Source organism: bacterium endosymbiont of Pedicinus badii, from assembly GCF_002075085.1.
Lineage (GTDB): Bacteria > Pseudomonadota > Gammaproteobacteria > Enterobacterales > Enterobacteriaceae > PRUG.
In genome coordinates this window covers 170,499-285,841 of record NZ_LKAS01000002.1, presented here as the reverse complement: position 1 = coordinate 285,841, position 115,343 = coordinate 170,499, and the positions used below count along the sequence as shown (strand labels likewise).

Here is a 115,343-nt window from a genome sequence, read left to right as displayed (position 1 = left end):
TTTTGTAATGCAGCGGCTCTAGCTATAGATAAAGAAACAGCGAGTATTGCATTTGCTCCAAAATTAGACTTATTTTCTGTTCCATCTTCTTTAATCATAAGAAAATCTATATTTTCTTGATCAAATACATCTTTTTTATAGAGTATTTTTGAAATTTTTTCATTAATACATTGAACAGCTTTTTTTACTCCTTTTCCAAAAAATCTATTTTCATCTTTATCTCTGATTTCTATAGCCTCATTTTTTCCAACAGAAGCTCCAGAAGGAACAGATGAAATTCCTATAATCCCTGAATCTAAATGTACTTCTGCCTCTACTGTAGGATAGCCTCTAGAATCTAAAATTTCTCTTCCGAAAATATTTAGTATTTTTGACATATTATTCCTTTTATATTTTAATTTTTTTATAATTTTCTGCAGCTTTTATAAAACCTTTAAATAAAGGATGACTTTCTTTAGGATTAGAATTAAATTCTGGATGAAATTGGCATGCTAAAAACCAAGGATGCTTTTTGTATTCTATAATTTCTATAAATTCTTTTTTTTTTGACCATCCAGATATGCAAATTCCAAAACTTTTTATAGGATTTAGCAAACTACTATTCACTTCATACCTGTGCCTATGTCTTTCAAAGACAAAGTTTTTTTTATATAATTTTTTTGCTAAAGTATTATCAATAATTTTACAAAACTTACTACCTAATCTCATATTAGAAACGAAAATACTATTTTTTGTTTTTTTTAAATTCTTTTGATCCTTATTTATTAAAGAAATTATAGGATATTTACAATGTGGAGAAAATTCTATAGAATCAGCTTCTTTAATTCCTACTACATTTCTAGCAAATTCTATAATTGCTATTTGCATTCCTAAACATATTCCAAAATACGGTATCTTTTTTTCTCTAGCATACTTTACTGCTAAAAACTTTCCTAAAATACCTCTTTTTCCGAATCCTCCAGGAACTAAAATTCCATCTAGTCCTTTTAATGAAAGAGTACCATTTTTCTCTATTTCTTCTGAATTTATAAGAAAAATTTTTACTTTTTTTTTATTATGCATTCCAGCATGTTCTAAAGCTTCTATAACAGATTTATAAGCGTCAGGTAATTGAGTATATTTTCCCACAATTCCAATTTTTACTTTTCCATTTGTATTTTTCATACGAAAAATAACTATTTTCCAAGAATCTAGATTAGCTTTAGGAAAATTTAAAGAAAAATGCTTACAAATACATTCATCTAATTTTTGTTCTTTTAGAATTTTTGGTATTCTATATATCGAATCTACATTTTTTAAAGAAATTACAGAATTTTTAGAAATATTACAAAATAAAGCAATTTTTTCTTTTTCTAATTCTGGTATTGACTGTTCTGATCTACATATCAGTACATCTGGTTGTATTCCTATAGAAAGAAGGTCTTTTACTGAATGCTGCGTAGGCTTAGTTTTTATTTCTTTAGAAGAATTCATATATAGAACTAAAGTCAAGTGAATATAGAAAGTATTTTTTCTTCCAACTGTTAAAGCCATTTGTCTAATTGTCTCTAAAAAAGGTAGAGATTCTATATCTCCTACTGTTCCTCCAATTTCTACTAAAATTATTTCATAATTTTTTCCGCATTCTATAATTCTTTTTTTAATTTCATCAGTAATATGAGGTATTACTTGTACTGTAGATCCTAAATAATATCCCATTCTTTCCTTTTTTAAAACACTTGAATATATATATCCAGCAGTAAAATTATTTTTTCTAGACATTCTAATTTTTATAAACCTTTCATAGTGTCCTAAATCTAAATCTGTTTCAGCTCCATCTTCCGTAACAAAAATTTCTCCATGTTGCATAGGATTCATAGTTCCAGGATCAACATTGATGTAAGGATCTAATTTCATAATAGTAACACTGATTCCTCTAGATTCTAGAAGTGCCGCTATAGAAGCAGCAGTTATTCCTTTTCCTAAAGAAGAAACTACTCCGCCAGTTATAAAAATATACTTAGTATTCATGAAAAATATAGAAATATTTAGAATAAATTTAAATTTTATATACTTATTTTACACGCTAAAAGAAGATCCACAGCTGCAAGTACTTTTTGCATTTGGATTCTTTATAAAAAATTTAGAACCTTTTAAATCTTCTTTAAAATCAATGCAACTTCCTACTAGATATTGAAAACTAATAGGATCGATTGCTATTCTAGTATCTTTTTTATAAATCAAAAAATCTTCTTTACTAACTCTTTCTTCTAAAGAAAATTTGTACTGAAAACCAGTACATCCTCCTCCATATATAGAAATTCTAAAATAGTAGTTAGATTTTTTTTTTTAGTACTGATTGTATTTTTTTTTGAGCTGAATTAGTGATTTTTAAATTAAAATTTTTATTCATTTTTGTATCTCTCAGATAAAATTATTTCTAATTATATAATATTTTTAAGAAAAAAAATCTAAAAATTCTGTATAAAATTTTAATATTTTTTCATTTATCTTATGCAGTTGACGTACTTATCATAGAAATCGGTATTTTTTTTGATCCAAATTGGAATTTTTCTTATAGAAGAACTTTCATTGCATACGAAATTTCCAAAATTATCTATAAATAATTCCTTTATATCATTAGGAGGTGTAAGATGCAAAATTTTTGGTTTTTGAATATTTAGATAATTTTTATATAGAAATAAAGCCCCACTTGAGCCAGTAAGATAAGAAGAAGAATTATCATCTTTTCCAATCCATACTACAATTACTTCTTTCCCATCAATTCCCACAAACCAGCTATCTCTATATTTATTTGTAGTACCAGTTTTAGATGCAATATTATAAGAAGAAAATAAATTTGATAAAGATTTTGAAGTTCCTCTAGAAGCAACTTCTTGCATAGCATACATAGTAAGATAAGCAGCTTGTGGAAGTATAGATTCTACAGATTTTGGAAAATAATGATATAGAATTTCTTTATCTTCTGAAACAATTGCATCTATAGAAAAAAGTTTTGAAATTCTTCCATAATTAGAAATTACTTGAAATTTTTGTGCTACTTCTATGGGAGTAAGATCTAAAGATCCTAAAAATATAGAAGGAAGAGATCGTAGAATATTTTCAGATAATCCTAATTTTTTTAAAGTTTGTACAACTTGATCAATACCTAATGAAAATCCTAAATTAATTGTAGGAACATTTAAAGATTCAACTAACGCATCTAAAAGCATTACTTTTCCTCTAAATTGTTTGTCATAATTTTGTGGATTCCATATTTTTCCATTAGATTGTCTTAAGCATATAGGTTTATCTAGTATCCAAGTATTCAATTGGTACTTGTCTGGAATACTAAGTGCAGTCAGATATATAGATGGTTTTAATAAAGATCCTACGGATCTTCTTGCTTGCAAAGCTCTGTTAAATCCAAAATACTTAGGATTCGAACTTCCTACTATAGCTTTTATTGATCCATTAAATTTATCTACTACCACTATTGCAGATTCTAGATTGTCTATTTGGTTTTTCTTTTGTAATTTCTTGATTCCTAATACCACTGATTTTTCTGCAGCAAATTGAGAATTTAAATCTAAAGTGGTAAATATTTTTGCTCCAGAAAGATTATTTCTACTAATAGAATTTTTTTCTATTTCTTCGTAAACTATATCTAAAAAAGAAGGATAAGAAGAAAAATTTTCTTCTTTAACTACATCTAGAGAACGATTAATAAAAATTTTATACTCTTTTTCATTAATAAATCCGTTTTTTTTAAGTATTTGTAACAATAAATTTCTTCTTTTTAAAGTAATTTCTGGATTTTTATAAGGATTATATAAAGATGCTCCTTTAGTCATTCCGATAAGCATAATTTGTTTTTCTAAACCAATTTCTTTTATAGGCTTACCAAAATAGTATAAACTAGCCATAGGAAAACCATGAATTTGACTTTCTCTATTTTTTCCTAAATATACTTCATTTAGATAAATTTCTAATACTTTTTTCTTACTAAATCCTATATCTAAAATGATTGCCATGTATATTTCTTTAATTTTTCTCCATAATGTTCTTTTTTTAGTGAGAAAAAGATTTTTTACTATCTGTTGTGTTAATGTACTTCCTCCTTGCACTATTTTTTTCGCACTAAGATTAGCAAAAATTGCTCTAAATATAGATTTTAAATCTATTCCAAAATGATTATAAAAATTTTTATCTTCTATAGAAATTAACATTTCTATAAATTTTTTTGGAAATTCTTGTATAGGAATAAAAATTCTTTGTTCTTGATTTTTTTCATTTAGTATAGCTATAATCTTAGGATCAAAAAAGAATAGAGAAATTTCTTTTTCAGTATTTTTATCATATATTTTAAGAATACTATTATTTTCAAAAAAAATTTCAACGTACTTTTTTTCTTCAATTTTATTAAAAAAGTCAAATTTTCTTCTAAATACTTCTATACTATTTTCCTTTACTAAATATTGCCCTGAAGATTCAATTTTGATAACCTTTTCGTATTTTAATTTATTTAGTAAATCTACAATATTGCTAATAGTGTATTTTTCTTTTGGAGATATACTAACTATTTTACTATATAAAAAAGTTGGAAATTTCCATATTTTTCCAGAAATTTTTTTTTTCACTATTTTATTTAAGTATATTCCGTATAAACATACAATAAAAATTAATGAAAGAATAAAAAAAATGCATTTCTTTTTTAAAAAGAATTTATTTTTTTTCCAGAAAAAGATAATTTTTTTAGAAATTTTTCTCAAATGTAAAGTGTATTTTTTTTTTTAATTAGACATTATAGAATATTTTTAAAATATTTAAAATTGGGCTTCTTTTTTTGTTTTTATAAAAATTTAAAATAAATTTTAAAACTTTGACAAAAGAGTATTTTTTTTTTTAGAATAAATTATAAAAGGATAAAGAATGAAAAAAAAAGAAAAAAAGTTATCTTCTCTAAATGTGCTTTCTATAGCTGGAGTGAAACCTTATAAGAAAAAGAATAAAGAAGAATATATGAATGAAAATCAGTTGCTGCATTTTAAAAAAATTTTGCAAGCTTGGAGAAATCAATTAAAAAAAGAAATTAAAAAAACTGTGATATATATGAGAGATGAAGCTTCTAATTTTCCGGATCCAGTAGATAGAGCAGTACAAGAAGAAGAATTTAGTCTAGAATTAAGAAATAGAGATAGAGAAAGAAAATTGATTAAAAAAATAGAGAAAAATTTGAAAAAAGTAGATGCAAAAGAATTTGGATTCTGTGAATCTTGCGGAATAGAAATAGGAATAAAAAGATTAGAAGCAAGACCTACAGCAGATCTCTGTATAGATTGTAAAACATTAGCAGAAATTAGAGAAAAACAAATGATTGAAAAATAAAATTCAGTATGAAACTAGTATTTTTAGCACTAGGAAGTAATTTAAAAAATCCTATTAAACAAATAAAAAAAGGAATCAAATTGATCAAAAAAATTCCAAACAGTAAAGTAGAATTAATTTCTTCTTTATACGAAAGCATTCCAATGGGAAAAATAAAACAACCGAAGTTTTTAAATCTAGTTTTGTCTATAAGAACAAAAATGCATGTAGAAAAATTTTTATTTTATATACAAAACATAGAGTATCTACAAGAAAAAAAAAAAATGAAAAAATGGGGTCCAAGAACTTTAGATATAGATATTATTCTTTGGGGTGGAAAAAATATCAAAAAATCTAATCTTGTTATACCTCATTATGATATGCAAAATAGAGATTTTGTTTTGTATCCTTTATTGGAAATTGCTCCAAATATTAAACTTCCTTCTGGAAAAGAAGTTAGGAATTTTACTAGAAAAGTTCCTAATAGATTAAAAATTTTAAAAACTATAAAATTTTGCTAAAATTATGGATAAGATAAAAAAAATAGTAGATAAAAAAAAGAAAGAAAAAATTGCAGCTTTAACGGCATACGACTATTCTTTTGGAAAAATTTTTTCAAAAAATGGCATTGATTTCATTCTAGTAGGAGATTCCTTAGGAATGACAATTTTAGGAAATCAAGATACTTTATGTGTCTCAATTGATAAAATTGCATACCATACAAAATCAGTACGAAAAGGAATATCGAATAGAAAAACTTTATTGATATCTGATTTACCATTTGCAACTTATTTTGAAAAATACGATTCTATAAAAAATTCATCTTTTCTACTACAATCAGGTGCAAACATGGTAAAATTAGAGGGGAATGAAAATTGGGTTCTAGAAACTATTAAATACTTAACTGAAAGAAACATTCCTGTTTGTGGACATATAGGTCTAACACCTCAATCTATAAATATGATAGGAAGTTATGGAATACAGTACAAAGAAAATAAAAAAGCAAAAAAATTGATAGAAGATTCAATTAAAATACAAGAAAATGGAGCAAAAATTTTATTTGTAGAATGTATACCTGCTTATTTAGCAAAATCTATTACAGAATCTTTAGATATTCCAGTAATAGGAATAGGAGCAGGTCCTTTTACTGATGGACAAATACTAGTTATGCAAGATTTTCTTGGAATTACAGAGAAAAAAAGAACTCCATTTTTTGCAAAAAATTTTTTAAAAAAAAGCACAAGTATACAAAATGCTGTAAAAATTTTTATTGAAGATGTAAAAAATAAAAAATTTCCAGAAAATCAGCATACATATTTTTAAAAATGCTTATTATAAGAAATATTAGTAAACTAAAAAAATTTGTTAAAGAAAATACAAAAATTGCATTTGTTCCAACTATGGGAAATTTGCATTTAGGACATTATTTTTTATTAAAAAAAGCGAAACAAGTTTCTTCTACCGTTGTAGCCAGTATATTTGTTAATCCAATACAATTTGATAGAAAAGTAGATTTTCAAAATTATCCAAGAACTTTAAAAAAAGATATAGAATTTTTAAAAAAAATTCCTATAGATTCTGTTTTCATTCCAAAAAAATCAGAAATACTTCCTAAAAAAAATACAGGAAATACAATAGTAAAAGTTAAAAAATACTGTGACTTTTTAGAAGGAGAAAAACGTCCAGAACATTTTAATGGTGTTTGTACAATAGTATGCAAATTTTTTAATTTAATAAAACCAAAATTTGTAGTTTTTGGAGAAAAAGACTATCAGCAATTATTTATTATAAAAACTATGATTCAAGATTTAAATTATGATATTAAAGTACTTTCTGTTCCTACTATAAGAAATGAACAAGGATTGGCTTTGAGTTCAAGAAATAATTTATTAAGTAAAGAATCAATAAAAATAGCAAATAATTTTAATAAGATACTAGAATATGCTTCTCATAAAATTGTTAAATGTCGTAGAAAAAATCAAAATTTATTAGAAGAAACAAAAAAAAAACTAAGAAAATCTGGATTTAAAGTAGAAATACTAAAAATTTTGGATGCAAAAAATTTATCCATTATAGGAAAAAAAACTAAAAAAGGAATCATACTTTCAAGTGTTTGGTTGGAAAACGTTAGACTTATAGATAATAAAATCATAAAAATTAGATAAAAGAAATATTTTTAAAATGTTTCCAACATAAAAAATAGAATACAAATATAAAAAAAATCAGTATAAAAATTGCAATCCATACTGAAACTTCTGAATAGCCTAATACAGAATACCTAAAACTATTGACAATATAAAGTATTGGATTAATAAATGATATATACTTCCAAAAATTTGGCAGTAAGTTTAAAGAATAGAAAACACCTCCTAAGTATATTAAAGGAGTAAGTACAAAAGTAGGAACTATACTTATATCATCAAAATTTTTTGCTAAAATTGCATTAAATAATCCTAATAAAGAAAACAATACTGAAGTTAAAAGTAGTAAAAGCACCATAAGTAATCCAGAATATAGTTTTATAGAAGTAAATAATAAAGAAATACAGATTACTAGTATACTTACTATAAAAGCTCTTATTACACCTCCTCCAACATATCCTATGATAATTATATGTATAGGTATAGGAGCTACTAAAATTTCTTCTATGCTCTTTTGAAATTTTGCACTAAAAAATGAAGAAGAAACATTCATATACGCATTTGTTATAGTCGTCATCATTATTAATCCTGGTACGATAAATTGTATATAAGAATATCCATTAATGCTTTTTATTTGAAGTCCTATAAAATTTCCAAAAATTATAAAGTATAAAGTCATAGTAATAGTAGGAGGAGCTAAAGTTTGTATCCAAATTCTAGAAAATCTTTTTATTTCTTTTTTTAAAATACTATTTAACGCTATAAAATACACAGTACTTTCTCCTAATTTTTTATTTAGTCAAATTTATAAAAATTTTTTCTAATCTATTTGATTCATTTCTCATACTTAAAACTTCAATATTGTATTTTTTTAACTTAATAAATAGATTTGTTAATCCATCATTTTTGAATACTTTTACAGATATTGTTTTTTTATCTATAATTTTTATCTCATAGTCCTTTATGATTGGTAAAAAATTGATATTTTTTTTTAGATATAATATTATTATCTCTACTTTTAACTTTTTGAGAAGTTCTTTCATAGAAGTATTTTCTATTAAATTTCCATTCTGTAAAATTCCTATATTTTTGCATAAAATTTCTGCTTCTTCAAAATAATGTGTACTTAAAATAATGGTAGTACTCTTGTTTAATTTTTTTAAAAATTTCCATACAAACTTTCTTAATTTTATATCTAGTCCAGCTGTAGGTTCGTCTAAAATTAGTAGTTTAGGTTTATGAACTAAAGCTCTTGCAATCATAAGTCTTCTTTTCATACCACCAGATAAAGTACCAGAAATTTGTTTTCTTTTATTCCAAAGATCTAATTTTTTTAGGTATTTCTTTGTTCTTTCAAAAGCTAATTTTTTTTTTATTCCATAGTATCCTGCTTGATAAATAATAATTTGTTGTACTGTTTCGAAAGGGTTAAAATTAAAATCTTGAGGTACTATTCCAATATTTTTTTTTACTTTCATAGGATCTTTATCTATATCTGTATCAAATACTTTTATTTTTCCAGAAGTTTTTTTCATCAAAGAACTAATAATATTTATTGTAGTTGATTTTCCCGCTCCATTTGGTCCTAATAATGCGTAAAAATCTCCTATTTTTACTTTCATGCTAATTTTATTAAGTGCTTTTCTTCCAGAATGGTATATTTTTTTTAATTTTTTTATTTCTAAAGCATATTTCATATCTTTTCCATTTATTAAAATTTCTACAGAATTTACTAAAAATCTAAATAGAATACTGTATCTTATTTTTAAAAATGAGATATTTTTCCTATAAAAGGAAGATTTCTGTATTTTTGTCCATAATCCATTCCATATCCTACAACAAATGTATTTGGTATATTAAATCCTATCCAGTTAGCCTCTATAGAAATGTCTTTTGTTTCCTTTTTATTTAGTAGACAACAAATAGATATAGAATTTGGTTTTCTTTTAAATAAAAGATGCTTTAATTTTTTAATTGTATTTCCAGAATCTATAATATCTTCTATAATGATTATATCTTTTCCAAAAATGTTTTGTTCTAAATCTTGGACAATTCTGATATTTTTTTTATTAGAAAATGTACTATTCCTATAGCTAGAGATAGTGATGAAATCTATTTCGTGCTTTATAGTTATAGATCTACAAAGATCTGCAATAAAAATAAAAGATCCTTTTAGTATTCCTACTAATAGAATTTTTTTTTTAGATTTATAACAATCGCTAATTGTTTTTCCCATTTCTAAAACTCTTCTATAGATTTCTTTTTGAGGAATTAAAACTTCTATATTATATTTCATAATACATGCTAATTTTTTATAAGATTGAAAAAGCTATTATAACAAGAAAAATTTTTAAATTTATATATAAATTCTGAATAGTTTCTATACGTATGTTGAACACTTTTAGATTAGTAATTTTTAAAAATTATTTTTGTATTAGCAAATTTAATTATGTATAATCCTTTCATTTTAAAAATACTAAATATTTTTGTAGTATGAAAAAAAAAATTTTCTTTGAAAAACTTCATAACAAATTAGGACAATACTTTATAATAGATAAAATTATATACAATGGATACAGTTCTTATCAAAAAGTTTTAATATTCAAAAATAGTATTTTAGGAAAAGTATTATCTTTAGATGGAGTAGTACAAACTACAGAGAAAGATGAATTTATTTATCATGAATCTATGACGCATATTCCAATTTTTTCTCATCCTGATGCAAAAAAGATACTAATTATAGGAGGAGGAGACGGAGGAATTCTAAGAGAAATTTGTCTACACGAAAGTATAAAAAAAATAGTTATGGTAGAAGTTGATGAACTTGTTATAGAGGTTTGCAAAAAGTATCTTTCAAATCACAGCAAGAATGCTTTTTCTGATGCAAGATTAGATTTGATAATTCAAAATGGAATGGATTTTATAAAAAAAAATAAAGAAAAATTTGATATTATCATATCTGATTGTACAGATCCTATTGGACCTGGGAAAATATTATTTACAAAAAAATTTTATAAAGAATGCTTACGATGTTTAAAAAAAAATGGGATATTTGTAGCACAAAATGGAGTGTTTTTTTTTCAAAAATTATCTTCTATACAAAGTTATAAAATTTTAAAAAAACAATTTTTAGAAACTAAATTCTATCAATCTTCTATACCTACTTATTATGGAGGAATAATGCTATTTCTATGGGGTAGCAAAAATAAAATAGAATTTTATTTAGATAAAAAAAGAATAGAGAAAAGAATACAAAATTCAAATATTAATTTTCGATATTATAATTCAGATATTCATTTTGGAAGTTTTTGTCTTCCTCAATACCTTTTAAAAGATTTGTTATAATTTAATACACAAATTTAGGAGAAAAAATTGCGCAAATTTGAATTGTATGGATTTAATAATTTAACAAAAAGTTTGAGTTTTTACATCTATGAACTTCGTTATACAAATTCCTTTAAAAAAAATAATTATATATCTTATATAAATGAGAAGTATAATTCTAAAAAATTAACGAAAATTCTACAAAAAATTTGTTCTATTATAGGTGCAAATGTACTTAATATTTCTAGAAAAGACTATTCTCCACAAGGGGCTAGTGTAGCTATACTAGTAGGAGAAAAAAATAGTACAAAAAATTTAAATAATAATCATAAAAACAAGTCTATTGTTGCGCATTTGAATACAAGTCATATTTGTGTTCATACTTATCCAGAAAATAACAAAAATGGAATATGCGTATTTCGAGCTGATATAGAAGTTTCTACTTGTGGTATTATATCCCCTTTAAAAGCACTAGGATACTTAATTTATAAACTAAAATCCGATATAATAATGATAGATTATAAAATTCGTGGATTTACTAGAGATAAATACGGAGTAAAACATTATTCAGATCAAAAATTCCATGCAGTAAGCGATTTTATACCTAATAAAATTAAAAATGTATACCATATTATAGATACAAATATATTTCAAGAAAAGTTTTTTAGAACAAAAATGATACTAAGAAAATTCAATTTAAAAAGATACCTTTTGAATACTTCTTATAAAAAATTAGATAAAAAAGATAAAGAAAAAATTACAAAAATTCTCTGCAAAGAAATGCAGGAAATTTTCTACGGAAATAATATTTTTAAATAGATCGATTTAAAACGTCAGTTGCAATTCCTTCATAAATTTCAGCTGTAATTCCAATCGACTCGTACATAGTAGGATGTGCATGGATACTTAATGCTATATCTTCAGAAGTAACAGAATTTTCTATTGCAATTCCTATTTCTCCTAGAAGTTCTCCTGCATTTTGTCCAACAATTGCTCCTCCTATAATTTTTTTAGTATTTCTTTCAAAAATTAATTTAGTAACTCCATCGTATCCAGAAACTATAGCTCTTCCAGAAGCTTTCCAGGAGAATTTTGCAGATCTATAGTTTATATTTTTTAATTTAGCTTCTTTTTCTGTAAATCCTATCCATGCAATCTCTGGATCGGTATAGGCTATAAATGGTATAGTCTTAGGATCAAAATAATACTTTTTGCCAGATATGATTTCTGCTACAATTTTTCCTTGATTTGATCCTTTATGTGCTAACATAGGTTGATTAGAAACATCTCCTATAGCGTATATATTTGAAATATTAGTCTGCATAGTTTGTGCATTTGTCTGAATAAATTCTTTTTTTCTAAGAATTCCTATATCTTGTAAATGCATTTTTTTAAAATCACAATTTGGTTTTCTTCCTATACAAATTAGTATAGCTTCGTACTGATTTTCTAAAATTCTATTTTTGTACTGTATTTTAACTAGTATTCCTTTTTCATTTTCCAAAATGCTAATAATTTTTACTTTGTTTTTGATGCTAAAAATATTTTTTGTTTGTTTTATGTATTGTTCTATAATATCCATGTCTGCATTTGGAACAATTTGTTCAGAAATTTCTACAATTTCCACCTGAGTTCCTAAACTGCTGTATATAGTACCTATCTCCAATCCAATTATTCCTCCTCCAATAATTAGCATATTTTTTGGTATGAATTTTAAAGACAAAGCTTCATCAGAATACCAAATTCTTTCACTTCGCAAATTTTTTATTATACTCATTTTTCTTGGTTTAGAACCAACTGCAATAATAGCATTTTCAAAATTTATTTTTACTTCTTTTTCTTCTTCATTGCGTACAATAATACTATTCTTATTTAAAAATCTGGCATATCCGTGAACAATTTGTACATTTCTAATACTAGCCATTTTTTTTAAGTTATTACTGATATTTTGAATAATTTTGTTTTTTTCCTTTCTTATTTCTTCAATATTAATTTTTATAGAACCTGAAATAATTTCTTTTTTCTTTATTTCTTTGAATTCTCTTAAAAATTTTGATACATGCAGTAAAAATTTAGAAGGTATACATCCAACATTCAAACATACTCCACCTAAGTTGCTTTTTTTTTCTACAACTACATTTTCTATTCCTAAATCTGCTAACCTAAAAGAAGCTGAATATCCGGAAGGACCTGATCCTACTATAACTACTTTAGTATTTATATTTTTCATATTTTTAAATGATTAAATTTTTTATATTTTCTAAAATTTTTGCAAAATATTCTATGAATAATAGACCTTCTACTCCATCTATTACTCTATGATCGTATGATAATGAAAGTGGCAAAATATTTTTTGGAACAAATTTATTTTTTTCCCAAATTGGTTTTATAAAAGATCTAGAAACTCCTAAAATTGCTACTTCTGGAGCATTTATAATAGGGGTAAAAAATCCTCCATTTCCTATTCCTCCTAAATTAGATATTGTAATACATCCATTTTTATAATATTCTGAACTGAGAGAATGATTTTTAATTTTTTCTATAATTTGTAGTATTTCTTCAGAAATTTCTGATACATCCTGGCGATCTACTTCTTTAATAACTGGAACTAAAAGACCTTCTATTGTATTAATAGCAATTCCCACATTATAAAAATTTTTTTTTAAAAGCATTTGTTTTTCTTCTAAAAAAGAACTATTAAAATTAGGAAATTTTTTTAATGCTTTTACAATTGCTTTTATAGCAAAAGGTAGTATAGTAATTTTATTTTTTTTACTATCCAAATTTATTTCTTTTCTAAAATCTTCTAAATTAGTTATATCTGCTTCGTAAAATTGAGTTACATGAGGTATCATTATCCAATTTCTGTGTAAATTCATTCCAGAAATTTTCTTTATTTTTTGTATATCTTTTTCTTCTGTATCAGATTCTTTTTTTCTATTTTCAAATGAAATTTTAGGCCATTTTGGTAGTTTTTTAGGAAAAGATAGAAATTTTTCATCTTCTAAATATCTTGGAGAATCTGTAGTTATTCTTTGATTAGATAAAAAATTTATAAGATCTTCTTTTGTGATTCTACCATTTTTTCCAGATCCTTGTATTTTTTCTAAATCGATATCCAATTCTCTTGATAATCTTCTAACACTTGGACTAGCATAAAAATAGTTGTTTATTTGATTTTTTTCTTTTGAAAAATACTCTTCTTTACTCTTTTTTTCTTCAAATATTTTTTTTGTAGTTTCTTTTTTAATATCTATTTTTTCTAGTTTTTTTTCTTCATTATTTGTATTTTTTTCTTCTACTAAAAATAATAAAGATCCAGATTTTACTACTTCTCCTACCTTAAATTTTATAGATTTTATAATTCCTGCAATTGGAGAAGGAATTTCTATAGAAGTTTTTTCACTTTCTACAACCATAATAGATTGTTCTTTTTCGACAGAGTCGTTTACTTCTACTAAAATTTCTGAAATTTTTACAGAATCTGCTCCAACATCAGGTAAATATACTTCAGTAGACATTTTTTTTCCTATTTAAGAAATTCTTGGATTAATTTTTTTTTGATCTATACTAAATTTTTTCATTGCATTTATGAGAGTACTTTTAGAAATTTTTTTGCATTTCATCATTAAATACAGGGCAGAAACTACAATATAATTTTCATGAACTTCAAAATGCATTCTAAGATTTTCTCTACTATCTGATCTTCCAAAACCATCTGTTCCAAGTACAAAAAAATATTTGTTCGGTACAAAATTTCTTATTTGATCTGCAAAAATTTTCATATAGTCAGTAGCAACCACTGTAGGAAGATTTTTAAGTATTTTTTTTACGTAAGGTATTTTTTTATTTTTATTAAAATTCAAAAAGTTCCATCTTTCGCAATCATATCCGTCTCTAGCTAGTTCAGTAAAAGAGGTAACACTGTATAAATCACATGCAATGTTGTATTCTTCTAAAAGAATTTTTGAAGCTTTTTGTATTTTTTGAAAAATTGATCCAGATCCTAATAACTGTATTTCACTTTTTATTTTTTCAGAAGTAGAAGAAAACTTATATATCCCTTTTTTAATTCCTTTTATAGTTTCTTTTTTATTAATTAATTTAGGCATGTAGTAATTTTCATTTGTTACTGTAATATAGTAATAGACATTTTCTGGATTTTTTCCGTACATTCTCTTTATTCCTTCTTGAAGAATTATAATAAGTTCGTACGAAAAAGAAGGATCATAAGAAATACAATTCGGAACAGTTAAGGAATAAACATGACTATGTCCATCTCCATGCTGTAATCCTTCTCCATTTAGTGTTGTTCTTCCAGAAGTGCCTCCTATTAAAAAACCTCTAGCTTGTTGATCTCCTGCTGCCCAAAGTAAATCTCCTATTCTTTGAAATCCAAACATTGAATAAAAAATATAGAAAGGTATCATAGGATAATTATTAGTACTATAAGAAGTGGCTGCTGCCATCCAAGATGAAGCTGCACCTAACTCATTTATTCCTTCTTGTAGTATTTGTCCATCTTTTTGTTCTCTATAGTACAAAAATTGTTCTTTATCTTGAGGAGTATATTTTTGTCCATTCGAATTATAAATACCTATTTTTCTAAATAAGCTTTCCATTCCAAAAGTTCTTGCCTCATCTGCAACAATAGGAACAATATGATTTTTTATTCTATGTTGAAGAAGTGCATTTAAAAAATTTACAAAAGTCATTGTTGTAGAAGTAATCGATATACTTCTTTTAAATATAGAAGAAAAGTATTCTATATCAGGTATATCTAAATTAATAGTAGAATTTTCTGATCTTTTTGGAATATATCCATGTAAATTTTTTCTTCTTTCTTGCATATACTGGTATTCTTTAGAATTTTTATCAAATTTTATATAAGGAAGAGAATTGATTTCTTTACTAGATATAAAATTTTCTAATTTCAAATTTTTTCTTAAATTTATAAGATCTTCTGAACTAATTTTTTTTACTTGATGTGCTATATTTTTACCTTCTGCACTTTTTCCTAAACCATATCCTTTTGTAGTATGAAATAGTATTACAACAGGTTTCCCAATAGTTTTTTTTGCTTTTTCAAAAGCTGCATATATTTTTTTCTTATCATGTCCTCCTTTTCCTAATTTGAATATTTCTTCATCACTCATTTTTTCTACTAATTTATAAGTTTCTGGATATTTTGAGAAAAAGTTTTCTCTCATATATTTTCCGTCTCTAGTAGAAAAATTTTGATAGTCTCCATCTGGAGTTTCATTTAATAATTGCAATAATTTTCCAGATTTATCTTTTTTAAATAGTTTATCCCAATTGCTGCTCCAAATTACTTTTATAACTTTCCATCCAGCACCAATAAATATCCCACTCAATTCTTCTATAATTCTTCCATTTCCAAAAACAGGTCCATCTAATCTTTGTAAATTACAATTAATTACGAATATTAAATTATCTAAATTTTCTCTACTTGCAATGGTTATTGCTCCTTTAGATTCTGGTTCATCCATTTCACCGTCACCTAAAAATGCATACACTGTTTGCTTATTTGTATCTACTAAAGATCTATTTTTCAAATACTTTAAAAATTTTGCTTGGTAAATTGCACAAACAGCACTTAGACCCATAGATACTGTAGGAAATTGCCAAAATTTTGGCATTAACTTAGGATGTGGATAAGAAGAAATTCCTAAGCTACCTTCCGCTTCTTGTCTAAAATTATCAATTTTTTCTTGACTTAGTCTATTTTCTAAAAATGCTCTAGCGTAGATTCCAGGAGAAGAATGTCCTTGAAAGTATATTAAATCTCCTCCGTCATTTTTATTAGAAGATCTAAAAAAATGATTGAAACAGACATCATAAATAGAAGCAATAGATTGAAATGTAGATATGTGACCTCCTAAATCTAGATTTTTTTTAGAAGCTTTTAATACTATAACAATCGCATTCCATCTAATTGCTGAAAGTATTTTTTCTTCTATATCTAAATCACCTGGATATTTAGGCTCATTTTTCAAAGGTATAGTGTTAACGTAATTTTTTTGTAAATCAAAATCTTCTACGTCGTTGTTTTGTAAATGCTGTAAAATTTTTTTTGTAATAAACTTAGCTCTTTCAATACCAGAATATGAAATTATAGAATCTATTGATTCTATCCATTCTTTTGTTTCAAATGGATCCACGTCATTGTATATTTCGTCTGACATGGTTTGTTTCCTTATATATTATTATTTTAATTGATAAAATTTTAAAGTTCTTCATTATATGATAACATATTTATTAATAAAAGTATTACTAATATTCTGTACTAAATATTTAGTACTAAAATTTAGTTAATTTTTAATACAAAGGAAACAAAATTTAAAAAAAGTACTATGATACTTAAAAAATTTTTTGAAAAAAGAAGAAAAAAAATACTAAAGAAAATTAAGAAAGAAATAAGTTTTTTAGTTCAGCATTCTCTAAAAGAAGATATTTTGTACGATAAAAAAAAATTTTTTGATATTACAGGAAATTTATGCGAAAACAAAAAAACTATTTCAAAAATATTTTCTAAAGAAAAAGGAATTCTATGTGGAAAAAAATGGGTAGAAGAAGTATTTCAACAAATTCAAAAAAATAGTGTTCAAATAGAATGGCATGTAAAAGAGGGAAAAAAAATATTTCCTAATCAAAATATATGCAATCTTTTTGGACCAGCAAGAGTATTGCTTGCTGGAGAAAGAACTGCATTAAATTTTTTACAAATGCTATCCGGAATTTCTAGTACTACTAGAAAATATGTAGACTGTTTTAAAGGAACAAAAACTATTTTATTAGATACTAGAAAAAATATACCTTGTTTTAAATACTCTTCTAAGTACGCTGTTTTATGTGGTGGTGCAGAAAGTCATAGAATTAATTTGTCTGATGCTTTTTTGATTAAAGAAAATCATATTTTTTCTGTAGGATCAATACAAAATACTATTCAAAAAGCACTATCAAAAAGAAAGAAAATGACATTTTATATCCCTATAGAGGTAGAAGTAGAAAATATTGAGGAGTTACAGCAAGCTATAAAAAATCCTATAGATATCATTATGCTGGATAATTTTTCTTATAAAAATATTTTAAAAGCAATTAAAATTATAGATAGAAAAATTCCAATAGAAGTTTCTGGAAATATTGATATAGAATTTGCTAAAAAAATTGCTAATTTAGGAATAGATTTTGTTTCTGTAGGAGATATTACAAAAAATATAAAAGTTTTAAATTTTTCTATGAGATTTTGCAATGAGTAGCAATAAAAAGTATATAGTAGCCATAACTGGAGGTATAGGTAGTGGAAAAACTACTGTGGCAAAAGAATTTTTTAATCTTGGAGTTCCTATAGTAGATTCAGATGAAATTGCTAAAGATATTCTAAATACAAACTTTTATTATTTTAGTGAAATAGTAAAAAGATACGGGAAAAAAGTTATCTCTTATAAAAATTCTACCTGTTTAAATAGAGATAAATTAAAAAAAATTATTTTTAGTGAAAAAAAAGAAGTACTTTGGATAAATGATCTTATGCAAGAAGAAATTATGCAAAGAACAAAAAAGCTTTTTTCTAAAAGTTTTTTTTATTATTTAGTTTGGGTTGTTCCATTGCTAATAGAGCTAAATCTTTATAGAATTCCTAATAGAATAATTGTTGTAGATACTTCTTATAAAACTCAGATTAGTAGAACTAAAAATAGAAATCCAGAAATTCAAAAAGAAATTATAAAAAATATTATTTTTTTACAATCTGATAGAGATCATCGTATTTCTTTAGCTAATGAAATAATAGATAACGAAAAAAATAAAAAAAAAATTACTTCCTGTGTTCGTAATTTACATAATAAATACGTAAATTTTTTAAAATTTTCTAAAAAAATTTAGACTTTCTTAATAAAGAATTCAGATTTACTCAGTAAACTAACTACTTCATACTTTAAAGATTCTAACATATTAGAAAACATAATAAAAGATTCCCTTTTGTATTCTTGTTTTGGATCTTTTTGAGCGTATCCTCTTAAATGTATTCCTTTTCTTAAATAATCTATTGCGAATAGATGTTCTTTCCAAAAAGCATCTAATGTCTGTAGCATTATATTTTTTTCAAATTCCCTTAAAAAACTTTTTCCTATTTTTTTTTCTTTTTCTATGTAATTTTTTTCTATTTTTTTAATAATATAATCAAATAATTCTTTTTCTTCTTTAAAAATAGAGATTTTTTTTAGTAAATTTTTTTTAAAAGTATTTATGTTAAAATCTTTCTTGAGTAAATTGCAAAATTCTTTAATTCTGATGTTTTTTTCTGATTCTTCTGAAGAAAAATAACTTTTAATTATTTTCTGAAATACATCTTTTCTTATATTTCTTACTATATCTGTAATATCTTTTCTTTCCAAAATTTCATTTCTTTGTTCATATATTGCGCATCTTTGTACATTAGAAACATCATCGTACTCTAATAATTGTTTTCTAATTTCAAAGTTTCTGTTTTCCACTTTTTTTTGTGCATTTTCTATAGCTTTTGTAATCCAAGGATGTTCTATTGATTCTCCAAAATTCATTCCTATTTTTCTTAAAATAATAGAAATCTTTTCAGAAGCAAAAATTCTCATTAAAGAATCTTCCATAGAAATATAAAATCTAGAAGTTCCAATATCTCCTTGTCTTCCAGACCTACCTCGTAATTGATTGTCAATTCTTCTAGATTCGTGTCTTTCTGTTCCAATTACATGCAATCCTCCAGAAAGTAAGACTTTTTTATTGTCTTCTTTCCATTTTTCGTAAATTTTTTTAACTTCTTTTTTATCATTTCTAAACTTTTTAGTTTTTAGTTTCCAATTTCCACCTAGTACTATATCTGTTCCTCTTCCTGCCATATTTGTAGCAATAGTAACTGCTCCTGGTTTTCCAGCTTCTGAAATTATTTCTGCTTCCATAGCATGAAATTTTGCATTCAATACTTTATGAGGAATTTTGCATTTTTTTAGTTTTTTAGAAATTATTTCTGATTTTTCTATAGAAACAGTTCCAACAAGAACTGGTTGTTTTTTCTTATAACAATTTTTTATGTCATCAATAATAGCATTATTTTTTTCTTTTTCTGTCATGTATACTAAATCAGAGAAATCTTTCCTTATCATTGGACGATTAGTAGGAATTACTACAGTATTTAAATTATATATTTCCTTAAATTCGAAAGACTCTGTAAATGCTGTACCTGTCATTCCTGAAAGTTTTTCATAAAGACGAAAATAATTTTGGAATGTTATAGAAGCCAGAGTTTGATTTTCATCTTTTACTTTAATTTTTTCTTTTGCTTCTATAGCTTGATGCAAACCGTCAGACCATCTTCTTCCTGGCATTGTTCTTCCTGTATGTTCGTCCACTATAATAACTTCTTGATTTTTTACTATGTAATCTACATTTCTATGAAATAATACGTGTGCTCTTAAAGCAGATATTGTGTGATGAACTAATATTATATTATTTGAAGAATATAAGGATTCATTTTCTTTCATAAAACGTAGTTTTTTAAATATATTTTCTAAAAAAACTAAACCTCTCTCTGTAAAATGAACCTGTTTAGTTTTTTCATCTATCGTGAAATGACCAATACCTTGAAAATTATCTGAATCTTCTTTTTTTTGCAGAATTAATTTAGGAACAATAGTATTAATTTTATTGTATATATCTGAATTACCTTCTATAGGACCAGAAATTATTAAAGGAGTTCTAGCTTCATCTATTAGTATGGAATCTACCTCGTCTATTAAAGCGTAATACAGACCTCTTTGTACTTTTTCTGATTTATCAAAAACCATATTATCTCTTAAGTAATCGAATCCGTATTCATTATTATTTCCATAAGTAATATCAGCATAGTATGCGGATCTTTTTTCTTTTGGAGACATATCTGATAGATTTATTCCCACTTTCATTCCTAAAAATTCAAATAAAGATTTGTTTTGTTCTGCATCTCTTTTTGCTAAATAGTCGTTAACTGTTACTATATGTACTCCTTTTTCTTGCAAAGCATTCAAATAAGCAGGAAGAGTAGCAGTAAGTGTTTTTCCTTCTCCAGTACGCATTTCAGCAATAGCTCTACCATTAAGAACAATTCCTCCAATGATTTGTACATCGAAATGTCTCATTCCAAAAACTCTTTTGCTAGCTTCTCTCACAGTGGCAAAAGCCTCTGGTAGTATACTATCTATGGAAATTCCATTTCTAATTTTTTTTTTAAATTCCAAAGTTTTTTTTAAAAAATCTGAATCTTTTAATTTCTGAAAATTTTTCTCCATATAGTTAATTTTTTCAACAGTTTTATATATTTTTTTTATTATTTTTTTATTTTGATTACCAAAAAATTTATTTATTATTTTTTTTATAAAATTCATAAATTGAATGTTTTTTAATTTTTAAAACCAAAAGATTTTATATAAAAATTCAAATACAGAGTTTAGTTTTATTAGTTACTAAGAATGACATACAAAAAATGAAATTACGAATAAGAAAAAGAAATTGGAACATTTTTTTCACTATTATAACTAATTATTTCCCAATTTTTTTCATCTTTAAACAATAATTTGAGTAGTTTATTATTCATTTTATGACTCGATTTAAATCCAGTATATCTACCAATAATATTGTATCCAGAAACATAAAGATCTCCGAAAGCATCCAATATTTTGTGTCTTACAAATTCGTTCTTAAATCTTAATCCTTCCTTATTAAGAATTTTTTTTTCATTTAGCGCAACAACGCAATCAAAATTTGCTCCCAAAGCCATTCCTAATGAATGCAAATAAGGGATATCTCTTGTAAAACCAAAAGTTCTAGCACTTCCAATTTCTTTAATAAAAGAAAAAGTAGAAAATTTTATAGAAAAACTATTGAATTTTTTTTTTATTTTTGGATGTTTGAAATCTATAGTAAACTCTAGCACATTTCCTTCGTAAGGAGATAACTGCACCATTTTGTCTTCTTCGTATACAGATACTTGTTTTTTAATCTTCAAAAATTTTTTTTTTTCTTCTAGTTCTTGTATTCCAGATTGTAAAATAAAAAAAATAAATGGACTCGCACTTCCATCCATAATTGGAATCTCTGGAGCATCTACTTCTATGATAACATTATCTATACCTAAAGCTGCTATAGCTGCATTTAAGTGTTCTATAGTGTATATTCTAATATTTTGTCGGTTTTCTAAACATGTACATAATGGAACTTTAGTTGATATCATATCAATATTCATATTAAATTCTATATTTGGAAATAAATCAACTCTTCTATAAATGATTCCTGTATTTTTTATAGCAGGTAGCATTTTTAATTGTATTTTTTTTCCAGTATGTAGTCCTTTACCTTTAATAAAAATTACTTTTTTTATAGTCCTTTGCTTCATGTTAATTTTTTTTACAATTAAGAATCACTTTCTTAAAAATGTTGGAATTTCAAATTTTTTTCTTAAATCTTTTCTACTTTCTTTATTTTTTTTAGAAATATTTTTTTCTACTTTACTTTTTTTAGCTTCTTCCTTTAAAAATATATTTTTTTTTTCATCTTTTTCTAAATAAGAAGAATTTTCTTGAGTATTTTTATTATTTCCAATTCCTGTTGCAACTACAGTTACTCTCAGATTAGAATTCATTTCTGGATCTAGAGAAGTACCTATTACAACCGTAGCATTATCAGAAGAAAATGATCTTATTGTATTTCCAACTGTTTCAAATTCATCTAACCGCAAATCAAAACCAGCAGTAATATTAACTAATACTCCTTTTGCTCCTGAAAGATCTATATCTTCTAATAAGGGGCTAGAAATAGCTGTTTCAGCTGCTTCTTCAGCTCTATCTTCTCCACATGATATTCCAGATCCCATCATAGCATATCCCATTTCTGACATTACTGTTCTAACATCAGCAAAATCCACATTCATTAGTCCAGGCTTTGTAATTAACTCAGAAATTCCTTGTACAGCACCTTTTAAAACATCATTAGCTGCTCCAAAAGCATCTAAAAGAGAAATTCCTTTTCCAAGAACTTTTAGAAGTTTATCATTTGGTATAATAATTAAAGAATCTACGTATTTAGATAATTCAGAAATACCTTGTTCTGCATACTGCATTCTTTTTTTTCCTTCAAAACTAAAAGGTTTTGTAACAACTGCTACTGTTAAAATACTTAATTCTTTTGCTATTTCTGCTATTACTGGAGCAGCTCCAGTTCCTGTTCCTCCTCCCATACCTGCAGCTATAAATATCATATCTGCTCCTTCTATAGCAGATTTTAAAGTATCTCTGTCTTCTTCTGCTGAGTTTTTTCCAATTTCTGGGTTTGCTCCTGCTCCTAATCCTTTCGTAATTCCATTACCTATTTGTATAGTTTGACTAATAGAAGTTTTTTTTAAAGCTTGTGAATCAGTATTCACAGCAAAAAAGTCTACTCCTTCTATCTTTTCTTTTATCATATGCTCCACCGCATTTCCACCTCCTCCTCCAATGCCAATAACTTTAATAATTGCATCATTAGTCAATTCTACTAATTCAAACATATTTATTTCACCATATTATACTAATTTTTTAATTTCCTAAAAATATAAAATATTTTAGAATTCTTTTTTTATCCATCTTTTAAAAGATAGAAATAATCTAGAAAAGATATTTCTTCTTCTTTTTTTTTCTTTTTTTAATCCTACTTCTTGTTCAAAATTAAGTATTCCGAGAACTGTAGAAAAAGAAGGATCTTTGACTTCTTTAAAACTATCAGTAGTATTATTAGGATATCCAATTCTAACTTGCATATGAAAAACTTTCTGTGCACAAGATAGCAAATCTTTCATTTTTGCTCCTCCACCGGTCAATACTATACCTGAAGAGAGCTGGTTTTTTATACCTTTTTTTTTTAGTTTTTCTTGTATTTGAATAATTTCTATATTCACTAATTGCAAAAGCTCCGCATACCTAGGTTCAATTACTTGAACTAAATTTTTTTTTTGTATAATTTTTTCAGGTCTTCCATCCATTTTAGGTATTTCTACTACCTCTTCTTGTTCTTTATTATTTTTTAAAAATGCGGATCCGTATCGAATTTTTAAAAATTCTGCTTCATTTGTTGAAATTCCAAATGCATAAGATATATCATTTGTAACAATTTCTCCTCCATACGGTATTGATTTTACATATCTTAGAGAAGAATCAGTAAATATAGAAAAATCCATAGTTCCTGAACCAATATCTATTACACAAGAACCTAATTCTTTCTCTTCTTCTGTTAAAACTGAAAAACTAGTAGATAATCCAGAAAATACCAATTTATCTACTTTTATTCCGCACTTTTCTACTGCTTTAATAACATTTTTTATAGCATCTTTTCTGCAAGATATTAGATGCACATAAGATTTCATTCGTATTCCTGATAAACCAATTGGGTTTTTTATACCTTTTTGAGAATCTATAGAATACTCTTGGGGGATTACATGAATTATTTGGTACTCATCTTTAATTTTAACTGATTGTGCTGTATACAAAACATTGTATATGTCTTGTTCAGTAACTTCTTCTTTTGTTATTGGAACTATTCCTATTTCATTTTTACAACAAATATGTCTACTAGAAAATGCTAAATAAACGGAAGTAACATGACAATTAGCCATCATTTCTGCCTGATCAACAGCATTATGTACACATTTTACTACAGATTCTAAATCATTAATTCTCCCTTTATCAATTCCTTTTGAAGGATAAATTCCGAAACCTACTACATTAATTAACCCATCCGGAAATCTTTCTCCTATTACAGCAATTACTTTAGTAGTTCCTATTTCTAAACCAACAAGTAATTTTTTTTCTATTTCTTTAGACATTTTTATAACCTAAAAGTACTTTTATAAATTTTATTCAAATTTTACTGCTAATCCATTTTTGTATCTTAAATCTATATATTTAATATTTTTTCTATTTTTTTGAGAATATTTTAAAATAACAGGAAACGCAATAACTAAACGATGTATTCTATCTATATGGTTTATTTTTCCTATTTTGATAATCAAATTTTCTTTTGTTTTTAAAATATAAGAATTTTCTATATTTACTATAATGGTATTAATAGATAGATTTATAGATTTGATAGTATTTTCAAAAGAAAAAAAGTTTTTTAGAATTTCTCTTTCTTTTCCAAAAGGTCCAAAAATTTTTGGAATTTGGTTCAAATATTGATTCGGCATTTGAAATAAATTTCCATCTTTATCAATACAAAAAGTATTATTCCAAAGTGCAATAGGAATATACTCTACTATACGAATTTTAATAGTTTTTGGCCATTCTTTTTGAATTTGTATATTTTTTATCCAAGAAATTTTTTTTACTTCTTTTAATAAAGAAGAAAAATTTTCTTGTAAAAAATTATTTTTCATTTCTAATGAAGAAAGTATACTAGTAATGAGATTTGTTTTAGTATATAAAAATTGCTCATTCGTAATAAAGTGAAAAGTATTTAAAGAATTGTTGTATCTTATAATTTTTATCAGGCAGAAAGATACTAAAAATAGATATACACAAAAAATGCAAAATAAAAGAGTATTTCTTAAAATCATTAAATTTTAGAACTTTTATTTTTACTACTTTTTAAAAAAAATTTTTTTTTGATTATTTTTTTTATTATTTCACTTACATCTCCTGCACCTTGTATAAGTATTATATCTTTATCGAGTAAAATAATACGTAAAATTTTTTCTATTTTTCTATTTTTATTTACAAAAATTACTTCTTTTTTTATTTTTCTTATTTTTTTATAAAAAAAATAGCCGCTATAATTTTCAATTTTTTTCTCCCAAGCAGAAAAAGTGTTTAATATTATTAAATAGTCTACTTCTAATAAAGTGTTTAAAAATTGAAAGTATAAATTTTTCATTCTAGTATATCTATGAGGTTGAAAAATCATTACTATTCTTCTTTTTGGCCAACCATTTTTAATGGTATCTATAGTGTATTTTATTTCATTCGGATGATGTCCGTAGTCGTCTATTATCATAATTTTTTTTATTGTAGAAGAATAATTTTTAAAATCATATATTCCTAAAATTTCAAACCTTCTATATACTCCAACAAACTTTTTTATAGATTTTTGTATTTTTTTTTCAGAAATATTGTTTATTTTGGCAACTATAAAAGATGCTGTGGCATTTAAAGCATTGTGTTTTCCAGGAATACTGAGATGAATTTTAGAAAATTTTTTATTTTTTTCTACAATAAAAAAATTACAAAAATTTTCTTTTTGTTGGTATTTGATAATTCTAAAATCTGCTTTTTCTACGAAACCATAAGTTATAACTTTTTTTTTTATCATAGGTTTCATCCTAAAAAGTATAGGATTATCTATACAGATTATAGCATATCCGTAATCCGAATTTTTATTTAAAAAATTTAAAAATGAAAGTTCTAATTTTTTTAAACTTCCATAACTATTAATATGTTCATTTTCTATATTTGTTACAACAATAATTTTTGCAGAAAATAGATGCAAACAATTATCACTTTCATCTATTTCAGAAATAAAGTAGTCTTTTTTTCCTATATTGATTTTTTTATTAGAATACTTTTCTTTTTCTACACAAAAAAAAGTAGGTTGTAAACCAGAAAATTGATAAATTTTTATAATCATAGAAACAGTAGTAGTTTTCCCATGAGTTCCAGAGACTAAAATACTACAATTGGATTTTATAATTTTAGAAAGAATTTCTGATCTTGAAAAAATCGGTATATTTTTAATTTTAGCAAATAAAAATTCTGGATTTTTTTTAGATATTGCATTAGAAAAAATTATACAATCTGATTTTTGTACGTTGTATTTTTCATGCTTGTAGTATATTTTAATCCCTAATTTTTCTAATCTTTTTGTATTTTTACTTTTTAAAATGTCTGAACCAGTTACTGTGCATCCATTTTTTAAGAAAAATTCTGCAATACAACTCATGCTGGATCCACCAATTCCAATAAAGTGAACTATTTTTCTTTTCATTCTATCTATCTGCATATTTTTGAATTTCTTTTAGTAAATTTTTTAAAAAATTTTTAATAAACATTTTTTTTGCAATTTCAGACATAGATAGAATTTTATTTCTATCTAAAGAAAGTATTGTATTTATAATATCTTTTTCTGCTCTATATTTATCAGTAATAATTTTTGCAGCTCCTTTATCTGAAAGATATTTAGCATTCCAATACTGATGTTGATTTTTATGAGAAAAAGGAATGAAAATAGCAGCTATCCCTATACAAGCAATTTCACTTACTGTAATACCACCAGAACGACAGATTACTAAATCTGCCCATTTATAGGCTATTTTAATATTTTTAATAAATTTTGAAATTTTGTAATTTTTTATTTGAAATAAAGAATACTGATTCTTCATTTCTTGAAAATTTTTATAGCCTACTTGATGCCAAATATCTATTTTTTTATTTAGTTTTCTTGCAACCTTTATAAAAATTTCATTTACTTCTTTTGATCCTTGACTCCCTCCTAAAACTAAAATTTTTAACCTTCCATTTCTATGAAAATATTTTTTTTTAGGATTTACAAAATTTAGTAAATTTTTTCTAATTGGATTTCCTATAAATTTATATTTTTTATTACAGTATGTATGATTTGGAAAACCAAAAAAAACTTTTTTTGCAAAATAAGAAAGAAAAAAATTAGCTCTACCAATAACTATATTTTGTTCTTGTAAAAAAATTGGAATATTTTGTATGAATGCCGAAAATACACCTGGAACAGATATATAATTTCCCATTCCTATTACTATTTTTGGTTTTATTTTTTTTACTAAGAAAAAACAACTAAAAAAAGATGCAATAAAATAACATATAGACTTTACTTTATTAATAAAATTCTTTTGATTAATTTTTAAAATCCTAAAAAAAAAGTATTTTATATTCTGTTTTGGAATTATTATAGACTCTATTCCAGAATCACTTCCTAACCAAACTACTTCCCACCCTTTAGAATTCAGGTACTTTGCTATTGTGATTCCAGGAAAAATATGACCTCCGCTTCCTCCTGCAACAATGAGAATTTTTTTATTTTTTTTCATTTTTTTCTACTAAAAATACTTGCGTTTGCTTCAAATTGTTTTCAAAATCTATTCTTAATAATAGCATAATATGTAGAGAGAAAATCACTAAACTGGACCCCCCATAACTAATAAATGGAAGAGTCAATCCTTTTGTTGGTAAAAATCCTATTACTACTCCAATATTAATTATTGATTGATAGGCTAAACAAATTCCTATGGAAAAAGCTAAAAATCCAGAAAATTTTCTTCGTATCTGTACAGATTTTTTTCCTATAGAGAGAGACTTAATAAAAATGAAAAATATTATAAAAACTACTAAAGAACTTCCTATATATCCCAATTCCTCTGCTATTACTGCTAAAATGAAATCAGTATGAGATTCTGGAAGATATTCTAATTTTTGTATTGAATTACCTAGTCCTTGTCCAAAAAATGATCCTCTTCCAAATGCCATTAGAGATTGCGTCAATTGGTACCCATCTCCAAACGGATCATTCCAAGGATTTAAAAAAGAAGATATTCTTTTTATTCTATAAGGTTTAAGAAAAACTAAACAAATTAGGATCAGTAATCCTAAAATGATAGTAAAAAAAAATTGTCGTAGATTCACACCAGCCAAGAAAACTACTGATAGTACAGTTAAGAATAGTATTATTACTGTTCCGAAATCTGGTTGTGCTAGTAGAAGAATGGAAATAATCATAATAACTAATATAGGCTTAAAAAAATCCCAGAAATTTTTTTTGATTTCTTTTGATTTTTTTTTTAAATAGTTAGATATATATACTAACAATGTCAATTTTAGAATTTCTGCTGGTTGTATTTTAATAATTCCAAAAGATATCCATCTAATAGATCCTCTTATAGAACTACCTTTTAGAAGTACAATCACAAGCATTATTATTGTTAGTATAAAGAGAGAATTTCCGTATTTCTCCCAAAATCTTATTTCTGTAGAAAGAACTAAGATTGATAGAACTAAAATAAGTACTAAATGAACTAGACTTTTTTTAAAAAAATAGAATGGATCGTTTAGTAGCTTTTCTCCTATTGAAATTGAAGCAGAAAATACCATAATAAATCCAAATAGTATTATTCCTAAAAATAAAAATAGTAGACATCTATCGTAGAATTGATTATTTTTCATTTTTAATAAATTTAAACTTTTTATGTTTGTACTTTTCTACTAAATAAACAAATTTTTTTCCTCTTTCCTGAAAATTTTTAAATTGATCTAGACTAGAGCATGCTGGTGATAAAAGTACTATATCTCCTTTTTTAATAATTTTATGAATTCTTTTCATTGCTTTACTTATGTTATGAAAATAATACGAATTATTAGGAAAAAAATTACTTATTTTTTTTCCATCTACTCCAAAACAATATAAATAGCAATTTCTATTTTTTAAAAATTCTGATAAACAAGAAAAATCAGCGTTTTTAGAAATTCCTCCTACTAGGATATGCAAAAAACCAGTACTTTTTATAGATTCTACCGCAGCAATTAAACTACCTATATTAGTAGATTTAGAATCATTTATATACTTTATTCCATTATTACTATTAAGTATTTGCATTCTATGTTCTAATCCCAAAAAATTTTTTATAATCGGTAAACTAAAATTATGCGGTATACCAATTAAATCAGAAAAAGCTATCACTGATAGAAAATTAATATAATTGCATATTCCAAAAATTTTAGTTTCTGAACAATTAAGTAAAAATTTTCTTTTTTTAGTAATCCATAAGTCATTTTCTTTTTTTTTTAAACAATAATCTCCTTTGTATTTTCCAAAAGTAATACACTCTTTTTTTTTTCTGTTTTTTGGAAATAAACAAGGAAAATCTAAATTGACAATACAAAATTGAGAATTTTGATATATTCTCATTTTTTTTTCTTTGTATTCTTCCATTTTTTTATGTCTATCTATATGATCTTGCGTTATGTTTAAAACTGTAGAAGCAAAAGAATTTAAATTGTAAGTATTTTCTAATTGAAAACTAGAAATCTCTAAAATATAAAAATCATTTTTTTTGGAAAGTATATTCATAGCTGGTATTCCAATATTTCCTCCTAATTTAGCCTTATATCCGTAAGAAGATATTATTTTGTGCAATAATGTAGCAACTGTGCTTTTACCATTAGATCCAGTGATTGCTAATATAGGAGATTTTGCTTCTCTACAAAATAGTTCTATGTCACTAATAATTATTGTTCCTTTTTTTTTTGCTTCATTAAAAATTGGGTATTTTTTATAAGATATTCCTGGACTCATAATAATTAGTGTAGATTTTAAAATCCAACTTTTTTTTATAGATCCGAAATGACATTTTATAAAATTAGGAATATATTTTTGTAGCGAAAAAATTTTCGTATCTATAACTTTAGGAAAGATTTTTTTTTTTAAAAAAAAATTTAAGCAAGAAATTCCTGTAATTCCTAGTCCGAAAATCAAAATTTTTTCTTTTTTATAATTATATTTCATTATAATTTTTTATAAGTGCAGCAAAAAAAGCAATAAAAAAACCAATAATAGAAAGTATCCAAAATCTTGTGACAATTTTGGATTCATGATAGAAACTTAATTCATAATGATGATGTATAGGAGACATTTTAAAAATTCTTTTTTTTACAGTCTTAAAAAAAAATACTTGTAGAATTACAGAAATAGTTTCTATTACAAAAACTATTCCCATAATAAAAAAAAACATTTCTTGTTTAAAAAAGATTGATAAAACACCTATTAAAGAACCCAACGATAAAGAACCAGTATCACCCATAAAAATACTTGCAGGAAAAGAATTAAACCATAAAAATGCTAAACCAGAACCAATAACTATAAAACATATAAAAGAAATATCTCTTAAATTTTGTGATTTATAGGAAAAAAAATTTTCATTTTCAAAAAGTATAGAAATTACTACAAAACCTAAGCATGTAAGAATTATTGGAAATATAGCTAAACCATCTAATCCATCCGTTAAATTTACTGCATTACTACTTCCTATAATTATAAGATAGCATAAAGAAAGGTACAAAAATTTTGGTACTACTATCTCTTTATAAAAAGGAAAAAAAATGGAATATTTTTCTACTTCTAAAGTACTGAATAAAAAAATGAATACTGCAGTTACTATAGATTGTAAAATATATTTAGTAGTACAAGATATTCCTTTTTTATGATGCATAATTTTATAGAAATCATCTACCAAACCTATTAATCCGTATCCTAAAAAAATAAAAAATATCAAAAAAATTTTAAAATAAATTTTTTTTACTATAAAAATAAAATTAATTAAAACAGAAATTATAATAACAATACCACCAATTGCAAAAATATCTTTTTTTTTTTTATGATTTATAAGTTTTTTATCTTTAACTACTACGGAAAAATATAAATTTTTACAATATTTTAAAAAAAAATAGAATAACAAGTACGAAAAAGAAAAAGAAAAAAAAATACAACATATGCATTTAATAAAAAATATATTTTTTTCTAAAATAATAAGTCTATTCATTTTGAATCCAATTTTTTAAAAATTCTACAATTTTTTCCATCTTCATTTTTCTAGATCCTTTAATTAAAATCACAAAATTTGAAAAATTTTTTAATTTTATTAGCAAATTTTTTAATAATTCTTCTCTTTTTGTAAAATGCATTCCATTTTTGTGCCACATACTTACTAAATTGGATAGTTTTCCTAAAGTAAAAACTAAATTTATATTTTTTTTAAGTAGATACATTCCAATTTTTTTATGTAAAATGTATTTGTATTCTCCCAATTCTTTCATATCTCCAAAAATAAAGATTTTTTTTCTGGAAAATCTATTTAAAACATCTAAAGATGATATTACAGATTCAAAATTTGCATTATAAGTATCATCTAAAATTAAAAATTTTTTTTTTAAGAAAATAGGAAACAATCTATTAGGAACTGGTTTTAAATACCTTAAATAAAAAATAATTTTTTGCATTTTTACATCGCATAAATAACAAATTGCTACTGCCGCCAAAACATTAGAAACACTATGTAGTCCTCCAATAATGGGAATGAAAACAGTATACTTTTTATTTTTTACATAGAGAACAAAATTTATGCTAAATTGTGAAATTTTTATTTTTTTAGCAAAAAAATCTGACTTTTTTTTTATAGAAAACATAAAAACTTTTTTATTTTTTAGATATTTTTTCCATTTTTGTAAATTTGCACTATCTGCATTTAGTACTACTTTAGTATCTTTAGATAAATTTTTTAAAATTTCAGATTTCGCTTTTGCAACTCCAGAAATATTCTTAAATCCTAAAATGTGAGAATGGTGTATATTATTTATTACTACAATATTTGGAGAAATAAATTTTCTAATTTCTAAAATTTCTTTAAAGTGATTAGCACCAATTTCTAAAATAATTATTTTGTGATTTTTTTTAATTCTTAATACACTTAAAAAAATTCCTATTTTATTATTAAAATTTTTTTTTGTAGCGATAGATTTTTTTTCATTTTTTAGTATGAAATTAGAAATTTCTTTTACAGAAGTTTTTCCAGAAGATCCAGTGATCGCTATAATTTTGATACCTGTTTTATGAAGAATTTTTTTTGTAATTCTGCAAATAGCATTTTTTGTACTAGAAACCAGTATATAGGGTATACTGAATTTTATTATTTTCTCTGATATGATTGCTTTTGCTCCCATATATATAGCTTCTTTAATGTAATCGTGTCCGTCTTTTTTTTCCCCTTTTACAGCAATAAATAAAAAATTTCTATTTTTTTTAATATTTTTTGAATTAATAGATATTTCTTCTATTAGAGTATTTTTTCCAAATAATTCTCCATCTACAGTATAAGAAATTTCTTCCAAACTAAATTTGATCATTTTTTTTTAAAAGATTTTCTACTATTTTTTTATCTGAAAAATAAATTTTTTTATTCTTGATTATTTGAAATTTTTCATTTCCCTTTCCAGAAACAACAATTAAATCATTTTTTTCTGCTTTAAAAAAAGCGAATTCAATTGCCTTTTTTCTTTTGAAAAAAAAATAGATATTTTTCAAATTTCTAAATCCTTTGATAATATCAAAAAATATACTACTAATTCTTTCATTTCTAGGATTATCACTTGTAACAATAACAAAATTAGAGTACTTTTCTGCTATTTTTGCCATCTTAGGTCTTTTTTGTTTATCTCTATTACCTCCACAGCCAAAAATACACCACACATTTTTATTACAATTATTTCTTGCAAATAAAAGTAAATTTTTTAAAGATTTCGGATTATGAGCGTAATCTATCAAAAAACTAGGAAAGTTTTTGTTATCAATCTTTTCCATTCTTCCAGGAACAGGTAATAGGTATTTAGAAAAATGTACCAATTTTTTAAAAGAATATCCTAATTTCACTAAAGTAGCAAAAGATAATAGCAAATTTGTAAAATTAAAACTCCCTAAGAAATTGCATTTTAAAATACCTTTCCCAAAATAAGAGGAAAAAAAAATTTTTGTGTACTTACTAGATTTTTTACTAGAATCTAAAGTGATCCAATATTTGTATTTTTTGCAAAGAAAAAATTTTTTTTTCGAAACGACCACAGGATTTTTAACCATTTTTGCTATTTCTATTCCAGAAGATTCATCTATACTTATAATTTTGTTTTTTGAAAATATTTTTCTAAAAAGAAAAAATTTAGAATCTTTATAATTTTGAAAATTTTTATGAAAATCAAAATGATCATGAGAAATATTAGAAAGTATTACTGCATCGAATTTAATTGCAGATACTCTATATTGTTGTAAAGAATGGGAAGATACTTCAATAGATACAAATTTAACTTTTTTTTTTTTCATTCTGTACAAAAATTTTTGCATATTTATAGCAGATTCAGTAGTATTTTTTGTAGGAAATATTTTTTTTTGCACTATTCCTTTACCTAAAGTTCCAAAAAAAGCGCTTTTTATACCAAGTAGATTGACCCATTTTGCGAGCATATTTGATATAGTTGTTTTTCCATTCGTTCCAGTAATTCCAACTATTTTGATATTTTTTTTAGGAAAATCGTAAAATATTTCAGAAATTTTAGAAATTTTTTTTTTTAATTTACTAATATATATAAAATAAATTTTATTAATTGTTATAATATGAGGTACATCTATACAATTTGAATCTATCGCTATGGCTATAGAACCATTACTTATAGCTTCTTGAATGTAATTTCTTCCATCCAAATTACTTCCTTTGATTGCAAAAAAAAGAGAATTTTTTCCTTTCTTTTTGCTATCTAAAGAAAGATTTTCTACTGTACAACTAGGGATTTTATTTCTTTTAATCCAAATAGAAAATAACTCTTTTAAATTTTTTTGAATCATAAAATATTACTCCTTTTTTGAAAAAAAAGATGTATTTTTTAATGCATTTTCCATAATATTTTTAAAAACTGGTAATGCAACCATGCTTCCATAGTATTTTCCATTTTTTGGATCGTTTATAACAATAACTAAAGAAAACATTGGATTTTCTATAGGGGCTATTCCAGCTGTATAAGAAATGTATTTTTTAATATATCTTTTATTCTTTACTTTTCTTACTGTTCCTGTTTTAGCTGCTATCTTATAACTACTAGTACTAGTATTTGTATTTTGAATTTCCATCATTTTTAGTACTTGTATAGCTATTTCTTCTGAAATAATTCTTTTTCCTTGAGCTGGATTTTCTAATTTTAAAATAGACAAAGGTTTTTTAATACCTAAACTTCCAATAATTGCATATAGTCTAGCAATTTGTAAAGGAGTGACCATAAATCCATAACCGTAAGAAAAGGAAGCTCTTTCTATTTCAGAAAAAAATTTTTTTTTTGGAAAAAAGCCAAATTTTTCTCCAATTATCCCTAAATTAGTAGACTCTCCTATACCAAATTCTTTATAAATTTTTAGTATTTTATCAAAAGGGATAGCAAGAGCTAATTTAGAAATTCCAACATTACTGGATTTTTTTAAAATTCCTGAAAGAGTCAATTTTTCATTGTACGAAACATCTTCTACTAAATGTCCATCAATTTTATAAGGTATTGTATTAATAATGCTATTTTTTTTTACAATTCCATTTTCTAATGCTGCGATTACTATAATTGGTTTAATAGTAGAACCAGGTTCTAATAAATCAGTAATTGCTCTATTTCTCATATTTTTGACTCTTAGAAAAGAAAAATTATTTGGATTATAAGAAGGAAAGTTAGCCATGGATAAAATTTCTCCAGTTTTTATATTAATTAAAACAGCTGTCCCAGATTCTGCTTTATTCAGTAAAACTGCTTTTTTAATTTCTAAATAGGAAAAATTTTGTAATTCTTCATCTATACTTAAAAGTAAATTTGTGGAAGATTTTTTTTTTTTTCGTATATATTTTCTACTACTCTTCCAAATCCATCTTTTCTAAAAATTTTTTTTCCTGGTTCACCAGAGAGTAAAAAATCAAAACTTTTTTCTATTCCTTCTATTCCTTTTTCGTCTATATTGGTTATTCCAATTAAATTTGCTAAAGATTTTCCAAAAGGGTAGTATCTTTTGTATTCTATTTCACAATAGACTCCAGGTATTTTCAATTTTTCTATATTTTTACCAGTATTAATAGAAATTTTTCTTGCTAAGTACACAAATTCTTTTTTAGAATGAACTATATTATAGTAAATATTTTCTATAGGAGTTGAAATATATCTAGAAAGAAGTTGCCAAGATTTTTCTTTCATAATATTTTTTATAAAAACTTCTTTGGGATTTGCCCACACTGTGATTGAAGGTATATTAATCGCTACTGGTTTTTTAAACCTATCATAAATAATTCCTCTAAAAGAAGGAATTCTTTTTACTCTAATGGTTCTCATATCACTTTTTTGAGAAAAAAAATCAGAATTAGATATTTGTAAATAAAATAATCTTAAGAAAAATGCAGTAAATATTATAAAAAATAAAAATTTAAAAAAAAGAAATCTTTTATAAAAAAATTTTTTTCTCAATTTGTAATTTTTGTAATACCTAAAATATTGCATATATTAAAAGTTACTTTTTTCTTTTATTAAATTTTTTTCCAAAGGATAGCACATACCAAATTTTTGTTTTGCTAAAAATTCTATTCTTTTAAAATTACCAATAGTGTTTTTTTCTAAAGTAAGTTTATCGTTTTTTATATCTATTAAAGATATTTGGTGTTCTAAATTTTCTTTTTTTATATTTAAAATTCTTGTTTGGTATGTAAAATATACTACAAAAAATGCAGAAGCTGCATTTAGTAGAAGCAAAACTATAGAAGATTTATATTTTTTTGATATATCATATAATATAATACGTACTAAACCGTATTTAATAATTTTTTTCTTTTCTTGTAATTTATAGTATTTTTTCTGCATATCTAAGTATCGCACTTTTGCAACTAGGATTATTTATAATTTCTTTACTAGAAGGAAAAGTTTTCTTTCCTTTTTTAAATAAAATGCTTTTTTTGTATTTTTTAAGAAGAATTTTTTCTGTAACAGGAAAATTTTGTGGTATTTCTGGAATACTACTGTATTTTTGTATAAATTTTTTTATTATTCTATCTTCTAAAGAATGAAAAGATATTACTACAAATCTTCCATTAATTTTTAGTATAGAATATACATCGAGTAGTATTTTTTTTATTTCTAGAATTTCTTGATTTATAAAAATACGAATTGCTTGAAAATACAGAGCAAAAAAATTTTTTTTTCGAAATCCTATAACTTTTTGCATTATTTCATACAATTGACTTGTATAAGAAATTTTTTTTTTCTTTCTAAATTTACAAATTTCTAATGCTATTTTTTTAGAAAATTTTTTGTTTCCAAATTTCTTTAGAACTTTACTAATTTCTTGCTTTCTAGATTTTTGTATCCATTCTGATGCTGTAATACCAAATGAATTATCTATTCTCATATCTAATGGTCCATTAATTTTATAAGAAAATCCTCTTTTTGGATTCTTAATTTGAAAATTAGATATTCCTAAATCTATTAAAATTCCATCAATTTTACCTAATAATTTTTTTTTGATACAATATCTCTTCAAATTTGAAAAAGAAAGGCGTTCAATACTCATTCTAGAATCAAAAAAAATTTTTTTTGCATATTTTATCGTTTCTTTATCCTTATCCAAAGCAATTAATCTCCCATATTTTCCTATTTTTTTCAAAATTAATTTCGAATGTCCCCCTCCTCCTAATGTACAGTCTATATAAATTCCATTTTTTTTAATATTCAAACTTTCTATTGCTTCATTTAATAAAACAGTGTTATGATAGCACTTTGCAGTAGACATAAAACAAATTTAAATTTTATTTATTAAAGAATTAAATAATCCAATTAGAATACTATTTTTAATTATATAATCAATTTAAATCTTATGGAAAAAAAATCGGAACAATTTCTAAAATTTGTTAATAATGTACACATAAAATTCATAAAAATTTTTAGTTTGAGCAATAAAAAAATTTTATTTTATTTTTTATCATTCATTATTTTTTTTAATTTTCAGTCAATACAATCATTTGGTATTAATGAAAATAAAAAGGTAGATTATGTAAATCATAAAACAAAATTAGAAGAAAAAAATAAAAAAATAGAAGTTTACGGAAAAAATCTTACTTTTGATTCTTTTAATGAAAATCTCAAAATATTAGATGTAGACTATAAAATAAATGACATATTTAATGGAAAAGCTAGTAGTCTGGAGTATAAAAAAGATCTTATAGTACTCAATAATTGTCAGTTTACTTCTTGCGAAAGTCTAGAAGATACTTGGAAAATTTCTGGAAAAAAAGTTATTTACGACGATAAAGAAAAATCAATAAAAATCTGGAATGCAGTGTTTAAAGTTAAAAACACTCCTGTTTTTTACTCACCTTATGTAAAGATTTTGGATAGAAAAGAAAAAAAATTTTCGTCTTTTCTTTTTCCTATAATAAAATTTAGCAATAAAAACGGATTTGAATTAGGTGTACCTTATTATTTTTCTTTTTCGGATACGCAAAATTTTTCTGGTTATCTAAATTTTTCTAAAAATTACGGAACCTACTTTAAAGGAAGTTTTAATTATTTAGCCAAACCAGAAATAGGAAAGATAGAGATATTTTGGTTTCCAACAAATAAAAGCATAATTACTGATGAAGAAGATAAAGAATACGGAATGGATCAACATTTATTACTACGTTTAAAACAAAAAAATTCTTTTGAAAACTGGAAGTTCGACATAAATTACACAATAGCAAATTATAAGAATTTTATAGGAAATCCGTATTTTATAAGTAATTACCAAAATAATTATGCAGAAAAAAAAATTAGAATAGATTACTCTGATGAATATTCTGATTTCACTATTCTAACGCAAAAATTTCAACCTTTAGATTCTAAAGATAAAAGAATATTTACCAGTATAATTCCAAAAATAGATTATAAATACACATTTAATATACGTAATTTTTTCGATTTAGAAACTAATTTTCAGTACAGTAATTTTAAACATCCAAAATCTAAAAAAGTTAAGAATACAAGATTTTATATAGAACCAAAACTTATACTTCCGTTGTATAAGAAAAATTGGGCTAATATTAGTACAGAATTATCTATGCAAAATTATTTTTATTCTTTAGAAGATGTGCCATTAAGTAAATACAATCAAAAAATACTACACAATTCTTATTATGAAAATGTGAAACAGATTAAAACTATAGGTAAATTGTCTTTAGAAAATCAAATAAATGAAAAATATACTCAATTTATAGAACCAAAAATACAGTATTTAAAAACATCTAATAATAATAGATATCTATCTGAAGAAGATGCAAAATGGATTTATACTGATTACTTTAGTTTATACAGAGATAAACAAGAAAGTGGAAAAAATATACCAAATTTGTTAGATCAAGTTGTATTTGGAGTACAAACTAGCATATATGATAAAAATTTAAAAGAAGTTCTTAATGCTTCTTTAGGAAAAATTTTTATGCTTATAGGAGATACTTATTCCAAAAGTAATCAAAGAAATTTTCAAGAGCACTTATTTGCAGGAAATATGTTTGTTAAACTAAATAAAGTTATGAATTTTAAAAGTATACTAGCATATGATTCAAAAAGAAATAAAACTTTACATAATGAAAATGCTTTAGAATTTCATAAAAAAAGTGATTTTTTATTCCAAATTAGACATCAATATAATAATAGGGAATACATAGAAAATATGTTCTTTAATCAATATTCCAGTAGAATGCAATATATATCACAAATAGGTTTATCTACTGTACTTCCTGTATATAAAAATATATACCTCAATAGTTCAAATTTTTTCAATGTTAAAAATAAAAAATTGATTCGCCATATTTTAGGAATTAAATACAAAAATAGATGCTTAGATGCAGGATTAGGATTTGAGAAGAAAATGATTATCAAAAATGATAATAAAATGGATTATGAGAAAAATATAACTATTAATTTTGAATTGTTAGGAAATAAAAAAAATTCTAGAGAAGAAAAAGAAATGTACTTCAATAAAGATGCTTTTCTGACTTATCAGGAAGTATTTTAATAAATTTATTTTTTTAAATGAAAAATGAAAATTTTTAGATTTCTTTACTTCAAATTTTTTTTTTGTCCTACTCTGTTTTTTGTAATACTGAAGTTTTGGATGAAATTGTTGCTATAGTCAATCAAGAAGCTATTTTAAAAAGTAGTATTACGCAAAAAAAAGAATTTTCTGAGAAAGATGATAAAGAAATACTAGAAGAAATCATACTAGAAAAAATAGTGTTACAAAATGCTAAAATTTTTGATTTTTTTGTGGAAAAAAAAATAGTAGAAGAAAAAATAGAAGAAATTTTAGAATCTAATAATTTACACAAAGAAAAATTTATAAAAATTTTACTAGAAAATGGAATAAAATACGAAGATTATTTTGAAAAAATAAAAAATAAAATATTATTTGAACAAATGGAATACTATTTTACGTATCCAAAAATTATCATTTATCCTGAAGAAATTGAATCTGTTCTTAATAATATTATGTCTTCAAATATTTTCGAAAATTATCGAATTAATATAAGTCATTTTTTTTATCCATTTGATGATAAAGAAGATTCAGAAAAATTATACCATTTGAAAAAACAGTTAGAAGAAAAAATTCATTCTTACGAAATGAATGAAAAATTTGACGAATTTTTCTCAAATTTTCCTGGATTTTTGAAGATTACAGATCAAAAATCCGGATGGAAAATAGAAGATATTTTTAAAAAATTTTTAGGAGAATTATTGAAAAATGCTAAAAAAAATTCAATTATTGGACCTATATTTTTGTCAAAATCAATGCATATTTTCAAAGTGAATGAAAAGAAAAAAATCAATATTCCTATAGATATTTCTCAAGTACGCATACAGGAAATATTTTTAAAATACAAAAACTCGAAAGAAAAAACACAATCTATTAAAAAATTGAAAAAAATTTTAAGAGAAGTAAATCGTAAAAAAGATTCTTTTACTAAAATTGCGAAAAAAAAATTAAATGACTCTTCTTTTAAAGAGCAAGGAGGAGATATAGGATGGAAATACATAAGATTTTTTAATAAGGAGTATTTAGAAAATATCAAAAAAATTTATAAGAAAAATAAAATTAGCAATATTTTTTGTACAAATTCTGGATGTTATATTATAAAATTAATTGATTTTATTGAAAATAGAAGAAATAATGATTTAGAAAAAAAATCTCATGATATGATTTTTAGAAAAAGATATTCTGAAGAAAAGTCAGAATGGATTAAAGAAATAGAAAAACAATCGTATGTTGAAATTTTTAAAAAATAAAAAAATTTTTCGTATAATTCTAACTTGTGGAGATCCTGCAGGAATAGGTCCAGATATCACTGTTAAAGCTATTCAAAATATTTTAAAAGCAGAAATAGTGTTTTTCGGAGATAAAAATATTCTAAAAGAAAGAGCAAAAATACATAAATTGCCAATCAAAATTTTTAACTATAATAGAAAAAGTACCCCATCTATTAGAAAACAAGGAGAAATTTGTGTTTTTAATATAAAAAACAGAAATAAAGTCTTTCCTGGAACTTTAGATATAAAAAATAATTTATATATTATGCAAATTTTAGAAAAATCTTACTCTGAATGCAAAAAAAAAAACTTTTCAGCCATTATTACTAATCCAATTAATAAAAGCATTTTATTAAAAGATAAAAAAAATAAATTTATTGATCACACTACTTTTTTTTCTACAAAAAGTAAGAAAATGGGCATAATGATGATGTTCAATAAAAATATAAAAGTTGCTTTTTTTACTAACCATATTGCTATTAAAAATGTCTCAAAAAAAGTTAAACAATCTAATCTAATAGAATTTATAAAAATACTTATTGAAGAAGTAAAAGAAAAATTTAATATAAAATTTCCTAAAATATTAGTTTGTGGACTGAATCCTCACTCTGGAGAGGAAGGATACTTAGGAAAAGAAGAAAAAGATATCATTATTCCGGCAATAAAAAAAATTAAAAGAACAATTTATAAAAGAGTATTTGGACCTTTTTCTGCAGATTCTATACTTCATATGGTTCGTTCTAATGAAGATATAATAATTTCTATGTACCATGATCAAATACTTCCAGCAATTAAATATAAATATTTTGGAAAAATTACTAATATAACTTTAGGTTTACCTATTATTAGAACTTCTGTAGATCATGGAACAGCTTTACAAATAGCAGGAAAAAAAATAGAAGAGATAAATGAAGAAAGTCTAATAAATACGATAGATAATACAGTTGAAATTTTAAATAATTTATAAAATTAAAAAATTTGAAAAAAACTTATAAAAACCATATAGTAAAAAAAAATTTTGGACAACATTTTTTAAGAAATAGAAAAATTATAAAAAAAATAATAAAATCTATTAATCCTAATAAAAAAGAAAATTTTCTAGAAATAGGTCCTGGAATGGGAGAAATTACAGTACCTATGATAAAAATTGTTAAAAACATTTCAGCCATAGAAGTAGATAAATCTATCTTTCATATTTTAAAAAAAAATCCAAAGTTAAAAAATCTTTCACTAATTTTACAAGATGCTAGAAAATTTGACTTTTCTAAAATAGAAAATAAACATCCTGGTTTATTAAGAATATTTGGAAATCTTCCTTATAATATATCAAAAAATTTATTGTTTAAAAGTATAAAATATATAGAATATATACAAGATATGCATTTTACTTTGCAAAAAGAAGTAGCAGAAAAAATTATTTCTAATCCTGGAAGTAAGAAATACGGAAGAATAAGTGTAATAATGCAAACTTTTTATAAAATTACTCCTATTTTTAGTATTTTAGCCAAGGAATTTTATCCAATTCCTAAAGTAAATTCTATGTTTTTAAAATTTATTCCATATAAAAAAAATTATATTTCTTCAAAAAATAAAAAAAAACTTTTTTTTATAACAAAACTTGCTTTCTTGAATAGGAGAAAAAAATTATCTAATAGTTTAAAAAGTATTCTAAAACCTATAGATTTTAAAAAAAATAATATTGATTCCTCACTAAGAGCAGAAGATTTAGATATCTATAAATATTATAAACTAACAAAAATAATTAAATAAAATGGCAAACTATCTTATAGGAGATATACATGGTCGTTACTTAGAATTTATGCAACTTTTAAAGAATATTTGTTTTGATTTTAAAAATGATACACTTTGGTCTACTGGAGATGTGGTATTTAAAGGAAATTTTTCTTTTAAAACCTTAAAATTTTTATATAAAAACAGAAAAAGTATTAAAATAGTCTTAGGAAATCATGAAATTAAATTAATTAATTTATACTATGAAGGATTTTTAGAAAAAAATAGTGAATTTCATAATAAGAATGAAACTAAGAAAATAATTTTATGGTTAAAAAAACAACCATTTTTTAGAATAGATAAAAAAAATAATTTTCTAATTTCGCATGCTGGAATACATCCGCATTTTCATAAAATTAAAGAAATAAAAAAAATATCAAATACTTTAGAATTTTTTTTAAAAAATAAAACTAACTTTTTTCTAAATCATATTATGAAAAAAAGAAAAATTTATAAAAAAAGCAAAAAATTTTTAGAAAGATTACAATTTTATCTAAACTCTTTTATTTATATGAGATACTGCTTTTCTGATGGATCTATAGATACTAAGTATAAAGATATTCCGGAAAATACACCAAATATTTTAAAACCATGGTTTATTTTTGAGAGTAAAATATTTAAGAAATACTCTATCATATTTGGACATTGGTCTACTTTATATAGTACAAAAATTAGTATTCCTAAAAATATATACTGTTTAGATACTGGATGTTGTTGGGGGGGGAAATTAAGTATTTTAAAATGGGAAAGTAAAAAAATTTTTAGTATTTTTTGCAAATAAAAATTTTAAATATTTTTTAATAAAATTTCAAAAAATACTTTCTTATTAAGAAATTTAGAATTTTTTCTAAAAATAGTAGTCCAATTATTTTTGTTTAATTTAGGAAAAGTTTTATCTCCAAAACAACTAAAATCCATACTGGTAAGATAAATTTTTTTGACTTTTTCTAAAAAAATTTTATATACCTCACTTCCTCCGATAATTACTACCTCTTTAGAAAATTGTACAAATTCTTTAATTTTATCTGGATGACTAATAGTTATAGCGTTTTTTATTTTTGTAATAGTTCTTGAAAGAATTATATTTCTTCTATTGGATAAAATCTTACTTTTCATAGATTGAAATGTTTTTCTTCCCATCAATACAGTTTTGTTTATAGTATTTTTTTTAAACCAAATCATATCTTCCTTACAGTATCCCCAAGGTATTCGATTATTGTTTCCTATGATACCATTTTTAGAAACAGCCACAATAATGCTAAAATAAAAATTCTTCATTCCAAAAACTCAAAAGAGTTAAAAATACCAAATTTCTTATTTTTTTGTATCCAAATTATAGCACTTTTTATTCCTTTTAAAAAAGCAGAATTTGATTTAGATTTATGATAAATACAAATTTTTTCAAATTTTGTAGAAATTATTATAATATGTCTGCTTGATTGCAAATGATCTCTAAAAGATGAAATACTAATTTTTCTTTCAGAAATACCAAATTTCTTACAAATATTTTTTTTTAAAAAAATTGCTGTACCAGATGGAGAATCTTTTTTATTTTTACTATGTTTTTCAATGATCTTTATGCTTTTTAGTTCTTTTTTGTATATTTTAAAATACTTCATTATTTTTTTTATTACAAAAATTCCTATACTAAAATTTGGACATAATAAAATTAAACAATTACTAGAAATTTCTTCAATAAAGATCTTTTGTTTTTTACTAAATCCTGTAGTACCAACTATAATTTTTTTATTATATTGACTACAAAGACTAATATAATCAATACTAGATTTTGGTTCAGTAAAATCGATTAATACATCAAATTTTTTGTATTTTTTATAAAAAAATTTTTTAGATGATACAAAAAAACTATTCTTTATTTTTTTTTCAATATTTTTTTCATAAATATCTATTTTACTATCATCTTTAATAAAAATACCTACTACTTTCACAGTAGTGGTTTTTACTAAATTATCTAATAAAAATGTTGCCATTCTTCCTGGATATCCAGAAAGAGCAATTTGAATTTTTGTATTTTTCATTCTTTTTTAAAAAATTTTTTTGAAATTCTAAATTTTTGTAATTCTTTAGTATTTGTTTTTTGTTCTTCAAAAACTTTTATATTCCATCCTTTTAAATAAGAAACAACTTTTTGCACTAAATTTTCTGGAGTAGAAGCTCCAGAAGTAATTCCTATATTATTTACTTTTTTAATAAACCATTCTTTTTTAATTTCAGAAAAATTTTCTACTAGAAAAGATTTTTTTTTAGAAAGAATTTTAAAAGATTCTACCAATTTGTTCGCATTAGAAGAGTTTTTAGATCCTACTACTATCAGTAAATCTAATTTAGAAAATATACTTTTTATAGCCATTTGTCTATTATATGTAGCATAACAAATATCATCTTTTTTTTGTCCTGATAAGTTAGGAAATTTTTTTTTTAATTTTTCTACAATTTTTTTTGTTTTTTCAAAAGATAAAGTTGTTTGAGTAAAAAAAGATAATTTTTCAATAGGACTAATATCTATATTTTTAACTTGTTTAGATTTACTAATTATGTATATATTTTCTTTTTTATCATATTGTCCTATAGAACCTTGAATTTCTGCATGATTTTCATTTCCTATAATGATAATTTTTCTTTTTTCTAAATTTGCTTTTCTTATACCAAAATGGACTTTTTTTACTAAAGGACAAGTAGCATCAAAAACTAAAAAATTTTTTTTTTTTGCAATGTCTTCTATTTTTTTAGAAACTCCATGTGCTGGAAATACTAGTATAGAATTTTCAGGAATTTTATTTATATTATTTTCAAATATTACTCCTAATTTTTTAAATTTATCAATTAAGTATTTGTTATGCACAATTTCTTGATAAACATATATTCTATTTTTATAAATTTTTACTAGATTTTCTAATATATAGATTGCTCTTTTTACTCCTGCACAAAATCCTCTAGGATTTAATAAAAAAATTTTTCTTTTCATAGTTTTTTTTGCAAAAAATTTTTATAAAGTATTATGAAAATTCCTATAAATATAAAAGTATCTGCTAAATTGAATGTAGGAAAATGGTATTCATTAATATGAAAATCAATAAAATCCGTTACTTTCTTAAAAAAAATTCTTTCAAAAAAATTTCCAATTGCTCCTCCAAAAATTAATTCATATTCTAAATTTACTATTTTAAAAACACTATTTTTTTTTTCAATATTAGTATTAACTAGTATGATAAATAAAAAAAAGAAATTTATTCCACAAATGAAAAAAATTTTCCATTTTGGTAAATTGGATAGTAGACCAAATGCTATTCCTTCATTATGTACTAAAACAATATTTAGAAACGAAAAAATCCTTAAACAAATAACATTCTGAAAAAACACATTTATCAAAAATTTACTACTAATGTCTAGCAGAAAAATTATGATAATAAAAAAAATTTTTTTATTTTTTAAATTCTTTCTAAAAAAATTTTCTAATTTCTCCTTCTTCATAAACATTCTTAATACATCTTTCGCAAATTTCTGAAATATTTTTTACAATCGTTTCAGAAGAAATAAAATAGTGCCAACAACGATTGCACTTTCTTCCTTTTGCTTTTTTAAAAGTAACTATAATATCTTTTTCTTGTATATTTTTTCTTTTCGAAATAGTTTCTTTAATATCAATATTAGAGCATAGAAAAAAAAATTTTAGTTCTTCTTTTAAATCTTTAATTTTTGCAAAAATTAAAGAAGGTATAGAAATTGTGATTTTAGTATCTAAAATATTCTTAAATACTCTATTTTTTCTTAATACCTCAAATTCTTTATGTACTATCTTTTTAATGAAAATTAAATAATGCCAAAGTTTTTTATCAATTTTTTGTACATTAATATTTTCATGAACCCAAGATTCTTGAAAAATAGAAATTTTTTTGTTTTTCTTTGGAACAAATTCCCATATTTCTTCTGCAGTAAAGGAAATAATTGGAGCGATAAGTTTTGTTAGAATTTCTAAAATATGATATAAAGCAATTTGACAGCTTTTGTACGCTAAACTTTCTTTTCTATTTGTATACTTTCTATCTTTAATTATATCAAAATACAAAGATCCTAAATAAAACGAACAAAAATTAAAAATTTTTTGAACTATTAGATTAAAATGATAATTTTTATAGCAAAAAATAACTTCTTTTTTTAAAATATTACATTGGTATATTATCCACTTATCTATTAAAAGCATGTTTTCTATATTTCGTATATTTTTACTAAATGAAAAATTATGCAAATTAGCTAACAAAAATCTTATAGTATTTCTAATTTTTCTATAGATATCTATTGTATTTTTTATTGTTTTTTCAGAAAAAATTATTTCTTTAGTATAATCTATAGATGCGATCCATAATCTAACTATGTCTGCACCAAAACGATCTACTAGTTCTTTTGGATCAACGACATTCCCTAAAGATTTAGACATCTTTTTTCCTTTCTGATCTACTACAAATCCATGTGTAATAACTTTTTTATAAGGTGGTTTGTTATTTTCTAAGGTAGAAAGTATTATAGAAGACATAAACCATCCTCTGTGTTGATCTGACCCTTCTAAACAAAGATCAGAAAAATTTTTCTTTATTTCTTTTCTATTATTTAAAACACTAGAATAAGTTGATCCTGATTCGAACCAAACATCTAAAATATCTTCATTCTTTTCATATTCTTTGTAATCAGATTTTAAAATTTTTCTTTTATCTAAATCCCACCAATACTGAACTCCAAATATTTCTATTTTTTTAGCAATTTTTTTAATTATTTCAATAGTTTTTGGATGAAAAGAATTATCTTTTTTACTAGTAAAAATAGTAATTGGAACTCCCCAAGATCTTTGTCTAGATATACACCAATCTGGTCTAGTTTTTACTAGTTTTTTTATTTTTTGTATGTTTTCTTTAGGAATCCAATTAACTTTCTCAATATTTTTTATAATACTTTCACGAATCTTTTTTTTCTCTATATCTATAAACCATTGTGAAGTAGAACGAAATACTACAGGAAGACTATGTCTCCAACAATTTGGATAACTATGAATAATTTTTTCTTGAAAAAAAAGATTATTTTTTAGAAGATCAATCATTTTCTTTTCTACTGTAAATATAGAATACTTATTCAAATTTTTAAATAATGATTTTTCATAAAATCCAAAATTGTCAATTGAATTCAGAATTGCAAGATTGTATTTTTTAGCTATGTAATAATCTTCTAATCCATGACTTGGAGCTATATGAACTATTCCTGTACCAAATTTTTTATTTACAAAATTGCTAAATACTAAAGGAATTGCTTTATTAAGAAAAGGATGTTTAAAAAAAATTTTTTTTGCTTCAAAACCAAAAAATTTTTTTAAAACTTTGTATCTTTTTTTCATTTTTTTTGTAAAAAAAATTTTCGCTAAAGATTTTTCAAAAACATAGTATTTTTCTAAATTATCTTCTATTTGTAGAACTTGGTACTCAAAATTTGGATTTATTGCAATTGCTTGATTAGATGGAATAGTCCAAGGATTTGTAGTCCAAATTACAAAAAATATTTTAGAAAATTCTGAAAAAAAACTTTTTTCTTTTTTATTTTTTTCGACAGAAAAACTTACATACATAGAATTAGAATATTTTTCTTTATATTCTAATTCTGATTCTGATATAGAGGACTGACATTTAAAACACCAATATATAGGTTTTACTGCCTTATACAATTTTTTCTTTTTTATGATCGGCACTAAAGTACGAATGATATTTGCTTCAGTTCTAAAATCAGAAGTATAGTAAAAATTTTTCCAATCTGCTATAACTCCTAATCTTATAAAATCCTTTTTTTGAATTATAATTTGTTTTTCAGCAAATTCTCTACAAAATTTTCTAAATTCCTTTTTATCAAGATTCTTCTTTTTTTTACTAAAAAATTTTTCAACTTGCAATTCAATTGGAAGTCCATGACAATCCCATCCTGGAATAAATGGAGCATCTTGATCGCAAAAACCAATAGATTTTACTATAAAATCTTTTAGTATCTTGTTAACTGCATGTCCTATATGAATTCTTCCATTTGCGTAAGGAGGTCCGTCATGCAGTATAAATTTTTTTTTTCCTAATTTGGAATCTCTAATTTTTTTATATACATCAATATCTTTCCATTTTTTTAGTATTATTTTTTCTTTTTCTTTCAGGTTTGCTTTCATTGGAAATTTTGTATAAGGCAAATTTAGAGTATCTTTATAGTTTTTCATAAATTATGTTTATATATTGAAATACTTTTTAACATGTATCAAATCATTAGAAATTTGCTCTTTTAATTCTTTTAAAGAAGAAAATTTTTTTTCATTTCTAATTTTGTTTTTTATTACTATACTAGCATAATATCCGTATAAATTCTTATTTATATTAAGAAAATGAACTTCCATTTTTTTTTTACCTTTTGTTTTAGAAACAGTAGGATTTAGTCCTATATTTGCTATTCCAAAAATAGGATTTTTTTCTATTCCATACGCTTGTACAGCATATACTCCATGTATAGGAAAATTATAATTTTTTAAATATATATTAGCAGTAGGAAATCCTAATATTTTTCCTAAGTATCTACCATGCACTATTCTTCCTGATATGCAGTATTTATGACCTAATAACTTTTCAGCTAAAGAAATTCTGTCTTGATAAAGATAATTTCTAATTATTGTACTACTAACTTTTTTCTTATTGAAAAAATACTCTGATATATCAATCACATTAAATCCTATTTCTTTAGACTTTTTTTTTAAAATTGATATATTTCCTTCTCTGTTTTTTCCAAATTGAAAATCTTTCCCTACTCCTATAGAATTGATACCTAACTTTTTTACTAAAATTTCTGATATAAATTCTTTTGCACTAATACTAGAAAAATATTTATTAAATGGAATGCACAGAATTGCATCTACTCCATAAGAAAAAAGATAGTTTACTTTATCTCTTAAAGAAGATATTCTAGCAGGTGCTAATTTTCCTAATAAATATTCTTTAGGTTGTGGTTCAAATATCATAACTACTATTGGAATTTTTTGTTTGATTCTTATACAATGCAATTTTGAAATTAAATACTGATGTCCTAAATGAAATCCATCAAAATTTCCTACAGTAAAGACACAATTTCTATGTCTTAATTTTACGTTATGTATTCCTCTAATAAATTCCATATAGATTAATATTAAAAAAAATTTTTTTGCGCTATAATAGCATAAAACTTGAATTGAAATTTAAAAAAAACAATTTTACTTTGGAGAAAAAATTGGCTACTAAAAAATCTGCAAAAAAAAGATCTATTCAATCAAAAAAAAGAAGAATATTTAATTTTAGTAGAAAATCTATGATGAAAACCTTTATAAAAAAGACTTTACTAGCTATAAAAGAAAATAATAAAGAACTTTCTCAAGATTTTCTTAAAAAAACACAAAAAATTCTTGATAAATTAGCAAAAAAAAGAATTATACATAAAAATAAATCTTCTAGATATAAATCTAGAATTATGAAAAAAATAAATAAGAAATTTTCAAATTAATTTATTTATTTTCGTTAAAAATCCTTTTTAATATGCAATATCCGAATATAGAAGAAAAAATGCCACTGAAGAAAATTCCAAATTTAGATATATGCACTATTTCTTCTTTTTCATAAAAAGATAGATTCGTAAGAAATATAGACATTGTAAATCCTATTCCACATAATACAGAAATAGAAAAAATTTCTTTTATTGTAATATTTTTAGGAAAAGAAACAACTTTTGCTTTTTTAAATATCCAAGCAAAAAAAGTTATTCCTATAGGTTTTCCAAAAGATAAACCTAAAAAAATTCCTAAGAATACAGTGGAATGTATTGTAGTAATTTTAAAATTTTGCAAATCAATTCCTGAATTACAAAAAGCGAATATCGGCAAAATAAAAAATTTAGAAAATTTTTCAATTTTTCTTTTGGTCTTTAAAAAACTGGAATTCATAATTTTTCTTTTTTCAGGAATTGAGAAAAGTATTCCAGATAGTACTCCTGCAATAGTAGCATGAATACCAGAAAAAAATATAAATATCCAAAGTACAATAGAAAAAATTAAGTACAAAAAAAGATTTTTTTTATATACTAGTAGCATAAATATTGAAAAAATTGATAGAAAGAAATAAATGTACTGAAATTCTTTTCCGTAAAAAATAGCAATAATAAAAATTGCTATTATATCATCTATAATAGCTATAGAAAGAAGAAAGATTCTTAAACTATTGGGTACATTTTTTAAAAAAGATAGGATACTTATAACAAAAGCAATATCTGTAGCTGTTGGTATTGCGCATCCTTTTAAAAAAAAGGAACTATAAAAATTACAAAAATAGTACATCATAAAAGGAAATAGAACACCACCTAAAGCACAAAAAATTGGTAATAAAGTTTGTTTAAATTTTCTCAAACTTCCATTTTTTATTTCGTATTTAATTTCTATCCCTATAAGAAAGAAAAATAGCGACATTAAAAAATCATTTACAAAATCTTTTAATAAAAAAGTACTGTTATTTTTTATAAAAAAAGAAAATTCATTGATAAATCTGTATGTATTTTTTAATTTGCTATTTGCAAAAAAAATAGCTAGTACTGCAAAAGCAATTAAAAAAAAACCTTCGTTTATTTTTTTTTGGTATAAAAATTTTTTAAAAAATTTTTTCATTTATATTTTTATCCGATACTTTTTATCTAGTCAATTCATCAAAAAATCTTTTTACTCCATCAAAAAAACTATTTGATTTTGGACTATTTTTATGTCCGCTAGGTGATAAAAAACTCTTTTTTAATTCCTTTAAAAGATACTTTTGTTTTTCACTTAATCGTACTGGAGTTTCTACAATTACTCTACAAAGTAAATCTCCTTTTCTTCCTCCATGTACAGATCGAACTCCTTTTCCTCTAATTCTAAAGAGTCTATTTGTTTGAGTTTCTGAAGGAATTTTTAATTTTAGCCTTCCATTTAAAGTAGGAACTTCTATTTCTCCTCCTAAAGCTGCTAAAGAGAAATTGATTGGAACTTCACAGTATAAATTATTTCCTTCTCTTGCAAATATTGGATGCTTTTTAACATGAATTTTTACATACAAATCACCGTTTTCAGAATTATCGTAACTAATTTCTCCTTTTCCTGGTATTCTAATTTTATCTCCGTTATCTACTCCAGATGGAATTCTAATAGAAATTTCTTTATTAATTTTTATATTTCCGTATCCATAGCATTTTCTACAAGGATTTTTTATAATTTTTCCTTCTCCTCTACAGTAAGGACAAGTTTGTTGGACTGAAAAAAAACCTTGTCTCATTTGAATTTGTCCAGTACCATGACAAGTAGAACAATTCATAATAGAATTTGTATCTCTTGAAGCTCCTGTTCCATAGCAAGAATCGCATTTTTCTCTAGATGAAACAGAAATTTTTTTTTTAGTTCCTTTTACCGCTTCTTCTAATGAAATTTCTATACTGAAAACTATATCTCTTCCTCTACTTTTTTTTCTTTTACTACTTCCGAAAATATCTCCAAAAACATCTCCAAATATTTCGCTAAAGTCTTCTGCAGAAGAGCTAGAAAAATCTTGTTGAGACTGATCAAAAGCTGCATGACCGTATTGGTCATATGCAGCTCTTTTTTGAGGATTTATTAAAATTTCATAAGCTTCTTTTATTTCTTTAAATTTAGATTCTGCATGTATATTTCCAGGATTTCTATCAGGATGAAATTTTATTGCTAGCCTTTTATAAGCTCTTTTTATTTCTCTTTCTTCAGCATTTTTTGAAATTCCTAAAATGCTATAATAATCTGGTTTTGTCATTTGTTATCCTTTATAACACAGATAAATTTTAAAAATCTTTTTTATTTTTTTCTTTTACTTCTTCAAATTCTGCATCTACTACATTTTCTTTATTATCTTTTTTTTTATTATCTGCATTCGCTCTATTTTCTTTTCCTTGATCAATTTCCATTAATTTACTAGAAACTTGTACTAATTTTTGTATATTTTGTTCTATTTCATTTTTATTTTCAGATTTAACAGAATTTTCTAAATTTTTTATACAATTCTCAATTTCAATTCTTAAATTTTGTTCTACTTTATTACCCAAATCTTGTAATTTTTTTCTTGTGCTATGTATAATATGATCTGCTTGATTTTTTATTTTTACTAATTCTTCAAAAATTTTATCTGCTTGAGCATGCATTTCTGCTTCTCTAATCATTTTATTTATTTCTTGTTCATTTAAACCAGATGACGCTTGAATTGTAATTTTTTGTTCTCTTCCACTATTTTTATCTTTTGCAGAAACGTGTAAAATTCCATCTGCATCAATATCAAAAGTTACTTCTATTTGCGGTATACCTCTCATTGCAGGAGCAATTCCATCTAAATTAAATTGTCCTAAAGATTTATTATCAGAAGATCTTTTTCTTTCTCCTTGTAGAACATGTATGGTAACAGCAGATTGGTTGTCTTCTGCAGTAGAAAAAATTTGACTATGCTTTGTAGGTATAGTGGTATTTTTAGGAATTAAAGGAGTCATAATTCCACCCATAGTTTCTATTCCTAATGATAAAGGAGTTACATCTAAAAGAAGAACATCTTTTACATCTCCAGATAATACTCCTCCTTGTACTGCAGCTCCTATTGCTACTGCTTCATCTGGATTAACATCTTTTCTTGCTTCTTTACCAAAAAATTCGGATACTTTTTTTTGTACCAATGGCATTCTAGTCTGCCCTCCTACTAATATTACATCTTTAATATCAGAAATTTTTAGTTTTGAATCTTGTAAAGCAATTTTAACAGGATTAAGAGTTCTGTTGACTAAATCTTCTACTAAAGATTCTAATTTTGCTCTAGTCACTTTTATATTCATATGTTTTGGACCACTAGAATCTGCAGTAATATACGGTAAATTTACATCTGTTTGATGAGAAGAAGAAAGCTCTATTTTTGATTTTTCTGCACATTCTTTTAATCTTTGCATAGCTAAAGGATCATTTCTCAAATCAATCATTTGTTCTTTTTTAAACTCTTCAACTAAATAATTTATAAGTCTACTGTCAAAATCTTCTCCTCCTAAATGTGTATCTCCGTTAGTTGAAAGTACTTCAAAAGTTTTTTCTCCATCTACTTCGTCTATTTCTATAATAGAAATATCAAAAGTACCTCCTCCCAAATCGTATACTGCTACTGTTCTACTTCCTTTATTTTTATCTAATCCATAAGCTAAAGCTGCTGCAGTAGGTTCATTAATAATTCTTTTAACATCAAGTCCAGCTATTTTTCCTGCATCTTTTGTAGCTTGTCTTTGTGCATCATTGAAGTATGCAGGAACTGTAATAACAGCTTCTTTAACAGAATATCCTAGATAATCTTCTGCTGTTTTTTTCATTTTTTTTAAAATTTCTGCAGATATTTGAGGAGGAGCTATTTTTTTATTGTCTATTTTTACCCAAGCATCTCCATTTTTAGAAGCTATTATTTTATAAGGCATAATATTGACATCTTTTTGTACTTCTTGATCTAAAAATTTTCTTCCTATTAATCTTTTAATAGCAAATAGAGTATTTTTAGGATTTGTAACAGATTGTCTTTTGGCAGGTTGTCCAACTAGAATTTCTTTTTCTTTTGTATAAGCAACCATGGAAGGTGTGGTTCTATCTCCTTCACTATTTTCTAAAACTTTCGGTTTTCCCCCTTCTACTATAGCAATACAAGAATTTGTTGTTCCTAAATCAATTCCAATAATTTTTCCCATAAAATCTCCTAAAATTCAATTGTATTACAAATTATCAAATTCTTAATTTATAATCTTATAATAAGCAAAATGGGGGCTGGATATTTTCTATCAAGAGGAAAAAAAAAAAATAATGCTATAAAAAAAAATTTAAGTAGTTTTATAAATTTTTTTTACTTCTTTCATACTCAATCTAATTTTTCCTTTTTTATCAATTCCTATAACTTTTACTAAAACTTTTTGTCCAACTTTTAAAAAATCTTTGACTTTTTTAATTCTTTTTTCGGAAATATGTGAAATATGTACTAAACCTTCCTTTCCATTAGGAAGATGAATAAATGCTCCAAAATCTAATATATTTGATATTTTCCCATGATAAATTTTTCCTAATTCTATTTTTTTTACAATTTCCTCTATTCTTCGAACAACATATTTTGTTTTTTTTTCACTTTTTGCTGCTATTTTAACTGTTCCATCATCTTCAATTTCAATAATAGATTCTGTTTCTTCCGTAAGAGACCTAATAACTGATCCTCCTTTTCCTATTAAATCTTTTATTTTGTTTGGATGAATTTTAATTACTTTAATTCTAGGAGCAAATGTAGAAATGCTACTTTTAGGAAATTTAATAACTTTCTCCATTTCTTTAATAACTTGCATTCTAGCTTTTAATGCTGCTTGTAAAGAATTTTTTATTATATTTTTATTTATTTCAGATATTTTTGTATCCAATTGCAGTGCTGTTATTCCTTCTTTTGTTCCAGAAATTTTAAAATCCATATCTCCGAAATGATCTTCTTCTCCTAAAATATCAGTAAGTATAATAAAATTCTCTTTTTCTTTAATTAATCCTATAGAAATTCCAGCAACTAAAGATTTAATTGGTACACCTGCATCCATTAGAGCCAAAGAAGCACCGCATATAGAAGCCATTGAAGAAGAACCATTAGATTCTGTAATTTCAGATACTATTCTAATTGTGTAAGGAAAATCTTTTTCTTTCGGCATAACTGCTAAAATTCCTTTTTTTGCTAAATTTCCGTGTCCTATTTCTCTTCTTTTTGGAGAACCAAGAATTCCTATTTCTCCTACAGAATAGGGAGGAAAATTATAATGAAGAAGAAATTTTTCTACTCTTTCTTTAGTCAATTCATCTATATTCTGTGCATCTCTTTCTGTTCCTAAAGTAACAGAAACTAAAGATTGAGTTTCTCCTCTAGTAAATAAAGCAGATCCATGTACTCTAGGAAGAATATGTATTCTACTTTTTATTTTTCTTACCATATCATTTTTTCTACCATCAATTCTAGGATTTCCAACAAGTATATTTTTTCTTACAATAGATTTTTCTAATTCAAAAATTATACTTTTAATATCTTCTATTTTAGTTGTTTCGTATTTTTCCGTTATATTTTTTATAGATTCTTCTTTTATCTGACTAATCTTTTGAACTCTTATTTTTTTTTCTTTTATTTTGTATGCATTTTTTAATTTTTTTTTCGTATGATGTATAATTTCTTTTTCTACATTTTTATCGATTTCTTTTTTTTTAATATTCCATTTTGGATTTCCTATTTCTAAAACAATTTTTTCTATTTTATCAATCAAATTTTGTTGCTTTTTATATCCATAATATATGGCTTTTAAAATTTCTTTTTCTTGTAAATTTTTTGCTTCAGACTCAATCATTAGAATAGATTTTTTTGTACAAGAAATTATCATATCTAGTTTGCTGCTAGACAATTCTGAACAAGTAGGATTAAAGATCAACTTTCCTTTTCTATATCCTACTCTAGCTACACCTATAGGACCTAAAAAAGGTATGCCTGATATACTTAATGCTATTGAAGTACCAATAATTGAAACAATGTCAGGATTGATTTCCGGATTAACAGAAACAACAGTTGCTATAATTTGCACATCTTGCATAAAATCACTAGGAAATAGTGGCCTTATAGATCTATCTATTAGTCTAGAAATTAAAATTTCATTTTCACTATTTCTTCCTTCTCTTCTAAAAAACCCTCCTGGAAATCTACCAGCAGCATAGGTTCTTTCTTGATAATTTACGGTAAGTGGAAAAAAATCTTGTTTTTCTTTTTCTTCTTGGATACCTACTACTGTAATTAAAACCATAGTATCTTCCATATTGATTAGTACAGAAGAAGTAGCTTGTTTTCCTATATCTCCAATCTCTAATTGTATGTTATTTTTTCCGTATTGAAATTTATAAGTGGTAGAATTTAGCAAAATAGTCCTCTTTTAATTCGAATATTATAAATTTTAAAACAATTTTTTCTATAAAATTATAATTCATTTTCTAATTTTTAATTTTTCTGTAATTTCTGCATACTGAGAAAAATTTTTTCTTTTCAAATAATTAAGCATTTTTCTTCTTTTCGATACTATTTTTAAAAGACCCATTCTACTGTGATAATCTTTTTTATGCTTAGAAAAATGCTTTTGTAGTCTATTAATATTTTCAGTAAAAAAAGAAATTTGTACTATAGGAGATCCAGTATCTCTAGAATTTTTTCCAAATTTTAAAATAATATTTTTTTTATGCATTTTTTTTCCAAAGTATTATTCCATTATTTTATCTAATAATTGAGAAGACAATATTCTTTTTATTTTTAAAACTTGATTGCCATCTAATTTTCCTACACCAAAAAATACTTTTTCTTTTTTAAGAAATAAACTATAACAAGTAAAAAAAGAAATTTTTTTATTTTTTACAGTAATTAATTTTCCAATTCTTATAGCATTAAATTCTTCTCTTGACAGGTATAACTTAGGCAAGTGTTTCACTAGAACTTCTATTGAAAATAAAAACGAAAAATTTTTATTTGAAAAGTACTTTCCTTCATTTTTTAAGTATTCTTTAATACGAGAAAATTTTATCATATGACTTTTGTTGTAACAAGATATCGAAATTCTTCTTAAAGAACTAACATGTGCTCCACAACCAAGTTTTTTACCTATATCTCTGATAATTGATCTTATATATGTTCCTTTTGAACAACAAATTTTTAAAAAAACAATTTTTCCTTTAATTTTCAGTATCTTAATACTATATATTTTTATTTTTTTTTTTCTTATTTTAACAGGAATATTTTTCCTAGCATATTTATATAAAGGAATGCCTTTATATTTTATTGCTGAATATATAGGAGGAATTTGATCTAATTTTCCTAAAAAAAATTTTACTATTTTTTTTATCTGTTCTTTTTTTATTTTTTTTTCTTTATTGAATATAACTCTACCTGTACAATCACCAGTATCTGTTTCTACTCCTAAAATTGCAGATACTATGTATGTTTTTTTACATACTAAAAAAAAATTAGAAAATTTCGTTGCTTCTCCAAAACAAATTGGTAACATTCCTGTAGCTATTGGATCTAAAGTCCCTATGTATCCTGCTTTTTTAACTTTAAGTATTTTTTTAACTTTTTGTAAAATAGCGTTTGAAGAAAATCCAAATGGCTTATCTAAAAATAGTACTGAATTAATTTTCTGAAATTTTTTCAATTTTTTATTTAATTTTATTAAAAATTTTTATTCCTTTTAGTAAAGAATTATCATAAAAAAACGATAATTTTGGTAAAAATTTTATATTCAATTTTTGAACTAGTTTTTTTTTTACAAAATTTTTCGCATTTTTTAGAATTTTTATATTTTTTTGCACTTCTTTTTTAGAATTTTGGTACAAAAAACTGACAAACACTTTTGCTTCTAAAAGATCTTTAGAAACTACTACATCAGTTACAGTAGTCATTTTAATTCTATAATCTTGCAAATGTTGCGAAAAAATAATTGATATTTCTTTTTTTAGTATTTTTCCTATTTTACGATTTCTATACATTTTATGTAAATAAAGTTGCTATTTCTTAACAATAGATTGTACAATATCTCCTTTAAGAAATTTACTATAATTTTTTATACAAATTCCACATTCTTTTCCTTCAGAAACTTCTGTAACATCTTCTTTAAATCTTCTAATAGATTCTAGTTTACCTTCATAAATAGTTTTTTTATTTCTTACTATATTTACTAAACTTCCTTTAAGTATTCTGCCTTTTAATACTGTACATCCTGCAATTGTTCCAAATTTTTCTGTAAAAAACACATTTTTCACTTCTGCCTCTCCTAAAATTTCTTTTTTGAAGCTTGATTTTGAATCTAAACATACTATTTTTTCTAATTTTTCAATTAATTTGTATATTAATGAAAAATTATAAAGTTTAATTTTTTCTTTTTTTATCGTATTTTTTATTGAGGTACTAATTTTAGAATTGAATCCTATGAGTAAAGCATTAAAAGTAGAAGCACTTAATATATCATTCTCATTTATAGATCCTACTCCAAAGCTGACTATCTTAATTTTCGTACTAGAATTAATTTTTCTGACTGCATCTAGAACTGCTTCTAAAGATCCCTTTTTATTGCATTTAATGATTAAATTAATTACTTTTCTATCTTTTTTAAAATTAAATATACTTTCTATTCTATTTTTTTGATAAAGAGAAAATTTTTTTTCTTTATTTTTATTTTTCTGTTCTATAGAGAATTCTTTTGCTTGTTTTTCATATTTTAACGAATATAATTTATCTCCAAGATTAGGAATTCCTGATAGTCCAAAAATTTCTACTGGTATTGAAGGAAATGCTTCATTAACTATTTTTCCAGATTCATTCTTAATAGATCTTATTCTACCGTATTCTTCTCCGCATAATACTGCATCACCTATTTTTAATTTTCCTTTTGTTAGTATAATATTTGCAACAGGACCTCTACCTTGATCTAAAAAAGATTCTATTACAACTCCTTTTGCGTATCCTTCAAAGTTAGTTTTCATATTCATTAGCATAGACTGTAAAAAAATAGATTCTAACAATTTTTCAATTCCTATATTATTTTTTACAGAAATGTATACAAATTGTGTTTCTCCTCCCCAATCTTCTGATACAAATTCATATTTTGCAAGAGAAGATTTTATTTTTTCAAAATTAGAAGTAGTTTTATCTATTTTATTTATAGCAACAATAATAGGAATATGCATATTTTTTGCGTAATTTATGGATTCTATTGTTTGCGGCATAACTCCATCATCAGCAGCAATTACTAGTACAATTATATCTGTTATTTTTGTACTCCTCATTCTCATTTTTTCAAAAGCAGAATGTCCTGGAGTATCTAAAAATGTTAGTCCTCCTTTTTCTGTTTCTATATGATAAGCTCCTAAACTTTGTGTAATTCCTCCTTCTTCTTGGAAACAAACTTTGCTTTTTCTAATTGAGTCTAGTAAAGAAGTTTTTCCGTGATCTACATGACCCATAATAGAAATAATTGGAGATCTTTTTTTAAAGCTTTTCTTTTCTGTCTTTTCTTGCTGTAAAATAATGTTTTTTAGTGTACTTTTTTCTAATAGAATTGCTTTATGTCCAAATTCTTCCACAATTAATTGAGCCATTTCTTGATCTAAATTTTTTTTTGTATCTGATTGTATTCCTAATTCTGATAAAAAATTGATAACATTAGCACTTTTTGTAGATAATTTGTTGGAAAGTTCAAAAACGGAAATACTATCTCCAATAGCTATCGTTTTCTTATTTGTTTTTGTAAATCTTTGAATTTGATTTTTTTTATCTACTAAATCTATTTTTCTTTTTAAATTTTTTTTGTATATTGAGTCTTTTTTATTTTTTTTTTGTACAAAAAGATTTGTATTATTTTTTTTGTATTTTTTATTTTTTTCTTTTATATTTAAAAACCTTTGACTATTTTTCCTATTCTTATCCGTTTGAGTATGAGAATTCTTTTTATCGGTAAAAAAAGATTTTTTCTGTTTTGCAGAAAAAATTTTTCTATTTTTATTTATACTGTCTTTTTTTGGATTATATGCAGTATTTACATGAATTTGACATTTTTCATTTTTATTTTTTTCTTTTTTTTTAGTAGCATTAATTTTTTTAAGAATTTCTTTATCTTTTTTTTGATTTATTTCTTTTTTTGTAAGATTTACTTTATTTATTTGCAAATTTTTTATATATGTTCTTTTCTGTTTAATTTCTAATTTAATGAATCTAGTTTTTCCAGAATTATAAGGAACATTGATAGTGCTTTTTTTAGTTCTTTTCAAAACTAGTTTATTTGGAAGAATATTAGAATTTTGATCTTCTTGAAAGTTAGCAATTTTTCCTTTATATTGATTTTTTTCTTTTTCTTTTTTCATATTCTTATTGAAAAATATTATAGAAATTTTAATTTTTTTTACTTATTTTCGATTGATTAAACCAACAAATATTTCTAGCTTCCATAATTATATCACCTGCTCTTCTCTTACTTAATCCTTCAATATCTACTAATTCATCTATACTTTGTTCTGCTAGTTTTTCGATATTATAAATTTTTTTCTTTATTAGTTGCTTTATAATTTCTTTTTTAATTTCTGGAATTTTAGAAAAATTTTTAAAAATTTTTTTATTTGCTTTTTTTTCTTTTTCTTTTCTAATATACCATTCATACAAAGTTTTCTTAGCAGACTCTCTAATTTTTTGTAAAATTTTTTGTTCTATATTTTTAATTATAAACAATTCTTCTTTTGGAACATAAGCTATTTCTTCTAAAGAAGAAAAACCAGAACTTATTAAAATTTTAGCAATATTTTTTTCTATATTAAGGTATTTTACAAATTTATCCGAAATTTTTTTTTCCTCTTCATATTTTTTTCTTTTTAAACCTTCTATAGTCATGACGCTAATATCCCAACCTACTAGTTGAGAAGTAAGTTTTATATTTTGTCCATTTTTTCCTATTGCTTGAGCTAAACTATTTTCTTCTACTGATATATCTATAGTTTTTCTATCTTCATCTATAATTATTGAATGAATTTCAATAGGAGATATAGCATTTATCACAAATTGTGCAGGATTACTATCCCATAAGACTATATCTATTTTCTCTCCAGAAAGTTCTCCTGATACTGCTTGCACTCTAGCTCCTCTCATTCCTATACATGCTCCAATAGGATCTATTCTTTTATCGTTGGTTTTTACTGCAATTTTAGCTCTTGAACCAGGATCTCTAGCAGCAGACTTAATTTCTATAATTTCTTCTCCTATTTCCGGAACTTCTATACGAAATAATTCTATTAGCATTTCTATTTTTGATCTACTAATAAACAATTGTTCAGAATTATTTTCTTTTTTTAGTATGTACAAAATTCCTCTTATTCTATCTCCTATACGAAAATTTTCTTTAGGTATTGTATCTTCCCTTCCTATCAAAGCTTCTGCATTATTTCCTAATTCCACATATATGTATTCTCTAGTAATTTTTTTTATTATTCCAGCTACGATTTCTCCTGCATATTTTTTAAATTTATTAATTATGGTTTCTCTTTCTGCTTCTCTAACTTTTTGTACGATTACTTGTTTTGCTATTTGTGTTACTATTCTGTCGAATTTAGCAGATTGTATTTTTTTTTCTACGTACTCCCCAATTTTTTTTTTTAAAAATTGATTTTTTACTTCTTCTATAGAAATTTCTTTATTCTTTGATTTTACCTTATCTACTACAAGCAATTTTTTATAAGTAATAAAACTTCCAGATTTTCTATCAATACTTACTTTAATATCTGATTCTGTATTAAATTTCTTTCTAGTAGCTACAGAAAGAGCAATTTCTAATGCTTCAAAAATTTTTTCTTTATCGATAGATTTTTCATTAGAAACAGATTCTATAACCGATAAAACTTCTTTGTTCATTTTGCCTTTCCTTTAGAAAAAATAAATTTAAAAACAAAAATTCTAAACATTTTAAGAAGTATAAAAATTTTTGTGTCGATATTTTGAAAATACAAGATTTACTATATTAAGAAAAGAATTTTTTTGAAATAAAATAACAAGATCCATGGTTGCGGAGGTTGGATTTGAACCAACGACCTTCGGGTTATGAGCCCGACGAGCTACCAAACTGCTCCACTCCGCGGCATTTTACCGAGAACGGGATTTGAACCCGTAAGCCAAAAAGGCACTACCACCTCAAAGTAGCGTGTCTACCATTTTCCACCACCCCGGCAATTTTACAAAATACTATTTTTTATTAGTGATACTTTTTTCTAAATTTTTCCAATTTTTCTCTTTATTTATTTTTTTACTGTTTAGATTACTTAAAATAAGGCTACTAAAAAAAAACAGAAATGCTAGTACAGATATCAACTTTACTAAAAAAGTATCCAAACTACTCGAAGAAAATAAACTCTTCTGTGAACTTTGTAAAAAAGAAGATTTTATACTAGAATTTTTATTTTCTTGCATCATAATCAAAATAATTAAAATAAATGCATTAAAAAAGAAAAAAAACAAAAAAAATTTATACATAAAAATTTGAGGTTATACGGTATAACAAAAGTTATTTTAACTAAATTTTTTACTATAATCAAGGATTTTAGATTATAAAATGTTCTTTTATAAACTTTGATATTAGTTCAGAAGAGATTTTAGTATTTTTCTTACTTTTTCCTTCTACCATAATTCTTATATACGGCTCAGTTCCGGAATTTCTTACAACTACTCTTATATCAGAAAACTTTTTTTTAATCATTTCTTTAATTTTTTTAATTGTTTTTAAATTCAAAATTTTTTTGTTTTTTTTGAAATTTAAATTTACATTAACTTGAGGGAATAGATTTATTTCCTTAGATAAATCGTACAGTGTTTTTTCGTTTCGAATCATAATTGAAAGAATAGCTAATGTTGTTATAATTCCATCTCCAGTAGTAGTCTTATCTAATAGAATAACATGTCCAGAATTTTCTGCTCCAAACTTCCATCCCATATTTTGCATTTTTTCTAAAACATATCTATCTCCTACTTTACTCCTTACAAAAGGAACACCTATTTTTTTAAAAGCACATTCTAATCCCATATTACTCATAATTGTTCCTACTACTCCTCCAGAAAGTTTTCTTTTCCTTATTTTTTCTTTTGCTATAATGTACAGAATTTTATCTCCATCAACTTTATTTCCAAATTGATCCACCATAATAGTTCTATCTCCATCACCGTCATATGCAATTCCTAAATTTGCATTTTCTAAAACAACTTTTTTTTTTAAATTTTTTATATCTGTGGATCCGCAATTTTTATTTATATTGATTCCATTAGGCTGGCATCCAATTTTAACTACTTTAGCACCTAACTCTTCAAATACGTTTGGAGCTATATGATAAGTAGATCCATTAGCACAATCTACTACCATTTTTATTCCTTTTAAATTCAACTCATTTGGAAATGTTCCTTTACAAAACTCTATGTATCTACCTACTGCATCTAAAATTCTACTAGACTTTCCTAATTTTTTAGTATTCGTATACTTTATAGATTGAGAAAAAATTTTTTCTATATAACGTTCAGTTTTATCAGAAATTTTTTTTCCTTCTGTAGAAAATATTTTAATACCATTATCGTAAAAAGGATTATGAGAAGCAGATATTACAATTCCTGCTTCAGCTCTGAATGTTCTTGTTAGATATGCAATTGCTGGTGTAGGCATAGGTCCTGTAAAAGATACAGAAATTCCTGCTGAAGATAATCCAGCTTCTAAAGCTGATTCTAGCATATATCCAGAAATTCTCGTGTCTTTTCCTATAATAATTCTTTTAGATCCACTTTTTGAAAAAAATTTTCCTATAGCCCATCCTAATTTTAAAAAAAAATCCGGAGTTATGGGGTATTTACCAACTATTCCTCTAATTCCATCTGTACCAAAATACCTATTTTTTTGCATTTTTCTCTTTAATCTTTTTGATAGTATGAACAATTTTAATAGATTCTACAGTTTCTTTCACATCGTGTGTACGGATTATATTAGCATTTTGTAGAGATGCAATAATTGCACATGATAAACTTCCAAATAGTCTATTTTCCACAGATTTTTTAACAATTTTACCTACCATAGATTTTCTAGAAATTCCAATAAGAATAGGAACTTTAAAAAAATCTAAAAAATGCAAATTTGATAAAATTTGATAGTTTTGTAATAAAGTTTTTTTGAAACCAAATCCAGGATCTATGATTATGTTCTTTTTTTTAATTCCGTATTTTTTACAAAAAAATATTTTTTCTACAAAAAAATTTTTTACTTCCTCAAAAATATTAGAGTTTTTTTTTATTTTCTTATTATGTACTATACAAATTGGAAAACCGAACTTATTAGCTAAATTTAAGGATTCTTTTTTAGAAAAAGAATGTACGTCATTAATCATATCGATCAAATTAGAACAATTTTTTACTACTTCGTATCTAAAAGTATCTAGAGAAATAAAAACATCAAATCTTTTTCTTATAGCAGAAATAATAGGATAAACTCTTTCTATTTCTTCTTCTGAAGATATTTTTTTATATCCAGGTCTTGTAGATTGGCCTCCTACATCTATAATTTTTGCTCCTTCGTATATCATTTTTCTTGCTTTGTCTATTGCTTTAGAAACTTTATTGTACTTATTTCCATCAAAAAAAGAATCTGGAGTAGCATTTAGTATTCCCATAATTATGGTATTTTTTAAATTAATTATTTTTTTTCTAGAAGTTATTTTCATACTAAGAAGTTTCTATCTTTTCTCTGTTCATAATATTTTTTATTTGTTTTGCATTTAAAGTCTCATGCTTAATGAGCGCATTTTTCATATCATGTAGAATATCTATATTTTTAATTAAAATATCGTATGCTCTTTTATAATTTCTTTCTATAATTAGTTTAACTTCTTGATCTATAATTCTAGCAGTTTCATCGGACATATACTTAACTTTTGAAACTGATTTTCCTAAAAATACTTCTCCTTCTTCATCTGAGTACAGTAAAGGGCCTAATTTTTCAGAAAACCCCCATTGTGTAACCATATTTCTTGCAATGGTAGTAGCTACTTTTATATCATTTGCAGCTCCAGTAGATACTTTTTTAGGTCCATATATAATTTCTTCTGCTAATCTTCCTCCATAAAGAGTAGATATTTGACTTTCTAATTTTTCTCTATTAATACTTAAAATATCTCCTTTAGGTAAAAAAAATGTAATTCCTAAAGCTCTTCCTCTTGGTATAATAGTAACTTTATGTAAAGGATCATGTTCAGGAACTAATTGTCCTATAATAGCATGACCTGCTTCATGATAAGCTGTAGATTCTTTTTGAATATCTGTCATTACCATAGATCTTCTTTCAGATCCCATCATAATTTTGTCTTTAGCTTTTTCAAATTCTTCTGTAGAAACAGAATTTTTATTTTCCTTTGCTGCAAATAGAGCTGCTTCGTTCACTAAATTAGATAAATCAGCTCCGGAAAATCCTGGAGTACCTCTAGCAATAATAGAAATATCTATATCTGAACTCAAAGGAACTTTTTTGGTATGTATTTTAAGTATTTCTTCTCTTCCTTTCACATCAGGAAGTTCAACCACTACTTGTCTATCAAATCTACCTGGTCGAAGTAGAGCTGGATCTAAAACATCTGGTCTATTTGTAGCTGCAATTACTATTATTCCTTCTTTTCCTTCAAATCCATCCATTTCTACGAGCATTTGATTTAATGTTTGTTCTCTTTCATCATGACCTCCTCCTAATCCTGCTCCTCTCTGTCTTCCTACTGCATCGATTTCATCAATAAAAATTATACAAGGAGCGGTTTTTTTAGCTTGTTCGAACATATCTCGTACTCTAGAAGCTCCAACACCAACAAACATTTCAACAAAATCAGATCCAGAAATTGTAAAAAAAGGAGTTTTTGCTTCTCCCGCTATTGCTTTCGCTAAAAGTGTTTTTCCTGTACCAGGTGGTCCAACCATTAGTATACCTTTAGGAATTTTTCCTCCCAGTTTTTGAAATTTTTTTGGTTCTTTTAAGTAGTCCACTAACTCTTTAACTTCTTCTTTCGCTTCATCGCATCCAGCTACATCTAAAAATGTAGTTTTTATTTGTTCACTAGTAAGCATCCTCGCTTTACTTTTTCCAAAAGACATTGCTCCTTTTCCCCCGCCTTGCATTTGTCTCATAAAGAATATCCATACTCCTATTAGGAGAAGAATAGGAAACCAAGATATAAATATTGAAGTTAAGATACTAGGTTCTTCTTGTGGTTGTCCAATAATCTTGACATTTTTTGATAATAAAATTTCTAGCAACTTGACGTCATTAATAGGAATATAAGTAATGTATCTATTACTATCTTTTTTTACTACAGAAATTTCTCTTCCATTAATTTTCACTTCTCTTATTTGATCTTGATTAAGTTCGTATATAAAAGTAGAATAGTCTATTTTTCTTTTACTGTATTCTCCAGGTCCAAAATTTTGAAAAATAGACATTAATACTGCAGCAATAATAAGCCAAAGAACTAAATTCTTAACTATGTCACTCAAATTATTTTTCCTCTTATAATCAAATATTTTTTGTAGTGATAATTTATTTTTTTTTGTATCCTTTTGCAATAATATAGGATTCTTTAGAACTTTTTTTAGAGTAATTTGGTTTTTCTATTTTTATAAATCTAAAAAAAGAACTGATTTTTTTTAAATTTTTTATCATATCTTTTCCATAAAAAAATTTAAATAGTAAATTTCCATCCTTCAATAAAAATTTTTCACATATATCTAAAATATTCCTAATTAAAGAAAAAAAATTGGGAATATCTATCTCAGAAAATCCGCTTATGTTTGGACACATATCAGAAAAAATAGCATTTACTTTTTGATTTTTTATCTTCTGGAACAATTTATTTTTTGTTTCGTATTTTAAAATATCTCCCAAAATAAAGTCTGTTTTTTCTATAGGATCCATAGGTAATATATCACAACAGAAAATTTTTCCATTTCTTATCTTTTTTGATATGTATTGCGACCATCCACCTGGAGAAGATCCTAAATCGATTACTCTAAAATTAGATTCAATTAAAGAGTATTTTTTGTCCATTTCTTCAATCTTATAAAAAGATCTAGAACGAATTTTTTGTTGGAAAACATCTATTTTTTTAGGTGATTTTTTTTTCATTAAACAAAATTTTTATATGTATTGAACTTTTAAAATTTTGTATTTTGCTATTCCTCTAGGTGTATCTATATAAGCAATTTCTTTTTCTTTTTTCCCTACCAGTCCTCTAGCTATAGGAGAACTAATGGAAATTAGTTTTTTTTTTAGATCCGCTTCATCTTCTCCAACAATTTTATAAGATATCTTACTTTTAGTTTTTAAATTTATTAGACTGACAGTTGATCCAAATACTACTTTTTTACTAGGTGTAATTTTAGTAATATCTATAATTTGTGCATAAGACAATTTAGATTCTATCTCTTTTATTCTTCCTTCACAAAAACTTTGCTGCTCTCTAGCAGCATGATATTCTGCATTTTCTTTTAAATCACCATGAGATCTAGCTTCAGAAATAGCTTTTGTAATTTTTGGTCTTTCAATATTTTTTAAGTATTCTAACTCTTTTTTAAGCTTTTTTGCTCCTTCTAAAGTCATAGGAAACTGATTCATATAATAAATTCCTATTTTATTCAGTACAAAATTATTAAGTATGATGAATTTTATTCATTATATTATAAATACAATAGTCGTATTGTCTAGACACAAAATTTCTAATTAGTTTTTTTATTTTAGTTCCAAAAAAAACTTTTTTTTATTTCTTCTTCTATTTTATAAGAATTGCTATTTTTTTCTTTTCTTATTATATTACTAAGAAAAAATTTAATTTTTTGTATTCCTGTATTTTTTCTAGTGGAAGTAAAATAAACTTTTTTGCAAAAATATTTTGTTTTTATTGAATGCACAAACTTTTCTATATTTTTTTTTTTTGATATAGTATCAATTTTATTAACAACCACTATAAATTTTTTATAAAATACTTTTTTATTAGATTTTCGTATTTCTTTTCTAATAGTTAAAAAATCTTTATACCATGTGGAAAATTCTTTAGATCCATCTAGTATATACACTAAAAATTTGCATCTTTCTAAATGCTTAACAAATTTTATACCTAATCCAAAACCAGAACTTGAATTTTTTTCTATACCTGGAGTATCAAGCAAACTGAAGATTTTTCTTTTTTTTTCAAAACATATTCCAATTTTGGGATATAGAGTTGTGTAAGGATAATTATCTATTTTTGTTTTTACAGAAGAAATTTTTTCAAATAAGGAAGATTTTCCAGAATTCGTCTTACCAACTATTCCTATATCTACTGGAATAAAAAAACTTAAAAGTATTTTTTTTTTGATTCCTTTTTTCCCAAAAGTTTTATAAATTTCAGTTTTTTTTTTAGATCTAAAAAAATAATTTCCTAAACCTCCTCTACCTCCTTGCAATAATTTTATAGAAAATTTATTTTCCATGATATCAAATATACATTCTTTAGTTTCAAAATCAAAAATTTTTGTTCCTAAAGGAACATCTAAAAATAAATCTTTTCCTTTTCTTCCTGTGCAATTATTTTTTTTTCCATTTTCTCCATTTTCTGAAGATAGAATATTTTTATGTTTGTATTTTATAAGAGAATTCATACTAGCATTGCAACAAATCCATACGTCACCTCCTTTTCCTCCATTACCTCCATCTGGATACTTTTTTTTTTTTTTATAACTTATTTTACCATTACCACCGTTTCCTGATCGTATTGATATTAGTACTTCATCTAAAAATTTCATACTGTTCTATTCTTTTATTTTTAAAACATTTATATATTTTTTGTTTCCTTTTTTTGTAAAAAACACTTTTCCATAAATTTTTGAAAAAATTGTATAGTCTTTTCCACAACCTACATTTATTCCAGGAAGAAATTTTGTTCCTCTTTGTCTTACAATAATATTTCCTGATTTTATTAATTGTCCAGAAAAACATTTTATTCCTAATCTCTTTCCTATCGAATCTCTTCCATTTCTTGTTGATCCTCCAGCTTTCTTTTGTGCCATAAATTATTTTCTATTCCTATTTAAAATTAAATAAAGTTTTCTATTTTTATAAGTGTAAATTTTTGTCTATATCCCATTTTTTTTTTAAAGTGCTTTCTTCTTTTGAATTTCAAAATTATAATTTTTTTTTCTTTTCCTATTTTTAGGACTTTAGCAAAAATCTTTTTATTTAAGTAAGGATTTCCTATTTCAATATCTTTATTTATTGAAAAAAACAAAACTTTTTTAAAGACTATTTTTTCTCCTATTTCTCCAATAATTTTATTTATTTTTATTTTTTCTCCTATACAACATCGATACTGCTGATTTTTGTATTCAAATATTACGTATATTGAATTTTTCATTTTTTATAAATAAAAATTTTACTTTTAATTTCTTTTTTGTTTTATATTCTAATTACTTTATCAAAAAAAAAAAAAAAAATAAATGACCATGAAATTTATAGAAATTTTAAAATTAGTTCAAAAAGATATAGATAAAGTAGACTATGTAATGAGAAAATATATGAAGTCTAATATACCTCTTATTAGTAAAGTAAGTAGGTATATAATAAATACACAAGGAAAAAAAATTCGTCCTATTATAATATTACTACTAGCAAAAATTTTTCAGTACAAAGGAAACGAGCATATTAAATTAGCTGCTTTAGTAGAATTTATACACACAGCCACTTTAATACATGACGACATTATAGATCACTCTAGTTTTAGAAGAGGAAAAGAAACAGTAAATAAAATTTTTGGCACTTCAATTGGAATTTTAATAGGAGACTTAATATACACGAAAGCATTTCAAATAATCTATTCTATAAAATCTCTTAAAATACTAAAATTGATTTCCGATGCAGCTTTTAATATTGTAGAAGGAGAGATTCTACAAATTGAGAATTATAAAAATTTAGATATTACAGTACAAAATTACATAAAGATAGTATACAAAAAAACAGCTTGCTTGTTTGAAGTATGCTCTCAATCTGTAAAAATTTTTAGAAAGATCGACAAAAAACAAAACAAAAATTTGAAAAATTATGGAAAAAATTTAGGGATAGCTTTTCAAATTATCGATGATCTTTCTGATTATTTTTCTACAAAAAAAGTACTAGGAAAACAAATAGGAAATGATTTTATAGAAGGAAAAATTACTCTTCCATTGATTCATTGTATAAAAAATTGCAATATGAAACAGTTTCATACAATAAAAAAATCCATGCAAAATAAAAAAAAAAACTTCTTATACGAAATTACTAGTATTATGAAAGAACATAATTCTTTCGAATTTACAAAAAACTTTGCTAAAAAAAAAGTACAATTAGCTACAAAAAATTTGAACTTTCTACCAAATTCTGTATATAAAAAAGCACTTAAAAGTTTAGGAAAATATATTTTAGATAAAAACTTTTAATTTTTTGAAATTACTTAAATAATACTATAAAATAAATAAAATATTTCTAAAAAAAAATACCATGAATTTCTCTAATGTTCCAATAGGAAAAAAATTTCCAGAAAATATTTATGTAACTATCGAGATTTCTTCTCATTCTAATTATTCTGTGAAATACGAAATAGACAAGAAAAAAAACATAATATTTGTAGATAGATTTCTTTCTACATCTATGACATATCCTTATAACTATGGATATATTAATGGAACAAAATCCAATGATGGAGATCCTTTAGATGCATTAGTTATAACACACTATCCTATACTAGTAGGATCTGTCATCTTATCAAAGCCAATAGGAGTACTAAAAACTGAAGATGAATCTGGTATGGATTCTAAGATTATATCTGTTCCAAATAAAAAAATTACTCAAGATTACCAAAATATTAATGATATTTATGATTTACCTAAATCTGTTTTAGAAAAAATACTTCACTTTTTTCAACATTATAAAGATTTAGAAAAAAATAAATGGAGTAAAATACATGGATGGAATGGAAGAAAAAGTGCTAAAAAAGAAATATTATTAGCATTTCAAAGAAATAAAAAAAAATAATTTAATATTTTTTAGGTAGTACACAAATAATGATATCATACTGAAAATTTTTATAAAATTGAAATTTTACCTTATGTATTCCTAATTTTTTAATAGGATTATTTAATATAATTTCTTTTTTTTCTATAAAATCAGACTTATACAAATTTTTTAAATACTGTAAAATTTCTTTTTTTCCTATTGATCCAAATATTTTATTATCTTTTTTAATTCTTGAAAAAATAATGATATTACTAAATTTACTTATCAAATTAATTTTCTTTCTAGAATTTTGAATTAATTTTTTTTCTTGTATTATAAGATCTTCTTTTTTTCTACTAAAAAAATCTAAATTTTTTTTATTGGCTAAAAGAGCTTTTTTATAGGGAATTAAAAAATTTCTTGCAAATCCTGATTTTACTCTAACTATTTCTCCAGAATTTCCTAAATTTGCTATTTTTTTTAATAAAATTACTTTCATTTCAATGATGTTGATCCGTATATGGTAAAAGTGATAAAAATCTTGCTTTTTTTATAGCATTAGAAAGTTTTCTTTGAAACTTTGATTTTGTTCCTGTTATCCTACTTGGAATTATTTTTCCGCTTTCTGTAATATAATTTTTTAACAAATTTATATCTTTATAATCAATTTCTTTAATTTTTTCTATCGTAAAACGACAAAATTTTTTTCTTCTATAAAATTTTTGCATAAATTTTCTTTCATATTTTTAAGTAGTATTTTGTTCTTTTTTCTCTTCTTTTATTTTTAAAATAGGAGAAATTCCTTTTGTAAATTTTTTATTTTTTATTATTATATTCCTTATAATACAAGAATCCATTTTTAACATTTTTTTTATTTTTAAAATTGTATTTTTTTCTTTAATTTCAAAATTCATTAAAATATAATGAGCTTTCTTAAGATTATTAATTGAGTACGCTAATTGTCTTCTATTCCAATCTTCTTTTCTATGTATTTTTCCATTATTTGTTAAAATAAATTTTTCGTATTTATCTAATATTTTTGAAATTTTGCTACTATAATCTGGATGTACCATAAATACTAGTTCATAGTGATACATTCTATTTTCCAAAAAATTTTCTTTTTTTGGATTATATTTGATTTTCTATTTTTTTGCAAAATTTTAATTATTTAGCACACTGAAAATAATCTATTTCTAATTATTTCAAATAAAAATATTCCTACAGAAACAGAAACGTTAAGAACAGAAATTTTTCCAAAAGAAGGTATTCTAACTAATTCATCGCAATTTTTTTTTGTTAGATCTCTTAAACCGAAACCTTCTGAACCAAAAACAACAGCTATAGGAAAATCAAATTTTCTATTTTTAGAATAAAGAATATTTTTTGAAGAACAATCTGCCCCAATAATACAAATATTTTTATTTTTTAAGTACAACAATGATTCAGAAAGATTACTTACAGATATTAAGTTAGTGTAATAACTTGCTCCACAAGATGTTTTATTTACAGTAGAATTTATTTTAGCAGAGTGTCTTTTAGTTGTTATAACAGCATGAACCCCAGCAGCAGAAGCACATCTAAGACAAGCACCAAAATTTCTTGGATCTGTTATCCTATCTAATACAAGAATAAGAAGAGAATCTCCTTTATCTTGTAATAAATTATCTATCTTTTTCTTGTAATTATTTCTTTTATTTCTACGTAAAAAATACTTTTTTTTTTTAAAAATATATTTTTTTTAAGAAATTCTTTTGTAATATTTTTCATTCTGTTTAGAATAAGCTCAGTAGTAAAGAAAAAATTTTTATTTTTTAAAAATTTACATTAAAAAAATAAGAAAAATCTACATTTCTCTAATAATAATAGAATTTCTTTCTGGACCAGTAGAAATTATTTTTATTGGAATATCTAATACTTCTTCTATATAATTTATGTAATTTTTTGCTTTTTCTGGAAGTAGAAAAAAATCTTTAATTTTTGATGTATTTTTTTTCCATCCTGGAAAAGTTCTATAAACTGGTTTAACTTCTTCTAAAAACTGTGTACAAATTGGGGTAAATCTTACTTTTTCTCCATTTTTTAAAATATAGTAGATACAGACTTTAATTTCTTCTAAATTATCTAGTACATCTAGTTTTGTTAGACATAAATAACTGAATGCATTTATTTTAACAACTTTTCTTAAAAGCACTGCATCTAACCATCCAATTCTTCTAATTCTTCCAGTTGTTGATCCAATTTCTTGTCCTTTAGTAAATATTTCTTTTTTTATTTTTCCAAATAATTCTGTTGGAAAAGGACCAGATCCTACTCTAGTACAGTATGATTTAATAACTCCTATTGATTTTTTTATATAGTTAAATCCAACTCCAGAACCAGAAAATACTCCTCCTATGCTAGTATTTGAAGATGTAACATAAGGATATGTACCATGATCGATATCCAGCAAAGATCCTTGTGCTCCTTCAAAAATAACAGATTTTTTTTGTCTCTTAATTTCATCTAATTTATCTATTGTATCTATAGAAATTTTTTTTAAAAATTCTGCATTTTTCATAGCTTCTTTAAAAATTTCAAGATACTCAATTTTTCTATAGTTAAAAAACTTAGTCAAATAAAAATTATAGTATTCTATCAAAAACTTTAGTTTTTCAGAAAAAATCTTACTATATTTTAGATCAGAAACTCTTATTCCTCTTCTTGCTATTTTGTCTTCATAAACGGGACCAATACCCATTCCTGTAGTGCCAATCGCTTTATTTTTCAAAAATTTTTCTCTCATTTTATCAAAAATAGTATGAAAAGAAAAAACTAAAAAGCAATTTTCTGAAATGTATATTCTATTTTTAGTATTAATTCCAAAATTTTGTATATTTTGTATTTCTTCTTGTAAATTTTTTGGATTAATTACAACTCCGTTAGCAATAATATTTGTAACATTTGTATGCAAAATTCCAGAAGGTACTAAGTGTAGAACAATTTTTTTGTTTTTCTTAACGATCGTATGTCCCGCATTTCCTCCTCCTTGATATCTGACAACATAATCAAATTTTTTTGATAAAAAATCCACTATTTTTCCTTTCCCTTCATCTCCCCATTGCGCTCCAATAATTGCTATATTTTTATTTATTTTTTTTTCATTCATTTTTGCATTTTACTCAATTGGTTTCATAAATTTTAAAAACTCGTTTTCTGAATCTAAAAAAATAAGATTCTTTTTTTCATCTTGAAAAATATTTTTGTACGATCTAAGCAATCTTAAAAAATTATAGAATTCTGGATCTTTACTAAATGCTTCAGAGTACAATTTATATGCTTCTGCATCAGCTTCTCCTTTTATAATAAGAGATCTACTTTTAGCTTCCGATAGAATTTTAGTAACTTCATAATCTGCTGTAGCTCGCAATTTTTCTGCTTCTTCTTGTCCTTGTGATCTATGTCTTCTTGCCACCGCTTCTCTTTCTGCACGCATTCTTTGATAAATTGCATCAGAAACTTCTATAGGTAAGTTTATTTGTTTTATTCTAACATCTACTATATGAATTCCTAAAGAACCTATACTATTCGTATAAGTATTTTTGTTTTTAAAATCTGTTTTTTGATCAGTATCTTCATTTGATCCAAAATTTAAAGAATTTTTTACATCTGTCATTAATTGATTTCTAGAATCTGTTACAATATCTCGAACATCAAGTTTTCCAAGTTCAGATCGTAATCTATCTGAAAATTTTCTTTTTATTAATACTTCTGCCCTAGATATATCACCTCCTCCAGTAGCTAAATAGTATCTGCTAAAATCACTAATCTTCCATTTTATATAGGAATCTACAATAAGATCTTTTTTTTCCATAGTTACAAATCTATCTGCTTGATTTTCCATAGTTTGTATTCTTGCGTCAAGTTTTTTAATTTTTTCTATAAATGGAATTTTTGTATGCACTCCAGGAAAGTATATAATAGCATTAGAATTTTGATCTCTTAAAACTTTATCAAATCTTAACAAAATTCCTCTTTGTCCTTCTGGAATAATAAATACTGAAGCATACAAAAAAATAATACTAAAAAGAAATACAGACAAAAAATATTTTTTCATTTTTATAAATTTCCATTTTAAATTTTAATTCTTTGAAATTTTTCTATTTTTTACTTATTTTCTAATTTTTTAAATACAGTATTTTTTTCTATAGGAAATAGAAAAATATTGTTTTTGTTGCTTTTACTCAATAATATTTTGTTGTTTTCTTTTAATATTTGTTCCATAGTATCTATATAAAGACGTTTTTTTGTAATTTTTGGAGATAGTCTATAAATTGGAAGAACTTTAGTAAATCTTTCAATTTCTCCTTTAGCTTCTAAAATTGTTTTTACCTTATATGCTTTTCCCTCTTCTAAAATTCTTTGTGCTTTACCTTTCGCTATTGGTTTTACTTCATTTGCATAAGCTTCTGCTTCTCTAATGTACTGTTGTTCATTTTCTCTTGCTGCTATAGCATCGTCAAAAGCAGCTTTTACTTCTTCAGGAGGACGAGCTGTTTGAAAATTTACATCTAAAAGCATTATGCCCATATTATAAGGTTCTATAGTTTCTTCTATAACATGATGCGTATCATTTCTTACAACAGTTCTTCCTTCTGTAAGTATTTTATCCATAGTATATTTTCCTATCACTCCTCTCAAAGCACTATCTGTAGCTTGTCGTAAACTTTCATCAGGATCATTTACATTAAACAAATATTTTTTTGGATCAGTAACTTTATACTGTACATTCATTTCTACTTTTACGACATTTTCATCAGAAGTTAGCATAATTCCTGAAGCAGCTAGTTCTTTTACAGATTCTACGTTTACTGTTATTACTGAATCTATAAAATTTGGCTTCCAATTTAATCCTGGTTGCACTATATGATGAAATTTTCCTAATCGTAGTACAACTCCTCTTTCTGCTTCTTTAATTGTATAAAAACCACTGCCAAACCATATAAATAAAGACATAAGAAAAAAAAAATACAAAATATAAGAACTTTTTTTTCCTTTTTTTAGATTTTTATTATTTTCTTTAAAAGAAAAAAATTTTTTTAAAAAATCTAAAAATACTTTTTCTAAATCTGGAAGCTCCTCTTTGAGCATTTTATTTATTCTACTAAATTTGTATTTTTCTAAAAAATTATATTTATTCTTTTTTATTTTATTCATTTAAGAAAAATTCTCCTGATTAGAAATCAAAAAATTTTAATACTATTTAGAAAAAAGTAATTTTTTATATATTTTCATAAAAATTTCAAATTGTAAATGAGTATCTTTTTCTTTTATCCAAAAAACATTTTTCCATTTTTTGAGCCATGTCATTTGTTTTTTGATTAAATTTTTATTTGCAAAAATAGTGTTTTTGCACATTTCTTCGTATCGAATTTTTTTTGAAATATATGATAACATTTGTCTATATCCAATAATTTTCATAGAATTAGAACTCTTATTTAGTTTATATTTTTCAATCAAATTTATTACTTCTCTTTCTAACCCCATATCTATCATTTTATAAAATCTTGTTTCTATTGCTTGGTACAAATACTTTTTTTTAGGAACAATACCAAATTGCATTATTGAATGAGATATTTTTTTTATTTTTTCTTTTTTAAAAGAAGAAATTTTTCTACCTGATAGCAAATATACTTCAATAGCTCTTATAATTCTTTTTTTATCGTTTCTATGAATCTTACTAAAAGTACAAAAATCTATTTTTTTCAGTACTTTATATAAAATGTTTGTATCAATTTTACTTAACAAATTCCTAATTTTTTCATTACTTTTTGGTAAATTTGGAGAAAGTCCCAACAACAACCTGTTAAAGTAAAACATGCTTCCTCCAACTAGTATAGGTATTTTCTTTTTTTTAAAAAAATAAGGTAGTTTTTTATAAATTTCTTTGCAAAATTTAGCTACAGAGAACGATTCTGTTGGATTGATTATATTAATTAGATGGTGAGGAATTTTTTTTAGTATTTTTTTGTTTGGTTTATTTGTACCAATATCCATTTCTCTGTACACTAACGAAGAATCTACACTAATTATTTGTGTAGAAAGAGTTTTAGCAATTTTTATCGCAAGATCACTTTTTCCAGAAGCTGTAGGTCCAAATAAAAAAATAATTTTTTTTTATCTTTTTTTGTTTTAAGCATTTTAAATATTTTTGTAAATTTTAAAAATTTTATGTATCTAAAATACTAGCGGGAAACGAGAATCGAACTCGCAACCTCAACCTTGGCAAGGTTGTACTCTACCAATTGAGCTATTCCCGCATCATATTAAAAAATTTATATACTATTTTTTAGTAAAAAAAAATTTTTTCTATAAAAAATTAATTCTTTTATTGAATTACGAATATCATTCATTGCTCTATGCTGTTTTTCTTGTTTTTTTCTTTGAAAAATTAAATTTTTATTCCATCTACTAGATAGTTCTCGAATCGTGCTAACATCTATACATCTATAATGTAAATAAGATTCTAGATTTGGCATATAATTAAATAAAAAATGTCTATCTTTCCATATACTACTTCCACAAATTGGAGATTTTTTGTAAATAGTCCATTTTTTTAAAAAATCTATGGTCATTTTTTCTGCTTCTTCCTCTTCGATTTTACTATGTTTCACTTCTTGAATCAATCCATTTATAGAATGGATATGTTTATTCCATTCATTCATTTTAGATAATTGACTATCACTTTGAAAAATTACTATAGAAGGTCCTTCTTCCAGGATTTCTAAATTAGAATTCGTAACCAAACTAGCTATTTCAATTATTTTATCTTTTTTAGGGTCTAATCCCGTCATTTCTAAATCTATCCAAACTAAATTTTTTTTTTTTTCTAGCATAAATATATTCCAAAATTTGAATTTTTATAAAAATATTATATATAATTTAATACTTTAGATTTTTTAGTAAAAAAATTCAAACTTTTTATAAATATGAAAAATATATTTTTATTTTTTTTGCAAAAAATACTTCCAAAAAAATTGATAACAAAAATTTTTTCTTTTGTGCTTAATCAAAAATTAGGTAGAGTAACAACCTTTATGATAAAAATGTTTATAAAATTTTATAGTATTGAATTGTTAGAACTAAGAAAAAGAAATATAAAATCTTATTTAACATTTGCAGAATTTTTTACTAGAAAAATTAAAAAAGAGAGTAGACCAATTAATAAAGAGAAGTTTTCTATAGTATCTCCAGTAGATGGAATAATTACTGAATATGGATTTCTTAAGAAAAAAAAAATTTTTTTTGTAAAAAATAAGTATATAGATTTAAGAAAAATTCTAAATTTCGATAAAAATCTTGTACAACAATTTAGCAAAGGAAGTTATACAATTAGTTATCTCTCTCCAAAAAATTATCATAGAGTACATATGTGCTATTCTGGATTTTTGAAAAATATTGTGTATAGTCCAGGAGAATTTTTTTCAGTAAATCCAAAAATTATAAAAATTTTTCCTAAAGTACTTATAAAAAATGAAAAAGTTATATGCGTTTTTCAGTGCGAATTTGGAATTTTTATAAAAATTTTGGTAGGAGCTATAATTGTTGGAGGTATAAAAACTATATGGAATAAAAAAGAATTTTTTAAGAAAAAATATAGTATTTGTAAAAAAAATAAAAAAAATTTTTTAAAAAAAGGACAAGAAATCGCTAAATTTGAATTTGGATCTACTGTGATTAGCTTATTTTCTAAAAGAATAGCATTTGAAAAGTCGATTATTTGCAATAAATATATAAAAATGGGAGAAAAAATAGCAACTTTTAAAAATTCCTAAGCTTTATCTATACAAAAAGAAATAACCTTCTTAATATTTTTTTTTTTTAAAATGATCATAATCAACCTGTCTAATCCTAAAGCTACTCCAGAACAAGAAGGAATTCCAAATTTTAAAGATCTTAAAAATTTTTTATCTATCTTTATTATTTTTAATTTTTCTTTTTTTCTATTTTGATTTTCTTGTAGAAATCTATAATATTGTTCTTTATAATCTTGTAATTCAAAAAATCCATTTGCTAATTCTATACCTCGAAAATACAACTCAAATCTTTCTGAAATATTTTTATTTTTTTCATTATTTTTTGCTAAACTAAAAATATAACTAGGAAAATGGTAAATAAAAGTAAAACAATCTTTAGAAATTTTAGGGACTATAAGAAATGAAAAAATTATTTCTAAAAGAGAATTTTTATTGAGTTCATGTATCTTATGAAATAAGTTGTATTTTTTAATTATACGTACTAATTTTTTTTTTTTTACTAAAAATGGATCAATTTGAAAGTACTTTAAAAAAACACTTCTGTAGGAAATTTTTTTTTCTTTAAAAAAAGAAAAAAATATTTTTAATAAATCCTTTATTTCTTTCATAAGATCGAAAATAGTATATCCTACTCTGTACCATTCTAACATAGTAAATTCTGGGTTATGTATTTTTCCTATTTCTTGATTTCTAAAACTTTTACAGATCTGAAAAATTGATACTTTTATTTGTGCTATGATTCTCTTCATATGGAATTCCGGACTACTCATCAAATACATTGTTTTTTTTTTTCCATATAAATTCAATAAATTGGTTCTAAAGTGTATTATATTTCGATCCATAGAGCAATTTTCTGCTAGTATTGGAGTTTCTACTTCTAAAACTTTTCTTTCAAAAAAAAATTTTCTTATTTTTTGTATAATAAATGATCTTTTTTTTAATGTTTTTAAATCTACACTTGAATTCCATGATTTATTTTTCATTTTTTATTTATCCTAGATATGTACTCGCATTTTTTTGTATCTACTTTTACTATATCATTCACTTGTATAAATATAGGCACTTTTATATCGATTCCATTAGATAAACTTGCTAGTTTCCAACTAGTAGAATTTGTCGTATTTCCTTTAATGGAGGAATTTACAGAAATTATTTTAAAAAATAAAAAATGTGGAATAGTAATAGATATTGCCTTTTCTTCCCAAAAAACTATTTTGTATTTTTTTTGAATAATTAGCCAGTATTTCTTACTACCTATGACTTTTTTTTCTATTTCGTATTGTTCAAAAGATTTTGGATCCATAAAATACCAAAGTTCTCTATCATGATATAAATACGATAATTTTTTTTCTATTACATTTGCTGCATTGACAAAATCGTTAGTTTTAAAAATTTTTTCAAAAATTTTTTTTGAAATAAGACTTTTGAATTTTACTCTGTTAAATGCTTGTCCTTTTCCTGGTTTTACAAATTCATTTTTAATAATTGTACAAGGTTCTCCATTTTGAATTATTTTTAATCCATTATAAAATTCGTTAATACGATAAATTTTCATAAATTTTTAAAATGCGTAAAAAAGATATTTGGTTAAAAAAACTGAATAGACAAATTACAAATTCAAAAAAATTAGATAAGGTTTTAAATTTTAAAAAGAATTTTCAATCTAAAAAAATTTTAAAAAACAGTAATTTTCCTTTAAAAATACCTATATCCTTTCTAAAAGGTATAAAAAACAAAAATTTTCAAGATCCAATATTTAGACAATTTATTCCAAACATTAAAGAAAAAAGGAATTATAAAAATATTATAAAAGATCCAATATTAGGAAAAAAAAATTCCGTACCAGGACTACTTCATAAGTACAAAAATAGAATTTTACTAATCTTAAATAAAGAATGTGCAATACATTGTAGATACTGCTTTAGAAAGAATTTTACATACAAAAATAATACTATTAATCTAAAAAATTTTCATTTAATTATAGAATATATACAAAAAAATAGAAATATCAATGAAGTAATTTTTTCTGGTGGAGATCCTTTAATTGAAAAAGACGAAAAAATTAGAATTTTTATAAAATTATTGGAAAATATTCCGCAAATTAAAATTTTGAGAGTTCATAGTAGATTTCCTACTATTATTCCAGAAAGAATTACAGAAGAACTATGTAAAATTTTTTCTTCTTCTAGACTAATTATTTGTTTTGTAACACACATTAATCACCCTAAAGAAATTAATAAAAAAGTAATAAAGTATATCAAAAAATTAAAAGAATCTAATGTAAGATTATTCAATCAAAGTGTTTTACTAAAAGGAATTAATGATGAAGTAAGCATTTTAAAAAATTTAAGTTATAAATTATTTGAAATAGGAATAGTTCCGTACTACATACATATGTTAGATTTAGTAGAAGGAACAAAACACTTTTTAGTGGAAGAAAAAATAGCTAAAAAAATAATTAAAAAATTATCTCAAGAAATTTCTGGATATTTATTACCTAGATTAGTAAGAGAATTACCTGGATATTTAAGTAAAGTTTTTCTAAATTTTTAAAAACCCTCTTTTGAAAGAGGGTTTTTAAATTTTTATTTTTAGTGGAAGGCTACATCATTCCTCCCATTCCTCCCATTCCTCCTCCCATTCCTCCAGAACCTAATTCTGGTTTTTCCTCTTTTGGAAGATCTGTTATCATACATTCTGTAGTAATCATTAATCCTGCTATAGAAGCAGCATATTGTAATGCAGAACGAGTTACTTTTGTAGGATCTAAAATTCCTAAAGATATCATATCTCCGTATTGTTCGGTAGCGGCATTGTATCCGTTGTTTCCTTTATCTGCCTTTACTTTATTTGCTATTACCGAAGGTTCTTCTCCAGCATTCGCTACTATTTGACGCAAAGGAGCTTCCATAGCTCTTCTTGCAACTTTTATTCCAACATTTTGATCTTCATTTTCTCCTCTAAGATCAACAATTTTATTTGCAACTCTAATTAAAGCAACTCCTCCTCCAGGAACTACACCTTCTTCTACAGCAGCTCTAGTAGCATGTAAAGCATCTTCTACCCTAGCTTTTTTTTCTTTCATTTCTACTTCAGTAGCTGCTCCAACTTTTATAACTGCTACACCTCCAGCCAATTTTGCAACTCTTTCTTGTAGCTTTTCTTTATCGTAATCAGAAGTAGCTTCTTCTCTTTGTTGGTTTATTTGCGCTACTCTTCTATTAATTTCAGATTTACTTCCTAATCCATCGATAATAGTTGTTGTCTCTTTTGTGATAACAACTTTTTTCGCTTGACCCATATCTTCTAAACTAGCTTTTTCTAATTCTAATCCTATTTCTTCAGAAATTACTGTTCCTGATGTCAAAATAGCTATGTCTTGTAGCATAGCTTTTCTTCTATCTCCGAATCCAGGAGCTTTTACAGCAACGACTTTTACAATACCTCTCATAGTATTTACAACTAATGTAGCCAGTGCTTCTCCTTCTAAATCTTCAGCAATAATTAGAAGAGATTTTCCAGATTTTGCTACAGATTCTAATATTGGTAGCATTTCTCTAATATTAGACACTTTTTTATCTGCTAGAAGTATAAAAGGATTTTCTAATTCTACTGTTCCAGTTTCAGGTTTATTTACAAAATATGGAGAAAGGTATCCTCTGTCGAATTGCATTCCTTCTACTACATCTAGTTCATCATTCAATCCAGAACCTTCTTCTACTGTTATAACTCCTTCTTTTCCTACTTTTTCCATAGCATTTGCAATTAATGTCCCTACTGTATGATCTGCATTTGCAGATATAGTACCGACTTGTGCTATTGATTTAGAATCTGAACAAGGTACTGAAAGTTTTTTTAATTCTTCAACTGCTGCAATTATTGCTTTATCAATACCTCTTTTTAAATCCATTGGATTCAAACCAGATGCTACTGCTTTTAAACCTTCGTTTACAATAGATTGTGCTAAAACAGTTGCCGTTGTGGTACCATCTCCAGCTACATCATTAGCTTTAGAAGCCACTTCTTTAACCATTTGAGCTCCCATATTTTCAAATTTGTCTTCTAACTCAATTTCTCTAGCGACTGAAACTCCATCTTTCGTAATAACCGGTGCACCAAAAGATTTATCTAAAACTACATTACGTCCTTTAGGTCCTAATGTAACTTTTACTGCATCGGCTAATATATTTACTCCTCGAAACATTTTTAAACGAGCATCATTACCGAATTTTACGTCTTTAGCTGCCATTTCATTTTCCTTATTTTTTTATTGTAGACGATTATGGAAAAGTTTACTTTTCAACAATAGCTAAAATATCACTTTCTGACATGATTAAAACTTCCTCATTGTCAATTTTTTCTATTTTTACACCGTATCCATCATTAAAAATAACAATATCACCGACTTTAACGTCTAACTTTTTTATTTCTCCGTTTTCCAAAATACGACCATGCCCAACAGCTAAAACTTCTCCTCTTGTAGATTTTCCTGCTGCAGAGCCTGTTAATACAATACCTCCAGCGGATTTTGCTTCTACTTCTTTACGTTTGACAATTACGCGATCATGTAACGGACGAATTTTCATCGATAATTCTCCTAACAAAATCTATATTAATTTTATTAACATAATAGATATTATTTATATTTAGTTTCGTAAGCATTTAATGGGGGCATTACAAAAACCTTCAAGAGTATTTTTTTTTTTTTTTTTCAAATTTTCTATTTTTAATAAAAAACATCTAGAATAAAAAATTACTATTATAAAATGAATATTTATAAATTTATGCAAAATATAAAAGGAAAAGAAAAAATTATTGCTATAATTTGTACAGTACCAGATAAAAAATACGAAAAAAAAATAGCAGAAACTCTGTTGAAAAAAAAAATTTCTTTTTGTATAAATGCATTTTTAAAAGTTAATTCGTACTTTTATTGGAATAAAAAAATACAAAAAGTAAAAGAAATAGTATTAGTTATAAAAACAATAAGTTCTTTAGAAAAGAAAGTAGTAAAAGAAATAAAAAAAATACACAATTATCAAATTCCAGAAATTTTATCTATAAAAATTGATAAGGTATCAAAAAAATATTTCGATTGGTCATTAAAAAATATAAAAATATAAAAATAATAAAAATTTTAAAAATTAATTTATTGACTAAAATTTCAAAAAAGATATAATTTCATAGGAAATTAGCCCGGATAGCTCAGTTGGTAGAGCAGTGGACTGAAGATCCCCGTGTCCTTGGTTCGATTCCAAGTCCGGGCATAACTTATTTATTTTTTACTTCTTTATTCAAAGATTGTATTTTTTTTTCCATAATATTCCAACAATATTTAGTAAGATGATTCACTTGAGTAATCTTATAATTTTTTGTATCAATTGGATTTAGTATTTCTATTATTACTTTTCCATTACTGAATCTATTTAAATCTACTTGTTTATATGTACTAGAAGAACAAATCGGAACTATAGGTACTTTTGCAGAAATAGCTGAGTAAAAAGCTCCCTTTTTAAACTTCAATAACTTTTTACTATAGCTTCTAGTTCCTTCTGGAAAAATAAGTACGCAAATATGTTTGTTAACTTTTTCTACTATTCTTTCAATTACATTAAAAGAATTAAAAAAATTTTTACGATCTATTAATAAATTTCCTGTTATCCAGTACAGTATTCCAAAAAATGGAATAAAAAGTATACTTTTTTTTCCTACTGTAATAGTGTTTTTTGGTATAGCATTAGATACAGTAAACATATCATAATTATTTTGATGATTGGCTATATATATGCATTTTTTAGGAAAAGAAAAGTGCGTTTTCTTAACTTCTACAGATAATCCTACTAAAGTAGAAAATTTTCCAAAAATTCTTCCAAAAGTTCTTACATGAGAGTAATTTTTTTTTTTGCTACAAAAACAGTACACTACGCCAAAAAAACATACAAAAATTCCAATTACTAAAATTAAAAAAATTCTAAAAAATGCTATCATTAATTTTCCTTATGGAATTTATAATATTTTAGTATGATTCATATAGTCAATTAAATTATTTATTTTTAACATAGGCATATCGTATAAAACAGAAAATTTATTTACTTCATTAAAACTAGCCATAGTACCGTCATCATTTGTCAATTCGCATATTACACTGGCAGGTTTCAATCCTGATAACTTTACTAAATCTAAAGCTGCTTCTGTATGTCCTATTCTTCCGAAAATTCCTTTTGGATTAGCTTTTAACGGAAATACATGTCCAGGTTTATTTAAATCTGAAGGTTTTGCAAGATCATTGATAGCAGTTTTAATGGTTGTAATTCTATCTTTTGCAGAAACTCCAGTAGTTACTCCTTTAGCTGCTTCTATAGTTATAGTGAATGGAGTTTGATATTTACTATTATTTTCTTTCACCATCATAGGTAAGTTTAATTGTTTAACTTTTTCTTCCGTTAAACATAAACATACTATCCCACTTCCGTATCTAATTGTAAAAGCCATTTGCTCAATAACCATATTTTCCGCTGCAAAAACAATGTCCCACTCATTTTCTCTATTATAATCATCAAATAAGAAAATTCCTTTTCCTTTTTTCAAGGAATATATTGCATTCTCTACTATTTTGATTGAATTTTTTAAACTTTTTGAAAAAGTTCTTTTCATTTTTTTTCCATTTGTTTATCAGTAAAAATTTATTTTAAAGTACAGATATTTAATGTAAAATTTATAGATTTATAGAATTGGTATTCTACCATGTCAAATTTAAAAAATTTAATTAACTATTCCAAAAAAAATTTTTTTAGAAATCTTTGTAAAATAATACAAATTGCAGAAAAAAAAATATTAGATTTAAAAAATTTAATTCGTAAATTTAATTATTACGAAAAAAAATCAGAGAAAAAAAAGTTTTTTAGTATTCAAAAAAAAATTTACAGACTAGAAAAAAAAATTCGTAGTCTAGAGAAGAAATTAAATACTAAAAAATAAATAATCTATTTTGATTTACAATAGTTTTTATATAAATTAATAATTTTTGTAGTAGAAATGTTTTTTTCTAAATCTAAAATGATTACTTCTCCTCCATTTTTTAGAACTTCTTTTTTTCCTATAATTTCTTTATTTTTATAATCTCCTCCTTTAACTAAAACATCTGGTTTAATTAAAGAAATAATTTTTTTCGGACAATCTTCCTGAAAAGAAACAATCCAATCTATCATGCGTAATTCTGAGAGTACTTGCATTCTTCTACACAAAGAATTAATAGGTCTTTTAGATCCTTTAATAACTTTTGTAGATTTATCGCTATTTACAGCTACAATCAATCTATCTCCTAAAGATTTAGCTTGTTTTAAATATTTAATATGTCCTGCATGAATTATATCAAATACTCCATTAGTCATAACTATTTTTTTTCCTTTTTTTTTTTCTATTTGAATAATTTTTTTAATTTCTTTTTTTCTAATTATTTTAAGATGTTTTTTTTTTTTAATTAAAAATGTTTCAATTTCTTCTTTTTTGATATAGGATGTACCAAATTTTTGTACTGCAATTCCAGAAGCAATATTGGCTAACTGAATAGATTCTTGAAAATTTTTTCCTGAAGAAATAGAAACTGCTAAAACAGAAATTACTGTATCTCCAGCTCCATTTGTATCTACAACTTTTTTTGTAATTGAAGGTAGATACAAAGTACTTCCGTTTTTCTGCAAAAATATCATTCCTTTTTCAGAGCAAGTGATAAGTAAATTTGACAAATTTAATTTACTAATCATTTTTTTTGCTTTTTTAATAATAGTATTTTTATTTTTACACTTTCCTACTATCTCTTGAAATTCTTGTAGATTCGGTTTTAACAAAGTACAATTTTTATATTTATCAAAATTTTTCCCTTTTGGATCTATAAATATAAAAACTTTTTTTTTATTTGCAATTTTTATAATATCTTGAACTTGTTGTACAGTTCCTTTTTGATAATCTGATACTATAATCACGTTAACTTTAGAAATTATTTTTTGTATTTTTTTTATAAAAAAGTCTTTTTTAAATTTTAAAAATTGTTTTTCTCTATCTATTCTTACTATTGTATGCTTTTCAGAAAATATCTTAGTTTTTTTGATTGTAGGATATCTTTCAGAGAATAAAAATTCACAAAAAACTTTTTTCTTACCTAATTTTTTTTTTAAAATTTCTGATTCCTTATCAGTTCCTACAATACCTAATAAGTATACTTTAGATCCTAAACATGCTGCATTCATAGCTACATTTGCAGCTCCTCCAGGAAAAAATTTTGTATCTTTTATTTTCAAAATAGGATTACAAGATTCCGTAGAAAATTTTGTAATTTTTCCATATATGTACTCATCTAAAATAATATCTCCTATAATTAGTACAGAAGATTTTTTAAAATTCAAAAATAATTTTTGCATTTTGAAAATTTTGTAAATAATTTTTTGATTTTATTATAGATATTTTTGCATTAAAAGTAATTGTCGTTATAAAATTTTTTGATACATTTTATATTTTAATACATATTGAAAGGAAATATATTGAAAATATATTTAGTAGGGGGGGCAGTAAGAGATAAATTTCTTAATCTTCCTATTACAGAAAGAGACTGGTTAGTTCTAGATGCAAACGAAAAAATTATGAAAAAATTGGGTTTCCAAAAAGTCGGAAAAGATTTTCCAGTCTTTTTGCATCCAAAATCACAAGAAGAATATGCATTAGCAAGAGTTGAAAAAAAATCTGGTAAACGACACAACAATTTTAATTGTTCTACAAAAAAAATTTCTTTACAAGAAGATTTAAAAAGAAGAGATCTAACAATTAATGCAATTGCAATGGATAAATACGAAAATATATTTGATCCATTTAATGGAATTAGAGATATAAAAATGAAAATTATACGGCATATATCGAATGCATTTATTGAAGATCCTCTTAGAATTTTAAGAGTTGCTAGATTTTATGCTAAGTTGTTTCATTTAAATTTTACTATTGATATGTCTACTTTTAAATTAATAAAAAGTATGTCTCATGAATTATGTTATATTTCTTCAGAGAGAATTTGGAAGGAAACAGAAAAAGCACTAAATACAAAAAATCCGCAAATATATTTCTATACTCTAAAAGAGTGTGGAGCTATGAAAGTAGTATTTCCAGAGATTTATAATTTGTTTGGTATAAAATATAAAAAAAAAAATAGCAATTTAGGAAATAGAATGCTGAATATATTGAAAATTATTTCTAGAATATCTAAAGATATTCAATTAAGATTTTCTGCAGTTGTATACCAATTTTTTCTGATAAGCAAAGAAAAGGAAAAATATATAGAAAAATTTTGTAAAAAAAAGAAAATTCCTAATTCTTTTATGAAGTTAGCTAAAATAATATCAAAATATCACTTTATACTTCTATATCCAGAAAAATATTCTATTGAAAAAATTTTAAAAATATTTCAAAAAATTAATGTTTGGAAAGAACCAGAAAATTTAGAAAAAATTATTGCTTTTAATCAAGCAAAAGAATTTAAAAAAAAAAATAAAAATTTTTGGAAACAAAGAAAACTGTTTTTAAGAAAACTTTATAAAGCTACCAAATATATTTCTATAACAAGTATTATTCAAAAAGGATTTAGAGGAAAAAATATAGGTATCCAAATAAATAAAAAAAGAATTAGAATTGCTAAAAAATTTAAAAAAAATCATCTACATAGTATACTAAAATACAAATAGCGAATCTGTAAAAAATAAAGTATAAAAAAGATAATTTTTTTAAAATTTTGAGCAATATATTAATAAAAAAATAAGCGACTAGAAAAGAAGAAAAAAAAGAAATAAAACAAGCACTTGTATTTTCCAAAAAAAGATAAAATTTTTTATAAATGGACAAAAAAAACTTTCCTAAAACAATAGGAGAAAAAATTAAAAAAGAAATTTTAATTGATTCTTTTTTAGAAAATCCTAAAAAAATTGCAGTACTAATAGTTATTCCAGATCTAGAAATTCCTGGAAAAATAGATATACATTGTGCAATTCCGATAATGAAAAATTTATAGTACTCTTTTTTTTTGCTATTTTTATTATTTTTTAAAATTTCTGCAATAATAAGAAATATATTCCCTATTATAAAAAAAATGATTATTTTTCCACTACTGAATTTTTGTATACCATCTTGATTTACTAAAATACTAAATAAAAATGCTGGAAAAATTCCTAAAAAAATTTGATATATATTAAAATCTTTAAAATTTTTCTGTAAAGGAAACGTAAAAAAAAATTACAAATTTTAAAATAGTAGGATTTAAATTTCTTTATAACTATAATAGCAGATCCCAATTGCGCGAAAGAATTAAGTAAATCTATTGTTTCATAAGAAATATTTTTAAATATTTTAGAGAAAATACTAACATGAACTGTAGAAGAAATAGGAAAAAATTCTGTAATCCCAGAAATTATTCCTGCAAAAAAATAGAATAAAAAATCTTGCTTCATATTTTAAAAGTTTACTTTTTTTTTGACTATAATGCCAAAATTTTTAGAATTTATTTGATTTGAACCCTTTCTAATTTTTATAGAAATTCTAAAAGAACTAAATTTTTTTTTAATTTTTTTAATTACTTCATAAACTATATCCTCTAAAAGAGGAAAATGATTGTTTTTAATAATTTTTCTGATCAAAATTTCTATAAAATCATAGTCTACAAATTGATTCATATTGTTTTTCTTAAGATTAGGAAAGTTCTTAAAATCTATTTTTACGTCAAACACAATCCTTTGTTTTTTATTTTTTTCCCAATCGTATATTCCTACTTTTGCATAAAACGAAAGATTTTTTACAAATATAGTATACATATAGTGTATTAAAAATTCTTATGAGAGTTTTCTATAGACCAATTTGGATCAAAAAATATTTCTAAATTTTTCTGAAAATTTTTCTTTTTTTTAAAATGCAAATATCCTGCATATGCTATCATTGCTGCATTATCTGTACAATATTCTTTATTCGCAAAAAATATTTTTGTATTTGTTTCATTTGCAAAAGACTTAAAAGATTTTCTTAAAAAAGAGTTTGAACTTACTCCTCCAGATACGCAAATTCTATTTATTTTAGTAAAATTTATAGCTCTTTTACATTTTATCAAAAGCATTTTTACAACAGTCTCTTGAAAAGATCTACATATATTACTTTTGACTTTTTTAGTTATTCTAACAGAGGTAATTAAATTTTTAGTGGCAGTTTTCAATCCAGAAAAGCTAAAATTCATATCTTTTTTATTTTTAATCATAGGAATAGGTAAACTGTAAGATTTTGGTATTCCAAATTTTGCCAATCTTGATATTTTTTCTCCGCCAGGATATTTTAGTCCTAAAAAGTTAGCAACTTTATCAAATGCTTCTCCTATTGCATCATCTAAGGTATCTCCTATAATTTTATATTCTCCAAATTTTTTTGCAACTACTAATTGTGTATGACCTCCTGATATTAATAAACAAAGAAAAGGAAAATCTATTTTTTTAGTGATTAATGGAGAAAGTAAATGTCCTTCCATATGGTTAATAGCTATTAAAGGTATATCTAGAAAATACGATAAAGAAGTTCCAAATGTAGATCCTACTATTAAAGATTTTAGCAATCCTGGCCCTGCTGTATATGCAATAGCATCTATTTTATTCAAATCGAATTTATAATTTAGAGAAATTTTTTTTATTAAAAATTCTATATTACTTACATGATTTTTTGCCGCTAATTCTGGTACTACTCCTCCGTATTTGCTGTGTATTTTTTGTTTTCTTAGTTCATTTATAATAATTTTTTTTTTTTCATCGTATACTGCTATACCTGTATCATCACAGGAAGTTTCTATGCCTAAGATCTTCATATTATTATTGAATTTTTTTAAAAAAAATATATTATAAAAGTAAGGATATATTAATTTAAAAATTTATTTTATGCCAGTTATAAAAATTAGAGATAATGAGCCATTTGAAGTTGCTTTAAGAAGATTTAAAAGATCTTGTGAAAAAGCAGGAATTTTATCTGAGGTTAGAAGAAGAGAGTTTTACGAGAAACCAACTACAGAAAGAAAAAGAGCAAAAGTTTCTGCTATTAAGAGACATGCTAAAAAATTAGCTAGAGAGAAATTAAATAGATTTAAATTTTATTAATAGTACATTTCTATATTAAATACTATTTCATGCATGAAAAAATTTCAGAATCTTTTATAAAAAAATTGTTAGAAATTATTAGTATTACAGAAATAATTAGTTCTAAAATTTCTTTAAAAAAATCAGGAAAATACTTTACTGCAATTTGTCCTTTTCATATTGAAAAATCTCCTTCTTTTGTAGTGAATGAGAAAAAACAATTTTACTATTGTTTTGGATGCAAAACTTATGGAAATGCGATAAATTTTATTATGAAGTACGAAAAATTAGGATTTCTGGAATCTATAAAAGAATTGTCTAGTTTTTATGGAATAAAAATACCTAAAAAAAAAATAAAAAATATATTCGATAAGAAAAAAACTGATTTTTTTGCAGTAAATGAGTATATGAAAAATTTTTATAATCAGCAAATGCATAATTCAACTGTAAATCTACTCTATTCTTTTTTAAAAAAAAGACAAATTAATTCTTCAAGCATTAAAAAGTATTGTATTGGATTTTCTAGTTCAATTCTTTCGTATTTAAATAGAAATACAAAAAATAAAAAAAATTTTTTTAGTGAACTTAAGAAATTAAATTTTTTACATTGTAATAAAAATGGAAAAGTATTTGATTTTTTCCGTAATAGAATTATGTTTCCCATAAGAAATTCTCTAGGTTTCACAATTGGTTTTGGAGGAAGAGCTTTAAATAATGCTGTTCCAAAGTACTTAAATTCTATAGAAAATAAGTTTTTTAAAAAAAGAAAAATACTATACGGAATTTATGAAATTAAAAAAAAAAAATCGATAGCCTAATAATTGTGGAAGGATATATAGATGTTATAATTCTATCACAGTATGGAATTAAAAATGCAGTATCTACTCTAGGATCTAATTTAACTACAGAACAAATTAAAAAATGTTACGAAATTACAAATACAATCATTATTTGTTATGATGGTGATTTTCCAGGAAAATCTGCTATGCGAAAAAGTATAAAAAAAATATTGCCTTTTTTAAAAGATGGAAGAAATGCAAAATTTTTAGATCTGCCTAACAAAGAAGATCCAGATTCCTTAATAAAAAAAATAGGAAAAGAAGGTTTTAAGAAGATGATAAAAAAATCTCTTGGAATATTTGATTATATATTCAAAATTTTATTTACTAAAATTCGTGTTTTGAATGATTTTAATAAAATATATATTTGTAAAGTCATTAATTCTTTAATTGAATTGATACCAGGAAAAAACACAAGATCTGTATTTTTTAGTAAATTAGGAAAAAAAATAGGTATTCTTGATGCATTTCAAATACGAAATATGTTTACATATACTGGAGAATACGAAAAAAATACACTTAAAGTTCAATATAGCAGTACTAAAATTTTGATTGCTCTATTGTTAGAGAATCCAAAATTGTATAGAATAGTTGCAAATCTTAATTCTTTAAAAAATGCTTGTATTCCAGGAATTAAAATTTTTATTGATATGCTATCTGTATGCAAAAAAAATCCAAAAATTAGTACTAAAAAATTATTAAAACACTATAAAAAAAAAAGATTCTATAAGAAAATGAAAACTTTATCCTCTTGGAATCATATGATAGAAAAAAAAGAAATAGAAAAAGTGTTTTTAAATAATACTAAAAAAGTTTTAAATTCTATTTTAGAAAACAGAAGAAATTTTCTAATTTTTAAAGAAAGAAAAGAAGGTCTAAAAAAAGAAGAAAAAAGGGAACTTTGGTCAATTAGTAAAAAAATATTTCAAAATAGAATCAACGGTATCTAACTAATTAAAAATTTATGGAACACAATCCGAAATCTCAATTTAAACTATTAGTAACTAAAGGAAAAGAACAAGGATACCTAACTTTTTCTGAAATTAATGATCATTTGCCAGAAGATATTGTGGATTCTAATCAAATAGAAGATATAATACAAATGATAAATGATATGGGAATTAGGGTGACGGAAGATGCACCAAATATAGAAGACTTATTATTAATAGATACAACATCTGATTCTGAAGAAGATACTGAAGAAGCAGCAGCTCACGTTTTATCTAGCGTGGAATCGGAAATAGGAAGAACTACTGATCCGGTAAGAATGTATATGCGCGAAATGGGAACAGTAGAACTATTAACTAGAGAAGGAGAAATTGATATAGCTAAACGTATTGAAGACGGAATTAACGAAGTACAGTGCTCTATAGCAGAATATCCGGAATCTATTAATTACTTAATAAAGCAATACTACCAATTTAAATCTGGAAAAATAAAACTTTCTGAAATTATTGCAGGTTTTATAGATCAGAATGAAAAGATAGAAAGTTCTTCTTTTTTTCAAAAAAATCAAAGAAATTCAATAAAATCTTTTTGTAAAGAAAAAGAAATATTTAGAAATTCTGATAGCGAAAATGAAGAAGAAAATATGATTGATCTAAATTTAGCCAAAAAGAAATTTTTAAAACTTGAAAAACAGTATAATAAAATAAAATACTCAATTTATAAAAATGGAAGAAATCATAAAAATACAATTAAAGAATTTTCAGAACTTTCTAAAATATTTCAAAAATTTAGATTAGTACCAAAACAATTTGATTTTTTAGTTAAAAAAACCAGAAAAATGATCAAAAAAGTTAGAATACAGGAAAGAAAAATTATGGAATTCTTTGTAAAAAAGAGTAAAGTTCCAAAAAATGTGTTTATAAGTATTTTTTCTGGAAAAAATATAAATACAGATTGGTTAGAAAAAATCTATAAAATCAAAAAACCTTGGATAAAAAATCTAAAAAAATTTGATCAAGAAATAAGAAAAAAAATACAAATACTCAAAAAAATAGAAAAAAAGACAGGATTGAGTGTAGAAAAAATAAAAGATATTAATAGAAGAATGTCTATAGGAGAAGCTAAGGCAAAAAGAGCTAAAAAAGAAATGGTAGAAGCAAATTTACGTTTAGTTATTTCAATAGCAAAAAAATATACGAATAGAGGACTACAATTTTTAGATTTAATCCAAGAAGGTAATATAGGATTGATGAAAGCAGTAGATAAGTTTGAATATAGAAGAGGATACAAATTTTCTACTTATGCTACATGGTGGATTAGACAAGCCATAACAAGATCAATAGCAGATCAAGCTAGAACAATCAGAATTCCAGTACACATGATAGAAACTATAAATAAATTAAATAGAATATCTAGACAAATTTTGCAAGAAATAGGAAGAGAACCAACTCCAGAAGAACTATCTCAAAAAATGCTAATTCCAGAAGAAAAAATTAGAAAAGTTCTTAAAATAGCTAGAGAACCGATATCCATGGAAACTCCTATAGGTGATGACGAAGATTCTCATTTAGGAGACTTTATTGAAGATACGAATTTAGAATTACCTTTAGAATCTGCAACATCAGAAAGTTTGAGATCTGCTACTCACGAGATTTTAAGAAGTCTAACAGCGAGGGAAGCTAAAGTACTAAGAATGCGTTTTGGTATAGATATGAATACTGATCATACTCTAGAAGAAGTTGGAAAACAATTCGATGTTACCAGAGAAAGAATTAGACAAATAGAAGCAAAAGCTCTTAGAAAACTTAGACATCCAAGCAGATAAGAAGTACTAAAAAGCTTCTTAGATGAGTAGATCTAAAGATAAAAAAGGCCCCTTAGCTCAATGGTTAGAGCAAACGACTCATAATCGTTAGGCTGCTGGTTCAAATCCAGCAGGGGCCAAAAATGATAAAACTTTTCGAATATTTTAATTTAAAACCTGTATTTTGGAATATTTTTTTTATTTCTTCATTTCTTTACTTAATTTTTTTTTACGTATTTCAAAAAGATTCAATAATAAATTTAAAAAAATCAATAAAGAATACAATTTTATGGATTATTTGTGCCTTTATTTTTTCTATTTTAGTATGGATAAACTTTTATTTTTTAAAAGGACAAGAAATAGCAAATAGAAAAATTTTAGAATTTATAAATTGTTATATTATAGAAAAAAGTCTTTCTATAGATAACATATTTTTTTGGATTCTGATTTTCGAAAAATCTAAAACTTCTTATAAAGAACAAAACGTAATACTAAAAACAGGGATAATTTTTTCTTTATTAAACAGAATTTTTTTAATACAATTTGGAATAAAATTTTTTCAAAAGTTCCATCAAATTTACTATTTTATGGGGGCTTTTTTATTTTTTTCTGGATTGAAAATTTTTTTTGAAAAAAATAGAAAAAAAGATCAAAAATTTTTAAATAAAGTACTTATTACAAAAAAATATTTATCTAAAAAACTATTCTTAATTTTTCTTTTTATAGAAGTAAGTAACATAATTTTTTCTATAGATAGTATAGCCACTTCTTTAATAATTACTAAAGATAATTTGATAGTATTTTCTTCAAATTTTTTTTCTATTTTCGGAATAAGATCATTGTATTTTTTAATTCTTCATATGAAAAAAAAATTTATTTTTTTTAGATATATTTTAGCAAATACACTAATATTTATAGGTATAAAAATGCTTTTTATGAAAATTTTTCTAATATCAAACTTGTTGTCTTTATTTTTTATGATCGCTAATTTTATAATTTTTTCTTTTTTAAGTATTTTTAATAAAAAATAAAATTTTAAATAAAAAGAGTTGATTAATAAGCCGGATTCTGTTTTAAATAGTCATTTTTCTAGATTAATATTCGCATATTAATTCAATCAGCTTACCCTAGTTTATTAGTCAGGCGAACTAAACTATACTTAGCCTTTCTTCAAGTGGAGTTTGCAATGCCATTTTTGTTACCAAAAATGCGGTATGCTCTTACCATACCATTTCACCCTTACTTGCAAAAACAAGCGGTATTTTTTCTGTTGCACTTTTCGTAAATATTTTATATTTCCCAGAAGTTATCTGGCACCCTGCCTTATGAAGTCCGGACTTTCCTCTTATACAAAATTTATATTTCGTACAAGCGACTATTTTAATCAACTCAATTAAAAATTCTATTTTTTAGAAAAAAAATTATAGATATTTCTTTTTTTTTCCCTATGAATTTTAGCAGTAATTTTTATAGCTTTTTTTTTGCTAAGTTCTTTTCTTAAAATTTTAAAAGTTTCTATGATTTTTTCTGGAAAGTATGAATTTTTTAGTTTATTTGCTTCTATAAGTATTATCATTTCTCCAAAAGAATTTTTTTTTTCTTTTTTTATCCATTCTAAAATATTTATTATTTTTTCAAATACAATTTTTTCCCAAATTTTGCTGATTTCTTTAGCAAGAACAATTTTTTTTTCTTTTCCAAAAACTTTTTGAATATCTTGTAGTGTTTCTAAAATTCTATGTTTTGATTCAAAAAAAATAGTTGTTTTGCTTGAAAAAATTATAGATTCTAATTTTTTTATTCTTTTATTCCTTTTTTTTGGCAAAAATCCTTCATAGCAAAATCTTTTAGAGCACATTCCAGAAGCGGAAATTGCAGCTATTAGAGAACAAGGTCCAGGTATGGGAACTACACGTATTTTAAGAATTTGGCAGTTTCTCACTAAAATGTATCCAGGATCACTAATTAAAGGAGTACCCGAACTTGAAACTAAAGCAATTGATTTACCATTTTGAATTTGAGAAATAAAAAATTTAGTTTTTTTTTTTCATTATTTTTATTTAAAGAATACAATTTTTTTTTTATTCTGAGTTTATTCAGTAAATTTATTGTTTTAAGTATATTTTCTGCTGCTATAATTTCTACTTTTTGTAAAACTTGAATAGCTCTTTTAGTAATATCAGAAAGATTTCCAATAGGAGTTGCAACTATATATAAAGAACTTTGTGTTTTTTTTTTATATTTACTGGAATTCATAAAGTTAACCTGTGTATAATAATTGTATGAATTTTTTATTGCAAAAAAAAATTTTTTTTATTTTACTTTTTCTTAATCTTTGTGGATGTATAAGTACTACTATAATTAGTTCTGCAACAATTATTGCAAAAACATCTTCAGATTCTAGATCTTTAGGAGAACAAATAGATGATTTTAATATTAGATTAAAAGTACTGTATTCTTTATCAAAAGATCAAGAAATTAAAAAAAAGGCAAGAATAATTAGTAGAATTTATAAAAAAAAAATTATTCTTGCAGGACAAGCAGAAAGTTACGAAATTTTAAAAAAAATAGTTAAAAAAATAAGAAATATACAGTATATAAAAACTATGCACAATCAAATTAGAGTACAAAAACCTATTTCGAAAAAAAGAATACTATACGATAGTCTCATTACGGCAAAAATATACGAAAAATTTTTTTTCTCTAAAGAAAGAAAAGAATTACTAAAAATAATTTTTTTTACAGAAAATCAAGAAGTATTTTTATTTGGATATGCCGATCAAAAAATAGAAAAAATTGCTGTACAAATAATTAATAGAATTAGTAAAGTTAAAAAAATAATAGTAGCCACAAGTAACGAAATATAGAATAGATAGTTATCTTTTAGAAAACTGTGTGCTTCTTCTAGCTTTTCTAAGACCTACTTTCTTTCTTTCCACTTTTCTTGAATCTCTAGTTATAAAACCAAATTTTCTTAGTGTATTTCTAAAATCTTCATTATAATTAAGAAGAGCTCTTGCTATACCATGTCTGATTGCTTCAGATTGACCTGATATTCCTCCCCCTTTTACTGTAATATATAAATCGAATTTTTCTAAAAGATTTAAAATCTTTAGAGGTTGCAAAACAGTTTTTATAGAACTATATTTTTTAAAATACTTACCTAAAATTTTCTTATTAATAGTGATTTTTCCATCTCCAGGTTTTAAAAAAACTCTTGCAGAAGAACTCTTTCTTCTTCCTGTTGCATAATAAAAATCCATTTCTTTTCTCATTTTATATTTTTAGTACTTTTGGTTTTTGTGCAGTGTGTTTATGTACATTAAATTCGTATATTTTTAGTTTTTTCAGCATTTTTCTTCCTAAAGGACCCTTAGGCATCATTCCTCTTACAGAGAGATATATTATTTTTTTACAATTTTTTTTAAAAACTTCTGAAAAAGTGCTTTTTTTAAGACCTCCTACATATCCAGTATATCTATAGTATTTTTTTTTCTGTTCTTTTCTTCCAGTTACTTTTATGTATTTTGCATTCAAAACAATTACATAGTCTCCTACATCTATATTTGGTGTATATTCTGGTTTATTTTTTCCTCTTAGTATAGATGCTATTTTTGTAGAAATTCTTCCTAAAATTTTCCCTTTCGCATCTATAATATACCATTTTTTCGGAATAGAATTTTTTTTTGCTACAAATGTTTTCATTCTTATAAAATATTCGAAATAAATTTATATTAACAAAAAATTTTTTTTTGTAAAATTTTATCTTCAATAAAATTATTTTTTATTTTTTTTATAAAAATATTTATTTATTATAATTTAAAAGCTATTATTTATTAAGTAAAAATATTTTTAAGACTCTTATGAAACTAATATACTCTTTATCTTCTTTTTTGTTAATATTTTTTTTATTCTTTATAATATTTTATTTAAAAAAGAAGAAATACCAAAATAAAAAAAAAAGAGAAGAAATCGCGAAAAGAAATACTCAAATAGAACAATGCAAAGAAGAACTAATTAAATACTTTTTAATTTCTTCAAAAATCTTACAAAACATTTCTAAAGAACAAAAGAAACTGTATCATCATATGGAGAAAACTTCAAAACTTCTACTGCAAAAAAAAATATTGGAAAAAAATCCTTTTTCTCAATTTTATTCGGAATTAGAAAATGATTTTTACTATTTTGATACAAAAAAAATACAACCTATAGATTATCCAGAAATCAAAAAAAGATTTTTTCTCAAAAAAGGTGAAAAAAATAATAAAACAAAATAACTTGAACGAATAAAACTTTTAAGACAAATATGAAAAAAATACTGATACTTTTAACTTTAATAACAAAAATTACTTTTTCTTTTCCTTTTACTTCCAATTCTAGTATACCTATTGTAAAAAACATATCAGAAGAAAAAATTGAACAATTTACTTTAGCTCCTATGCTAGAAAGAGTTTTACCTACAGTAGTTAATATACATGTAGAAGGAACACAACTTTTGAAAAAAAATCCTATACCTAAAGAATTCAGATACTTTTTTGGACCTGATATTCCAGGAAATGGAACAAAACAATTTGAAGGAATAGGATCGGGAGTTATTATAGATTCAAATAAAGGATACATAATTACTAACTATCATGTAGTTAAAGGAGCTGATAAAATAAAAGTACAATTATACGATGGAAGAGAATTTTCAGTTCAATTAAATGGTTTTGATGAATTAACTGATTTAGCAATATTAAAATTATCTGATGTAAAAAATCTTATAGAAATTAAAATGTCAGACTCTGATCTAATTAAAGTAGGAGATTTTGTAATAGCTATAGGAAATCCATTCGGATTAGGACAAACTGCAACTTCTGGAATTATATCTGGATTAGGAAGAAGCGGATTAAATGTAGAAGGATTAGAAAATTTTATACAAACTGATGCTTCTATTAATAGAGGAAATTCCGGAGGAGCTTTAGTTAATCTAAAGGGAGAATTAGTAGGAATTAATACAGCTATACTTGCTCCTTCAGAAGGAAATATAGGAATAGGATTCGCTATACCTAGTAATATTGTAAAACATCTAAGTCAACAACTAATTACTTATGGAAAAGTTAAGAGAGGACAACTAGGAATTAAAGGAACTGAATTAAACGCAGATATAGCAAAAGCATTTAATATAGATATTCAAAAAGGTGCTTTTGTAAATGAGGTAATGCCTAAATCTGCTGCAGAGAAATCTGGAATAAAGGCAGGAGATATAATTGTATCTGTAGAAGACAAAAAAATAAATAGCTTTTCTGAGCTAAGAGCAAAAATAAGTATAGCTTTTCCAGGAAAAACAGTAAAATTGGGAGTACTAAGAAATGGAAAATTGCATACGATATATGCAATTTTAGACGACGATTCTAAAAACTCTCTTATAAAAGAAGTATTTAATCCTGCTCTACAAGGTGCTATATTCAAAAATTTTCAATTAACAGATGGAACAAGAGGAGTAATGGTAGAAGAAATTTTAAAGCATTCTCCAGCATATTCTATAGGACTCAGAAAAGGAGATGTAATAATCAGAATTAATAGAGAAAAAATAGAAAATATAGAACAATTAAAGAAAGCTCTTAAAGAAAAACTTTCTGTTATTGCTCTAAATATTATTAGAGGAAATGCAAGCATATTTCTTTTAATAAAATAGAAAATTTAGAATGCAACAATAAATAGGTTGCATTCTAAAAAATCTACATTCTTTTTATATTCGCCCCTATTTTTTGCATTTTTTTTTCAAAATCTTCGTATCCTCTGTCTATATAAGAAGCTTTTTTCACTACTGTAATTCCATGAGCTATACATCCAGCTAATACTAAGCTTGCAGCAGATCTAAGATCTGTAGATACTACTTGTGTACCAAATAAATTTTTTACTCCATGACACAATATAGTATTTTTTTTAGTAAATTTTACTTTAGCTCCCATTCTTTTAAGTTGAGGTATATGCATAAATCTATTTTCGAATATATTCTCTGTAACTAAACTTTTTCCTTTTGCCACCAAGTTTAGTAAACTAAACTGCGATTGCATATCTGTTGGAAAACCATCATAGGGAGCAGTATAAATTTTTACTCCTTTTGGTCTTTTTCCATGCATATTTAGCTTTATCCAATCTTTCCCAATTTTTATATCTGCTCCTGCCTCTTTTAATTTTAAAATTACGTTTCTTAAAATATTTGGACAAGTCTTTTTACATACTATTTTTCCTCTTGAGATTGCAGCAGCTACAAGAAATGTTCCTGTTTCTATTCTATCAGGAAGTATTTTATAAATACTCTTATTTTCTTGTAGAGTCTTAACACCTTTAATAATGATAGTATCAGTTCCAGCACCAAAAATATTTGCTCCTAAACCAATTAAAAAATTAGCAGTATCTACAATTTCCGGCTCTTTAGCAGAATTTTCAATTACTGTTGTTCCTTTAGCTAAAGTAGCAGCACTCATAATAGTTAAAGTAGCTCCAACGCTGATTTTTTTCATAGAAATAATTTTTCCTTCTAATCTTCCTGAAGTTCTAGCTATTATGCATTTATTTTCTATTTTTATTTTTGCTCCTAATTCTTGCAAACCTTTTATATGTAAATCTATTGGTCTAGAACCTATCGAACATCCTCCAGGTAAATATACTCTACCTTTTCCGAATCTAGCAAGAAGAGGAGCCAATAACCATATTGAAGCTCTTATATCTTTTACTAATTCATATGGAGCACAAAATTTATTTACGCTACTAGTATCTACATAAAAACATTTATTTCTTTCTTTTATTTTTGCTCCTAAGTATTTTAATAATTTTACAGTATTTTCTATGTCTTTAAGTTTTGGAATATTTTTTAGCTCTATAGGAAACTCTGTCAAAAGAGAAGCAAATAGAATAGGTAAAGCAGAATTTTTCGCTCCAGAAACTCTTACTTTTCCAAACAATCTAGTAGGCCCTTTAATGTAAAATTTATCTAATTTTTTTTTACTCGATATTTTTTTGTTTTTTCCATTCATTTAAAGTATAAGTTTTTATAGAAACAGAATGTATAGTCTTATCTGTAATATATCCAGTAATTACTTTATATATATTTTTTTGCCTTTCTAAAAGACTCATATTTTCAAAATAATTACTTACTACTATGATCATTAAATTTTCTAGTGTTTCAGAAATATATACTTTTTTTGTAAAAAATTTTTTTTGTAAATTTTTTTTTATTTTTTTGACTATTTCTTTCATGTTATTATTATTCATACTGTATTTACTTTAGGACAATTTTTTTATTTGAAGAATTTTGTAAATATTTTATTAAACCTTCTATTCCTTTTCTTTGTAAGATTTGTGACCATTCTCCTTGTTTGGTAATTATCATACTTATTCTTTCTATTATAATGTCATAAATCTTCCAATNTCTTTATTTTTTAAATTCTTTTTCCATTTGAAATCAAATCTTATGGATGTTATAAATTCTTTATCTAGAATAGATATTCTTACTATTTGCGTATTAGAAAAAGATCTTTCTAAAAAAATTGCATACTTTTGATTTTTATAAAATTTTAGTATTTTTCCATACGAATACTCTAAATAACTTTGGAATGCAGAAAAATACCTACTTTTATTTTCTTGATTAAGTAAAGTATAATATTTTCCTAATATTAGCAAAGCAGATCTTTCTATATCCATATATTTTAATATTTCTTCTCTTGCAATAATTTTTAAGTAATTTGGATCAGAATAAATTTTTTCTTTATTTTTTTTTATTCTAGAAAAAGTTTTTTGTATAATATTTTTTGTAAGATTATAAGGACAATTTTCTTCTTTAGAAAAAATTTCAGAATTATAAAAAAAAACAAAAAAAACTACTATAAAAATTTTGTACATTAAATTTCTCCGTTATTTAAGAAAATTAATTACTTGAATTTCTGATGTTGTAAAAAAATTGACTAATTAATTCTTCTATTACAATAGCACTTTTTGTATTTTCAACAATATCTCCATCTTTTAAAAAATAATTTTCTGAAATTGTATCTGATGCTATATTAAAAGAAAGATATTGTTCTCCTAAAAGTCCAGAAGTTCTAATAACTAATACACTTCCTACAGGAATTTTATTGTATGTTTTTTGTATTTCTATAGTAACTTTTGGTAAATAACTATTAGAACTAAGTTCTATTTGAGAAATTCTACCTATTAAAACACCTCCAATTTTAACTGGAGATTTTAACTTTAATCCTGAAATATCATCAAAAAAAGCAAATAACTTATATGTTTTTCTATTAGTTTTTTCTTGAATATTAGTAACTTTAGAAACTATAAAAAGTAAGGAAAATACAAACAAAACTATAAATACTACGGAAAAAATCGCATATTTTTTTATTTGCATATCAAAATTCCTAAAATATCAAAATAGTTAGTAAAAAATCTAGAATTAAAATAATTAAAGAAGAATACACCACAGTTCTATTAATAGCTATATTTATTCCTTCCGTAGTAGGAACTGTATTGTATCCATTTAATAAAGAAATACAGGACATAAAAAAAGAGAAAATAAAAGATTTAATAAAACAACCTATTATATCTTTTTTCCAATCTGTAGAATTTTGTATAGCAGACCAGAAAAATCCTAAGTCAATTTCTTTCCAATATATTGCTACTAATGAACTACTGTAAATTCCTACTGCAATAAATACTACTACCAACATAGGAAAACAAATAAAACTCATCCAAAATCTTGGAACTAGAATATATTTAACTGGATTAATAGCCATAAGTTCTAAACTTAATATTTGTTCTGTAGTTTTCATAAATGCTATTTCTGAAGTTAAGAAAGAACTAGTTTTACCAATAAATAACAATGCAGTAATAACTGGTCCAAATTCTCTAAATAAAGAAACTGATATCAAAAATCCTAGTATTGTTTCTGTTCCATAATGAGACAAGATAGTATATCCTTGTATACTAAGAATCATACCAATAAAAATTGCCGAAACTATTACGATTGATAAAGAAAGAAATCCTATATTGTATATTTGTTTAATGAAAATTTTATAATGATTTTTAAAATTAGGTTTTTTAAAAAGTAAAAAGAAAAAAAATTTTAATATTTGATAAATTCTATTTTTATAAAAAAGTAGATTTTTTTTTACGAAAAGTAAAAATCTTTCTAAAAAGTCTTTATCTCGTATTTTCTTTTCTATTTCTTTCAAATTAAATTCTACAGAGTATTTTTTTCTAAAGTCGTATCCTTTAATAAATTCTGTGACAAATTTATTTTTATTTTTCAAAAAAAAATCTGGAGTACCTTTTATAATACGAGATTTTTCAGAAATTAAATAAATATAATCAGATATTTTCATTATTTCTTTAATATCATGAGAAACAATAATAAAAGTAATTTTCATACTGCTACTTGCTTTTTTTATTAATTTTAATAACATTTCTATATTTTTTGGATCTTGTCCCACGAAAGGTTCATCTAGAATTATTAGTTCTGGATTTGATACTAAACATCTTGCTAAAGCTACTCTTCTTATTGTTCCTCCTGAAAGTTGCTTTGGCATAAATTTTAAAAATTTCTCTAATTTTATTTTTTCTAAAATAGAATACACTTTTTTAAAAATGTATTTCTCTTTTAAATTAGTATGAAATCTTAAAGGAAAAGCAACGTTATCGTATACATTCATATCATGAAATAAAGCTCCATTTTGAAATAAAAAAGTAATTTTTTTTCTTAATAAATACAATTTTTTTTCTGATATTTGAAAAATATTTAAATTTTTTACAAAAACACTGCCAGAATTTGGTTTGTTTTTCCCTACGATAGTTTTTAATAAAGTTGTTTTTCCTATTCCAGAAGATCCTATGATAGAAGTAATTTTTCCTTTTATAAAATCCATACTAATATTTTTTAAAAGAGTACTTTTTTTTTTACGTATTGTTAAATTTTTTATTTCTATTAAATAGTCTCTATTCATTTTTTCGACCTAAACAAAATTTATTTTTTTTATAAAATATTATTTTTATTATAAAATAAAATAGACTATAAAAACTTATAAAAGTATAAAATAATACTTATACAAAAAATGAAATTTACCGAATCTGTTTATTTTAGCATCACAATTTTAAAATCTTTAAAATATTGGGATAGATAAATACATGTTAAAAGAAAAATCATTTCAAATATTAGATTTTATTAAAATTGGGAAAAAAGTTCTTTCTATAGAAAAAAATAATTTAAGTAGTTTATATACATGCATTAATCAAAGTTTCCAAGAAGCTTGTGAAATGATTTTATCCTGTTTTGGAAAAATAATCTGTATTGGAATAGGTAAATCAGGTCATATTGCTAGAAAATTAGCTTCTACTTTTTCAAGCACAGGAACTCCTTCTTTTTTTATACATCCTGGTGAGGCAAATCATGGAGATTTAGGTATGATTAGTAAAATTGATATGATAATTATTATTTCTCATTCAGGAGAATCAAAAGAAATAATTTCCCTTATACCTTTTATAAAAAAAATGAAAATTCCAGTTATTTGTATAACAGGGAATAAAAAAAGTACAATTGGTAAATTTTCTAAAATTAAAATATGCATAAAAATAGTTCGTGAAGCTTGTCCTTTTGGATTGACTCCTACTTCTAGTACAACAGCTACTTTAGTAATTTGTGATGCATTAGCTATTGCAATTTTGCAAGCTAAGCAATTTACTTCTAAAGACTTCTACCGTTCTCATCCTGGAGGATTTTTAGGTAGAAAATCCATGAAAAGAGTAAAAGATTTTATAAAATTTAAAAAAAATATTCCTAAAATAGATAAAAATTTTCCTTTAAAAAAAGCAATCTTTAAAATTCTATACAAAAAAAACGATATTTTTGTAATTTGTAGAAAAAAAAATTTAGTTGAAGGTATTTTTACTAAAGAAGATGCAATTTATATTTTGCAAAAAAATATAAATTTAGAAAATAAAAAGATCTATCATTTTATGAAAAAAATAAAAATTTTTATTCATCCTAATACAAAATTAAAATTTGCAATTCAATTAATGAAAGAAAAAAAATTAAGTACGCTACTAGTTTTAAAAAAAAACAAAATTGTTGGTATTTTGTACATTCATGATATAATCTAAGTATTTTTATTTTTTAAAAAATTAATAAATGAAATCTGTATTTGTACTATTTTTTGTTTGTTTTTTCTCATTTGGAAAAACAGTTACAGAACCAATATATATAAATTCTAAAAAACAGATTTTTAATATTAGTAACAATACAGCTACATTTTTAGAAGATGTAAAATTGGAAAAAAAATTTATTAAAATATTTGCAAAAAAAGTTATTCTTAAAGAAACAGGAAAAAAAGAAAAAATTACTTTAGAATGTTTTGGAAATCCTGTATTTTTTTTATATGAAAATAAAAATGAAAAAATTATAATAGAAGCAAAAATAGTAAAATATGATACATCTTCTGAAACAGCCATTTTTTATAATGAAGTCCTTTTAAAAAGAAAGAATATCAAAATAAAAAGTGAAAAAATTTTTTATATTCCTAAAAAAAATAAAATTATTGCTTCTGGAGAAAAAAAAAAAGTTCATTTGATTTTGTCTATTAATAAAGATGAAAAATCTACATAGATTAAAAATAAAAAATATACAATATAAAAAAAACATTATTAAAGATATTAGTCTTATTGTAAATTCAGGAGAAATAGTCGGATTATTTGGTCCTAACGGATCAGGGAAAACTACAATTTTTAACATAATTTCTGGAATTATAAAACAAGATTCTGGAAAAATTTTTTTAGATAAATTTGAAATTAGCAGTCTTCCTATATATCTAAGATGCAGAATGGGAATTGCGTATTTATCTCAAGAATCTTCTATATTTTTAAATATTAGTGTTTATAAAAATATTATGTCTGCTCTAGAAATAAAGAAAAAATTATTTAAAAGGAAAACTGTACTTAACAGAATTTTAAAAATTTTTAAAATCGAAAAATTAAGAGATAAGTTAGGATCTTTTTTGTCAGGAGGAGAAAAAAGAAAAGTAGAAATAGCTAGACTATTTGCTACATTTCCCAAGTTTATTCTTTTAGATGAACCATTTTCTGGAATAGATCCAATATCAACTCAAGAGATCAAACAAATAATAAAAAAAATGCAAGAAAAAAAAATTGGAATGCTTATTACAGATCATAATATTCAAGAAGTTTTAGAAATTTGTGATCGAATATACATAGTAAATTATGGAAAAATAATATTTTTCGGAAATTTAAAAGAAGTTTTACAAAATAAAAAAATAAAGCAGCTGTATTTTGGAAAAAAATTTATTTTATAGTCTTCTAATAAAATATAAAATATGAAAGAAAAAAAAAATAAAATAGTAGATATTTCTAAATTATTAAAAATAGATTCTATTTTTCATGATTTAGAATGCCAAAATAAAATAGAATACATGAAAATAATTAGTAAAATTATGGAAAAAAAATCTTCTATTTCTTCAAAAACTATTTTTAATTCCTTATATTCTAGAGAAAAAATAGGAAGTACCGGAATAGGTAATGGAATTGCAATTCCTCATGGAAAAATTAAAGAATTTCAATTCTCTCCTATTCTTTTATTTACGAAATTAAAAGAACCAATTTCTTTTGGTTCAATAGACAACGAACCAGTAGATTTATTGCTTTCTATTTTAATTTCTAAAAATGAAAAAAAAGAATATTTGAGCATGCTTTTTTTAATTGCTAAAGAGTTAGCAAATGAAAATTCTTGTAGAAAACTAAGAAAAGCGAAAAGTAAGTATAAAATTTATAGTATTTTAAAAAAAATGTATCAATAAAATGCCGAAAGCCGGATTCGAACCGGCAAACCATTTCTGGAGATTGATTTTGAGTCAATTGTGTTTACCAATTTCACCATTTCGGCTAAAATTTTTTTTTTCAAATAAAAAAAATAAAAAAAACACTAAATTAGTTATCAAAATAGAAATTAACAAACTAATTTTTTCTTGTACGTACAAAATCAAAGAAAAGTTTTTTAGCAAATAGAATAAGAACAGTATAATACAAATTTTTTTTATTGCATTATTTTTATTTTTTTGTAAAGGATTTATAACTAAAAAAACAGAAAAAAATGCAATAACAAATAAATGAATATGAAAAAAAATTTTACTGAGAAAAACAAAATTGTATTTTTTGTTTTCTTTTTTTATATATTTACAGTACTTTATATACTGAATCATCTCTCTCATAGATAAAATTTTTCTTTCTAAAAAAAAGATAGATAGTAATTTTGGATTGAAAAAAATTTTATTTTCCTTTTTAAAATGATTTTTATTTTTTAAATTGTTAGTAAGCACTTTTTTGTAAAAAAAATTCCATTTATTATTTTTATATTCAGCTTTTTCATAAATTTCTATTTTTTGTATTTCTGAATTTTCGCTTATTTTGTATATTTGTATATTGTATATTTTATCAAATTCAAAATTGTGTTCAAAATAGATAATTCTATTACCTTCTTTTATCCAAAATGGGATTAGCTTTTTTGATTTGTTTTTTAAATAAAAATCTGAAAGAATTTTTTTTTTTTGTATTTTTTCTTCAAAAATTGGTAAAAAAAATTCGTTAAAAGAAAAATTTATACACAAAATAAATAGTACTATTTTTGAAATAGCAGTAAATATATTAAAAAGACCAAAACCTATAGATTGAATTCCGATAAGTTCATTTGTTCTTTTTAAAGAAGAGAGACCTAAAATTATACCAAAAGTAGAAGAAACTAAAAAAAAAAGTTCAAAATCTTTTGGAATTTGAAAAAAAATAAGTACAAAAGATTCTGCAATAGAATAACCTTCTTTTTCTACTTTTTTAATTTCTTCTAGAAATTTAAATAAAAAAGAAAAAGAATTTAGTATAAAAAATACCATAAATATATTAAAAAAAACTACTTTTTTTATATATTTATCTAAAATTTTGCTCATTCTAGTATTTTAAAGAATTTTTATTTTTAAAAAATTGAGTACGATTGAACATCCTAAATAGAATAAATTAGTAAAAATAACTATAAAATAGTATGTTTTTTTCTCAAAAAAAGAAAAATTATTTTTTACAAAAGAATGTATTAATAAAAATGAAAGATAAAAAATTATTCCTAGTATAACATTAACTATAAAAAGAATTTTATTTTTATTTTGTGCAATTGGAAATGCAAAAATAGTCATAAATACTGTAGATAGTAAAATAGAAAGTTTCCAAAAAACTAAAGACCTGAATTTTAAATCTTTTTTTTTACATAGATTAAAAAAATTTAACTTTTCTACTTCTTTATGGGAATTATCGTATTTTTTAGGAACTAAAAATTCGTATTCAAGAAATTTATTTGCAATAAAAAAAGAAAAGAATTCGTCTATTTTATAAAATGTTCCTTTAAAGAAAAAAATTTTTATATCTTTTTCTGTTTCTTGAACTTTTATTCTTTCTGCAAAAATAATAATATTTCCATGTATTTTAGTAAAAAAATAAAAAATTTTTTTTTTATTTTGATGTGTTTTAGTTTTTTCAAAAAGGTAAAACAAATCTTTTATGTTAAACTTTTTTTTATATTCTCTGATAGCATAAAAACTATTTTTTTGTTTTTTTAAAATTTTTTCTTGTTTTATGATAGAATCTGGAATGAGAACATGCATGTTAATTATAGAAAACACAATTGTTAGAAAAATTAGTGCAAATAGAATGAAAAATAGTTTTTTTTTTTATATCCTAGATTATAAAAAGCAAATATTTCATTTTTACAAAACATAAGATTTATAGAAAATAGAACACTCATAAATAAACTAAATGGTAAAATAAATTGCAAAATTTTTGGAAAGTTTAGAGTGATTACATAAAAAATAGTATCTATCGGTATAGTATCTATATACGAAATATTAGAGATTTTTAAAAATTGCTGAAAAAATAAAACTACGGAAGTAGCTAGTAAAATTAGTATTTGTTTTTTTAATATTGTAAAAAATAAGTATCTATATAAAATCATAAATCTTCCTTATACTATCGTTATTATAATTTAACTTTTTGGAGAATAAATGAAATTTTCTTTAATAAATAAAAATGACTATAGTCCTAAGACAGATTGTATTATTTTAGGTGCATTTTTTCAAAATAAATTGATAAAATTAGAAAAATTTTTTAGTAAAAAAACAGAAGACTATATTAATAAAATAATACAAGAAAAAATATATTTAGAAAAAGAGAGTTTTGTATATCATTTTTATAATCCTTTTTTAAAAGAAAGTAAAAATATAATTTTATTTTTTCAAAAAAAAAATTTTTTTGAAGATTATGAAAAAGAAATGTTTTTAAAAAAAATTGTTAGTTATCTCATACAAGAAAAATGCAAAAATGCAGTATTTTTATTAGAGAATTTTTTTTGTCAAGAAGATTATTATTGGAAAATTAGAAACATAATTGAAACAATTTATGAAAATAAATATACATTTACGAAGTTTAAAACAAAAAAAGCAAAAAAAAATATTTTTTTAGAAGAAGTTTTATTCTTTATTAAAGATTACAGCAAACATGATTCTTTGCATACATCAATACAACATGGAAGATCTATTTCTGAAGGAATAAATATTACTAAAGATTTATGCAATACACCTCCTAATATTTGTAATCCAAAATACTTATCAAAATTTTTAAAAAGTATTTTTGAAAAACATTCAAAATATATAAAAATAGAAACCTTATCAGAAAAAGAAATGAAAAAAATTGGTATGAATGCTTATATAGCAGTCGGAAAAGGTTCTATTAATGAATCAATTATGACTATAATCCATTATATGGGACCAAAAGCAATTAATAAAAATCCTATAGTTCTTGTTGGAAAAGGTGTTACTTTTGATTCCGGAGGAATATCATTAAAACCTTCTAGTAAAATGGATGAAATGAAGTACGATATGTCTGGAGCATCTGCAGTATGCGGTACCATTTATTCTATAGTAAAAATGAAACTACCTATATACGTAATCGGAATTGTAGCAGGTTGTGAAAATATGATAGGAAAAGGATCTTATAGACCAGGAGATATCATAAAAACTATGTCTGGAAAAACAGTAGAAATTCTTAATACCGATGCGGAAGGAAGATTAGTACTATGTGATGCTTTAGAGTACTCAAAAAAATTTAATCCTATTGTAATGATTGATATAGCAACCCTAACAGGAGCTTGTGTAGTAGCATTAGGAAAATACTTCACTGGACTAATTTCAAATTCAGAATCTTTGTGTAAAGAATTATTTGTTTCTTCCAAACAAACTAGAGATTATGTTTGGAGACTTCCTATTATAAAACAATTAAAAGAAGAAATGCGATCTAATTTTGCAGATATTGCGAATGTAGGAGGAATTTGTGGAGCTATTACCGCTGGATACTTTCTATCCTGTTTTACTAAAAATTATAAATGGGCACATTTAGATATAGCAGGAACTGCTTGGAAAAATGGAAATCAAAAAGGATCAACTGGAAGACCAGTAAAATTATTAGTACAATTTCTACTTAATTTTTTTTACAATAATAAATAACTTAGTTTAAAAATATTTTTTTATTCTAAATGAAAAATACATACAAACCTTCAAAAATTGAAAAAAATATCTATCTTTTTTGGGAAAAAAGTGAAATTTTTTCTCCTAAAAACCAAAACAAAAAAAAAACAAATTATTGTATATTAATGCCTCCTCCAAATATTACTGGAGAACTGCATATAGGACATTCTTATCAGTATGTCTTAATGGATTTTTTAATTAGATACAATAAGATGAAAGGATTTAATACACTTTTACAGTACGGAATAGATCATGCAGGAATTGCAACACAAATACTTATAGAAAATAAGATAAAAGAAAAAAAAATAAAATACAATCGTAAAAATTTGATTTCAGAAATTTTAAATTGGAAATCAAAAATTGAAAAAATCATAGATAATCAAATACGACGTTTAGGTATTTCTGTAGATTGGAAAAGAAAAAGATTTACAATGGATAAAGAATTTTCCGTATCAGTGAAAAAAGTTTTTATAAAACTTTATAAAAATAGAATGGTATATAAAGGAAGAAAAATTGTTAATTGGGATACTAAATTACAAACTGCAATTTCAGATTTAGAAATCTATAATAAAAAAATTCCTATAGAAACTTGGTATATTAAATATTTTTTAGCGCAAAAAAACAAATATAAAAATAAAAATTATCTAACAGTTTCTACTACCAGACCAGAAACTATATTTGGAGACGTTGCATTAGCAGTAAATCCTGAAGATAAAAGATATCAAAAATTTATAGGAAAAAAAGTTTTAGTTCCAATAATAAATAGAAAAATACCAATTATATCAGATAAATACGCAAAAATTGAGAAAGGTACTGGATGCGTAAAAATTACTCCTGGACATGATATAAATGATTATAAAATTGCAAAATCTCATAAATTAAATATTATTGGTATTTTTAAAAAAAATGGAAAAACTTTAAAAAATTTAAAAGTCTTTAATTATTTGAAAAAAAAAATTGACAAAAGTACCGATTATTTCATACCTAAAGAATTTCAAGAATTAGAAAAAAATTTAGTTAGAAAAAAAATTTTAAGAAGACTAAAAGAAAATGATCTATTAGAAAAAATTACTACAGAATTGCATTCTGTGCCACATAGTCAAAAAAGCCAAACTATAGTAGAACCAATAGTAACTAAACAATGGTATATAAAAATAAAAGATCTATCAAAATCTGCAATAAAAATAGTAAAAAAAAATCAAATCAATATATTTCCAAAACAGTATAAGAACATGTTTTTTAAATGGATGGAAAATGCAAAAGATTGGTGTATATCTAGACAAATATATTGGGGTCACAAAATTCCAGTTTGGTATGATAAATTTGGAAACACTTATTTTGGAGAAAATGAAAAAGAAGTTAGAAAAAAAAACAAAATTAATAAAAATTCATTTTTATATAGAGATAGAAATGTACTGGATACTTGGTTTTCTTCTGCAATATGGTCATTTTCTAGTTTAGGTTGGCCTAGTAATAAATCTAATTTTTTAAATTTTCATCCAACAAAAGTACTTATTACTGGATTTGATATAATTTTCTTTTGGGTTGCTAGAATGATTATGCTAACTTACTTTATTTTAAAAGATGAAAATATATCGAAAGTACCATTTAAAAATGTATATATTACAGGATTGGTAAGAGATGAAGATGGAAAAAAAATGTCAAAATCTCAAGGAAATGTGCTTAATCCTATTGATATTATTGATGGAATAAGTCTAGAAAATTTAATTCAAAAAAAAACAAATAATTTAGTTTTTAAAAAAAATAAAAATAAAGTTATTTTAAAGACAAAAAAAAAATTTCCATTTGGTATTCAAGAACATGGATCTGATGCACTAAGATTTTTTCTAATTTCTTTATCTTCTGAAAATAGAGATATAAATATAGATATAAACAGAATTTTAGGATACAAAAATTTTTGTAATAAATTATGGAATGCAAGTAAATTTGTTCTAAAACACTCACAAAAAGATTTCAAATGGAAAAAAAAAATAAACTTTACTTGTATATTTAGTATTTGGATTATCAGAAAATTGAATAAAACAATTCAAAAATTCAAAAAATACACAAAACAGTACAGATTTGATTTGTCTAGCAGATGTATATATGATTTTTTTTGGAACAAATTTTGTAATTGGTATTTAGAAATCAGTAAAACATTTTTACGCTTTGGAGAAAGAGAAGAAATATTGAATACAAAATTAATTTTAGTGTATGTTTTAGAAAAATGTCTTAGAATACTGCATCCAATTATTCCTTTTATAACAGAATACGTATGGCAGAAAATAAAATACACTTTTAATTGTAAAAAACAATCTATTTTAGAAAAAGTTTTTCCTTCGGAAAGAAAAAAAATACAAAAATACCAAGAAAAATATAATTTTTCTAATATAATAATAAAAATTATAAAAAAAATTAGAAAAATACAAAAAACTAGTAAAAATACAAATGATAGTACTTTTATTATAAAAATAAGAGAATCAAGTATTTTTGAAATAATCAAAAAAAATAAAAAAGTAATTCACTTTATGTGCAAAACAAATCGCATTTTTTTTAAAAAAATGAAAAATACGAAGAATGAAGAAAAAGAGTATAAAATAGCTATTTTTTAAAGATATTTTTTTCATACTCTACAGATTTTTTCTGATCGTATTGATTTTCTAATTTTGCAATTACTAAAACAGCTAAAGCATTTCCTAAAACGTTTAGAGCTGTTCTTGCCATATCTAGTATTCTATCAATACCTGCTATGAACGCTAACCCTTCTAATGGAATCCCAACGCTACCTAAAGTTGCTAAAAGAACTACGAAAGACATTCCAGGGACTCCTGCAATTCCTTTAGATGTAATCATTAAAGTAACAATCAAAACTATTTGTTGCATTAAAGTTAGTTCTATACCGTACAATTGTGCTATAAAAATACATGCAATACTTTGATATAAAGTAGATCCATCTAAATTAAAAGAATATCCAGTAGGAACAACAAAACCTGTTATAGATGGGGAAGCTCCGTATAATTTCATCTTTTCAATGATTTTGGGAAGTACACTTTCAGAACTTGCTGTAGAAAAAGAAAGAATCAACTCTTCTTTTAGAATATAAATAATTTTCCAAATTTTAAAACCAAAAATGTATGCTATAAATCCTAAAATAAAAATAGAGAAAGATATAATTGATAGATAAACTAAAACAATTAACTTAATTAAAGGTAGTAAGGAAGAAAATCCAAATGTAGCAATAGTGGAGCAAATTAAAGCAAATACTCCTATAGGAGAATAGGACATAATAATATTAGTTATTTTAAATATTACTTTAGAAGAAGAATTAAAAAAATTTAGTAAAAAATCTTTTTTTTCTGATTTCAAAGAAGATAATCCTATTCCAAAAAGAACAGAGAAAAAAATAACCGGAAGCATTTCTCCTTTTGTTATAGAAAGAAATATATTTGAAGGAACTATAGCAAATATAGTTTTTGCTATACTATAAGATGAAGTAAGATTATCTATATTACTTCTATATTTTGAAATATCAGAAATTTCTAATTTGGACATATCAATTCCAACTCCTGGTTGAAATAAATTAGCTAAAATTACTCCAAATATTATTGCCAAAGTAGTAACTATTTCAAAATATAAAATTGTTTTAATCCAAAGACTGCCTAATTTTTTTACTCCATCTGTTTTACCTATTCCTACTATTAATGTTGTAATTACTATTGGAATTACAATCATTTTTATCATTCTTATAAATATTTCACCAGATGGAAATAATAAATTATTTATAATCCAAGCTTTGATATCTTGTTGTTCGTGTAAAAAAACTCCAAATATTGATCCTAAAACTAAAGCGATAAATATTTTCCAGGATAAAGAAATATTACAAATTCTTTTCATATTTTTCTCTTTTCTTCTTAATAATGAGCAAGTTAAAATGGAATTTCATCAAAATCAATAT

116 protein-coding genes, 6 tRNA genes, 1 other RNA gene and 3 pseudogenes (1 of these 126 only partly in view) are annotated in these 115,343 nt (G+C 23.9%); 37 read left to right on the top strand and 89 right to left on the bottom strand.

Going from position 1 to position 115,343, the window contains the following annotated elements; translation table 11 throughout:
• The 4 genes from eno to mrcB all read right to left on the bottom strand — a co-directional run.
• Positions 1 to 377, bottom strand: the start of a protein-coding gene (eno, locus tag AOQ89_RS02875; protein WP_080873301.1) for a phosphopyruvate hydratase. 919 nt of this gene lie to the left of the window's left edge; only the first 377 of its 1,296 coding nucleotides appear in the window; it begins with the start codon at positions 375 to 377; the stop codon falls past the left edge of the window.
• A 10-nt stretch (positions 378 to 387) separates the two neighbouring features.
• Entirely contained in the window at positions 388 to 2,010 is a 1,623-nt protein-coding gene (locus tag AOQ89_RS02870; RefSeq protein WP_080873298.1) for a CTP synthase, read from the bottom strand.
• Positions 2,011 to 2,058: 48 nt separating this feature from the next.
• Positions 2,059 to 2,295 carry an iron-sulfur cluster insertion protein ErpA gene (erpA, locus tag AOQ89_RS02865; RefSeq protein WP_243469342.1) on the bottom strand — a complete coding sequence of 79 codons (237 nt, stop codon included), beginning with the start codon at positions 2,293 to 2,295 and terminating at the stop codon, positions 2,059 to 2,061.
• A 191-nt stretch (positions 2,296 to 2,486) separates the two neighbouring features.
• Positions 2,487 to 4,751 carry a penicillin-binding protein 1B gene (gene mrcB / locus AOQ89_RS02860; protein WP_080873294.1) on the bottom strand — a complete coding sequence of 755 codons (2,265 nt, stop codon included), beginning with the start codon at positions 4,749 to 4,751 and terminating at the stop codon, positions 2,487 to 2,489.
• A gap of 160 nt (positions 4,752 to 4,911) precedes the next feature.
• On the opposite strand from mrcB, the gene dksA reads away from it, so the two are divergent.
• The 4 genes from dksA to panC are packed head-to-tail and all read left to right on the top strand — an operon-like array spanning position 4,912 to position 7,511.
• The gene (gene dksA, locus AOQ89_RS02855; RefSeq protein ID WP_080873292.1) at positions 4,912 to 5,367 is read left to right on the top strand and encodes an RNA polymerase-binding protein DksA; all 456 of its coding nucleotides are present in this window, start codon (positions 4,912 to 4,914) and stop codon (positions 5,365 to 5,367) included.
• 8 nt (positions 5,368 to 5,375) lie between these two features.
• On the top strand, positions 5,376 to 5,867 hold the full coding sequence (gene folK, locus AOQ89_RS02850; protein WP_080873290.1) for a 2-amino-4-hydroxy-6-hydroxymethyldihydropteridine diphosphokinase: 492 nt from the start codon (positions 5,376 to 5,378) through the stop codon (positions 5,865 to 5,867).
• Between the two features lie 4 nt (positions 5,868 to 5,871).
• The gene (gene panB / locus AOQ89_RS02845) at positions 5,872 to 6,669 is read left to right on the top strand and encodes a 3-methyl-2-oxobutanoate hydroxymethyltransferase (protein ID WP_080873288.1); all 798 of its coding nucleotides are present in this window, start codon (positions 5,872 to 5,874) and stop codon (positions 6,667 to 6,669) included.
• Positions 6,670 to 6,671: 2 nt separating this feature from the next.
• Entirely contained in the window at positions 6,672 to 7,511 is an 840-nt protein-coding gene (gene panC / locus AOQ89_RS02840; protein WP_080873286.1) for a pantoate--beta-alanine ligase, read from the top strand.
• Here the strand turns inward: panC and AOQ89_RS02835 are convergent.
• The 3 genes from AOQ89_RS02835 to hpt all read right to left on the bottom strand — a co-directional run bounded on the left by AOQ89_RS02835 (position 7,504) and on the right by hpt (position 9,783).
• Positions 7,504 to 8,259: an ABC transporter permease gene (locus AOQ89_RS02835; protein WP_080873284.1), complete on the bottom strand. Its 756-nt coding sequence runs from the start codon at positions 8,257 to 8,259 to the stop codon at positions 7,504 to 7,506. The genes panC and AOQ89_RS02835 overlap by 8 nt on opposite strands.
• A 19-nt stretch (positions 8,260 to 8,278) precedes the next feature.
• Positions 8,279 to 9,184 (bottom strand): ABC transporter ATP-binding protein, encoded by a 906-nt coding sequence (locus AOQ89_RS02830; protein WP_080873282.1) that lies wholly within the window; start codon positions 9,182 to 9,184, stop codon positions 8,279 to 8,281.
• Positions 9,185 to 9,252: 68 nt separating this feature from the next.
• Entirely contained in the window at positions 9,253 to 9,783 is a 531-nt protein-coding gene (hpt, locus tag AOQ89_RS02825; RefSeq protein WP_080873281.1) for a hypoxanthine phosphoribosyltransferase, read from the bottom strand.
• A gap of 197 nt (positions 9,784 to 9,980) precedes the next feature.
• Here hpt and speE point away from each other — a divergent pair, with 197 nt between their 5' ends.
• The gene (gene speE / locus AOQ89_RS02820) at positions 9,981 to 10,832 is read left to right on the top strand and encodes a polyamine aminopropyltransferase (RefSeq protein WP_080873279.1); all 852 of its coding nucleotides are present in this window, start codon (positions 9,981 to 9,983) and stop codon (positions 10,830 to 10,832) included.
• Positions 10,833 to 10,859: 27 nt separating this feature from the next.
• Positions 10,860 to 11,630, top strand: a complete 771-nt coding sequence (speD, locus tag AOQ89_RS02815; RefSeq protein ID WP_080873278.1) for an adenosylmethionine decarboxylase — start codon at positions 10,860 to 10,862, stop codon at positions 11,628 to 11,630.
• On the opposite strand, the gene lpdA is transcribed toward speD, so the two are convergent.
• Genes lpdA through aceE form a run of 3 tightly spaced genes read right to left on the bottom strand, consistent with a single transcriptional unit; the run spans position 11,623 to position 17,017 of the window.
• Entirely contained in the window at positions 11,623 to 13,041 is a 1,419-nt protein-coding gene (lpdA, locus tag AOQ89_RS02810) for a dihydrolipoyl dehydrogenase (protein ID WP_080873276.1), read from the bottom strand. The two genes, speD and lpdA, sit on opposite strands and share 8 nt — an antisense overlap.
• Positions 13,042 to 13,045: 4 nt before the next feature.
• Entirely contained in the window at positions 13,046 to 14,332 is a 1,287-nt protein-coding gene (locus AOQ89_RS02805; RefSeq protein ID WP_080873274.1) for a 2-oxo acid dehydrogenase subunit E2, read from the bottom strand.
• A gap of 12 nt (positions 14,333 to 14,344) precedes the next feature.
• Positions 14,345 to 17,017, bottom strand: a complete 2,673-nt coding sequence (gene aceE / locus AOQ89_RS02800) for a pyruvate dehydrogenase (acetyl-transferring), homodimeric type (RefSeq protein ID WP_080873272.1) — start codon at positions 17,015 to 17,017, stop codon at positions 14,345 to 14,347.
• A 168-nt stretch (positions 17,018 to 17,185) separates the two neighbouring features.
• Here aceE and nadC point away from each other — a divergent pair, with 168 nt between their 5' ends.
• Positions 17,186 to 18,091 carry a carboxylating nicotinate-nucleotide diphosphorylase gene (nadC, locus tag AOQ89_RS02795; RefSeq protein WP_080873271.1) on the top strand — a complete coding sequence of 302 codons (906 nt, stop codon included), beginning with the start codon at positions 17,186 to 17,188 and terminating at the stop codon, positions 18,089 to 18,091.
• Positions 18,084 to 18,716: a dephospho-CoA kinase gene (gene coaE / locus AOQ89_RS02790; protein WP_080873269.1), complete on the top strand. Its 633-nt coding sequence runs from the start codon at positions 18,084 to 18,086 to the stop codon at positions 18,714 to 18,716. The genes nadC and coaE overlap by 8 nt, the downstream gene beginning before the upstream one ends.
• On the opposite strand, the gene secA is transcribed toward coaE, so the two are convergent.
• The 16 genes and pseudogenes from secA to rsmH all read right to left on the bottom strand — a co-directional run bounded on the left by secA (position 18,713) and on the right by rsmH (position 37,229).
• A complete protein-coding gene (secA, locus tag AOQ89_RS02785) occupies positions 18,713 to 21,229 on the bottom strand; it encodes a preprotein translocase subunit SecA (protein WP_080873267.1) in 2,517 nt (838 codons plus the stop codon). The two genes, coaE and secA, sit on opposite strands and share 4 nt — an antisense overlap.
• 104 nt (positions 21,230 to 21,333) lie before the next feature.
• Positions 21,334 to 22,236, bottom strand: a complete 903-nt coding sequence (gene lpxC / locus AOQ89_RS02780; protein ID WP_080873266.1) for a UDP-3-O-acyl-N-acetylglucosamine deacetylase — start codon at positions 22,234 to 22,236, stop codon at positions 21,334 to 21,336.
• A 192-nt stretch (positions 22,237 to 22,428) separates the two neighbouring features.
• A pseudogene (gene ftsZ / locus AOQ89_RS02775) lies at positions 22,429 to 23,385 on the bottom strand (cell division protein FtsZ); the annotation flags it as partial.
• Positions 23,386 to 23,439: 54 nt separating this feature from the next.
• Positions 23,440 to 24,696 (bottom strand): cell division protein FtsA, encoded by a 1,257-nt coding sequence (gene ftsA / locus AOQ89_RS02770; RefSeq protein ID WP_080873263.1) that lies wholly within the window; start codon positions 24,694 to 24,696, stop codon positions 23,440 to 23,442.
• A gap of 30 nt (positions 24,697 to 24,726) precedes the next feature.
• Entirely contained in the window at positions 24,727 to 25,425 is a 699-nt protein-coding gene (locus AOQ89_RS02765) for a cell division protein FtsQ/DivIB (protein ID WP_080873262.1), read from the bottom strand.
• Positions 25,425 to 26,864: a UDP-N-acetylmuramate--L-alanine ligase gene (gene murC, locus AOQ89_RS02760; protein WP_080873261.1), complete on the bottom strand. Its 1,440-nt coding sequence runs from the start codon at positions 26,862 to 26,864 to the stop codon at positions 25,425 to 25,427. Before murC ends, AOQ89_RS02765 begins: the two co-directional genes overlap by 1 nt.
• A complete protein-coding gene (gene murG, locus AOQ89_RS02755; protein ID WP_080873259.1) occupies positions 26,851 to 27,924 on the bottom strand; it encodes an undecaprenyldiphospho-muramoylpentapeptide beta-N-acetylglucosaminyltransferase in 1,074 nt (357 codons plus the stop codon). The genes murC and murG overlap by 14 nt, the downstream gene beginning before the upstream one ends.
• Positions 27,911 to 29,053, bottom strand: a complete 1,143-nt coding sequence (gene ftsW, locus AOQ89_RS02750; protein ID WP_080873257.1) for a cell division protein FtsW — start codon at positions 29,051 to 29,053, stop codon at positions 27,911 to 27,913. Before ftsW ends, murG begins: the two co-directional genes overlap by 14 nt.
• Positions 29,043 to 30,392, bottom strand: a complete 1,350-nt coding sequence (murD, locus tag AOQ89_RS02745) for a UDP-N-acetylmuramoyl-L-alanine--D-glutamate ligase (protein WP_080873255.1) — start codon at positions 30,390 to 30,392, stop codon at positions 29,043 to 29,045. Before murD ends, ftsW begins: the two co-directional genes overlap by 11 nt.
• The gene (gene mraY / locus AOQ89_RS02740) at positions 30,382 to 31,425 is read right to left on the bottom strand and encodes a phospho-N-acetylmuramoyl-pentapeptide-transferase (RefSeq protein ID WP_080873253.1); all 1,044 of its coding nucleotides are present in this window, start codon (positions 31,423 to 31,425) and stop codon (positions 30,382 to 30,384) included. Before mraY ends, murD begins: the two co-directional genes overlap by 11 nt.
• A complete protein-coding gene (locus tag AOQ89_RS02735) occupies positions 31,418 to 32,785 on the bottom strand; it encodes a UDP-N-acetylmuramoyl-tripeptide--D-alanyl-D-alanine ligase (RefSeq protein ID WP_080873250.1) in 1,368 nt (455 codons plus the stop codon). The genes mraY and AOQ89_RS02735 overlap by 8 nt, the downstream gene beginning before the upstream one ends.
• Entirely contained in the window at positions 32,772 to 34,271 is a 1,500-nt protein-coding gene (locus AOQ89_RS02730; protein WP_080873247.1) for a UDP-N-acetylmuramoyl-L-alanyl-D-glutamate--2,6-diaminopimelate ligase, read from the bottom strand. Before AOQ89_RS02730 ends, AOQ89_RS02735 begins: the two co-directional genes overlap by 14 nt.
• A 6-nt stretch (positions 34,272 to 34,277) precedes the next feature.
• On the bottom strand, positions 34,278 to 35,141 hold the full coding sequence (locus AOQ89_RS02725; RefSeq protein ID WP_080873244.1) for a penicillin-binding transpeptidase domain-containing protein: 864 nt from the start codon (positions 35,139 to 35,141) through the stop codon (positions 34,278 to 34,280).
• 119 nt (positions 35,142 to 35,260) lie between these two features.
• Positions 35,261 to 35,947, bottom strand: a complete 687-nt coding sequence (locus AOQ89_RS02720; protein ID WP_080873241.1) for a hypothetical protein — start codon at positions 35,945 to 35,947, stop codon at positions 35,261 to 35,263.
• A 3-nt stretch (positions 35,948 to 35,950) separates the two neighbouring features.
• Positions 35,951 to 36,304, bottom strand: coding sequence for a cell division protein FtsL (gene ftsL / locus AOQ89_RS02715; RefSeq protein ID WP_080873239.1), 354 nt, complete (start codon positions 36,302 to 36,304; stop codon positions 35,951 to 35,953).
• Positions 36,285 to 37,229: a 16S rRNA (cytosine(1402)-N(4))-methyltransferase RsmH gene (gene rsmH / locus AOQ89_RS02710; RefSeq protein WP_080873236.1), complete on the bottom strand. Its 945-nt coding sequence runs from the start codon at positions 37,227 to 37,229 to the stop codon at positions 36,285 to 36,287. Before rsmH ends, ftsL begins: the two co-directional genes overlap by 20 nt.
• An 84-nt stretch (positions 37,230 to 37,313) precedes the next feature.
• Between rsmH and lptD the strand changes: the two genes are divergently transcribed.
• The 5 genes from lptD (at position 37,314) to AOQ89_RS02685 (ending at position 43,352) form a co-directional block, all read left to right on the top strand.
• Positions 37,314 to 39,491, top strand: coding sequence for an LPS assembly protein LptD (lptD, locus tag AOQ89_RS02705; RefSeq protein ID WP_080873233.1), 2,178 nt, complete (start codon positions 37,314 to 37,316; stop codon positions 39,489 to 39,491).
• A gap of 62 nt (positions 39,492 to 39,553) precedes the next feature.
• Positions 39,554 to 40,759 (top strand): peptidylprolyl isomerase, encoded by a 1,206-nt coding sequence (locus AOQ89_RS02700; RefSeq protein WP_080873230.1) that lies wholly within the window; start codon positions 39,554 to 39,556, stop codon positions 40,757 to 40,759.
• Positions 40,737 to 41,747: a 4-hydroxythreonine-4-phosphate dehydrogenase PdxA gene (gene pdxA, locus AOQ89_RS02695; protein WP_080873226.1), complete on the top strand. Its 1,011-nt coding sequence runs from the start codon at positions 40,737 to 40,739 to the stop codon at positions 41,745 to 41,747. Before AOQ89_RS02700 ends, pdxA begins: the two co-directional genes overlap by 23 nt.
• 11 nt (positions 41,748 to 41,758) lie before the next feature.
• Positions 41,759 to 42,550: a 16S rRNA (adenine(1518)-N(6)/adenine(1519)-N(6))-dimethyltransferase RsmA gene (gene rsmA / locus AOQ89_RS02690; protein WP_195909771.1), complete on the top strand. Its 792-nt coding sequence runs from the start codon at positions 41,759 to 41,761 to the stop codon at positions 42,548 to 42,550.
• 1 nt (position 42,551) lies between these two features.
• The gene (locus tag AOQ89_RS02685; RefSeq protein WP_080873223.1) at positions 42,552 to 43,352 is read left to right on the top strand and encodes a symmetrical bis(5'-nucleosyl)-tetraphosphatase; all 801 of its coding nucleotides are present in this window, start codon (positions 42,552 to 42,554) and stop codon (positions 43,350 to 43,352) included.
• A 5-nt stretch (positions 43,353 to 43,357) separates the two neighbouring features.
• Here the strand turns inward: AOQ89_RS02685 and AOQ89_RS02680 are convergent, their stop codons facing one another.
• Genes AOQ89_RS02680 through ribF form a run of 6 tightly spaced genes read right to left on the bottom strand, consistent with a single transcriptional unit; the run spans position 43,358 to position 49,769 of the window.
• Complete coding sequence (locus tag AOQ89_RS02680) at positions 43,358 to 43,849, bottom strand: dihydrofolate reductase (protein ID WP_080873221.1); 492 nt, start codon at positions 43,847 to 43,849, stop codon at positions 43,358 to 43,360.
• Complete coding sequence (gene dapB, locus AOQ89_RS02675) at positions 43,846 to 44,610, bottom strand: 4-hydroxy-tetrahydrodipicolinate reductase (protein ID WP_080873219.1); 765 nt, start codon at positions 44,608 to 44,610, stop codon at positions 43,846 to 43,848. Before dapB ends, AOQ89_RS02680 begins: the two co-directional genes overlap by 4 nt.
• Positions 44,607 to 45,557, bottom strand: a complete 951-nt coding sequence (ispH, locus tag AOQ89_RS02670; protein WP_080873218.1) for a 4-hydroxy-3-methylbut-2-enyl diphosphate reductase — start codon at positions 45,555 to 45,557, stop codon at positions 44,607 to 44,609. Before ispH ends, dapB begins: the two co-directional genes overlap by 4 nt.
• Positions 45,554 to 46,063 carry a signal peptidase II gene (gene lspA / locus AOQ89_RS02665; protein WP_195909770.1) on the bottom strand — a complete coding sequence of 170 codons (510 nt, stop codon included), beginning with the start codon at positions 46,061 to 46,063 and terminating at the stop codon, positions 45,554 to 45,556. The genes ispH and lspA overlap by 4 nt, the downstream gene beginning before the upstream one ends.
• Entirely contained in the window at positions 46,032 to 48,827 is a 2,796-nt protein-coding gene (gene ileS, locus AOQ89_RS02660) for an isoleucine--tRNA ligase (protein ID WP_080873214.1), read from the bottom strand. The genes lspA and ileS overlap by 32 nt, the downstream gene beginning before the upstream one ends.
• 9 nt (positions 48,828 to 48,836) lie before the next feature.
• Positions 48,837 to 49,769: a bifunctional riboflavin kinase/FAD synthetase gene (gene ribF / locus AOQ89_RS02655; protein WP_080873212.1), complete on the bottom strand. Its 933-nt coding sequence runs from the start codon at positions 49,767 to 49,769 to the stop codon at positions 48,837 to 48,839.
• Between the two features lie 92 nt (positions 49,770 to 49,861).
• Here ribF and rpsT point away from each other — a divergent pair, with 92 nt between their 5' ends.
• The gene (gene rpsT, locus AOQ89_RS02650; RefSeq protein WP_080873366.1) at positions 49,862 to 50,131 is read left to right on the top strand and encodes a 30S ribosomal protein S20; all 270 of its coding nucleotides are present in this window, start codon (positions 49,862 to 49,864) and stop codon (positions 50,129 to 50,131) included.
• Between the two features lies 1 nt (position 50,132).
• On the opposite strand, the gene nhaA is transcribed toward rpsT, so the two are convergent.
• From nhaA to rplU, 20 genes and pseudogenes are all read right to left on the bottom strand, one after another.
• Positions 50,133 to 51,281 (bottom strand): Na+/H+ antiporter NhaA, encoded by a 1,149-nt coding sequence (gene nhaA, locus AOQ89_RS02645; RefSeq protein ID WP_080873210.1) that lies wholly within the window; start codon positions 51,279 to 51,281, stop codon positions 50,133 to 50,135.
• Positions 51,282 to 51,303: 22 nt separating this feature from the next.
• A complete protein-coding gene (dnaJ, locus tag AOQ89_RS02640) occupies positions 51,304 to 52,428 on the bottom strand; it encodes a molecular chaperone DnaJ (protein ID WP_080873207.1) in 1,125 nt (374 codons plus the stop codon).
• 28 nt (positions 52,429 to 52,456) lie between these two features.
• Positions 52,457 to 54,373, bottom strand: a complete 1,917-nt coding sequence (dnaK, locus tag AOQ89_RS02635) for a molecular chaperone DnaK (RefSeq protein WP_080873203.1) — start codon at positions 54,371 to 54,373, stop codon at positions 52,457 to 52,459.
• 129 nt (positions 54,374 to 54,502) lie between these two features.
• On the bottom strand, positions 54,503 to 56,602 hold the full coding sequence (gene pnp, locus AOQ89_RS02630; RefSeq protein ID WP_080873201.1) for a polyribonucleotide nucleotidyltransferase: 2,100 nt from the start codon (positions 56,600 to 56,602) through the stop codon (positions 54,503 to 54,505).
• A gap of 63 nt (positions 56,603 to 56,665) precedes the next feature.
• Positions 56,666 to 56,920, bottom strand: a complete 255-nt coding sequence (rpsO, locus tag AOQ89_RS02625; protein WP_080873200.1) for a 30S ribosomal protein S15 — start codon at positions 56,918 to 56,920, stop codon at positions 56,666 to 56,668.
• Positions 56,921 to 56,935: 15 nt separating this feature from the next.
• Complete coding sequence (truB, locus tag AOQ89_RS02620; RefSeq protein ID WP_195909769.1) at positions 56,936 to 57,880, bottom strand: tRNA pseudouridine(55) synthase TruB; 945 nt, start codon at positions 57,878 to 57,880, stop codon at positions 56,936 to 56,938.
• Between the two features lie 4 nt (positions 57,881 to 57,884).
• The gene (gene rbfA / locus AOQ89_RS02615; RefSeq protein ID WP_080873196.1) at positions 57,885 to 58,214 is read right to left on the bottom strand and encodes a 30S ribosome-binding factor RbfA; all 330 of its coding nucleotides are present in this window, start codon (positions 58,212 to 58,214) and stop codon (positions 57,885 to 57,887) included.
• Positions 58,215 to 58,232: 18 nt separating this feature from the next.
• Entirely contained in the window at positions 58,233 to 60,584 is a 2,352-nt protein-coding gene (gene infB, locus AOQ89_RS02610) for a translation initiation factor IF-2 (protein ID WP_080873194.1), read from the bottom strand.
• Between the two features lie 28 nt (positions 60,585 to 60,612).
• Positions 60,613 to 62,118, bottom strand: a complete 1,506-nt coding sequence (gene nusA, locus AOQ89_RS02605) for a transcription termination factor NusA (protein WP_080873192.1) — start codon at positions 62,116 to 62,118, stop codon at positions 60,613 to 60,615.
• Between the two features lie 146 nt (positions 62,119 to 62,264).
• Positions 62,265 to 62,341 (bottom strand) — tRNA-Met (locus AOQ89_RS02600).
• Between the two features lie 6 nt (positions 62,342 to 62,347).
• Positions 62,348 to 62,431: transfer RNA gene (locus AOQ89_RS02595), tRNA-Leu, on the bottom strand.
• 14 nt (positions 62,432 to 62,445) lie between these two features.
• Positions 62,446 to 62,733, bottom strand: a complete 288-nt coding sequence (gene secG, locus AOQ89_RS02590) for a preprotein translocase subunit SecG (protein ID WP_080873190.1) — start codon at positions 62,731 to 62,733, stop codon at positions 62,446 to 62,448.
• A gap of 67 nt (positions 62,734 to 62,800) precedes the next feature.
• Positions 62,801 to 64,141, bottom strand: coding sequence for a phosphoglucosamine mutase (gene glmM, locus AOQ89_RS02585; protein ID WP_080873364.1), 1,341 nt, complete (start codon positions 64,139 to 64,141; stop codon positions 62,801 to 62,803).
• Positions 64,128 to 64,952 carry a dihydropteroate synthase gene (gene folP / locus AOQ89_RS02580; protein WP_080873189.1) on the bottom strand — a complete coding sequence of 275 codons (825 nt, stop codon included), beginning with the start codon at positions 64,950 to 64,952 and terminating at the stop codon, positions 64,128 to 64,130. The genes glmM and folP overlap by 14 nt, the downstream gene beginning before the upstream one ends.
• A gap of 13 nt (positions 64,953 to 64,965) precedes the next feature.
• Positions 64,966 to 66,765, bottom strand: a pseudogene (ftsH, locus tag AOQ89_RS02575) (ATP-dependent zinc metalloprotease FtsH); the annotation flags it as partial.
• Positions 66,766 to 66,808: 43 nt separating this feature from the next.
• Entirely contained in the window at positions 66,809 to 67,393 is a 585-nt protein-coding gene (locus AOQ89_RS02570; protein WP_080873187.1) for an SAM-dependent methyltransferase, read from the bottom strand.
• Positions 67,394 to 67,405: 12 nt separating this feature from the next.
• Positions 67,406 to 67,882: a transcription elongation factor GreA gene (gene greA / locus AOQ89_RS02565; RefSeq protein WP_080873184.1), complete on the bottom strand. Its 477-nt coding sequence runs from the start codon at positions 67,880 to 67,882 to the stop codon at positions 67,406 to 67,408.
• Positions 67,883 to 68,001: 119 nt separating this feature from the next.
• Positions 68,002 to 69,048 carry an Obg family GTPase CgtA gene (gene cgtA / locus AOQ89_RS02560; RefSeq protein ID WP_080873182.1) on the bottom strand — a complete coding sequence of 349 codons (1,047 nt, stop codon included), beginning with the start codon at positions 69,046 to 69,048 and terminating at the stop codon, positions 68,002 to 68,004.
• Between the two features lie 6 nt (positions 69,049 to 69,054).
• On the bottom strand, positions 69,055 to 69,312 hold the full coding sequence (gene rpmA / locus AOQ89_RS02555; protein ID WP_080873180.1) for a 50S ribosomal protein L27: 258 nt from the start codon (positions 69,310 to 69,312) through the stop codon (positions 69,055 to 69,057).
• A 26-nt stretch (positions 69,313 to 69,338) separates the two neighbouring features.
• Positions 69,339 to 69,656: a 50S ribosomal protein L21 gene (rplU, locus tag AOQ89_RS02550; RefSeq protein WP_080873178.1), complete on the bottom strand. Its 318-nt coding sequence runs from the start codon at positions 69,654 to 69,656 to the stop codon at positions 69,339 to 69,341.
• 88 nt (positions 69,657 to 69,744) lie between these two features.
• Between rplU and AOQ89_RS02545 the strand changes: the two genes are divergently transcribed.
• A complete protein-coding gene (locus AOQ89_RS02545; protein WP_080873176.1) occupies positions 69,745 to 70,713 on the top strand; it encodes a polyprenyl synthetase family protein in 969 nt (322 codons plus the stop codon).
• Positions 70,714 to 70,774: 61 nt separating this feature from the next.
• On the top strand, positions 70,775 to 71,308 hold the full coding sequence (gene ppa / locus AOQ89_RS02540) for an inorganic diphosphatase (RefSeq protein WP_080873174.1): 534 nt from the start codon (positions 70,775 to 70,777) through the stop codon (positions 71,306 to 71,308).
• A 1-nt stretch (position 71,309) separates the two neighbouring features.
• On the opposite strand, the gene rplI is transcribed toward ppa, so the two are convergent.
• The 10 genes and pseudogenes from rplI to orn all read right to left on the bottom strand — a co-directional run bounded on the left by rplI (position 71,310) and on the right by orn (position 78,141).
• Complete coding sequence (gene rplI / locus AOQ89_RS02535) at positions 71,310 to 71,768, bottom strand: 50S ribosomal protein L9 (protein ID WP_080873172.1); 459 nt, start codon at positions 71,766 to 71,768, stop codon at positions 71,310 to 71,312.
• Position 71,769: 1 nt separating this feature from the next.
• Positions 71,770 to 71,997, bottom strand: coding sequence for a 30S ribosomal protein S18 (gene rpsR, locus AOQ89_RS02530; RefSeq protein WP_080873167.1), 228 nt, complete (start codon positions 71,995 to 71,997; stop codon positions 71,770 to 71,772).
• Positions 71,998 to 72,015: 18 nt separating this feature from the next.
• Positions 72,016 to 72,378, bottom strand: a complete 363-nt coding sequence (gene rpsF, locus AOQ89_RS02525) for a 30S ribosomal protein S6 (RefSeq protein WP_243469335.1) — start codon at positions 72,376 to 72,378, stop codon at positions 72,016 to 72,018.
• A 59-nt stretch (positions 72,379 to 72,437) separates the two neighbouring features.
• Positions 72,438 to 72,899, bottom strand: coding sequence for a 23S rRNA (guanosine(2251)-2'-O)-methyltransferase RlmB (rlmB, locus tag AOQ89_RS02520; RefSeq protein WP_243469341.1), 462 nt, complete (start codon positions 72,897 to 72,899; stop codon positions 72,438 to 72,440).
• Positions 72,900 to 73,112: 213 nt separating this feature from the next.
• Positions 73,113 to 74,399, bottom strand: a complete 1,287-nt coding sequence (locus AOQ89_RS02515) for an adenylosuccinate synthase (RefSeq protein ID WP_143715386.1) — start codon at positions 74,397 to 74,399, stop codon at positions 73,113 to 73,115.
• 24 nt (positions 74,400 to 74,423) lie between these two features.
• A complete protein-coding gene (gene hflC, locus AOQ89_RS02510) occupies positions 74,424 to 75,362 on the bottom strand; it encodes a protease modulator HflC (protein WP_080873155.1) in 939 nt (312 codons plus the stop codon).
• A gap of 95 nt (positions 75,363 to 75,457) precedes the next feature.
• A pseudogene (hflK, locus tag AOQ89_RS02505) lies at positions 75,458 to 76,396 on the bottom strand (FtsH protease activity modulator HflK); the annotation flags it as partial.
• A gap of 108 nt (positions 76,397 to 76,504) precedes the next feature.
• Positions 76,505 to 77,413: a tRNA (adenosine(37)-N6)-dimethylallyltransferase MiaA gene (gene miaA, locus AOQ89_RS02500; protein ID WP_280938078.1), complete on the bottom strand. Its 909-nt coding sequence runs from the start codon at positions 77,411 to 77,413 to the stop codon at positions 76,505 to 76,507.
• Positions 77,414 to 77,492: 79 nt separating this feature from the next.
• Positions 77,493 to 77,565 (bottom strand) — tRNA-Gly (locus AOQ89_RS02495).
• Between the two features lie 15 nt (positions 77,566 to 77,580).
• A complete protein-coding gene (orn, locus tag AOQ89_RS02490; RefSeq protein ID WP_080873143.1) occupies positions 77,581 to 78,141 on the bottom strand; it encodes an oligoribonuclease in 561 nt (186 codons plus the stop codon).
• A gap of 93 nt (positions 78,142 to 78,234) precedes the next feature.
• Between orn and asd the strand changes: the two genes are divergently transcribed.
• On the top strand, positions 78,235 to 79,080 hold the full coding sequence (asd, locus tag AOQ89_RS02485; protein WP_080873141.1) for an archaetidylserine decarboxylase: 846 nt from the start codon (positions 78,235 to 78,237) through the stop codon (positions 79,078 to 79,080).
• Here the strand turns inward: asd and epmA are convergent.
• Together epmA and efp are read right to left on the bottom strand one after the other, a co-directional pair.
• Complete coding sequence (gene epmA / locus AOQ89_RS02480; RefSeq protein WP_080873139.1) at positions 79,077 to 80,045, bottom strand: elongation factor P--(R)-beta-lysine ligase; 969 nt, start codon at positions 80,043 to 80,045, stop codon at positions 79,077 to 79,079. The genes asd and epmA overlap by 4 nt on opposite strands.
• Entirely contained in the window at positions 80,042 to 80,617 is a 576-nt protein-coding gene (gene efp, locus AOQ89_RS02475; protein ID WP_080873138.1) for an elongation factor P, read from the bottom strand. Before efp ends, epmA begins: the two co-directional genes overlap by 4 nt.
• 11 nt (positions 80,618 to 80,628) lie before the next feature.
• On the opposite strand from efp, the gene epmB reads away from it, so the two are divergent.
• Complete coding sequence (epmB, locus tag AOQ89_RS02470; RefSeq protein WP_080873136.1) at positions 80,629 to 81,615, top strand: EF-P beta-lysylation protein EpmB; 987 nt, start codon at positions 80,629 to 80,631, stop codon at positions 81,613 to 81,615.
• 49 nt (positions 81,616 to 81,664) lie between these two features.
• Here epmB and groL read toward each other — a convergent pair whose 3' ends face one another.
• Positions 81,665 to 83,311: a chaperonin GroEL gene (gene groL / locus AOQ89_RS02465; RefSeq protein WP_080873135.1), complete on the bottom strand. Its 1,647-nt coding sequence runs from the start codon at positions 83,309 to 83,311 to the stop codon at positions 81,665 to 81,667.
• A gap of 43 nt (positions 83,312 to 83,354) precedes the next feature.
• Positions 83,355 to 83,648, bottom strand: coding sequence for a co-chaperone GroES (locus AOQ89_RS02460; RefSeq protein WP_080873133.1), 294 nt, complete (start codon positions 83,646 to 83,648; stop codon positions 83,355 to 83,357).
• Positions 83,649 to 83,828: 180 nt separating this feature from the next.
• On the opposite strand from AOQ89_RS02460, the gene cutA reads away from it, so the two are divergent.
• On the top strand, positions 83,829 to 84,185 hold the full coding sequence (cutA, locus tag AOQ89_RS02455; RefSeq protein ID WP_080873131.1) for a divalent-cation tolerance protein CutA: 357 nt from the start codon (positions 83,829 to 83,831) through the stop codon (positions 84,183 to 84,185).
• A gap of 71 nt (positions 84,186 to 84,256) precedes the next feature.
• Positions 84,257 to 84,329: transfer RNA gene (locus tag AOQ89_RS02450), tRNA-Phe, on the top strand.
• Positions 84,330 to 84,333: 4 nt separating this feature from the next.
• On the opposite strand, the gene AOQ89_RS02445 is transcribed toward AOQ89_RS02450, so the two are convergent.
• Both AOQ89_RS02445 and ribB read right to left on the bottom strand, forming a co-directional pair.
• Entirely contained in the window at positions 84,334 to 85,050 is a 717-nt protein-coding gene (locus tag AOQ89_RS02445; protein WP_080873129.1) for a 1-acylglycerol-3-phosphate O-acyltransferase, read from the bottom strand.
• A gap of 18 nt (positions 85,051 to 85,068) precedes the next feature.
• Positions 85,069 to 85,716: a 3,4-dihydroxy-2-butanone-4-phosphate synthase gene (gene ribB, locus AOQ89_RS02440; RefSeq protein WP_080873127.1), complete on the bottom strand. Its 648-nt coding sequence runs from the start codon at positions 85,714 to 85,716 to the stop codon at positions 85,069 to 85,071.
• A gap of 90 nt (positions 85,717 to 85,806) precedes the next feature.
• Between ribB and AOQ89_RS02435 the strand changes: the two genes are divergently transcribed.
• On the top strand, positions 85,807 to 86,040 hold the full coding sequence (locus AOQ89_RS02435; RefSeq protein WP_080873125.1) for a hypothetical protein: 234 nt from the start codon (positions 85,807 to 85,809) through the stop codon (positions 86,038 to 86,040).
• Between the two features lie 5 nt (positions 86,041 to 86,045).
• On the opposite strand, the gene hldE is transcribed toward AOQ89_RS02435, so the two are convergent.
• A complete protein-coding gene (gene hldE, locus AOQ89_RS02430; RefSeq protein ID WP_080873123.1) occupies positions 86,046 to 87,479 on the bottom strand; it encodes a bifunctional D-glycero-beta-D-manno-heptose-7-phosphate kinase/D-glycero-beta-D-manno-heptose 1-phosphate adenylyltransferase HldE in 1,434 nt (477 codons plus the stop codon).
• Between the two features lie 105 nt (positions 87,480 to 87,584).
• Here hldE and AOQ89_RS02425 point away from each other — a divergent pair, with 105 nt between their 5' ends.
• Positions 87,585 to 88,787, top strand: a complete 1,203-nt coding sequence (locus AOQ89_RS02425; protein WP_080873121.1) for a tRNA nucleotidyltransferase/poly(A) polymerase-related protein — start codon at positions 87,585 to 87,587, stop codon at positions 88,785 to 88,787.
• Here the strand turns inward: AOQ89_RS02425 and AOQ89_RS03110 are convergent.
• Genes AOQ89_RS03110 through tsaD form a run of 4 tightly spaced genes read right to left on the bottom strand, consistent with a single transcriptional unit; the run spans position 88,747 to position 90,934 of the window.
• Positions 88,747 to 89,241, bottom strand: a complete 495-nt coding sequence (locus AOQ89_RS03110) for an undecaprenyl-diphosphate phosphatase (RefSeq protein ID WP_425356352.1) — start codon at positions 89,239 to 89,241, stop codon at positions 88,747 to 88,749. The two genes, AOQ89_RS02425 and AOQ89_RS03110, sit on opposite strands and share 41 nt — an antisense overlap.
• 26 nt (positions 89,242 to 89,267) lie before the next feature.
• Positions 89,268 to 89,546: an undecaprenyl-diphosphate phosphatase gene (locus AOQ89_RS02415; protein ID WP_080873117.1), complete on the bottom strand. Its 279-nt coding sequence runs from the start codon at positions 89,544 to 89,546 to the stop codon at positions 89,268 to 89,270.
• A gap of 3 nt (positions 89,547 to 89,549) precedes the next feature.
• Positions 89,550 to 89,906 (bottom strand): dihydroneopterin aldolase, encoded by a 357-nt coding sequence (locus tag AOQ89_RS02410; protein ID WP_080873116.1) that lies wholly within the window; start codon positions 89,904 to 89,906, stop codon positions 89,550 to 89,552.
• Between the two features lie 8 nt (positions 89,907 to 89,914).
• Positions 89,915 to 90,934: a tRNA (adenosine(37)-N6)-threonylcarbamoyltransferase complex transferase subunit TsaD gene (gene tsaD, locus AOQ89_RS02405; protein ID WP_080873114.1), complete on the bottom strand. Its 1,020-nt coding sequence runs from the start codon at positions 90,932 to 90,934 to the stop codon at positions 89,915 to 89,917.
• A 70-nt stretch (positions 90,935 to 91,004) separates the two neighbouring features.
• On the opposite strand from tsaD, the gene rpsU reads away from it, so the two are divergent.
• The 6 genes from rpsU to AOQ89_RS02375 all read left to right on the top strand — a co-directional run bounded on the left by rpsU (position 91,005) and on the right by AOQ89_RS02375 (position 95,821).
• On the top strand, positions 91,005 to 91,220 hold the full coding sequence (gene rpsU / locus AOQ89_RS02400) for a 30S ribosomal protein S21 (RefSeq protein WP_080873112.1): 216 nt from the start codon (positions 91,005 to 91,007) through the stop codon (positions 91,218 to 91,220).
• A gap of 29 nt (positions 91,221 to 91,249) precedes the next feature.
• Positions 91,250 to 92,017 carry a CHC2 zinc finger domain-containing protein gene (locus tag AOQ89_RS02395; protein ID WP_080873110.1) on the top strand — a complete coding sequence of 256 codons (768 nt, stop codon included), beginning with the start codon at positions 91,250 to 91,252 and terminating at the stop codon, positions 92,015 to 92,017.
• Positions 92,018 to 92,022: 5 nt separating this feature from the next.
• Positions 92,023 to 92,988 (top strand): DNA primase, encoded by a 966-nt coding sequence (locus tag AOQ89_RS02390; protein ID WP_080873109.1) that lies wholly within the window; start codon positions 92,023 to 92,025, stop codon positions 92,986 to 92,988.
• A gap of 14 nt (positions 92,989 to 93,002) precedes the next feature.
• Positions 93,003 to 94,811 (top strand): RNA polymerase sigma factor RpoD, encoded by a 1,809-nt coding sequence (gene rpoD, locus AOQ89_RS02385; protein WP_080873107.1) that lies wholly within the window; start codon positions 93,003 to 93,005, stop codon positions 94,809 to 94,811.
• Positions 94,812 to 94,857: 46 nt separating this feature from the next.
• Positions 94,858 to 94,930 (top strand) — tRNA-Ile (locus AOQ89_RS02380).
• A gap of 3 nt (positions 94,931 to 94,933) precedes the next feature.
• A complete protein-coding gene (locus AOQ89_RS02375) occupies positions 94,934 to 95,821 on the top strand; it encodes a TerC family protein (RefSeq protein WP_080873105.1) in 888 nt (295 codons plus the stop codon).
• A gap of 10 nt (positions 95,822 to 95,831) precedes the next feature.
• Here AOQ89_RS02375 and rnpB read toward each other — a convergent pair.
• The 3 genes from rnpB to AOQ89_RS03045 form a co-directional block, all read right to left on the bottom strand.
• Positions 95,832 to 96,182, bottom strand: an RNA gene (rnpB, locus tag AOQ89_RS02370) — RNase P RNA component class A.
• 10 nt (positions 96,183 to 96,192) lie between these two features.
• Positions 96,193 to 96,789: a 16S rRNA (cytidine(1402)-2'-O)-methyltransferase gene (gene rsmI, locus AOQ89_RS02365; RefSeq protein WP_342585753.1), complete on the bottom strand. Its 597-nt coding sequence runs from the start codon at positions 96,787 to 96,789 to the stop codon at positions 96,193 to 96,195.
• On the bottom strand, positions 96,780 to 97,046 hold the full coding sequence (locus tag AOQ89_RS03045) for an SAM-dependent methyltransferase (protein ID WP_243469333.1): 267 nt from the start codon (positions 97,044 to 97,046) through the stop codon (positions 96,780 to 96,782). Before AOQ89_RS03045 ends, rsmI begins: the two co-directional genes overlap by 10 nt.
• Positions 97,047 to 97,072: 26 nt before the next feature.
• Here AOQ89_RS03045 and AOQ89_RS02360 point away from each other — a divergent pair, with 26 nt between their 5' ends.
• On the top strand, positions 97,073 to 97,657 hold the full coding sequence (locus AOQ89_RS02360; RefSeq protein ID WP_080873103.1) for a BON domain-containing protein: 585 nt from the start codon (positions 97,073 to 97,075) through the stop codon (positions 97,655 to 97,657).
• A gap of 9 nt (positions 97,658 to 97,666) precedes the next feature.
• On the opposite strand, the gene rpsI is transcribed toward AOQ89_RS02360, so the two are convergent.
• The gene (rpsI, locus tag AOQ89_RS02355) at positions 97,667 to 98,053 is read right to left on the bottom strand and encodes a 30S ribosomal protein S9 (protein ID WP_143715385.1); all 387 of its coding nucleotides are present in this window, start codon (positions 98,051 to 98,053) and stop codon (positions 97,667 to 97,669) included.
• Positions 98,054 to 98,066: 13 nt separating this feature from the next.
• Positions 98,067 to 98,495 carry a 50S ribosomal protein L13 gene (rplM, locus tag AOQ89_RS02350; protein ID WP_080873101.1) on the bottom strand — a complete coding sequence of 143 codons (429 nt, stop codon included), beginning with the start codon at positions 98,493 to 98,495 and terminating at the stop codon, positions 98,067 to 98,069.
• A gap of 158 nt (positions 98,496 to 98,653) precedes the next feature.
• Here rplM and AOQ89_RS02345 point away from each other — a divergent pair, with 158 nt between their 5' ends.
• Positions 98,654 to 99,067, top strand: coding sequence for a ZapG family protein (locus AOQ89_RS02345; RefSeq protein WP_080873100.1), 414 nt, complete (start codon positions 98,654 to 98,656; stop codon positions 99,065 to 99,067).
• Between the two features lie 29 nt (positions 99,068 to 99,096).
• A complete protein-coding gene (locus tag AOQ89_RS02340; protein WP_080873098.1) occupies positions 99,097 to 100,467 on the top strand; it encodes a Do family serine endopeptidase in 1,371 nt (456 codons plus the stop codon).
• A 43-nt stretch (positions 100,468 to 100,510) separates the two neighbouring features.
• On the opposite strand, the gene murA is transcribed toward AOQ89_RS02340, so the two are convergent.
• The 6 genes from murA to AOQ89_RS02310 all read right to left on the bottom strand — a co-directional run bounded on the left by murA (position 100,511) and on the right by AOQ89_RS02310 (position 104,770).
• Positions 100,511 to 101,812, bottom strand: coding sequence for a UDP-N-acetylglucosamine 1-carboxyvinyltransferase (murA, locus tag AOQ89_RS02335; RefSeq protein WP_080873096.1), 1,302 nt, complete (start codon positions 101,810 to 101,812; stop codon positions 100,511 to 100,513).
• Complete coding sequence (locus AOQ89_RS02330; protein WP_080873094.1) at positions 101,781 to 102,050, bottom strand: BolA/IbaG family iron-sulfur metabolism protein; 270 nt, start codon at positions 102,048 to 102,050, stop codon at positions 101,781 to 101,783. Before AOQ89_RS02330 ends, murA begins: the two co-directional genes overlap by 32 nt.
• Before the next feature lie 7 nt (positions 102,051 to 102,057).
• Positions 102,058 to 102,168, bottom strand: coding sequence for a hypothetical protein (locus AOQ89_RS03075; RefSeq protein ID WP_080873092.1), 111 nt, complete (start codon positions 102,166 to 102,168; stop codon positions 102,058 to 102,060).
• Positions 102,169 to 102,182: 14 nt separating this feature from the next.
• Complete coding sequence (locus AOQ89_RS02320) at positions 102,183 to 102,677, bottom strand: ABC transporter substrate-binding protein (protein WP_080873090.1); 495 nt, start codon at positions 102,675 to 102,677, stop codon at positions 102,183 to 102,185.
• A gap of 25 nt (positions 102,678 to 102,702) precedes the next feature.
• On the bottom strand, positions 102,703 to 103,179 hold the full coding sequence (mlaD, locus tag AOQ89_RS02315) for an outer membrane lipid asymmetry maintenance protein MlaD (protein WP_080873088.1): 477 nt from the start codon (positions 103,177 to 103,179) through the stop codon (positions 102,703 to 102,705).
• A gap of 10 nt (positions 103,180 to 103,189) precedes the next feature.
• Entirely contained in the window at positions 103,190 to 104,770 is a 1,581-nt protein-coding gene (locus AOQ89_RS02310) for an MlaE family lipid ABC transporter permease subunit (RefSeq protein ID WP_080873086.1), read from the bottom strand.
• 181 nt (positions 104,771 to 104,951) lie between these two features.
• Between AOQ89_RS02310 and AOQ89_RS02305 the strand changes: the two genes are divergently transcribed.
• The 4 genes from AOQ89_RS02305 to AOQ89_RS02290 are packed head-to-tail and all read left to right on the top strand — an operon-like array spanning position 104,952 to position 107,629.
• Positions 104,952 to 105,923, top strand: a complete 972-nt coding sequence (locus AOQ89_RS02305; protein WP_080873084.1) for a KpsF/GutQ family sugar-phosphate isomerase — start codon at positions 104,952 to 104,954, stop codon at positions 105,921 to 105,923.
• A 28-nt stretch (positions 105,924 to 105,951) separates the two neighbouring features.
• Positions 105,952 to 106,425: an LptA/OstA family protein gene (locus AOQ89_RS02300; protein WP_080873082.1), complete on the top strand. Its 474-nt coding sequence runs from the start codon at positions 105,952 to 105,954 to the stop codon at positions 106,423 to 106,425.
• Positions 106,409 to 107,128 carry an LPS export ABC transporter ATP-binding protein gene (gene lptB, locus AOQ89_RS02295; RefSeq protein ID WP_080873080.1) on the top strand — a complete coding sequence of 240 codons (720 nt, stop codon included), beginning with the start codon at positions 106,409 to 106,411 and terminating at the stop codon, positions 107,126 to 107,128. Before AOQ89_RS02300 ends, lptB begins: the two co-directional genes overlap by 17 nt.
• A gap of 21 nt (positions 107,129 to 107,149) precedes the next feature.
• A complete protein-coding gene (locus AOQ89_RS02290) occupies positions 107,150 to 107,629 on the top strand; it encodes a PTS sugar transporter subunit IIA (protein WP_080873077.1) in 480 nt (159 codons plus the stop codon).
• Positions 107,630 to 107,631: 2 nt separating this feature from the next.
• Here AOQ89_RS02290 and AOQ89_RS02285 read toward each other — a convergent pair.
• From AOQ89_RS02285 to AOQ89_RS03105, 4 genes are all read right to left on the bottom strand, one after another.
• Positions 107,632 to 107,715: transfer RNA gene (locus tag AOQ89_RS02285), tRNA-Leu, on the bottom strand.
• The gene (locus AOQ89_RS02280; protein WP_080873073.1) at positions 107,684 to 108,769 is read right to left on the bottom strand and encodes an LptF/LptG family permease; all 1,086 of its coding nucleotides are present in this window, start codon (positions 108,767 to 108,769) and stop codon (positions 107,684 to 107,686) included. The genes AOQ89_RS02285 and AOQ89_RS02280 overlap by 32 nt, the downstream gene beginning before the upstream one ends.
• 9 nt (positions 108,770 to 108,778) lie before the next feature.
• Positions 108,779 to 109,492, bottom strand: coding sequence for an LptF/LptG family permease (locus AOQ89_RS02275; protein WP_280938076.1), 714 nt, complete (start codon positions 109,490 to 109,492; stop codon positions 108,779 to 108,781).
• Positions 109,493 to 109,506: 14 nt separating this feature from the next.
• Positions 109,507 to 109,821, bottom strand: coding sequence for an LptF/LptG family permease (locus AOQ89_RS03105; protein WP_080873066.1), 315 nt, complete (start codon positions 109,819 to 109,821; stop codon positions 109,507 to 109,509).
• 49 nt (positions 109,822 to 109,870) lie between these two features.
• Between AOQ89_RS03105 and AOQ89_RS02265 the strand changes: the two genes are divergently transcribed.
• Both AOQ89_RS02265 and AOQ89_RS02260 read left to right on the top strand, forming a co-directional pair.
• Entirely contained in the window at positions 109,871 to 111,367 is a 1,497-nt protein-coding gene (locus tag AOQ89_RS02265; protein WP_080873061.1) for a leucyl aminopeptidase, read from the top strand.
• A gap of 29 nt (positions 111,368 to 111,396) precedes the next feature.
• The gene (locus AOQ89_RS02260; RefSeq protein WP_080873056.1) at positions 111,397 to 114,000 is read left to right on the top strand and encodes a valine--tRNA ligase; all 2,604 of its coding nucleotides are present in this window, start codon (positions 111,397 to 111,399) and stop codon (positions 113,998 to 114,000) included.
• Here AOQ89_RS02260 and gltP read toward each other — a convergent pair.
• On the bottom strand, positions 113,990 to 115,282 hold the full coding sequence (gene gltP, locus AOQ89_RS02255) for a glutamate/aspartate:proton symporter GltP (protein WP_080873052.1): 1,293 nt from the start codon (positions 115,280 to 115,282) through the stop codon (positions 113,990 to 113,992). The two genes, AOQ89_RS02260 and gltP, sit on opposite strands and share 11 nt — an antisense overlap.
• Between the last annotated feature and the right edge of the window lie 61 nt (positions 115,283 to 115,343).

What these genes read in the sequence shown, in the direction of transcription:
- AOQ89_RS02870 (WP_080873298.1), bottom strand. Translation starts at nt 2,010, where the DNA reads ATGAATACTAAGTATATTTTTATAACTGGCGGAGTAGTTTCTTCTTTA.
- dksA (WP_080873292.1), top strand. Translation starts at nt 4,912, where the DNA reads ATGAAAAAAAAAGAAAAAAAGTTATCTTCTCTAAATGTGCTTTCTATA.
- folK (WP_080873290.1), top strand. Translation starts at nt 5,376, where the DNA reads ATGAAACTAGTATTTTTAGCACTAGGAAGTAATTTAAAAAATCCTATT.
- panB (WP_080873288.1), top strand. Translation starts at nt 5,872, where the DNA reads ATGGATAAGATAAAAAAAATAGTAGATAAAAAAAAGAAAGAAAAAATT.
- panC (WP_080873286.1), top strand. Translation starts at nt 6,672, where the DNA reads ATGCTTATTATAAGAAATATTAGTAAACTAAAAAAATTTGTTAAAGAA.
- AOQ89_RS02830 (WP_080873282.1), bottom strand. Translation starts at nt 9,184, where the DNA reads ATGAAATATGCTTTAGAAATAAAAAAATTAAAAAAAATATACCATTCT.
- hpt (WP_080873281.1), bottom strand. Translation starts at nt 9,783, where the DNA reads ATGAAATATAATATAGAAGTTTTAATTCCTCAAAAAGAAATCTATAGA.
- speE (WP_080873279.1), top strand. Translation starts at nt 9,981, where the DNA reads ATGAAAAAAAAAATTTTCTTTGAAAAACTTCATAACAAATTAGGACAA.
- lpdA (WP_080873276.1), bottom strand. Translation starts at nt 13,041, where the DNA reads ATGAAAAATATAAATACTAAAGTAGTTATAGTAGGATCAGGTCCTTCC.
- AOQ89_RS02805 (WP_080873274.1), bottom strand. Translation starts at nt 14,332, where the DNA reads ATGTCTACTGAAGTATATTTACCTGATGTTGGAGCAGATTCTGTAAAA.
- aceE (WP_080873272.1), bottom strand. Translation starts at nt 17,017, where the DNA reads ATGTCAGACGAAATATACAATGACGTGGATCCATTTGAAACAAAAGAA.
- nadC (WP_080873271.1), top strand. Translation starts at nt 17,186, where the DNA reads ATGATACTTAAAAAATTTTTTGAAAAAAGAAGAAAAAAAATACTAAAG.
- coaE (WP_080873269.1), top strand. Translation starts at nt 18,084, where the DNA reads ATGAGTAGCAATAAAAAGTATATAGTAGCCATAACTGGAGGTATAGGT.
- secA (WP_080873267.1), bottom strand. Translation starts at nt 21,229, where the DNA reads ATGAATTTTATAAAAAAAATAATAAATAAATTTTTTGGTAATCAAAAT.
- lpxC (WP_080873266.1), bottom strand. Translation starts at nt 22,236, where the DNA reads ATGAAGCAAAGGACTATAAAAAAAGTAATTTTTATTAAAGGTAAAGGA.
- ftsA (WP_080873263.1), bottom strand. Translation starts at nt 24,696, where the DNA reads ATGTCTAAAGAAATAGAAAAAAAATTACTTGTTGGTTTAGAAATAGGA.
- AOQ89_RS02765 (WP_080873262.1), bottom strand. Translation starts at nt 25,425, where the DNA reads ATGATTTTAAGAAATACTCTTTTATTTTGCATTTTTTGTGTATATCTA.
- murC (WP_080873261.1), bottom strand. Translation starts at nt 26,864, where the DNA reads ATGCAGATAGATAGAATGAAAAGAAAAATAGTTCACTTTATTGGAATT.
- murG (WP_080873259.1), bottom strand. Translation starts at nt 27,924, where the DNA reads ATGAAAAAAAATAAAAAAATTCTCATTGTTGCAGGAGGAAGCGGAGGT.
- ftsW (WP_080873257.1), bottom strand. Translation starts at nt 29,053, where the DNA reads ATGAAAAATAATCAATTCTACGATAGATGTCTACTATTTTTATTTTTA.
- murD (WP_080873255.1), bottom strand. Translation starts at nt 30,392, where the DNA reads ATGAAATATAATTATAAAAAAGAAAAAATTTTGATTTTCGGACTAGGA.
- mraY (WP_080873253.1), bottom strand. Translation starts at nt 31,425, where the DNA reads ATGAATAGACTTATTATTTTAGAAAAAAATATATTTTTTATTAAATGC.
- AOQ89_RS02735 (WP_080873250.1), bottom strand. Translation starts at nt 32,785, where the DNA reads ATGATCAAATTTAGTTTGGAAGAAATTTCTTATACTGTAGATGGAGAA.
- AOQ89_RS02730 (WP_080873247.1), bottom strand. Translation starts at nt 34,271, where the DNA reads ATGATTCAAAAAAATTTAAAAGAGTTATTTTCTATTTGGATTAAAAGA.
- AOQ89_RS02725 (WP_080873244.1), bottom strand. Translation starts at nt 35,141, where the DNA reads ATGGCTAACTTTCCTTCTTATAATCCAAATAATTTTTCTTTTCTAAGA.
- AOQ89_RS02720 (WP_080873241.1), bottom strand. Translation starts at nt 35,947, where the DNA reads ATGCAATATTTTAGGTATTACAAAAATTACAAATTGAGAAAAAAATTT.
- ftsL (WP_080873239.1), bottom strand. Translation starts at nt 36,304, where the DNA reads ATGCAGAAAAAATACTATAAATTACAAGAAAAGAAAAAAATTATTAAA.
- rsmH (WP_080873236.1), bottom strand. Translation starts at nt 37,229, where the DNA reads ATGTCTACTGCAAAGTGCTATCATAACACTGTTTTATTAAATGAAGCA.
- lptD (WP_080873233.1), top strand. Translation starts at nt 37,314, where the DNA reads ATGGAAAAAAAATCGGAACAATTTCTAAAATTTGTTAATAATGTACAC.
- pdxA (WP_080873226.1), top strand. Translation starts at nt 40,737, where the DNA reads ATGTTGAAATTTTTAAAAAATAAAAAAATTTTTCGTATAATTCTAACT.
- AOQ89_RS02685 (WP_080873223.1), top strand. Translation starts at nt 42,552, where the DNA reads ATGGCAAACTATCTTATAGGAGATATACATGGTCGTTACTTAGAATTT.
- AOQ89_RS02680 (WP_080873221.1), bottom strand. Translation starts at nt 43,849, where the DNA reads ATGAAGAATTTTTATTTTAGCATTATTGTGGCTGTTTCTAAAAATGGT.
- dapB (WP_080873219.1), bottom strand. Translation starts at nt 44,610, where the DNA reads ATGAAAAATACAAAAATTCAAATTGCTCTTTCTGGATATCCAGGAAGA.
- ispH (WP_080873218.1), bottom strand. Translation starts at nt 45,557, where the DNA reads ATGAAAAGAAAAATTTTTTTATTAAATCCTAGAGGATTTTGTGCAGGA.
- lspA (WP_195909770.1), bottom strand. Translation starts at nt 46,063, where the DNA reads ATGAAGAAGGAGAAATTAGAAAATTTTTTTAGAAAGAATTTAAAAAAT.
- ileS (WP_080873214.1), bottom strand. Translation starts at nt 48,827, where the DNA reads ATGAAAAACTATAAAGATACTCTAAATTTGCCTTATACAAAATTTCCA.
- ribF (WP_080873212.1), bottom strand. Translation starts at nt 49,769, where the DNA reads ATGGAATTTATTAGAGGAATACATAACGTAAAATTAAGACATAGAAAT.
- nhaA (WP_080873210.1), bottom strand. Translation starts at nt 51,281, where the DNA reads ATGAAAAAATTTTTTAAAAAATTTTTATACCAAAAAAAAATAAACGAA.
- dnaJ (WP_080873207.1), bottom strand. Translation starts at nt 52,428, where the DNA reads ATGACAAAACCAGATTATTATAGCATTTTAGGAATTTCAAAAAATGCT.
- dnaK (WP_080873203.1), bottom strand. Translation starts at nt 54,373, where the DNA reads ATGGGAAAAATTATTGGAATTGATTTAGGAACAACAAATTCTTGTATT.
- rpsO (WP_080873200.1), bottom strand. Translation starts at nt 56,920, where the DNA reads ATGCATAAAAAAAATATTATTTTAAAATTTGGAAAAAATTCTAGAGAT.
- rbfA (WP_080873196.1), bottom strand. Translation starts at nt 58,214, where the DNA reads ATGTATAGAAATCGTAAAATAGGAAAAATACTAAAAAAAGAAATATCA.
- infB (WP_080873194.1), bottom strand. Translation starts at nt 60,584, where the DNA reads ATGAAAAAAGAAAAAGAAAAAAATCAATATAAAGGAAAAATTGCTAAC.
- nusA (WP_080873192.1), bottom strand. Translation starts at nt 62,118, where the DNA reads ATGAACAAAGAAGTTTTATCGGTTATAGAATCTGTTTCTAATGAAAAA.
- secG (WP_080873190.1), bottom strand. Translation starts at nt 62,733, where the DNA reads ATGTATAAATTTTTTTTGTTTTTTTTCTTTTTTAATGCATTTATTTTA.
- glmM (WP_080873364.1), bottom strand. Translation starts at nt 64,141, where the DNA reads ATGCAAAAAAATAGGTATTTTGGTACAGATGGAATTAGAGGAATAGTT.
- folP (WP_080873189.1), bottom strand. Translation starts at nt 64,952, where the DNA reads ATGAAAATAACTTCTAGAAAAAAAATAATTAATTTAAAAAATACCATA.
- AOQ89_RS02570 (WP_080873187.1), bottom strand. Translation starts at nt 67,393, where the DNA reads ATGAAAAAAAAATCACCTAAAAAAATAGATGTTTTCCAACAAAAAATT.
- greA (WP_080873184.1), bottom strand. Translation starts at nt 67,882, where the DNA reads ATGAATCAGTTTCCTATGACTTTAGAAGGAGCAAAAAAGCTTAAAAAA.
- cgtA (WP_080873182.1), bottom strand. Translation starts at nt 69,048, where the DNA reads ATGAAATTTTTAGATGAAGTACTAATATCAATACGATCAGGAAACGGT.
- rpmA (WP_080873180.1), bottom strand. Translation starts at nt 69,312, where the DNA reads ATGGCACAAAAGAAAGCTGGAGGATCAACAAGAAATGGAAGAGATTCG.
- rplU (WP_080873178.1), bottom strand. Translation starts at nt 69,656, where the DNA reads ATGAAAAATTCAATATACGTAATATTTGAATACAAAAATCAGCAGTAT.
- AOQ89_RS02545 (WP_080873176.1), top strand. Translation starts at nt 69,745, where the DNA reads ATGAAATTTATAGAAATTTTAAAATTAGTTCAAAAAGATATAGATAAA.
- ppa (WP_080873174.1), top strand. Translation starts at nt 70,775, where the DNA reads ATGAATTTCTCTAATGTTCCAATAGGAAAAAAATTTCCAGAAAATATT.
- rplI (WP_080873172.1), bottom strand. Translation starts at nt 71,768, where the DNA reads ATGAAAGTAATTTTATTAAAAAAAATAGCAAATTTAGGAAATTCTGGA.
- rpsR (WP_080873167.1), bottom strand. Translation starts at nt 71,997, where the DNA reads ATGCAAAAATTTTATAGAAGAAAAAAATTTTGTCGTTTTACGATAGAA.
- hflC (WP_080873155.1), bottom strand. Translation starts at nt 75,362, where the DNA reads ATGAAAAAATATTTTTTGTCTGTATTTCTTTTTAGTATTATTTTTTTG.
- orn (WP_080873143.1), bottom strand. Translation starts at nt 78,141, where the DNA reads ATGCTAGAAAAAAAAAAAAATTTAGTTTGGATAGATTTAGAAATGACG.
- asd (WP_080873141.1), top strand. Translation starts at nt 78,235, where the DNA reads ATGAAAAATATATTTTTATTTTTTTTGCAAAAAATACTTCCAAAAAAA.
- epmA (WP_080873139.1), bottom strand. Translation starts at nt 80,045, where the DNA reads ATGAAAAATAAATCATGGAATTCAAGTGTAGATTTAAAAACATTAAAA.
- efp (WP_080873138.1), bottom strand. Translation starts at nt 80,617, where the DNA reads ATGAAAATTTATCGTATTAACGAATTTTATAATGGATTAAAAATAATT.
- epmB (WP_080873136.1), top strand. Translation starts at nt 80,629, where the DNA reads ATGCGTAAAAAAGATATTTGGTTAAAAAAACTGAATAGACAAATTACA.
- groL (WP_080873135.1), bottom strand. Translation starts at nt 83,311, where the DNA reads ATGGCAGCTAAAGACGTAAAATTCGGTAATGATGCTCGTTTAAAAATG.
- AOQ89_RS02460 (WP_080873133.1), bottom strand. Translation starts at nt 83,648, where the DNA reads ATGAAAATTCGTCCGTTACATGATCGCGTAATTGTCAAACGTAAAGAA.
- cutA (WP_080873131.1), top strand. Translation starts at nt 83,829, where the DNA reads ATGAATATTTATAAATTTATGCAAAATATAAAAGGAAAAGAAAAAATT.
- AOQ89_RS02445 (WP_080873129.1), bottom strand. Translation starts at nt 85,050, where the DNA reads ATGATAGCATTTTTTAGAATTTTTTTAATTTTAGTAATTGGAATTTTT.
- ribB (WP_080873127.1), bottom strand. Translation starts at nt 85,716, where the DNA reads ATGAAAAGAACTTTTTCAAAAAGTTTAAAAAATTCAATCAAAATAGTA.
- AOQ89_RS02435 (WP_080873125.1), top strand. Translation starts at nt 85,807, where the DNA reads ATGTCAAATTTAAAAAATTTAATTAACTATTCCAAAAAAAATTTTTTT.
- hldE (WP_080873123.1), bottom strand. Translation starts at nt 87,479, where the DNA reads ATGCAAAAATTATTTTTGAATTTTAAAAAATCTTCTGTACTAATTATA.
- AOQ89_RS02415 (WP_080873117.1), bottom strand. Translation starts at nt 89,546, where the DNA reads ATGAAGCAAGATTTTTTATTCTATTTTTTTGCAGGAATAATTTCTGGG.
- AOQ89_RS02410 (WP_080873116.1), bottom strand. Translation starts at nt 89,906, where the DNA reads ATGTATACTATATTTGTAAAAAATCTTTCGTTTTATGCAAAAGTAGGA.
- tsaD (WP_080873114.1), bottom strand. Translation starts at nt 90,934, where the DNA reads ATGAAGATCTTAGGCATAGAAACTTCCTGTGATGATACAGGTATAGCA.
- rpsU (WP_080873112.1), top strand. Translation starts at nt 91,005, where the DNA reads ATGCCAGTTATAAAAATTAGAGATAATGAGCCATTTGAAGTTGCTTTA.
- AOQ89_RS02395 (WP_080873110.1), top strand. Translation starts at nt 91,250, where the DNA reads ATGCATGAAAAAATTTCAGAATCTTTTATAAAAAAATTGTTAGAAATT.
- rpoD (WP_080873107.1), top strand. Translation starts at nt 93,003, where the DNA reads ATGGAACACAATCCGAAATCTCAATTTAAACTATTAGTAACTAAAGGA.
- AOQ89_RS02375 (WP_080873105.1), top strand. Translation starts at nt 94,934, where the DNA reads ATGATAAAACTTTTCGAATATTTTAATTTAAAACCTGTATTTTGGAAT.
- AOQ89_RS03045 (WP_243469333.1), bottom strand. Translation starts at nt 97,046, where the DNA reads ATGAATTCCAGTAAATATAAAAAAAAAACACAAAGTTCTTTATATATA.
- AOQ89_RS02360 (WP_080873103.1), top strand. Translation starts at nt 97,073, where the DNA reads ATGAATTTTTTATTGCAAAAAAAAATTTTTTTTATTTTACTTTTTCTT.
- rpsI (WP_143715385.1), bottom strand. Translation starts at nt 98,053, where the DNA reads ATGGATTTTTATTATGCAACAGGAAGAAGAAAGAGTTCTTCTGCAAGA.
- rplM (WP_080873101.1), bottom strand. Translation starts at nt 98,495, where the DNA reads ATGAAAACATTTGTAGCAAAAAAAAATTCTATTCCGAAAAAATGGTAT.
- AOQ89_RS02345 (WP_080873100.1), top strand. Translation starts at nt 98,654, where the DNA reads ATGAAACTAATATACTCTTTATCTTCTTTTTTGTTAATATTTTTTTTA.
- AOQ89_RS02340 (WP_080873098.1), top strand. Translation starts at nt 99,097, where the DNA reads ATGAAAAAAATACTGATACTTTTAACTTTAATAACAAAAATTACTTTT.
- murA (WP_080873096.1), bottom strand. Translation starts at nt 101,812, where the DNA reads ATGAATGGAAAAAACAAAAAAATATCGAGTAAAAAAAAATTAGATAAA.
- AOQ89_RS02330 (WP_080873094.1), bottom strand. Translation starts at nt 102,050, where the DNA reads ATGAATAATAATAACATGAAAGAAATAGTCAAAAAAATAAAAAAAAAT.
- AOQ89_RS03075 (WP_080873092.1), bottom strand. Translation starts at nt 102,168, where the DNA reads ATGATAATTACCAAACAAGGAGAATGGTCACAAATCTTACAAAGAAAA.
- mlaD (WP_080873088.1), bottom strand. Translation starts at nt 103,179, where the DNA reads ATGCAAATAAAAAAATATGCGATTTTTTCCGTAGTATTTATAGTTTTG.
- AOQ89_RS02310 (WP_080873086.1), bottom strand. Translation starts at nt 104,770, where the DNA reads ATGAATAGAGACTATTTAATAGAAATAAAAAATTTAACAATACGTAAA.
- AOQ89_RS02305 (WP_080873084.1), top strand. Translation starts at nt 104,952, where the DNA reads ATGTTAAAAGAAAAATCATTTCAAATATTAGATTTTATTAAAATTGGG.
- AOQ89_RS02300 (WP_080873082.1), top strand. Translation starts at nt 105,952, where the DNA reads ATGAAATCTGTATTTGTACTATTTTTTGTTTGTTTTTTCTCATTTGGA.
- lptB (WP_080873080.1), top strand. Translation starts at nt 106,409, where the DNA reads ATGAAAAATCTACATAGATTAAAAATAAAAAATATACAATATAAAAAA.
- AOQ89_RS02290 (WP_080873077.1), top strand. Translation starts at nt 107,150, where the DNA reads ATGAAAGAAAAAAAAAATAAAATAGTAGATATTTCTAAATTATTAAAA.
- AOQ89_RS02280 (WP_080873073.1), bottom strand. Translation starts at nt 108,769, where the DNA reads ATGAGCAAAATTTTAGATAAATATATAAAAAAAGTAGTTTTTTTTAAT.
- AOQ89_RS03105 (WP_080873066.1), bottom strand. Translation starts at nt 109,821, where the DNA reads ATGATTTTATATAGATACTTATTTTTTACAATATTAAAAAAACAAATA.
- AOQ89_RS02265 (WP_080873061.1), top strand. Translation starts at nt 109,871, where the DNA reads ATGAAATTTTCTTTAATAAATAAAAATGACTATAGTCCTAAGACAGAT.
- AOQ89_RS02260 (WP_080873056.1), top strand. Translation starts at nt 111,397, where the DNA reads ATGAAAAATACATACAAACCTTCAAAAATTGAAAAAAATATCTATCTT.
- gltP (WP_080873052.1), bottom strand. Translation starts at nt 115,282, where the DNA reads ATGAAAAGAATTTGTAATATTTCTTTATCCTGGAAAATATTTATCGCT.